This is a genomic window from Pedococcus cremeus, assembly GCF_900111375.1.
Taxonomy (GTDB): Bacteria; Actinomycetota; Actinomycetes; order Actinomycetales; family Dermatophilaceae; genus Pedococcus_A; species Pedococcus_A cremeus.
Genome location: NZ_FOHB01000010.1, coordinates 1 through 111,043, shown reverse-complemented (window position 1 = coordinate 111,043; position 111,043 = coordinate 1). Strand labels below are relative to the sequence as shown.

The 111,043-nt window shown below is 72.5% G+C and carries 114 protein-coding genes, 1 tRNA gene and 2 pseudogenes (1 of these 117 cut by a window edge); 52 read left to right on the top strand and 65 right to left on the bottom strand.

Annotation, left to right across the window (positions count from 1 at the left end; genetic code table 11):
• Together BMW78_RS17885 and BMW78_RS17880 are read right to left on the bottom strand one after the other, a co-directional pair.
• A protein-coding gene (locus BMW78_RS17885; RefSeq protein ID WP_091762506.1) for a DinB family protein crosses the window boundary here: on the bottom strand, positions 1-117 show its start. The gene continues 441 nt to the left of window position 1, outside the view; the window shows 117 of its 558 coding nt (coding positions 1-117); the start codon lies at positions 115-117; the stop codon falls past the left edge of the window.
• Between the two features lie 10 nt (positions 118-127).
• Positions 128-1,438: a cation:proton antiporter domain-containing protein gene (locus tag BMW78_RS17880; protein WP_091762608.1), complete on the bottom strand. Its 1,311-nt coding sequence runs from the start codon at positions 1,436-1,438 to the stop codon at positions 128-130.
• 94 nt (positions 1,439-1,532) lie between these two features.
• On the opposite strand from BMW78_RS17880, the gene BMW78_RS17875 reads away from it, so the two are divergent.
• From BMW78_RS17875 to BMW78_RS17860, 4 genes are read left to right on the top strand one after another with little or no spacing between them, the layout of a single operon-like run.
• Positions 1,533-2,039, top strand: a complete 507-nt coding sequence (locus BMW78_RS17875) for a GNAT family N-acetyltransferase (RefSeq protein WP_245735953.1) — start codon at positions 1,533-1,535, stop codon at positions 2,037-2,039.
• A gap of 50 nt (positions 2,040-2,089) precedes the next feature.
• A complete protein-coding gene (locus tag BMW78_RS17870) occupies positions 2,090-3,205 on the top strand; it encodes a diacylglycerol/lipid kinase family protein (RefSeq protein ID WP_245735952.1) in 1,116 nt (371 codons plus the stop codon).
• Complete coding sequence (locus BMW78_RS17865) at positions 3,205-3,933, top strand: phosphatase PAP2 family protein (protein ID WP_091762503.1); 729 nt, start codon at positions 3,205-3,207, stop codon at positions 3,931-3,933. The genes BMW78_RS17870 and BMW78_RS17865 overlap by 1 nt, the downstream gene beginning before the upstream one ends.
• On the top strand, positions 3,870-4,568 hold the full coding sequence (locus BMW78_RS17860) for a phosphatase PAP2 family protein (RefSeq protein ID WP_091762501.1): 699 nt from the start codon (positions 3,870-3,872) through the stop codon (positions 4,566-4,568). The genes BMW78_RS17865 and BMW78_RS17860 overlap by 64 nt, the downstream gene beginning before the upstream one ends.
• A gap of 42 nt (positions 4,569-4,610) precedes the next feature.
• Here BMW78_RS17860 and BMW78_RS17855 read toward each other — a convergent pair whose 3' ends face one another.
• The 4 genes from BMW78_RS17855 to BMW78_RS17840 form a co-directional block, all read right to left on the bottom strand.
• Positions 4,611-5,012, bottom strand: a complete 402-nt coding sequence (locus tag BMW78_RS17855; RefSeq protein ID WP_091762499.1) for a cupredoxin domain-containing protein — start codon at positions 5,010-5,012, stop codon at positions 4,611-4,613.
• A 62-nt stretch (positions 5,013-5,074) separates the two neighbouring features.
• A complete protein-coding gene (gene efeU, locus BMW78_RS17850) occupies positions 5,075-5,932 on the bottom strand; it encodes an iron uptake transporter permease EfeU (RefSeq protein WP_091762497.1) in 858 nt (285 codons plus the stop codon).
• A gap of 115 nt (positions 5,933-6,047) precedes the next feature.
• On the bottom strand, positions 6,048-7,007 hold the full coding sequence (gene pheA / locus BMW78_RS17845; protein ID WP_281247101.1) for a prephenate dehydratase: 960 nt from the start codon (positions 7,005-7,007) through the stop codon (positions 6,048-6,050).
• Positions 7,008-7,021: 14 nt separating this feature from the next.
• The gene (locus tag BMW78_RS17840; RefSeq protein ID WP_245735950.1) at positions 7,022-7,450 is read right to left on the bottom strand and encodes a DUF4446 family protein; all 429 of its coding nucleotides are present in this window, start codon (positions 7,448-7,450) and stop codon (positions 7,022-7,024) included.
• Positions 7,451-7,493: 43 nt separating this feature from the next.
• Here BMW78_RS17840 and BMW78_RS17835 point away from each other — a divergent pair, with 43 nt between their 5' ends.
• Positions 7,494-8,114 carry a TMEM165/GDT1 family protein gene (locus BMW78_RS17835; RefSeq protein WP_091762495.1) on the top strand — a complete coding sequence of 207 codons (621 nt, stop codon included), beginning with the start codon at positions 7,494-7,496 and terminating at the stop codon, positions 8,112-8,114.
• Here BMW78_RS17835 and BMW78_RS17830 read toward each other — a convergent pair.
• On the bottom strand, positions 8,101-9,435 hold the full coding sequence (locus BMW78_RS17830) for a glycosyltransferase 87 family protein (RefSeq protein ID WP_245735963.1): 1,335 nt from the start codon (positions 9,433-9,435) through the stop codon (positions 8,101-8,103). The genes BMW78_RS17835 and BMW78_RS17830 overlap by 14 nt on opposite strands.
• Before the next feature lie 128 nt (positions 9,436-9,563).
• Between BMW78_RS17830 and BMW78_RS17825 the strand changes: the two genes are divergently transcribed.
• Positions 9,564-11,753 carry a hypothetical protein gene (locus BMW78_RS17825; protein WP_091762493.1) on the top strand — a complete coding sequence of 730 codons (2,190 nt, stop codon included), beginning with the start codon at positions 9,564-9,566 and terminating at the stop codon, positions 11,751-11,753.
• Here the strand turns inward: BMW78_RS17825 and BMW78_RS17820 are convergent.
• The 6 genes from BMW78_RS17820 to BMW78_RS17795 form a co-directional block, all read right to left on the bottom strand.
• Entirely contained in the window at positions 11,680-13,131 is a 1,452-nt protein-coding gene (locus BMW78_RS17820; protein ID WP_091762491.1) for an MptA/MptB family glycosyltransferase, read from the bottom strand. The genes BMW78_RS17825 and BMW78_RS17820 overlap by 74 nt on opposite strands.
• Positions 13,131-13,880, bottom strand: coding sequence for a glycosyltransferase (locus BMW78_RS17815; protein WP_091762489.1), 750 nt, complete (start codon positions 13,878-13,880; stop codon positions 13,131-13,133). Before BMW78_RS17815 ends, BMW78_RS17820 begins: the two co-directional genes overlap by 1 nt.
• Positions 13,881-13,929: 49 nt before the next feature.
• Positions 13,930-14,826, bottom strand: coding sequence for a DUF5926 family protein (locus tag BMW78_RS17810; RefSeq protein WP_091762487.1), 897 nt, complete (start codon positions 14,824-14,826; stop codon positions 13,930-13,932).
• A 36-nt stretch (positions 14,827-14,862) separates the two neighbouring features.
• Positions 14,863-15,285, bottom strand: coding sequence for an ATP-binding protein (locus BMW78_RS17805; RefSeq protein ID WP_245735948.1), 423 nt, complete (start codon positions 15,283-15,285; stop codon positions 14,863-14,865).
• A gap of 93 nt (positions 15,286-15,378) precedes the next feature.
• Positions 15,379-16,194, bottom strand: a complete 816-nt coding sequence (locus tag BMW78_RS17800) for a glycerophosphodiester phosphodiesterase (protein WP_245735946.1) — start codon at positions 16,192-16,194, stop codon at positions 15,379-15,381.
• Between the two features lie 228 nt (positions 16,195-16,422).
• Entirely contained in the window at positions 16,423-17,007 is a 585-nt protein-coding gene (locus BMW78_RS17795) for a hypothetical protein (RefSeq protein WP_091762483.1), read from the bottom strand.
• Between the two features lie 182 nt (positions 17,008-17,189).
• Between BMW78_RS17795 and BMW78_RS17790 the strand changes: the two genes are divergently transcribed.
• A complete protein-coding gene (locus BMW78_RS17790; protein ID WP_091762480.1) occupies positions 17,190-17,729 on the top strand; it encodes an RNA polymerase sigma factor in 540 nt (179 codons plus the stop codon).
• Positions 17,726-18,325: a methylated-DNA--[protein]-cysteine S-methyltransferase gene (locus BMW78_RS17785; RefSeq protein ID WP_245735945.1), complete on the top strand. Its 600-nt coding sequence runs from the start codon at positions 17,726-17,728 to the stop codon at positions 18,323-18,325. Before BMW78_RS17790 ends, BMW78_RS17785 begins: the two co-directional genes overlap by 4 nt.
• Positions 18,326-18,478: 153 nt before the next feature.
• Here the strand turns inward: BMW78_RS17785 and BMW78_RS17780 are convergent, their stop codons facing one another.
• Positions 18,479-19,864 (bottom strand): tryptophanase, encoded by a 1,386-nt coding sequence (locus tag BMW78_RS17780; RefSeq protein WP_091762478.1) that lies wholly within the window; start codon positions 19,862-19,864, stop codon positions 18,479-18,481.
• A 118-nt stretch (positions 19,865-19,982) separates the two neighbouring features.
• Here BMW78_RS17780 and BMW78_RS17775 point away from each other — a divergent pair, with 118 nt between their 5' ends.
• A complete protein-coding gene (locus BMW78_RS17775; RefSeq protein WP_091762477.1) occupies positions 19,983-20,417 on the top strand; it encodes an Lrp/AsnC family transcriptional regulator in 435 nt (144 codons plus the stop codon).
• Position 20,418: 1 nt separating this feature from the next.
• On the opposite strand, the gene BMW78_RS17770 is transcribed toward BMW78_RS17775, so the two are convergent.
• The 3 genes from BMW78_RS17770 to BMW78_RS17760 all read right to left on the bottom strand — a co-directional run bounded on the left by BMW78_RS17770 (position 20,419) and on the right by BMW78_RS17760 (position 23,670).
• Positions 20,419-21,366, bottom strand: a complete 948-nt coding sequence (locus tag BMW78_RS17770; RefSeq protein ID WP_091762475.1) for a DUF808 domain-containing protein — start codon at positions 21,364-21,366, stop codon at positions 20,419-20,421.
• A gap of 138 nt (positions 21,367-21,504) precedes the next feature.
• Complete coding sequence (gene dapA, locus BMW78_RS17765) at positions 21,505-22,443, bottom strand: 4-hydroxy-tetrahydrodipicolinate synthase (RefSeq protein WP_091762474.1); 939 nt, start codon at positions 22,441-22,443, stop codon at positions 21,505-21,507.
• A gap of 12 nt (positions 22,444-22,455) precedes the next feature.
• A complete protein-coding gene (locus tag BMW78_RS17760; protein ID WP_091762472.1) occupies positions 22,456-23,670 on the bottom strand; it encodes an ATP-binding protein in 1,215 nt (404 codons plus the stop codon).
• Positions 23,671-23,906: 236 nt separating this feature from the next.
• On the opposite strand from BMW78_RS17760, the gene BMW78_RS17755 reads away from it, so the two are divergent.
• The gene (locus BMW78_RS17755) at positions 23,907-25,493 is read left to right on the top strand and encodes a M20/M25/M40 family metallo-hydrolase (RefSeq protein WP_091762470.1); all 1,587 of its coding nucleotides are present in this window, start codon (positions 23,907-23,909) and stop codon (positions 25,491-25,493) included.
• Positions 25,494-25,548: 55 nt separating this feature from the next.
• Here BMW78_RS17755 and BMW78_RS17750 read toward each other — a convergent pair whose 3' ends face one another.
• The 7 genes from BMW78_RS17750 to BMW78_RS17720 form a co-directional block, all read right to left on the bottom strand.
• The gene (locus tag BMW78_RS17750) at positions 25,549-26,061 is read right to left on the bottom strand and encodes a hypothetical protein (RefSeq protein WP_091762469.1); all 513 of its coding nucleotides are present in this window, start codon (positions 26,059-26,061) and stop codon (positions 25,549-25,551) included.
• Positions 26,062-26,142: 81 nt separating this feature from the next.
• Positions 26,143-26,472: a rhodanese-like domain-containing protein gene (locus BMW78_RS17745; protein WP_091762467.1), complete on the bottom strand. Its 330-nt coding sequence runs from the start codon at positions 26,470-26,472 to the stop codon at positions 26,143-26,145.
• 43 nt (positions 26,473-26,515) lie between these two features.
• On the bottom strand, positions 26,516-27,085 hold the full coding sequence (locus BMW78_RS17740; RefSeq protein WP_218144411.1) for a DUF2199 domain-containing protein: 570 nt from the start codon (positions 27,083-27,085) through the stop codon (positions 26,516-26,518).
• Positions 27,082-27,942 (bottom strand): DNA-formamidopyrimidine glycosylase family protein, encoded by an 861-nt coding sequence (locus tag BMW78_RS17735; protein ID WP_091762465.1) that lies wholly within the window; start codon positions 27,940-27,942, stop codon positions 27,082-27,084. The genes BMW78_RS17740 and BMW78_RS17735 overlap by 4 nt, the downstream gene beginning before the upstream one ends.
• A gap of 49 nt (positions 27,943-27,991) precedes the next feature.
• Positions 27,992-29,050 carry an App1 family protein phosphatidate phosphatase gene (locus BMW78_RS17730; RefSeq protein WP_091762463.1) on the bottom strand — a complete coding sequence of 353 codons (1,059 nt, stop codon included), beginning with the start codon at positions 29,048-29,050 and terminating at the stop codon, positions 27,992-27,994.
• 42 nt (positions 29,051-29,092) lie between these two features.
• Positions 29,093-29,923: a DsbA family protein gene (locus tag BMW78_RS17725; protein ID WP_177180461.1), complete on the bottom strand. Its 831-nt coding sequence runs from the start codon at positions 29,921-29,923 to the stop codon at positions 29,093-29,095.
• Positions 29,924-30,095: 172 nt separating this feature from the next.
• A complete protein-coding gene (locus BMW78_RS17720; protein WP_091762460.1) occupies positions 30,096-30,857 on the bottom strand; it encodes a GAF and ANTAR domain-containing protein in 762 nt (253 codons plus the stop codon).
• A gap of 307 nt (positions 30,858-31,164) precedes the next feature.
• On the opposite strand from BMW78_RS17720, the gene BMW78_RS17715 reads away from it, so the two are divergent.
• Together BMW78_RS17715 and BMW78_RS17710 are read left to right on the top strand one after the other, a co-directional pair.
• Complete coding sequence (locus tag BMW78_RS17715) at positions 31,165-32,115, top strand: carbohydrate kinase family protein (protein ID WP_091762458.1); 951 nt, start codon at positions 31,165-31,167, stop codon at positions 32,113-32,115.
• Entirely contained in the window at positions 32,105-32,875 is a 771-nt protein-coding gene (locus BMW78_RS17710; RefSeq protein ID WP_091762456.1) for a fructosamine kinase family protein, read from the top strand. Before BMW78_RS17715 ends, BMW78_RS17710 begins: the two co-directional genes overlap by 11 nt.
• Before the next feature lie 8 nt (positions 32,876-32,883).
• Here the strand turns inward: BMW78_RS17710 and BMW78_RS17705 are convergent, their stop codons facing one another.
• Positions 32,884-33,411 (bottom strand): mycothiol transferase, encoded by a 528-nt coding sequence (locus BMW78_RS17705; RefSeq protein WP_091762592.1) that lies wholly within the window; start codon positions 33,409-33,411, stop codon positions 32,884-32,886.
• Positions 33,412-33,513: 102 nt separating this feature from the next.
• Between BMW78_RS17705 and soxR the strand changes: the two genes are divergently transcribed.
• The 4 genes from soxR (at position 33,514) to BMW78_RS17685 (ending at position 38,182) form a co-directional block, all read left to right on the top strand.
• Positions 33,514-33,993: a redox-sensitive transcriptional activator SoxR gene (soxR, locus tag BMW78_RS17700; RefSeq protein WP_091762454.1), complete on the top strand. Its 480-nt coding sequence runs from the start codon at positions 33,514-33,516 to the stop codon at positions 33,991-33,993.
• A 28-nt stretch (positions 33,994-34,021) separates the two neighbouring features.
• The gene (locus tag BMW78_RS17695; RefSeq protein WP_091762452.1) at positions 34,022-35,128 is read left to right on the top strand and encodes a serine hydrolase domain-containing protein; all 1,107 of its coding nucleotides are present in this window, start codon (positions 34,022-34,024) and stop codon (positions 35,126-35,128) included.
• Between the two features lie 94 nt (positions 35,129-35,222).
• The gene (locus BMW78_RS17690; RefSeq protein ID WP_091762450.1) at positions 35,223-37,385 is read left to right on the top strand and encodes an MMPL family transporter; all 2,163 of its coding nucleotides are present in this window, start codon (positions 35,223-35,225) and stop codon (positions 37,383-37,385) included.
• Positions 37,386-37,423: 38 nt separating this feature from the next.
• A complete protein-coding gene (locus tag BMW78_RS17685) occupies positions 37,424-38,182 on the top strand; it encodes a hemerythrin domain-containing protein (RefSeq protein WP_091762448.1) in 759 nt (252 codons plus the stop codon).
• Between the two features lie 41 nt (positions 38,183-38,223).
• On the opposite strand, the gene BMW78_RS17680 is transcribed toward BMW78_RS17685, so the two are convergent.
• The 7 genes from BMW78_RS17680 to BMW78_RS17645 form a co-directional block, all read right to left on the bottom strand.
• Positions 38,224-41,634 carry an ATP-binding protein gene (locus tag BMW78_RS17680; protein WP_177180460.1) on the bottom strand — a complete coding sequence of 1,137 codons (3,411 nt, stop codon included), beginning with the start codon at positions 41,632-41,634 and terminating at the stop codon, positions 38,224-38,226.
• Positions 41,635-41,717: 83 nt separating this feature from the next.
• Positions 41,718-43,190, bottom strand: a complete 1,473-nt coding sequence (locus BMW78_RS17675) for an FAD-binding oxidoreductase (RefSeq protein ID WP_091762441.1) — start codon at positions 43,188-43,190, stop codon at positions 41,718-41,720.
• Between the two features lie 115 nt (positions 43,191-43,305).
• The gene (locus tag BMW78_RS17670) at positions 43,306-44,154 is read right to left on the bottom strand and encodes a hypothetical protein (RefSeq protein ID WP_218144410.1); all 849 of its coding nucleotides are present in this window, start codon (positions 44,152-44,154) and stop codon (positions 43,306-43,308) included.
• A 70-nt stretch (positions 44,155-44,224) separates the two neighbouring features.
• Positions 44,225-44,941 carry a hypothetical protein gene (locus tag BMW78_RS17660; RefSeq protein ID WP_143056323.1) on the bottom strand — a complete coding sequence of 239 codons (717 nt, stop codon included), beginning with the start codon at positions 44,939-44,941 and terminating at the stop codon, positions 44,225-44,227.
• Positions 44,942-45,167: 226 nt separating this feature from the next.
• Entirely contained in the window at positions 45,168-46,295 is a 1,128-nt protein-coding gene (locus BMW78_RS17655) for an NAD(P)H-binding protein (RefSeq protein ID WP_091762435.1), read from the bottom strand.
• Positions 46,296-46,419: 124 nt separating this feature from the next.
• Positions 46,420-47,073 (bottom strand): LON peptidase substrate-binding domain-containing protein, encoded by a 654-nt coding sequence (locus BMW78_RS17650; RefSeq protein WP_091762432.1) that lies wholly within the window; start codon positions 47,071-47,073, stop codon positions 46,420-46,422.
• 23 nt (positions 47,074-47,096) lie between these two features.
• Entirely contained in the window at positions 47,097-47,663 is a 567-nt protein-coding gene (locus BMW78_RS17645; protein ID WP_091762429.1) for an NYN domain-containing protein, read from the bottom strand.
• A 109-nt stretch (positions 47,664-47,772) separates the two neighbouring features.
• Here BMW78_RS17645 and malQ point away from each other — a divergent pair, with 109 nt between their 5' ends.
• The 6 genes from malQ to BMW78_RS17610 all read left to right on the top strand — a co-directional run bounded on the left by malQ (position 47,773) and on the right by BMW78_RS17610 (position 54,746).
• Positions 47,773-49,962: a 4-alpha-glucanotransferase gene (malQ, locus tag BMW78_RS17640; protein WP_091762427.1), complete on the top strand. Its 2,190-nt coding sequence runs from the start codon at positions 47,773-47,775 to the stop codon at positions 49,960-49,962.
• A 134-nt stretch (positions 49,963-50,096) separates the two neighbouring features.
• The gene (locus tag BMW78_RS17635; RefSeq protein WP_091762425.1) at positions 50,097-51,524 is read left to right on the top strand and encodes an ATP-binding protein; all 1,428 of its coding nucleotides are present in this window, start codon (positions 50,097-50,099) and stop codon (positions 51,522-51,524) included.
• Positions 51,525-51,930: 406 nt separating this feature from the next.
• Entirely contained in the window at positions 51,931-52,416 is a 486-nt protein-coding gene (locus BMW78_RS17625; protein ID WP_091762421.1) for a cysteine dioxygenase, read from the top strand.
• Between the two features lie 26 nt (positions 52,417-52,442).
• Positions 52,443-52,952 carry a rhodanese-like domain-containing protein gene (locus BMW78_RS17620; protein WP_245735943.1) on the top strand — a complete coding sequence of 170 codons (510 nt, stop codon included), beginning with the start codon at positions 52,443-52,445 and terminating at the stop codon, positions 52,950-52,952.
• Positions 52,953-53,043: 91 nt separating this feature from the next.
• The gene (locus BMW78_RS17615) at positions 53,044-53,814 is read left to right on the top strand and encodes a hypothetical protein (protein ID WP_091762419.1); all 771 of its coding nucleotides are present in this window, start codon (positions 53,044-53,046) and stop codon (positions 53,812-53,814) included.
• Positions 53,815-54,008: 194 nt separating this feature from the next.
• Entirely contained in the window at positions 54,009-54,746 is a 738-nt protein-coding gene (locus BMW78_RS17610) for a polysaccharide deacetylase family protein (RefSeq protein WP_091762587.1), read from the top strand.
• A gap of 8 nt (positions 54,747-54,754) precedes the next feature.
• Here BMW78_RS17610 and BMW78_RS17605 read toward each other — a convergent pair whose 3' ends face one another.
• On the bottom strand, positions 54,755-55,033 hold the full coding sequence (locus BMW78_RS17605) for a DUF6458 family protein (protein WP_091762417.1): 279 nt from the start codon (positions 55,031-55,033) through the stop codon (positions 54,755-54,757).
• A gap of 125 nt (positions 55,034-55,158) precedes the next feature.
• Between BMW78_RS17605 and BMW78_RS17600 the strand changes: the two genes are divergently transcribed.
• On the top strand, positions 55,159-55,500 hold the full coding sequence (locus BMW78_RS17600; RefSeq protein WP_091762415.1) for a hypothetical protein: 342 nt from the start codon (positions 55,159-55,161) through the stop codon (positions 55,498-55,500).
• 9 nt (positions 55,501-55,509) lie between these two features.
• On the opposite strand, the gene BMW78_RS17595 is transcribed toward BMW78_RS17600, so the two are convergent.
• From BMW78_RS17595 to BMW78_RS17530, 14 genes are all read right to left on the bottom strand, one after another.
• Positions 55,510-55,842, bottom strand: coding sequence for a hypothetical protein (locus tag BMW78_RS17595; protein ID WP_177180459.1), 333 nt, complete (start codon positions 55,840-55,842; stop codon positions 55,510-55,512).
• The gene (locus BMW78_RS17590) at positions 55,794-56,300 is read right to left on the bottom strand and encodes a maleylpyruvate isomerase family mycothiol-dependent enzyme (protein WP_091762411.1); all 507 of its coding nucleotides are present in this window, start codon (positions 56,298-56,300) and stop codon (positions 55,794-55,796) included. Before BMW78_RS17590 ends, BMW78_RS17595 begins: the two co-directional genes overlap by 49 nt.
• Positions 56,301-56,342: 42 nt before the next feature.
• Positions 56,343-57,242 carry a phosphatidylinositol-specific phospholipase C/glycerophosphodiester phosphodiesterase family protein gene (locus tag BMW78_RS17585; protein WP_091762409.1) on the bottom strand — a complete coding sequence of 300 codons (900 nt, stop codon included), beginning with the start codon at positions 57,240-57,242 and terminating at the stop codon, positions 56,343-56,345.
• A 109-nt stretch (positions 57,243-57,351) separates the two neighbouring features.
• A complete protein-coding gene (locus tag BMW78_RS17580; RefSeq protein WP_177180458.1) occupies positions 57,352-57,756 on the bottom strand; it encodes a secondary thiamine-phosphate synthase enzyme YjbQ in 405 nt (134 codons plus the stop codon).
• 5 nt (positions 57,757-57,761) lie between these two features.
• Positions 57,762-58,490: a sulfite exporter TauE/SafE family protein gene (locus BMW78_RS17575; protein WP_091762405.1), complete on the bottom strand. Its 729-nt coding sequence runs from the start codon at positions 58,488-58,490 to the stop codon at positions 57,762-57,764.
• Between the two features lie 51 nt (positions 58,491-58,541).
• Positions 58,542-60,017 (bottom strand): NAD-dependent succinate-semialdehyde dehydrogenase, encoded by a 1,476-nt coding sequence (locus BMW78_RS17570; protein WP_091762404.1) that lies wholly within the window; start codon positions 60,015-60,017, stop codon positions 58,542-58,544.
• A 33-nt stretch (positions 60,018-60,050) separates the two neighbouring features.
• Entirely contained in the window at positions 60,051-61,196 is a 1,146-nt protein-coding gene (locus BMW78_RS17565; RefSeq protein WP_091762402.1) for a M24 family metallopeptidase, read from the bottom strand.
• Positions 61,189-63,498, bottom strand: a complete 2,310-nt coding sequence (locus BMW78_RS17560; RefSeq protein WP_091762400.1) for a glycoside hydrolase family 31 protein — start codon at positions 63,496-63,498, stop codon at positions 61,189-61,191. Before BMW78_RS17560 ends, BMW78_RS17565 begins: the two co-directional genes overlap by 8 nt.
• Before the next feature lie 6 nt (positions 63,499-63,504).
• Positions 63,505-64,320: a carbohydrate ABC transporter permease gene (locus BMW78_RS17555; RefSeq protein ID WP_091762398.1), complete on the bottom strand. Its 816-nt coding sequence runs from the start codon at positions 64,318-64,320 to the stop codon at positions 63,505-63,507.
• Positions 64,321-64,333: 13 nt separating this feature from the next.
• Positions 64,334-65,287: a carbohydrate ABC transporter permease gene (locus BMW78_RS17550; RefSeq protein WP_091762396.1), complete on the bottom strand. Its 954-nt coding sequence runs from the start codon at positions 65,285-65,287 to the stop codon at positions 64,334-64,336.
• Positions 65,288-65,299: 12 nt separating this feature from the next.
• On the bottom strand, positions 65,300-66,607 hold the full coding sequence (locus tag BMW78_RS17545; protein WP_091762394.1) for an ABC transporter substrate-binding protein: 1,308 nt from the start codon (positions 66,605-66,607) through the stop codon (positions 65,300-65,302).
• Between the two features lie 2 nt (positions 66,608-66,609).
• A complete protein-coding gene (locus tag BMW78_RS21335) occupies positions 66,610-68,085 on the bottom strand; it encodes an L-fucose/L-arabinose isomerase family protein (protein WP_091762392.1) in 1,476 nt (491 codons plus the stop codon).
• On the bottom strand, positions 68,082-68,972 hold the full coding sequence (locus BMW78_RS17535) for an aldolase (protein WP_281247100.1): 891 nt from the start codon (positions 68,970-68,972) through the stop codon (positions 68,082-68,084). Before BMW78_RS17535 ends, BMW78_RS21335 begins: the two co-directional genes overlap by 4 nt.
• Positions 68,973-69,028: 56 nt before the next feature.
• On the bottom strand, positions 69,029-69,934 hold the full coding sequence (locus tag BMW78_RS17530) for a carbohydrate kinase family protein (RefSeq protein ID WP_091762390.1): 906 nt from the start codon (positions 69,932-69,934) through the stop codon (positions 69,029-69,031).
• A 162-nt stretch (positions 69,935-70,096) separates the two neighbouring features.
• Between BMW78_RS17530 and BMW78_RS17525 the strand changes: the two genes are divergently transcribed.
• Both BMW78_RS17525 and BMW78_RS17520 read left to right on the top strand, forming a co-directional pair.
• Positions 70,097-70,903 carry a DeoR/GlpR family DNA-binding transcription regulator gene (locus BMW78_RS17525; RefSeq protein WP_143056322.1) on the top strand — a complete coding sequence of 269 codons (807 nt, stop codon included), beginning with the start codon at positions 70,097-70,099 and terminating at the stop codon, positions 70,901-70,903.
• Between the two features lie 102 nt (positions 70,904-71,005).
• On the top strand, positions 71,006-72,925 hold the full coding sequence (locus BMW78_RS17520; protein ID WP_245735942.1) for an adenylyl cyclase: 1,920 nt from the start codon (positions 71,006-71,008) through the stop codon (positions 72,923-72,925).
• A 68-nt stretch (positions 72,926-72,993) separates the two neighbouring features.
• Here BMW78_RS17520 and BMW78_RS17515 read toward each other — a convergent pair whose 3' ends face one another.
• The 7 genes and pseudogenes from BMW78_RS17515 to BMW78_RS17485 form a co-directional block, all read right to left on the bottom strand.
• On the bottom strand, positions 72,994-73,986 hold the full coding sequence (locus BMW78_RS17515; RefSeq protein WP_091762386.1) for a LacI family DNA-binding transcriptional regulator: 993 nt from the start codon (positions 73,984-73,986) through the stop codon (positions 72,994-72,996).
• Positions 73,987-74,076: 90 nt separating this feature from the next.
• Positions 74,077-75,240: an RNA polymerase sigma factor gene (locus tag BMW78_RS17510; RefSeq protein WP_091762384.1), complete on the bottom strand. Its 1,164-nt coding sequence runs from the start codon at positions 75,238-75,240 to the stop codon at positions 74,077-74,079.
• 44 nt (positions 75,241-75,284) lie between these two features.
• Positions 75,285-75,698 carry a YciI family protein gene (locus tag BMW78_RS17505; RefSeq protein WP_091762382.1) on the bottom strand — a complete coding sequence of 138 codons (414 nt, stop codon included), beginning with the start codon at positions 75,696-75,698 and terminating at the stop codon, positions 75,285-75,287.
• Positions 75,699-75,867: 169 nt separating this feature from the next.
• Positions 75,868-76,002 (bottom strand): annotated as a pseudogene (locus BMW78_RS17500) (YegP family protein); the annotation flags it as partial.
• A gap of 121 nt (positions 76,003-76,123) precedes the next feature.
• On the bottom strand, positions 76,124-77,491 hold the full coding sequence (locus tag BMW78_RS17495; RefSeq protein ID WP_091762378.1) for a DUF2254 family protein: 1,368 nt from the start codon (positions 77,489-77,491) through the stop codon (positions 76,124-76,126).
• Positions 77,488-78,576 carry a potassium channel family protein gene (locus tag BMW78_RS17490; RefSeq protein ID WP_091762375.1) on the bottom strand — a complete coding sequence of 363 codons (1,089 nt, stop codon included), beginning with the start codon at positions 78,574-78,576 and terminating at the stop codon, positions 77,488-77,490. The genes BMW78_RS17495 and BMW78_RS17490 overlap by 4 nt, the downstream gene beginning before the upstream one ends.
• A gap of 351 nt (positions 78,577-78,927) precedes the next feature.
• Positions 78,928-79,010, bottom strand: a tRNA-Leu gene (locus tag BMW78_RS17485).
• 209 nt (positions 79,011-79,219) lie between these two features.
• On the opposite strand from BMW78_RS17485, the gene BMW78_RS17480 reads away from it, so the two are divergent.
• From BMW78_RS17480 to pknB, 7 genes are read left to right on the top strand one after another with little or no spacing between them, the layout of a single operon-like run.
• Positions 79,220-80,032 (top strand): FHA domain-containing protein, encoded by an 813-nt coding sequence (locus tag BMW78_RS17480; protein ID WP_091762373.1) that lies wholly within the window; start codon positions 79,220-79,222, stop codon positions 80,030-80,032.
• 9 nt (positions 80,033-80,041) lie between these two features.
• Entirely contained in the window at positions 80,042-80,539 is a 498-nt protein-coding gene (locus tag BMW78_RS17475) for an FHA domain-containing protein FhaB/FipA (protein WP_091762371.1), read from the top strand.
• A 14-nt stretch (positions 80,540-80,553) separates the two neighbouring features.
• On the top strand, positions 80,554-81,924 hold the full coding sequence (locus BMW78_RS17470) for a Stp1/IreP family PP2C-type Ser/Thr phosphatase (RefSeq protein ID WP_091762370.1): 1,371 nt from the start codon (positions 80,554-80,556) through the stop codon (positions 81,922-81,924).
• A complete protein-coding gene (locus BMW78_RS17465) occupies positions 81,921-83,303 on the top strand; it encodes an FtsW/RodA/SpoVE family cell cycle protein (RefSeq protein WP_091762368.1) in 1,383 nt (460 codons plus the stop codon). The genes BMW78_RS17470 and BMW78_RS17465 overlap by 4 nt, the downstream gene beginning before the upstream one ends.
• Positions 83,300-84,760, top strand: a complete 1,461-nt coding sequence (locus BMW78_RS17460; RefSeq protein WP_091762366.1) for a peptidoglycan D,D-transpeptidase FtsI family protein — start codon at positions 83,300-83,302, stop codon at positions 84,758-84,760. The genes BMW78_RS17465 and BMW78_RS17460 overlap by 4 nt, the downstream gene beginning before the upstream one ends.
• A complete protein-coding gene (locus BMW78_RS17455) occupies positions 84,757-85,926 on the top strand; it encodes a serine/threonine-protein kinase (RefSeq protein WP_091762364.1) in 1,170 nt (389 codons plus the stop codon). Before BMW78_RS17460 ends, BMW78_RS17455 begins: the two co-directional genes overlap by 4 nt.
• Positions 85,923-87,875, top strand: coding sequence for a Stk1 family PASTA domain-containing Ser/Thr kinase (gene pknB, locus BMW78_RS17450; protein WP_091762362.1), 1,953 nt, complete (start codon positions 85,923-85,925; stop codon positions 87,873-87,875). Before BMW78_RS17455 ends, pknB begins: the two co-directional genes overlap by 4 nt.
• A gap of 81 nt (positions 87,876-87,956) precedes the next feature.
• Here the strand turns inward: pknB and BMW78_RS17445 are convergent, their stop codons facing one another.
• The 4 genes from BMW78_RS17445 to BMW78_RS17430 are packed head-to-tail and all read right to left on the bottom strand — an operon-like array spanning position 87,957 to position 90,332.
• Positions 87,957-88,613 carry an aminodeoxychorismate/anthranilate synthase component II gene (locus BMW78_RS17445; protein WP_091762360.1) on the bottom strand — a complete coding sequence of 219 codons (657 nt, stop codon included), beginning with the start codon at positions 88,611-88,613 and terminating at the stop codon, positions 87,957-87,959.
• Positions 88,610-88,807, bottom strand: a complete 198-nt coding sequence (locus tag BMW78_RS17440) for a hypothetical protein (protein ID WP_218144409.1) — start codon at positions 88,805-88,807, stop codon at positions 88,610-88,612. The genes BMW78_RS17445 and BMW78_RS17440 overlap by 4 nt, the downstream gene beginning before the upstream one ends.
• 60 nt (positions 88,808-88,867) lie before the next feature.
• Positions 88,868-89,572: a class E sortase gene (locus tag BMW78_RS17435; RefSeq protein WP_245735940.1), complete on the bottom strand. Its 705-nt coding sequence runs from the start codon at positions 89,570-89,572 to the stop codon at positions 88,868-88,870.
• Positions 89,573-89,579: 7 nt separating this feature from the next.
• A complete protein-coding gene (locus BMW78_RS17430; RefSeq protein ID WP_091762358.1) occupies positions 89,580-90,332 on the bottom strand; it encodes a DUF881 domain-containing protein in 753 nt (250 codons plus the stop codon).
• Between the two features lie 11 nt (positions 90,333-90,343).
• Here BMW78_RS17430 and BMW78_RS17425 point away from each other — a divergent pair, with 11 nt between their 5' ends.
• Positions 90,344-90,682, top strand: a complete 339-nt coding sequence (locus BMW78_RS17425; RefSeq protein WP_091762356.1) for a cell division protein CrgA — start codon at positions 90,344-90,346, stop codon at positions 90,680-90,682.
• A 253-nt stretch (positions 90,683-90,935) separates the two neighbouring features.
• Here the strand turns inward: BMW78_RS17425 and BMW78_RS17420 are convergent, their stop codons facing one another.
• Positions 90,936-91,844 (bottom strand): rhomboid family intramembrane serine protease, encoded by a 909-nt coding sequence (locus tag BMW78_RS17420; RefSeq protein WP_091762354.1) that lies wholly within the window; start codon positions 91,842-91,844, stop codon positions 90,936-90,938.
• Positions 91,845-91,893: 49 nt separating this feature from the next.
• Positions 91,894-92,412 carry a peptidylprolyl isomerase gene (locus BMW78_RS17415; RefSeq protein ID WP_091762353.1) on the bottom strand — a complete coding sequence of 173 codons (519 nt, stop codon included), beginning with the start codon at positions 92,410-92,412 and terminating at the stop codon, positions 91,894-91,896.
• Between the two features lie 136 nt (positions 92,413-92,548).
• Between BMW78_RS17415 and BMW78_RS17410 the strand changes: the two genes are divergently transcribed.
• The 12 genes from BMW78_RS17410 to BMW78_RS17355 all read left to right on the top strand — a co-directional run bounded on the left by BMW78_RS17410 (position 92,549) and on the right by BMW78_RS17355 (position 101,440).
• Positions 92,549-93,412: a hypothetical protein gene (locus tag BMW78_RS17410; protein ID WP_091762351.1), complete on the top strand. Its 864-nt coding sequence runs from the start codon at positions 92,549-92,551 to the stop codon at positions 93,410-93,412.
• A gap of 155 nt (positions 93,413-93,567) precedes the next feature.
• Complete coding sequence (locus BMW78_RS17405; protein ID WP_091762349.1) at positions 93,568-94,122, top strand: MauE/DoxX family redox-associated membrane protein; 555 nt, start codon at positions 93,568-93,570, stop codon at positions 94,120-94,122.
• Between the two features lie 13 nt (positions 94,123-94,135).
• Positions 94,136-94,918, top strand: coding sequence for a hypothetical protein (locus BMW78_RS17400; RefSeq protein WP_091762347.1), 783 nt, complete (start codon positions 94,136-94,138; stop codon positions 94,916-94,918).
• 104 nt (positions 94,919-95,022) lie between these two features.
• Positions 95,023-95,622 (top strand): urease accessory protein UreH domain-containing protein, encoded by a 600-nt coding sequence (locus BMW78_RS17395; RefSeq protein WP_091762345.1) that lies wholly within the window; start codon positions 95,023-95,025, stop codon positions 95,620-95,622.
• 74 nt (positions 95,623-95,696) lie between these two features.
• Positions 95,697-96,167 carry a hypothetical protein gene (locus BMW78_RS17390; protein WP_143056321.1) on the top strand — a complete coding sequence of 157 codons (471 nt, stop codon included), beginning with the start codon at positions 95,697-95,699 and terminating at the stop codon, positions 96,165-96,167.
• The gene (locus BMW78_RS17385; RefSeq protein ID WP_091762340.1) at positions 96,164-97,720 is read left to right on the top strand and encodes an LGFP repeat-containing protein; all 1,557 of its coding nucleotides are present in this window, start codon (positions 96,164-96,166) and stop codon (positions 97,718-97,720) included. The genes BMW78_RS17390 and BMW78_RS17385 overlap by 4 nt, the downstream gene beginning before the upstream one ends.
• 75 nt (positions 97,721-97,795) lie before the next feature.
• On the top strand, positions 97,796-98,164 hold the full coding sequence (locus BMW78_RS17380) for a hypothetical protein (RefSeq protein ID WP_091762338.1): 369 nt from the start codon (positions 97,796-97,798) through the stop codon (positions 98,162-98,164).
• Between the two features lie 144 nt (positions 98,165-98,308).
• Positions 98,309-98,728, top strand: coding sequence for a four-helix bundle copper-binding protein (locus BMW78_RS17375; RefSeq protein ID WP_091762336.1), 420 nt, complete (start codon positions 98,309-98,311; stop codon positions 98,726-98,728).
• A 118-nt stretch (positions 98,729-98,846) separates the two neighbouring features.
• Positions 98,847-99,155 carry a hypothetical protein gene (locus BMW78_RS17370; protein ID WP_143056320.1) on the top strand — a complete coding sequence of 103 codons (309 nt, stop codon included), beginning with the start codon at positions 98,847-98,849 and terminating at the stop codon, positions 99,153-99,155.
• Between the two features lie 156 nt (positions 99,156-99,311).
• On the top strand, positions 99,312-99,695 hold the full coding sequence (locus BMW78_RS17365) for a hypothetical protein (protein ID WP_091762332.1): 384 nt from the start codon (positions 99,312-99,314) through the stop codon (positions 99,693-99,695).
• Positions 99,696-99,818: 123 nt separating this feature from the next.
• Positions 99,819-100,328 (top strand): hypothetical protein, encoded by a 510-nt coding sequence (locus BMW78_RS17360; RefSeq protein ID WP_143056319.1) that lies wholly within the window; start codon positions 99,819-99,821, stop codon positions 100,326-100,328.
• 143 nt (positions 100,329-100,471) lie between these two features.
• Positions 100,472-101,440, top strand: coding sequence for an MEDS domain-containing protein (locus BMW78_RS17355; RefSeq protein WP_091762327.1), 969 nt, complete (start codon positions 100,472-100,474; stop codon positions 101,438-101,440).
• Here the strand turns inward: BMW78_RS17355 and BMW78_RS17350 are convergent.
• The gene (locus BMW78_RS17350) at positions 101,430-101,870 is read right to left on the bottom strand and encodes a cupin domain-containing protein (RefSeq protein ID WP_091762325.1); all 441 of its coding nucleotides are present in this window, start codon (positions 101,868-101,870) and stop codon (positions 101,430-101,432) included. The genes BMW78_RS17355 and BMW78_RS17350 overlap by 11 nt on opposite strands.
• A 168-nt stretch (positions 101,871-102,038) precedes the next feature.
• Positions 102,039-102,464, bottom strand: a complete 426-nt coding sequence (locus BMW78_RS17345; RefSeq protein WP_091762324.1) for a cupin domain-containing protein — start codon at positions 102,462-102,464, stop codon at positions 102,039-102,041.
• Here BMW78_RS17345 and BMW78_RS21430 point away from each other — a divergent pair.
• The 5 genes and pseudogenes from BMW78_RS21430 to BMW78_RS17320 form a co-directional block, all read left to right on the top strand.
• Positions 102,421-102,915, top strand: a pseudogene (locus tag BMW78_RS21430) (sigma factor); the annotation flags it as partial. The gene BMW78_RS17345 and the pseudogene BMW78_RS21430 sit on opposite strands and share 44 nt — an antisense overlap.
• Positions 102,916-103,102: 187 nt before the next feature.
• Positions 103,103-104,404 (top strand): diacylglycerol/lipid kinase family protein, encoded by a 1,302-nt coding sequence (locus BMW78_RS17335; protein WP_091762322.1) that lies wholly within the window; start codon positions 103,103-103,105, stop codon positions 104,402-104,404.
• Positions 104,405-104,406: 2 nt separating this feature from the next.
• Positions 104,407-104,625, top strand: coding sequence for an amphi-Trp domain-containing protein (locus BMW78_RS17330; protein ID WP_091762320.1), 219 nt, complete (start codon positions 104,407-104,409; stop codon positions 104,623-104,625).
• A gap of 22 nt (positions 104,626-104,647) precedes the next feature.
• Positions 104,648-105,259 (top strand): phosphatase PAP2 family protein, encoded by a 612-nt coding sequence (locus BMW78_RS17325; protein WP_218144408.1) that lies wholly within the window; start codon positions 104,648-104,650, stop codon positions 105,257-105,259.
• Between the two features lie 316 nt (positions 105,260-105,575).
• Complete coding sequence (locus tag BMW78_RS17320) at positions 105,576-107,195, top strand: alpha/beta hydrolase (RefSeq protein ID WP_245735939.1); 1,620 nt, start codon at positions 105,576-105,578, stop codon at positions 107,193-107,195.
• A 69-nt stretch (positions 107,196-107,264) separates the two neighbouring features.
• Here the strand turns inward: BMW78_RS17320 and BMW78_RS17315 are convergent, their stop codons facing one another.
• Positions 107,265-107,993 (bottom strand): CPBP family intramembrane glutamic endopeptidase, encoded by a 729-nt coding sequence (locus tag BMW78_RS17315; protein WP_091762316.1) that lies wholly within the window; start codon positions 107,991-107,993, stop codon positions 107,265-107,267.
• A 116-nt stretch (positions 107,994-108,109) separates the two neighbouring features.
• Between BMW78_RS17315 and BMW78_RS17310 the strand changes: the two genes are divergently transcribed.
• Both BMW78_RS17310 and BMW78_RS17305 read left to right on the top strand, forming a co-directional pair.
• A complete protein-coding gene (locus tag BMW78_RS17310) occupies positions 108,110-108,586 on the top strand; it encodes a VOC family protein (RefSeq protein ID WP_091762314.1) in 477 nt (158 codons plus the stop codon).
• Positions 108,587-108,739: 153 nt separating this feature from the next.
• Positions 108,740-109,135, top strand: a complete 396-nt coding sequence (locus tag BMW78_RS17305) for a VOC family protein (RefSeq protein WP_091762312.1) — start codon at positions 108,740-108,742, stop codon at positions 109,133-109,135.
• A gap of 96 nt (positions 109,136-109,231) precedes the next feature.
• Here BMW78_RS17305 and BMW78_RS17300 read toward each other — a convergent pair whose 3' ends face one another.
• Positions 109,232-109,753: a GNAT family N-acetyltransferase gene (locus tag BMW78_RS17300; protein WP_091762310.1), complete on the bottom strand. Its 522-nt coding sequence runs from the start codon at positions 109,751-109,753 to the stop codon at positions 109,232-109,234.
• Between the two features lie 175 nt (positions 109,754-109,928).
• Positions 109,929-110,333, bottom strand: coding sequence for an NUDIX domain-containing protein (locus BMW78_RS17295; RefSeq protein WP_091762308.1), 405 nt, complete (start codon positions 110,331-110,333; stop codon positions 109,929-109,931).
• Between the last annotated feature and the right edge of the window lie 710 nt (positions 110,334-111,043).

The window sequence follows — 111,043 nt, the reverse complement described above, 5'->3', positions numbered from 1 at the left end:
ACCGGCGGTGAAGCCGCACTCGGGACAGGTCTCGTGCAGCGTCCAAGTCCAGTCCTTGGTGTCCGGCTCGACAGGGAGCGGCTCGGGCTCGAGGGGTGTGTCGGCGTGCTCCGTCATGGCGGCCACGCTACGCCCGACGCAGCGTCGCCCGGCAGCGTTCGAGGCTGCGCATCACCGGCGTGACGGCGATGCCGTGCACGACGACGCTGAGCACGATCGTGAAGACGGCGGTCGACCAGAGCCAGCGCTGCTCGGGGAAGGTGGCGTGCCCGAAGGCGTAGGCGAGGTAGTAGACCGTGCCCACCCCGCGGACGCCGAAGAAGGCGGTGGCCCAGCGCTCCCGGCGTTCGAGGGCGTGGTACCGCCGGTCCCCGCCGACGCGTCGGCCCACCGAGAGGGCCAGCCACCCGGCGAGCGGCCGGATGACGAACACCAGCGCCACCCCGACGAGTGTGCCGCGCCAGTCGAGGTTGGAGAGCAGCCCGTGGGTGAGCCCGAAGCCGAGGAACAGCAGCACGAGCAGGGTCAGCAGCCGTTCGAGGCGCTCGACGACCTGGTGCATCAGGGCGTGGTACTCGTGGCTGCGCTCGGCCGAGCGGATCGTCATGGCACAGCTGAACACCGCGAGGAACCCGTAGCCGCCCACGACCTCGCTCGCGCCGTAGGCGAGCAGCACGGCCGCGAGCGCCATCAGCGGCTCGCCGGTCTCCGCCACCCGCAGGGAGCGGGCGCGGGAGCGGAAGGCGACGTTGCCCAGGACCCAGCCGATGGCGACGCCCACCAGCACCCCGACGACGACCTTGCCCACCAGCTCCCACGTGAGCCACTCCAGTCCCCACCCGCTCACGGCGCCCTTGGTCGCCAGGAACAGCGCGGCATACACGAAGGGGAAGGCGAGGCCGTCGTTGAGGCCGGCCTCCGAGGTGAGCGCGAAGCGCACCTCGTCCTCCTCGTCGACCTTCTCCGCGGCCTCGTCGACGGTGGGTCCCTCGACCTGGACGTCGGAGGCCAGCACCGGGTCGGTGGGCGCGAGGGCGGCGCCGAGCAGCAGGGCGGCAGCCGGGGCGATGCCGAGGCCCCACCAGCCCAGCAGGGCGACCCCGGCGATGGTCAGCGGCATGGCGATGCCCAGCAGCTTCCACGTCGACGACCACCGTCCCCACGCCGCGCGGTCGCGGAACGACAGCGGCCGGTCGAGGGCCAGGCCCACCCCCATGAGGGCGATGAGCACGGTCACCTCGGTGACGTGCTCGATGAGCCCGAGGTGCTGGGTGGGGTCGAACGGCTCGCTGCCCGAGATGGGCAGCAGACCGATGACGGCGCCCACCCCCACCAGCACGAGCGGCGCAGAGAGCGCGACCTTGCGCAGGGCCGAGGGCAGCACGACGGCGAGCAGGAGGGAGACCCCGCCCACGAGGTAGACGAGGTCCGCCGGCATGTGCCCACTGTCCCACCGCTCCACGGCCGTCGCGCGGCCGCCGGACACGGTCACGAACAGGATGACCAGCGGGATGGCGAGCAGAATGACGGGCATGCCCGACTCCCTCCCCTGGACCGTCCGCCGCGCCACCCCCGACGACTACGCCGCGGTCGGCGAGCTGACCGTGCGCGCCTACGTCGACGACGGTCACCTCCCGGCCGGGATGCCGTATGCCGCGGTGCTGGCCGACGCCGCCTCGCGCGACCGCGAGGGCGAGCTCTGGGTGGCTGTCGAGGAGGAGTCGGGCCGCGTGCTGGGGTCGGTGACGTTCGCCGCCCCGGGCAGCGGCTACGCCGAGCTGGCCGGGCCGCAGGAGGGTGAGTTCCGCATGCTCGCGGTCGCCCACGCGGCGCGCGGCCGGGGGGTGGGCGAGGCCCTGGTTCGCCACTGCATCGAGCGCGCCCGGGAGCTCGGGCTGCACGGGCTGGTGATGTCGACGCAGCCGTCGATGCTGCCGGCCCACCGGGTCTACGAGCGCCTCGGCTTCGTGCGCGACCCCGGGCGCGACTGGGAGCCGGTGCCGGGAGTCGACCTGCTGGCCTACCAGCGCGCCGTCTGACCGGCAGGCGTGGCGGCGCGTGCACCGCTACTGTCGGGTACCGTCGCGCTGTGCTTCAGGAGAACGCTGGGTGGATCGCGATCGGCGCCATCATCGTGGTGCTGGCCCTGGCGTTGCTCGTCGCCTCCGCCTCGTCCCGGAAGGCAGCAGCCTCCGGTGCCCACCGTGGCCGTCGCAGCTGGCGCCGCCGCCCCCACCGCAACGAGTTCCGCCCGGAGGGCCACGTGCAGACTGAGACATCGCGCCGCCAGGCGGCCATCATCGTCAACCCGACCAAGTTCGAGGACCTCCCCGCGGTGCAGCGCCGCATCAGCGGCGTGTGCAGCGAGCTCGGCTGGGAGGAGCCGCTCTTCATCGAGACCACGGCCAAGGACACCGGCACCGGCCAGGCCCACCAGGCGCTCGAGAAGGGCGTCACCGTGGTGTGCGCCCTCGGCGGTGACGGCACGGTGCGCGCGGTGGGCGAGGCCCTCGTCGGCACCGAGACGCCCATGGGCCTGCTGCCCGGCGGCACGGGAAACCTGCTCGCCCGCAACCTCGAGCTGCCCGTGGACTCCCTCGAGGACGCCCTGCGGGTGGCGCTGACCGGCCAGAACAAGCGCGTCGACGTCGGCCGGCTCACGGTCGACGCGTCCGGGGAGCACGAGCGTCCCGAGAAGCACATCTTCCTCGTCATGGCCGGCCTCGGGTTCGACGCGGCGATCATGGCCGGCGCCCCCGAGAAGCTCAAGGCCAAGGTCGGCTGGCCCGCCTATGTCGTGTCCGGCGCGCGCAACCTGCGCGGCCCGCGGTTCAAGGTGCGCGTGAAGACCGCCGAGGGCGACGAGTTCAGCCGGCGCACGCGCACCGTGGTCGTCGGCAACTGCGGCAAGCTCCTCGGCGGGCTCGTGCTCATGCCGGAGGCCGAGGTCGACGACGGCAAGCTCGACGTCGTGGCGCTCTCCCCGCAGGGGATCGCCGGCTGGGCCGCCGTGGCTGCCCGGTTGGCCTCCCGCCGCCGCCGGGGCCACCCCCGCGTCGACCACTACACCACCACCGGTGTGGAGGTCCGGGCAGACCGCCCGCAGGAGGTCCAGCTCGACGGAGACCCCATCGGAGAGGCTCGGGCGATCAGCGCCGAGGTGGTGCCGCTCTCGCTCATCGTGCGTGTCGGGGCGGTGGAGTAGTGAGCGCGCCGCGTTCGGCAGCCGCTGCGACGGCGCCCAGGTCCGACGCCGAGCGGCCCTCGCGCGGGGTGCGCGCCCTGCGGGCGGTCGCGCTGGCGCTGGCAGCGGCTCTTCCGGTCACCCTGCTCGCCCTGCTCATCCGGGAGCAGTTCAACCCGCTCATCAGCTTCGACAACGCGGTCATCCGCCGCGCCACGGACTTCACCCGGTCGCACCACCTGGTGGGCTTCTTCGTCTTCGTGCAGGAGGTGTCGCAGCCCAAGTGGCTGATGGCGCTCGGGACGCTGGTCTGCCTCTGGGCCTGGCTGGCCAAGGACCTCCGCAACCGGGCCCTGTGGGGCTTCGCGACCCTGATGGTGGGGTGGTTCGTCGGCTACGCCAGCAAGCTGCTCGTGCAGCGGGCGCGCCCCGTCGTGGCCGACCCGGTCTCCCACGCGCCGGGCTACTCGTTCCCCTCGGGCCACGCGCTCAACGTCACCGTCTTCGCCACCGTCATGGTGTTCGTGCTCTGGCCGCTGCTGTCCCGGACGGCGCGCAAGGTCGCCGTCGGGGTGGCCACGGCCCTGGTTCTGCTGGTCGGTGCCGACCGGATGTTCCTCGGCGCGCACTTCCCCAGCGACGTTCTGGCAGGCGTTCTGCTCGGAATTGGGATTACCTTCTCCTCATGGATCGGGTTCATAGGGAAGACGGCCGTGACCTCATCACCCGGGCCGTCGGCCCAGGCATAGTCATCTGGGGGCTGATCGTCGGGTTCGGCTACGCCCTCACGGGCCCCCTCATCGGCTTCTCCCGCGAGGAGGAGGTCGTCAACAAGGACCTCGCCGGGCAGCGTTCCTCGACGTGGAACACCATCACGATGGTGTGGTCCCACATGGGCAACACCGAGATCGTCATCGGGGTCTGCGTCCTGGTCACCGCGGTCCTGCTCTGGCGGACGCGCGACTGGCTCTTCTCCCTCGTGCCGCTCATCGCCATCTCCCTGCAGGCGACCATCTTCGTGATCGCCGCCAACGTCGTCGGGCGCCCCCGGCCGAAGGTGTCCCACCTCGACCCCGCGCCGCCGACCTCGAGCTACCCCAGCGGCCACGTCGGGGCCTCGACGGCCCTCTACCTCTCCTTCGTCCTTCTCGCCAGCCGCATCGAGCACGCCTGGCTGCGCTGGAGCGTCACCGTCGTGTGCCTGCTCGTGCCGCTCCTGGTGACCTACGCGCGGCTCTACCGCGGGATGCACCACGTCACCGACGTGGCGGTCGGCATGCTCAACGGCCTGCTGTGCGCCCTGCTCGCCTACGGCTGGTACCGCCACCGCGCCCGCGAGGCCGGGAAGCTGTCGACGCGGGAGAAGGCCCCCGCCCTGACCTGACCGCTGACGTGACCGCCGCCCAGCCGGGGCGCCCTGCCCCGGCTAGCCGGTGACGGTGAAGTCCGCGCGGATGCCGTCGCCCTTCATGCCGGGCTTGCAGGCGGTCTCGTAGGTGCCGGGCTGCGAGAGCTCGACCTTGAGGGTGCGGCTCAGGCCGGGGGTGATGTTCTCGACCTCGCCCAGCACGCGGCCGTCCTTGGCGTAGATGTAGAACTCGTTGACCTGCGTGCCCTTGTTGGACACCTGGAACTCCACCGTCCCGGCGGCCGAGGTGGTGCGCGAGACCCTGCACTCGGTGTCGGTCGCCTCGACCACGACCGCCCCGGACGTGGCCGCCGAGCCGCCCGAGCCCTTCGCGCCCTCACCTGAGTCCGAGCCGCCGCAGGCGGTGAGGCCCAGCAGGAGGGCCGCCCCGACAGCTGCGGGGGCAGGGGTGATGCGCATGAGTGCTCCTTGGGAGGGGGTGCCGCGGCGAGCGCGACCAGGGACGACGAACGGAAGCGAGGTCAGGCGGCCTGCGCGGCGCTGGGCTCGGCTGCGCGCGCCGGCTGCGGGCGCTGTGGACGCTGGGGCCGCAGGAAGAGCGTGAGCACGATGCCCACGTAGGCGACCCAGGCGATCGCCTGCAGCACGGTGGTGGCCGGCGTGAAGTTGAAGATGCCCTTGAGCAGGGTGGCGTACCAGGAGCCGGGGTCGACGGTGCTGCTGACGTCGAAGGCGAGCGCGTGCAGGCCGGGCAGGAGCGCGGCCTCCTGCAGGTCGTGGATGCCGTAGGCGAGGATGCCGCCGGCGACGAAGACGAGCAGCACGCCGGTGTAGCGGAAGAACTTCGCCAGGTTGATGCGCACGGCGCCCTGGTAGATCGCCACGCCGAGCGCGATGGCGGCGCCGAGGCCGACCACCCAGCCGATGAGCGGCTGCACCGTGCCGGTGCCGGCGGCCTGGGCGGTGGCGTAGAAGAAGATGGCCGTCTCGAGGCCCTCGCGGCCGACGCCGAGGAAGCCGACCAGGGCGACCGCCCACGGGCCGACGTCGATGGCCTTGTCGAGCTTGCCCTTCAGCTCACCGGAGATGGTGCGCGAGGCGGAGCGCATCCAGAAGACCATGCCGGTCACGAAGGCCACGGCGATGATGGAGGCGCTCCCGCCGACGAGCTCCTGCGTCTGGAACGACAGCTGGCGGGTGCCGTAGGTCAGCACGGCGCCGAGGCCCACCGACAGGGCGACCGCGACACCCACCCCGGCCCACACCCAGCGCAGCGCCCACCGGCGGTCGGTCTTGACGAGGAACGCCACCAGGATGACGACGACCAGGGCGGCCTCGAGGCCTTCGCGGAGACCGATGAGGGCGTTGCTGACGAGCATGGATGACCTGATTTCGGAAACGGAGGCGTTGCGTAATCAAGATCAAGGTAAGGCTTCCCTAAGGGGTCGCGTCAACTCCGGTCCGGAGTGCGTTCGGTCACCCGCGGCCCGCGGCTCAGCCGGGGAGCCCGCGCAGGCTGTGCAGCCAGGCCCGCGCGTCGGTGAACGACTCGTCAGTGGTGGAGTCCGACACCCGCACCTCGGTGCCGTCGGCCCGTGGGTAGGAGCCGAGGAAGCGCACCTCGGCGCAGACCCGCTTCAGGCCCATCAGCGCCTCGCCCACCCGCTCGTCGAGCACGTGCCCCTCGATGTCGATCGAGAAGCAGTAGCGGCCCATCGACTCCTTCGTCGGCCGCGACTCCAGGCGCGACATGTTGATCCCCCGCACGGCGAACTGCTCGAGCAGCTCGAGCAGGCCGCCCGGGTGGTCGTCGCGCTGGTAGAGCACGAGGGTCGTCTTGTCGGCGCCGGTGCGCTCGGGCAGCGTCCCCGGCTTGGCGACGAGCACGAACCGGGTCACCGCCGAGCTCATGTCGCCGATGTCCTCGGCGAGCACCTCGAGCCCGTGGTTGGCCGCGGCCACGGGGGCGCAGACGGCCGCGTCGTAGGCCGCCGAGCCGTCCTCGCTCAGCCCCGCCGCCGCGGCCGCCGTCGAGAGGGTGGGCACGTATGCCGCGTGCGGCAGGTGGGTGCCCATCCAGCCGCGCACCTGGGCCCAGGCGTGGCTGTGGGTGCCGACCGCGCGGACGTCCGCCAGCGGCATACCGGGCCGTGCGGCGAGCACGAAGGTGATCGGGACGAGCACCTCGCCCACCACCACGAGCGGCTCGCCGCTGGCGAGCGCGTCGAGGGTGGCGCTGACGCCGCCCTCGACGGAGTTCTCGATCGGCACCATGGCCGCGTCGATCTCTCCGGAGCGCAGCGCACCGAGCGCCGCGTCGACCGAGCCGAAGGGGTGGTGCACCGCGTCGCGGGCCGCGCCCCAGGCGTGCAGGGCCATCTGGGTGAAGGTGCCCTCGGGCCCGAGGTAGCCGTAGCGGGTGGTGGCCCCGTCGAGGGACAGGGCAGGAGGCACGGCGGGGGACACGGTCAGGCCTTTCGTGAGCCGGTGCGGGCAGCGGCGAGCGCCTGCTGCTCCTCCGGGGTCAGGGTGGCGTCGCTGGAGCCGCCGACGACGCCCTTGGCGTAGGTGCGCGACTCGCCGCGGGCGTGGATCGTGCTGAAGACGAGCCCGTCGCCGTGGTCGTCGACCACCGCGGCGCTGAAGGAGAGCCGGCCGCCCATGTCGCCGAAGGCGTCGTACCGGACGACGGCCACGTGCCGCAGCGCCTGCTCGAGGTCGGAGCGCAGGGCCGCGAGGTCGCCCGCGCCGACCGGTCGCGACTGGCTCAGCCGGCGCACCTGGTCGGAGAGACGGTTCACGCGCACGAGCAGCACGGCGAGACCGGCGACGAGGAGCACGACGAGGACACCCACGCCGAAACCGAGCAGGGTCGCGGTGGTGTCCGAAAGGTGCACGCGTGAAGCCTATGCAACAGGTGCTGGATAGGGTCGCGCCGACATGGAATTCACCCTCGCAGTGGCAGCGGTCGTCTTCGCGACCATCTTCGTGGTCGAGCTGCCCGACAAGACGTTCATCGCCACGCTCGTGCTCGCCACGCGGTTCCGGCCGCTGCTGGTGTGGGTCGGGGTCACCGCGGCGTTCCTCGTGCAGACCCTCGTGGCGGTGCTCGTCGGCGGCGTGCTCGCGCAGCTGCCCCGCACGCCGGTGCAGGTCGTGGCGGCGCTGATGTTCCTCGTCGGCGGCGTCATCCTCATCAAGGGCGCGGGCAGCGCCGACGAGGAGGAGAAGGAGACCGAGGAGGAGTTCTCGCACAAGGGTGCGGCCACCGCGACCGGGCTGAAGGCGGTCGGCACCAGCTTCCTCGTGCTCTTCCTCGCGGAGTGGGGCGACCTGTCGCAGCTGTTCACCGCGTCGATGGTGCTGCGCTACCAGGAGCCGCTCTCGGTCTTCGTCGGTGCGTTCGCCGCGCTCGCGGCCGTCTCCGCACTCGGTGCCCTGCTCGGGCGTGCGCTGCTGACGCGCATCCACCTGTCGACCATCCGGCGGGTCGGCGGTGGGGTCTGCCTCTTGATCGCCCTGCTCACCGTGCTGGAGATCGCCGGCGTCATCGGCGGCTGACCGCTGCCCTGCCTTCGGGGTGCTCGTGGGGGTGCTCGTGGGGGTGCTCGTGGGGGTGGGCGTGGGGGTGCGGGTGGCCGTGGGCCCGCAGCGGGATGGTGCGGCTCAACGACCACCCGACCAGGGTCAGGGCCAGCAGCGAGCCGAACGTGTCGGCGTTCTGCAGCATCCGGCCGGGGAGCTCTGGCCAGGTCGGCTGGTTGAGCCAGCTGATGCCCCACCACGGCATCCGGCACAGGAACCAGCCGGTCAGCACCGCTGCTGCGAGCAGTCGCTTCCGGTCGCGCAGCGGGTCGGAGCCGAGCACCGCGAAGACGACGACGACCATCCAGTGCAGGTGGTGGATCCACGCGACCGGCGAGAGCAGGCACGCCATCAGCCCGACGACCGCGACCTCGCTGATCGAGTCGCCGGCGAGGTAGGCGCGGCGGGCGAGGTGGAAGCCGATGACCCCGACGACGGCCACGCAGGCCAGCCACAGCACCGTGCCGGCGGTGCCGTCGGGGCCGACCCGCAGGAGGAAACCGCGCAGGCTCTGGTTGGAGGTGCCCATGTTGGGGCCCAGCCGGCTCGGGTCCTGCAGCGCGCCGCCCCAGAACGCGAACGACGCCTCCGGCAGCAGCACCCAGCTGCCCAGCGTGACCGCGACGGCGGTGCCGACGGCGGTCGCGGCCTCCCGCCAGCGCCGGTTGACGAGGTAGTGCACGACGAAGACACCGGGCGTCAGCTTGATCGACATGGCCAGGCCGACGAGGACACCGGGCGGCACGCGGCGCAGCACGCCCGGACGCGGCCGGCGCAGGTCCATCAGGCAGGCGAGCACCATGAAGGCGTTGACCTGCCCGAACCGGATGCCGTCCGACACCGGGTGCAGCCACAGCATGGGGGCCGTGAGCAGCGCGAGGGCGATCGGCAGCCCGGTGCCGGTGCGGTGGATGAGGCGCCACCCGGCATACCAGACGATCGCCGTGGTGGCGGCGACCTGGGCGGCGGTCCACAGCCAGCCGACCACCCCGAACGGCACTAAGGCGAGGGGGATCGCGAGCACGGCGGCGAAGGGCGGGTAGGTGAACGGCAGCAGCTGCGGCGCCTCGGTCATCGCCGAGTAGACCGGACGGCCGGTGAGGATGGAGACCCCGGCCTCGCGGTAGACCTCGACGTCGACCTGCCACTGGTCGATGGGCCAGTAGACGAGGTAGCGCAGCACGACCGGCACGGAGGCGAGCAGCACCAGGGCCACCGCCAGCCCCCACCGTGCGCCGGCGGGCCAGCGGCAGACGGCACGCCAGGCGGCACCGGACAGGCGGAGGGCGGGGGTCACGCGCCCATTGTGGCGTGTGGCCGCCGGTCCGGCTGCGCCGGCGGCACCCCTGCCCGACCCGGCGGCACCCCGTCGCCCGCACCGGTGGCCGGACGGGCCACCCGGCCCCGCCCCGTAGCCTGTACCCCGTGACCCGCCGTGCCCTCCCCCTGCTCGCCGGCCTCCTGACCCTCCTCGGAACCGTGCTCGGCATTGCGGCGGCACCGGCCTCGGCGGCCACCTCGGCGGCCACCTCGGCAGCGGACGACCCGAGCCCGGTGGTGCTCATCGGCACCGGTGGCCTCACCTGGACCGACGTCTCCGCGGAGAAGACCCCGGCCCTGTGGTCCTTCCTGCGCGACGGCTCGAGCGCCGCCCTCTCGGTGCGCTCGGTCAACACCAACACCTGCCCGGTCGACGGCTGGCTCTCGCTCTCCGCGGGCGACCGTGCCGCCGCCCCCGGGCCGCACGGTTCGCCCGACCGCAACACGACCGACCCGTGCCCGGCCATCCCGACCGTCGACAGCGGTGCCGTGCCCGGCTGGAACGCCTACGTCCGGGCCGCCCAGGCGAAGAAGTTCGACGCCACCCCCGGCCTGCTCGGCGAGCACCTCGCCAGCAACGGGGTGTGCGTGCAGGCGATCGGCCCCGGTGCCGGGGTCGGTGCGGCCCTCAAGAGCGGGATGGTGCCCCGGTATGCCGCGTTCGACCCGGACACGCTGACCTCGGCCCTCGCGAGCTGCCCGGTCACCCTCGTCGACGTCGGGTCGGTGCGTGACCCGAAGGAGGTCGCCCAGGACGAGACGGCGCCCACGACGAGCCGGGCCGCGCAGGTGAAGGCGGTCGACAACCGCATCCAGCAGGTGCTCGACGCCGCCCCCGGCGGGGCCGACCTCGTCGTCGCGAGCCTCTCGGACGCCGGCGCGCAGGAGCGGCTGCGGCTCGTGGCCGCCAAGGGCCCCCACTACGGCAGCGGCACGCTGCGTTCGTCGTCCACCCGGCAGACCGGGCTGGTGCAGGCCCCCGACCTGACCGCCACGCTCATCAGCGCCGCCGGCGTGGACGTGCCCCGTGAGCTCGGCGGCAAGCCGCTGCACCGGGTGCCGGCCGACAGCAACGCCGAGTCCGCCGCCCGCGAGCGGCTGCGCGCCCTGGTCGACTACGACCAGGCCTCGCACGAGGTGCACTCGCTCGTGCCGCCGTTCTTCAACGCGGTCGTCTACACCCAGCTGGCGATCTACGCCCTCGTGCTGCTCGTGTGGAAGCGCGACTTCGGCGCCCCGGAGACGCGGGCCCGGCTGCTGCGCATCGTCCGACGGGTGGGCGTCGTGGCGGCGACCATCCCGGCCGCGACGTTCCTCGCCAACCTGCTGCCCTGGTGGCGCTTCCCGCTGCCGATGCTCGCCGTGGTGGCCAGCGTGGCGCTCTTCGTGACGGCCATGTCGACCATCGCCCTGCTCGGGCCGTGGGGACGCTCGCTGCTGGGGCCGATGGCCGCGGTCTCCGTGCTGACCATGCTGGTGCTCGCCCTCGACGTCATGACCGGGGCGCGCCTGCAGCTGTCCTCACTCATGGGCCTGCAGCCGGTGGTCGGCGGCCGCTACTACGGCATGGGCAACACGACCTTCGCCCTCTTCGCGACCGCGACGGTGCTGCTCTGCATCGCCGTCTCCGACCACTTCGTCCGGGCGGGGAAGCAGATGGTGGCCGCGGTCGCCGTGGCGGCCATCGGGCTGGGGGCGACGTTCGTCGACGGCGCGCCGTTCTGGGGCGCCGACGGCGGTGGTCCGCCCGCCCTGCTCCCGGGCCTGGCCTACCTCGTGCTGACCATCCTCGGCATCAAGGTGACGTGGCGGCGCGGCGCCATCATCGCGGGTTTGACGGCCGGCCTCTTCCTGCTGGTCGCGTTCCTCGACAGCCTGAGGGCGCCCGAGAGCCAGTCGCACCTCGGCCGGTTCTTCGACTCGATCCTGAACGGCGGCGCGATGGACATCATCGTCCGCAAGGGGCAGCAGAACCTCGCGATCCTGTTCGGCAACTACCGCCTGGCCCTGCTCGTGCCGGTCGCGCTGGTGTTCGTGATCTACGTCCTCGCGCGACCCACGTCGTGGGGCTCACGCGCCCTGCAGCGCTCGTTCGACAGCGCACCCACGCTGCGACCGGGCCTCATCGCCCTGCTCATCGTGCTGACGATCGGCTTCCTCATCAACGACTCCGGCGTGGCCATCCCCGCGAACGGGGCGCTCATCGCGGTGCCGCTCATCATCACCGTGGCGGTGGAGACCCTGCTGGACGAGGCTCGGCCGACTCTCGAGACCCGCGCCGCCAGGCGACGGTGAGGGCCGCCCAGACCAGCAGCACGGCATACGGCACCACCCGGCGCCGCACCGCCAGCGTCACGTCCTCGACCGTCGGGCTCATCGTCACCACGCGGCCGGGAACGTAGGCCACGGCCATCACGGCCAGGCGGGCCAGCAGCAGGTAGTCGACGACGCCCGCGGCCAGCACCGGCAGCGTCGCCCAGGTGAGCTGGTCGTACCAGGGCAGCGAGTACGGCGCTGAGACCGCGTAGGCGGTCGACAGCACGAACGCCCACCGGACGGCCGCCCCGGTCACGGTCGTCGGCGCGGCACGCTCGGTGAGCCGCCACAGCAGCACGGCGAAGGCGACGAAGAGCACGGCGGCGGCGGCGAAGACCAGGTTGCGCACGGTCGACGACGGCAGCGGGCCGGTCAGCAGGTCGACGACCAGCCGCCACGGGGTGGCCAGCGACACGGAGCGGCGCGCCCGCCCCAGCTGGTCGAACACGTGCGGACCGGCCCACAGGTGGAGGGGCACGACCACGGCAAGGGCCGCCACGGCATACGCCACGACCCGTCGGGCCAGGCCGGTGCGGTCGTGCTGCCACCACGCCAGCAGCACCGCCAGGAGGAGCACCCCGTAGGTGATCTTGGTGCTGACGGCCAGGCCGCTGAGCACGCCGGCCGCCCACGGCGAGCGCGCGGCGGCCACCAGCGCCGCCAGCGCCAGGGCGGCGGCGACGACGTCGAGGTGGGCGCCGAGGACGCCGACTCCGAAGACGAGCGGGTTGGCCGTCCACAGGGTGTCGACCCGCCGCGGGTCGGTCGCGGCCCGCAGCAGCAGCCAGCGCACGGCCAGCCACGCCACCACCGTGATCACCTGCCAGGCCCACACGGTCTGGCGCATGCTGTCGCCGCCGACGAGCGAGCTGACCAGGTGCAGGAGCGTCGCGAACGGCCCGTAGACGCTGACCGTCTCGGTCCACGGCGGCTCCACGGCGCTGGTCACCGGGTCGGCGCCACCGGCCCACGCCGCGGGCGGCACGAGGTAGGGGTCGCCGCCCTGCGCCGCGATGCGCCCGTAGGCCGCGTAGTTGGTGTGGTCGGCCGACCCGAACGGACCGGTCAGCAGCGCGAGCACCGCCAGGGCGAGGGGCCAGCGCCACGAGAGGGCGCGGGCCGGTGGGCGCCACAGCGCGAGGGCGACGCCCGCGGCGCCGAGCAGGTATGCCGCCCACAACAGGGCTGTGACCACCGCGGACGACGGTGCCCAGGGCAGCTCGCCGGGCGCCCAGCCGCGCGGGCCCATGGGTGGCTTCGCTGCGCTCGGGCCGAACAGGCCGACGGCGAGGAGCGCGGCGAAGGAGAAGGCGAGCAGCCCCCGACGGAGGAGTTCGGTGCCCCTGCCCCCGGCCATCAGCGTGCGATGCGGCGGCGCAGCCTCCGCAGCCCCAGGGCGAGCGCCACGTCGCGGTACTGCCGGGCCCGGTGCAGCTGGCCTCGCCAGTCGGAGCCGCTCACGCGGTGGTGCAGCTCGCAGGGCACCTCCACCACCCGCAGCCCGGCCAGCAGCACGTCGACGGTCAGGCCGACCTCGACGCCCCAGCCACGGGCCAGCGGGGTGGCGGCCTCGAACGCCTGCCGCGAGATGCAGCGCATGCCCGAGAGCGGCTGCACGGCCCGGAAACCGGTGAGGTGCTCGATGCCGTCACGGGCCAGCCGCACCACGAAGCCCCGGCCGCCGCCGGCGGTCTTCTGCGGGGGCAGGGTGGCGATGGTCATGTCGGTGTCGCCCTCGACCACCGGGGGCACCAGCACGTCGAGGTTGGCGGCCGACGCCTCGAGGTCGGCGTCGACGAAGAGCAGGGGTCGCGGCCCGACGGGCTGGCCCCCCTGCTCGCCGCGCTCCCGCTGCTGGCGCTGCTCGATGGCAGCCACCTGCGCCGCTCCCGTCGTCATCGCGGCGGCCTTCCCCCGGTTGCGGGCGTGGCGCACGACCTCGGCACCCGCCTCACGGGCGAGAGCGGCCGTGGCGTCGGAGCTGCCGTCGTCGACCACGACCACCAGGTCGACCCCGTCGATGGCCCGGACCGCGCGCACGGTGGCGGCGATCCGGTCAGCCTCGTCCTTGGCGGGGATGACGGCGGCGACGGGCGTGGGGCTCATGGGCGCAAGCCTCTCGGGCACCGGGGTCGGCCAGCGGCGCGACGCGCCGTCAGCGCAGGGTCACCTGCCGGCTGAGCAGCCCCGAACGGGCCCGGCGCTCGTCGGCGGTGAGGGGCTCCTTCGAGCCGACGGCCGCGGCATACCGCTTGGCGAACGCGGCGAGCGCGTCCTCGTAGTCGGCGGCCTCCTTCTCCGGGTCGAGGTCCCAGACCGGCACCAGCAGGCCACAGGCACGGAAGGCGCCTAGGAGGCGGGTGCCCTCACCGAGGCCGCTGTCGCCGGCGGAGTGCAGGCGGGCCAGGGCGTCGGTGGCGACGTCCTCGTCCTCGGGGAGCACGAGCCGGATGTGGCTGCGCTCGCCGATGCGGACCCAGTAGGCCGACGGCACCGACGACATCTTCGTGGTGGGCACGATCGACTCGTTGGCGCGCTCGAGGGAGGCCTTCCCCTCGGCGTCGAGCTCGCTCTCGCCCACCCAGAAGTCGAAGCCCTCGTGCACGGTGACGTCGAAGTCGGCCGTGGTGTCGAGGAGGTCCTGCAGGCGCGGGGTCTCGGCGGTGGCCTGCGGCACCGCGGCGACCGGGGTGCCCTGCTCGGCGGAGGCTGCGGCCAGCAGGGAGACGGCAAGGTCGCGGGAGGCGTCGCCCGAGGCCGAGCCCGACTGCGTGCCGATGAAGACGCTCCCGTCGGCGCGGTGCAGGCCCGGCCAGGCCAGCGGCAGCACGGTCGCGACGGTGACCTCGCCGGCAGCGCCCTCGGGGGCCTTGCCCTCGGCGAACCGGACCGTGGCCGTCGCGGCGGGGAGGATCTCGCGCATGGCGACCCAGTCGGTCTCGTTCGGCAGGCCCTCGAACGGCCGGGCGACGAAGGGGGCCGGCTCGACCCGGGCCTGGCGACTGGACTGGTCTGCGGTGGCGCCGTGCTTCCGGCGGGATGCCTTACCCATGGGGCAAACCCTAGTGGCCGCCCGGGAACCGTCGCGTCAGCGGCTGCGACGGCGGGAGGGTCCGCCCAGGGACGCCCACACGGTGTGGCCGTAACGGTCCTCGGCGACACCCCACTCGTGCGCGAGGCTGCGCACGATGCGCAGCCCCCGGCCCGTCGGCGCCCAGACCGTGCGGGGAGCCGGGCGCGCCACGGTCTCGCCGCCACCGTCGGTCACCTCCACCTCGACCACGCCGGCCTTGACCTTCCAGTGGACCCGCAGGCTGCCGTCGCCGAGGGGCCGCGCGTGCCGGATCGCGTTGGAGACGAGCTCGGAGACGACGATCTCGGACTCGTCGACGGTCATGGCCGGGACGTCGCGACCACGCAGGTCCTCGACGACGCTGCGGCGCACGAGGGAGACGGAGGAGGGGCTCCACGGCACCCGGATCGTGCGGGCCGAGTCGCCGCTGGAGCTCACGGGTTCCGCCTCCAGGGCAGGCGCCACCTGCTCAGCGGCTCTCCCCTGCTTGGCCACGTGCTCGACCCCCACTTCTACCGGATGGAGGAGAGACTACCCAGTCACCTGCAGGGCGTCGATAACCAGATTGGGGCGGTTCGTGATGATTGCGTCGACTCCGAGCTCGATGCACAGCCGCACGTCCTCCGGCTCGTCGACCGTCCAGACGTAGACCTCGTGGCCGCGGGAGTGCTGGCGCTCGACCGTCTGGGGCCAGCGCCGCACGATGTTGACGTCGAGACCGACCGTGTGGATGCCCCGCGGCAGGGAGCCGTCACGGAACCGCAACGGCACGTTCTCGTGCATGAGGAGCACCGCGGGCACGTCGGGGCTCAGCTGCCGCATGCGCTGCACGGCGAGCTGGGAGAACGACATCATCCGCACCCAGTGGTCGCCCGGCTGCCGCGGGGTGTCGAGCCCGAACTCGGCCAGCATGCGCGCCAGCTGCCGCTCGACCAGCCCGGCGTAGCGGGTGGGGTGCTTGGTCTCGATGGTCAGCCCCAGCGGCCGCTCGGACGCCATGACGGCCGAGAGCAGCCGTCGCAGGGTGAGCAGTCGGTTGCGGTCCTGGTCGGGCTGCTCGAAGTCGTCCTGGTGCCGCGCCTTCCACGACCCCCAGTCGAGCCCCTCGAGCTCGGCGAGCTCCAGGGTCGAGACGATGCCGCGGCCGTTGGACGTGCGGTTGACCCGACGGTCGTGCACGCACACCAGGTGGGAGTCGGCGGTGAGCCGGACGTCGCACTCGAGCGCGTCGGCCCCTTCGTCGATGGCCCGCTGGTAGGCCGAGAGGGTGTGCTCGGGTTCGGCGCTGCTCGAACCGCGATGGGCGATGACGAGGGGTGCACGGCGCATGGCTCCGTCAGTGGGCACGGCCGATATCGTGCCACCCCGCTTCGCGGAGCGCCGCTTCTCCCCCGGGACGTTCCCCTGATCTCCCCCGGACGGCTGATGAGGGTTCACCAGATCGTCGCCGCAGCGACCGTCCTCGCGGACGAGGCGGTATGCCGCGGCGTCACCGCCCCCACCCCGATCTCACCGCTTCCTCACCGCTTCCTCACCGCCGCCTCACCGCCGCCTCACCGCCGCCTCACCGCGGCCTCACCGCGCCGCTCCCGACGGCGAGCGGGTGACGCTGTCGTCGGAGGAGCCGGCCGGGTGGCGTGGCTCCACGGCTGCGGCGACCAGGAAGATCCCGGCGAAGAGCAGCAGGGGCAGGACCACGACTCCGGTGGAGCCACCCAGGGCAGCCCCCAGCGGCGGGCCCTCGCGCTCCCCGAGCACCCGCGCCAGGACGGAGACGACCGGTGCCGCCACGATGAGGAGCAGCAGCTCGCCTCCCCGTCGCGCGTTCCGCAGGCCCAGCACCGCGGCCGGCACCGAGAGGACCAGAGTCGCCATCGGCAGCACCGGTGCGTCGACGAGGTCGACGAACAGCTCGAGCACGGCCCAGCCGAGCAGCAGGACGGCGCCCACGAGCACCCACCGCAGCCCGGCCGCAGGGTGCCTGCGTGCGAGCCAGGTGAGCACGGCCAGCGGCACGACCATGCAGGCGAAGAGCGCGAATCCCTTCCAGCCGCCGGGGTCCTCGAACGCGTAGCCCGCGGCGAACAGGATGCCGAACGCCGCGAACAGCGAGGTGAGGACGAGCCCCACGATCCTCAAGACCCGTGCCAGGTTCCTCATGGCAACCACCTCTTTCGGCCCTTCCATGGTGGCTCCTGCCGTGCTGCCGGAGAAGTGCCGAAGGGCCCGCGGCCCGGCCCGTCCGGACGCACAGCGGGGGTGCGGCAGAGTGGGCGCGTGCGGCATACCGCTCTCGGCGTCCTCCACGCCACCCCTCACACGGTGACGGGCCGGTGCGTTCCATGGGCGTGACGCTGCCTGCCTTCCAGACGCTCGTGGACGCCCACTGGCGCGATGTCGCCCGACTCGCGCACGCCCTCGCGGGCCCGGTGGACGGCGACGACGTCGCCCAGCAGGCGTGGACCCAGGCGCTGGCGGCCTACCCGCGGCTGCAATCGAGCCGGAACCTGCGCAGCTGGCTGCTGACGATCACGCACCGCTGCGCCATGGACGGCCACCGGTCGCGGGGGCGCCGGGCCGTGCCGAGCGACACGGTGTCCGAGCTGGCCGAGCAGTCCGCCGCGACCGCGGCGGGACTGGGCTCCGCCGCGGTCGGCGGCGTCGGGGGCGGGGTCGTGGCCGGGCCGGAGGCTGGGCTGCCCGACACCGACCTCTGGCAACGGGTCGCCGACCTGCCCGAGCGGCAGCGCCACGCGGTGGTGCTGAAGTTCGTCGCAGACCTCGACCACGCCGCGATCGCGCAGGCCCTGGAGACGACACCGACGATGAGCCGGCGGCTGGTCAGTGACGGACTGGCCGCCCTGAGGAAGGAGCTGTCGTGAGCGAGCTCGAGAGCCTGCTGGCGGGATACGACCCGGAGGTGCGGCCGCCGGTGCTGCCGGCCAGCGACGTGTCGTACGTCGTCGAGGACACCGCGATCGGCCGGATGCTGCTGGCCGCCGACGCGAGCGGGGCGCTGGTCGCCTCGACGTTCGTGCCCGACGACCCGGCGGAGGCGCACGCGGTCGAGCGGCTGAGCCGCGCCATCTCGCCGAGGGTGCTGCGGCACCCGCGTGAGCTCGACGAGGCGCGACGCGAGCTAGAGGCGTTCCTCAATGGCCGCAGCCACCGCTTCACGCTGCGCACCGACCTGGCGCTGGCGACGCCGTTCCAGCGCGTGGTGCTGCCGCGGCTCGCGGCGACCGTCGGCTACGGCCACCGCGCCACCTACGGCGAGCTCGCCCGCGCGGTCGAGCGGCCGTCGGCCTCCCGCGCGGTCGGTGCCGCGCTCGGCGCCAACCCGCTGTGCGTCGTGCTCCCGTGCCACCGCGTCGTGGCCGCCTCCGGCGCCCTGACCGGGTATGCCGGTGGGCTGGCTGCCAAGGAGTACCTCCTCGACCTCGAGGCGCGGGAGAGCGGCGTCGATGACCCCCGATAGAGGTTTCTAGGGCGTTCGCAATAGTGCTGTATCGAGGACTCGCCAGCTGTCCGGGAAGGGTGGCCGATCCTTTCTCGCGGGGCCGAACCTTCGACCACCAGAAGAAGGTTCGGCCAACCTTTCGGACGACCCGGGCGGCGCGGCTGGTCGGCCTCAGCCGGTGACGGGCTCGAACCTCGCCGTGAAGTGCCGGAGCATCCTCGGCTCCTCGACGATCCGGTAAGCGGGCAGCTCGTGCGCCCGGGCCGCCACCTGCTCGCACACCTCGATCACGTAGTCGACGTGGCTCTGCGTGTAGGTGCGCCGGGGGATCGCCAGCCGCACGAGGTCCATCGCTGCCGGCACCTCCGACCCGTCGGGCTGACGGCCGAACATCACCGTGCCGATCTCGCAGGAGCGGATGCCACCGATCTCGTACAGCGCCACGGCGACGGACTGCCCGGGGTACTCAAGCGGATCGAGGTGGTCCGCGAGGGCCCGGGCGTCGAGGTAGACCGCATGCCCGCCGAACGGGCTGAGCACCGGGATGCCCCGCTTCTGGAGCGCCTCGCCGAGGTAGGCGGTCGACCTGATCCGGTAGCGGAGGTAGTCGTGCTGCACGACCTCCTTCAGGCCCTGGGCGAGGGCCTCGAGGTCACGGCCGGCCAGGCCCCCATAGGTGGGGAAGCCCTCGGTGAGGATGAGCATGTTCCGGCACTCCTCGGCGAGGCGGTCGTCGTTCATGGCCAGCCAGCCGCCGATGTTGCCCATCGGGTCCTTCTTCGCGCTCATGGTCATGCCGTCGGCGAGCGAGGCGACCTCGCGCACGATGTCGGCCACCTCGCGGTCGCCCTGGCCCTCCTCCCGCTCGCGGATGAACCAGGCGTTCTCGGCGAAGCGGCAGGCGTCGAGGAAGAGCAGCTTGCCGAAGCGGTCGCACAGGGCCCTGACGCCGCGCAGGTTCTCGAGCGAGACCGGCTGGCCCCCGCCGCTGTTGTTGGTGATGGTGACGAAGACGCAGGGCACGTCATCGCCCGACGTGGTCAGCAGCTGTTCGAGCGCTGCGAGGTCCATGTTGCCCTTGAAGGGGTGGTCCGAGGCCGGGTCGCGCCCCTCCGCGACCACGAGGTCGACGGCCAGCGCGCCGGTCGCCTCGACGTTGGCGCGCGTCGTGTCGAAGTGGGTGTTGTTCGGCACGACCTTGCCCGGGCCGCCCAGCGCGGTGAAGAGGATCTTCTCGGCGGCGCGTCCCTGGTGCACCGGGATCACGTGGCGGAACGGGAACAGCTCACGCACGGCGTCGGCGAAGAGGTAGAACGACGGCGACCCGGCATACGACTCGTCACCGTGCTGGAGCGCCGCCCACTGGTCGCGGCTCATCGCACCGGTGCCGGAGTCCGTGAGCAGGTCGATGAGCACGTGCTCCGCCCGCAGCTGGAAGAGGTTGAAGGAGGCGGCTCGAAGGTACTCGCGCCGCTCCGCTCGGGTCGTCATCCGCAGCGGCTCGACGGAGTGGATGCGGAAGGGCTCGATGATCGTGCTGAAACGGGGTTCGTCCATGCCTTCAGGATCGCCAGCGCGGCGTCGATGGTGAATGGACGTCGAGTGCCCCACGAGGGCGGCCGGTTTGTGCTCATACTGCGATCAGGCCAAAGGCCTCACGATCGAAAGGCAGCCCATGGACCGGGTCGACTGGCACATCCTCGAGGAGCTGCAGGCCGACGCCCGGCTGTCCTTCAACGAGCTGTCCCGGCGGGTGAGGCTGTCGCCCCCGGCGGTGGCGGAACGGGTGCGCCGACTCCAGGACTCCGGTGTCCTCACCGGCTACCACGCCGCCGTCGACCTCGAGCGGGTCGGCCGTCCGGTGCGGGCGGTCGTCGTCATGGACTGCTACGGCCCCACCTGCCTGCTGCGCGACCCGGACGTCGCGACCTGGCCGGAGGTCCGACAGCTCTACCGCGTCACCGGGCAGGGCTGCTCGGTGCTCATGGTGGCGGTCCCGACCATGCCCGCCTTCGAGGAGCTGATCGACCGCCTGGCCCGCTACGGCCGCCCGAGCAGCAGCATGGTGCTCGCCGACCTGCTGCCCTGGAAGCCGGTCGAACCGGCCTGACTCAGTGAGCCGCCGCGGGCTTCTTCCGGCGAGGGATGACGTGCATGACCGTCACCACGACCGCTCCGACGACCAGCCCGATCAAGGCCGATGCCAGGGTGTTGACCAGCCAGCCGAGCAGGCCGCCGACCCCGGCCACACCGTGTACGGCCTCCTCGAGGTGGTGCACCAAGGAGTAGGGGCCGTGCCAGCCGAGGTCGTCGACCCCGACGAGCAGGATGTGGCCACCGACCCACAGCATGGCGACGATGCCGACGGTCGACAGCAGCGCCAGCAGCTTCGGCATGCCGCGAACGAGGAAGCGGCCGACGGCCTGGGCGGCGCCCGAGTCGCGCTCCGCGAGGTGCAGCCCGATGTCGTCCATCTTCACGATGAGGCCCACGACGCCGTAGACGAGCACCGTGATCAGGACCGCCACGACCGCCAGGATCACGGCCCGCGAGACGAAGGGTTCGTTGGTGACCTCGTTGAGGGCGATCACCATGATCTCGGCGGAGAGGATGAAGTCGGTGCGGATGGCACCCGACACCATCGTCTTCTCCTGCTCCTCACCCTGGGCGCCGGCGGGCTCGTCCTCGTGCGCCTCGTGGTGGCCGCTGACCTTCTCCCAGATCTTCTCGGCACCCTCGTAGCAGAGGTAGGTGCCGCCGACCATGAGCAGCGGTGTCAGCAGCCACGGGAGGAACTGGCTGAGCAGCAGCGCCACCGGCAGGATGATGAGCAGCTTGTTGCGCAGCGACCCGATGGCGATCTTCTTGATGATGGGCAGCTCACGGTCGGGCGTGAAGCCGTGCACGTAGCGCGGGGTGACCGCCGTGTCGTCGACCACCACACCGGCCGCCTTGGCGCTCGCCCGTCCCGCGGCTGCACCGACGTCGTCGACGGAGGCCGCCGCCAGCTTGGCCAGGGCGGCGATGTCGTCGAGGAGGGCGACGAGTCCGCCGGCCATCAGAGCCCGACCCGGGCGGGCGCCGCGGTGGGCACTGCGGTGGGCGCTGAGGTGCGCACCGCGGTGGAGGCAGTGATGGTCACGGGCGAACGGCGCCCGGCAGGCGTCCGGCGGGGGAACGTCGACACACGCGGAAGGCTACCGGCCGGGCCGGCCGAGCCGACTGACGCGGCCGGTCAGCAGTCCGGCGGCGTCGAGCCCGGCACGCAGCTGCGCCACCTCGTCGTCGTCGAGCGGCACGAGCGGCCCGCGCACGCGGCGGTTGTCGAGGACGCCGAGCAGCTCCAGGGCGGCCTTGGCCGTCGCCGCACCATAGTTGGGGACTCCCATGACCGCGTCGAAGGCCGGGAGGAGACCCATGTGCAGGCGCAGGGCCTCGGCGTGGTCGCCGTCGAGGAAGGCGTCGATGAGGGCGCGCAGCTCGCGACCGCCGGCGTGCGCGACGACGCTGACCAGGCCGACGGCGCCGTAGGCGAGGTAGCCCAGCAGCAGCGCCTCGTCGCCGGAGTACACGGCATACCCCAGGTCGGTGAGCCGGGCGGACCCGGCGGGGTCGCCGGTCGCGTCCTTGACCGCCACGACCGTGTCGATCTCGCGGGCGGCGCGGTAGGTCGCGAGCTCGATGCGGGTGCCGGTGCGGCCGGGCACGTCGTAGAGCATGACGGGGATGTCGGTGACGGCGGCCACGGTGCGGAAGTGGTGGAGGACCCCAGCCTGGCTGGGACGGTTGTAGTAGGGCGTCACGAGCAGCAGCCCGTCGACGCCGACCTTTGCGGCCTGCTCCGCGAGCTCGATGGAGTGCGCTGTGCTGTTGGTGCCCACGCCCGCGACCACCGAGGCCCGGTCGCCCACCGCGTCCTTGACCACGGCCAACAGCTCGCCGTTCTCGCCCGGCGTCGTCGTGGGTGACTCGCCCGCGGTGCCGGAGACGACCACGCCGTCGCTGCCGTGGTCGACGAGGTGACGCGCCAGCCGCGCCGCCGCCTCCAGGTCGACGGCACCCTTCGCGTCGAAGGGGGTCACCATGGCGGTCAGCAGGCGACCGAACGGTGCCACCGGTCCCCTGTCCTCAGTCATCGGGGGGCCCGCTCAGGCGTTGGCGCGCAGGTAGCGCCCGAAGTGGGGGACGGTGAACGCGATCCGGCCCCGTTCACCGGAGTAGATGAGCCCCTTCTTGAGCAGGGCGTCCCGAGCCGGCGAGAGCGACTGCGGCTTCCGGTCGAGCACCGAGGCGACCGACGCGGTCGGCACCGACTCGATCTCGTCGAGCGGCTCGTCGCCCGACTCGGCGAGCTGCAGCGCGGCGTCGGCCATCGCCCGCAGGTACTCCCGCTCCGCCGGGGTGGCGCGCTCGTACCGGGAGCCGAAGAACCCCACCGCCAGCTCGGCCTCGGCCTCGGGGGCAGCGACCTTGACGTCGTCGAGGGTGATCGGGGTCTGCGGCGCCACGTCCCAGGCCACCTTGCCGTAGGCCTGGACGAAGAACGGGTAGCCGGCGGTCGCGGCATACAGGGCCTCGAGCGCCTCCGGCGTGAACTCGGCGTCCTCCTCCTTGGCCGGCGCCGACAGGGCACGGTCTGCGGCCTCGCGGTCGAGGCGGTCGATGCGCTGGTACTTGAACAGCCGCTCGCTGTAGGACTTGCTCGCCGAGAGCACGGCCGGCAGGTGCGGCAGGCCCGCCCCGACGACGATGACCGGCAGCCCCGACTGGCTGATCTCGTGGCAGGCGGCGCACACGGCCGAGACGTCCTCGGGGTCCAGGTCCTGCATCTCGTCGATGAAGATCGCGACTCCCTTGCCGACGTCGGCGGCCAGGCCGCCCACGTCGGTGAGCAGCTCGACGAGGTCGATCTCGATGTCGCCGGAGTCGGCCCGGCCGGTCACCGCGGGGGCGTCGATGCCGGGGTTCCACCGCTCGCGCAGCTTGGCGTTCGGCGCCGCGTCGCGCTGGGCGAACGCCTTGATGACGCCGAGCACGTGGTCGACGTCGTCGCCCTGGGGGTGGCCGAGCTCCCGCACCGCCACGTGCAGCGCCGCCGACAGGGGGCGGCGCAGCCGCTGGTCGGGCCTGGCCTCCAGCTTTCCGGTGCCCCAGTGGTAGCGGACCGCCGACGACCGGAGGGCGTTGAGCAGCACGGTCTTGCCCACCCCGCGCAGCCCGGTCAGCACGATCGAGCGCTCGGGGCGCCCGCGCGAGATGCGCTCGAGCACGACGTCGAACGCGCGCAGCTGCTCGTCACGTCCGGCGAGCTCCGGCGGGCGCTGCCCCGCGCCGGGGGCGTACGGGTTACGGATCGGGTCCACGATCGCAGGCTATGGGGCTCTCTAGCGGATCCCTGAGATTTCGCCATACGCCGCCATCGTCGTGTCGCGTGTCCCGGCACAGCCGGTATGCCGAGCGAGCCGCCCGTCCTCCCGGTGCGACCGCTTGCACCCGGATGTGGACCGTTCACCGCATTTGACTCGATCTGGGCAGAAATGCACGCGGCGTCGGAGCAGCGTGCACGAGGTCACCGCAGCAACGACGGAACGGAGCAGGCATGTCACCCCACGAGCAGCACACTGCCGGACACGAGGGAACTGGCGGCGCGTTCGGCACCCTCACGCGGCACCCCCTCAACCGGCGCTCCTTCCTCACAGGTGTCGGCGGCCTCGCAGTGGTGGGCGGCGCCGCGGCCAGCGCGCAGGCCGTGACCCGCCCGGAGGTGGTCGCCGCACCGCTCGGCGGCCGGGCCAGCGCGGCGGCCGCACCCGACCCGCTCGCCCTGCTGAAGAAGATGCTCTCCTTCGACACCCAGAACTTCGGCCAGGGCGGCAAGACCCGCCAGCACGCCGAGTGGCTGAAGTCGGTGTGGGACTCGGCGGGGGTCTCCGCCGAGATCATCCCGACGCCGCAGCCCGACAACGTCCACCTCATCGCCCGCATCGAGGGAACGACGTCGGCCGCACCCCTGCTCCTGCTGGGCCACTCGGACGTCGTGCCGGTGGAGCGAGACAACTGGAGCACCGACCCGTTCGCCGGCACGGTGAAGGACGGCGAGATCTACGGCCGCGGGGCCCTCGACATGAAGGGCGCCAACGCCGCCTCGATCGGCGCCCTGCTCCGCCACCTGTCGGAGGGCGCCCGGTTCGAGCGCGACATCATCGTGCTCACCGACTGCGACGAGGAGGCGGGGAGCTACGGGTCGGGCTGGCTGGCCAAGAACCACTGGGACAAGCTCGACTGCGGCATGGTGCTCACCGAGGGCGGCTGGTTCCTGGCCCAGTCGGACCAGACGACGCCGATGCTCATCACCGTGACCCGGCAGGACAAGGTCTACTTCAACCTCGACCTGTATGCCGCGGGCACCGCCACCCACTCCTCCAAGCCGATGCCCGACTCGGCCATCGTCGCGCTGTCGCGCGCCGTCGCGGACCTCGGCGACGACCTCGCGCCGGTGCACCTCAGCGCCGTCACCCGCGAGTACTTCGAGGCGCTCGCCGACGCCACCGACGACCGCAGGTGGGCCAGGGCCATCCACCTGATGCTCAAGGCACGCAGCCAGCCGGCCCGCGAGCGAGCGGCGGCGCTGGTGGTGAAGGGCTCCGACTACCCCTACCTGCACAGCGCCCTGCTGCGCACCACGATGGCCTTCGTCATCGAGGACGCCGGCTACAAGGAGAACGTCATCCCGTCCGAGGCCCACGTGCGGGTGAACTGCCGCGGCATACCGCGTGGCCAGAAGCCCCGCGACTTCCTGGCCGACGTCCGCAGGAAGATGGCCCGCCGCGACATCGAGGTCAAGCTCGCCGCCCCCGCCGGCGTCTCGGAGGCGGAGTACCTCGACCAGCTCGACCAGCGCTGGGCGGGCGAGCCGGCCGACCTCGACACACCCCTGTACCAGGCGATCTCCCAGGCGGCCGTGCAGACCTACCCGTCCGCGAGGTTCTCACCGGCCCTCTTCGAAGCGGGCACGAGCCTCGGGCCCTGGCGCGAGAAGGGCATCCCCGGGTACGGCGTCTACCCCTACGTCATCAGCAACGAGCAGCTCATCGGCATGCACGGCAACGACGAGCGCATCTACGTCGAGGCCCTCGCCAAGGGCACCGACTTCATGCACCGGGTGTTCGGCCGCTTCCTCGCCTGACGCCCGGATCTGCCTCCGCTGCTCGGGGGCGGTCCCTGCGGCTCCGTGCCCGGCGTCAGCGCCGGGTGCGGAGCCGCACGAGGTGACCGACCACGCCGGGCACCCAGCCCTGCTCCCGACGGAGCCAGCGCACCGCCACCAGGTTCATCGGCACCACGACGAAGCCGCCCTTGAACCCGTCGGCGACCGCGAGGTCGGTGCCGAACGCGTCGGTCACGAGCTGCCAGCGCAGGTCGGTGTGCCGGTGCAGGTGCTCGCCGATGCCCATCGCGAACCGCTCGACCACGACGTCGTGCGGCTCGCGCTGCGCCTCCGGAGCCGCCTCCCACGCGACGAAGGCCGCGTCGAGGCCGGCCCCGAGGGACTCCAGGTCGTCGACGTCGACCCCGGCCGCCTCGAGCTCGCGCAGCGCGTCGGCGATGCGCGCCTGCTGGTCCTCGGGCACGCCCTGGACCACCGGGGTGAGGGGCACCTCGTCGCCGAGGCCGAGGTCGGCACTCGGCGCCGATCCTGCCTCAGGGACTTCCTCGGTCGCCGATGCCCGCTCGCCTCGCTTGAACCACGCCATCACGTCAGCGTAGTGACGGCGGCGCCCATCGGCCCGGGCTCGGGTGGCCCGGCTCCGATCCCGGAGGTGAGAGGCCCGCGCTCAGATGACCTGCGGCTGCCCGGAGGCCGAGACCACCGGCTTGCCGGCCGCGTGCCAGCCCTTCATGCCGCCGTCGAGGTTGGCCACGTCGAACCCCTGCTGGCTCAGCCAGGCGACGGCCCGGGACGACCGGCCGCCACCGCGGCAGGTCACGGCCAGCGTGCCGCTGTCGGTGTCCGGCAGCTCGTGGAGGCGCGTGGGCAGCTCGCCGAGCGGGATGTGCACGGCGCCCGGGGCGTGGCCGGCGTCCCACTCGTCCTGCTCGCGGACGTCGAGGATCACCGCGTGGTCGGGGACGTCGGTGCTGGCGATCTGGGGGATCTCACTCATAACGGTCATCCTGACACGCGGCGTACGGCCGCGCCGGGCCCGGTCAGTGCAGCTCGCCGTAGACGGCCGCGTTCAGCTCGGCCACCCGGTGCCAGGTGATGCCCTCGGCCTGCTCGCGGGCCAGCGGGTGCGGCTCGCCCTCGGTCCGCTCCACCTCGATCCGCGGCACGAGCCCCGGCTCACGGGTGTGCACCACGGCCCGCAGGTCGAGCGTCGACGGCTCGTAGGGGAGCTCGCTGGCCAGCAGCCCGAACACCGGCGGCACCCGGTCGGCCCGGTCGGGGTCGTCCCAGTGCTCGAAGAGGAGCTCGAGGCTCTCCCCGCTGAGCAGCACCCACACCGACCACGAGAACGACGTCACGTCGCCGGCGTCGAGCACCGGCAGGGCCACCTCGCCGCGCAGGAAGTACGACGTGCCGCGGTCGGGGTCGGCGTCCGGCAGGAAGCAGACGTCGTCGGTGAGCTCCCCGGCGTCGCGCTGCGCGGCCGAAGCCAGGTCCCAGGCGTGCGGAGACCCCGAGCCCATGGCGGTCGCCAGGTCGAGGTGCCGCCCGCCGCAGGTCGGGCAGGGCCGGGCGTCAGGAGCGCTGGCGCGAGAGTCGGCTCCCGTCACTTGAGCAGCCTCGACATCCGGCGGTCGGCCAACGGCTTGCCGCCCGTCTGGCAGGTGGCGCAGTACTGCAGCGACGAGTCCGCGAACGACACCTCCCGCACCGTGTCACCGCACTCCGGGCAGGTCTCGCCGGTGCGGCCGTGCACCCGCATGCCCGCCCGCTTGGCGTCCTTGAGCTCCGCCGCCGGCTTCCCCGACGCGGCGACCACGGCCGCCGACAGCGTCTCCCGCAGCGCGGCATACAGCCGGTCCACGGCGGCGTCGTCGAGGGTCGCCGCGAGCGCGAACGGCGACATCTTCGCCACGTGCAGCACCTCGTCGGAGTAGGCGTTGCCGACGCCGGCGATGACCGACTGGTCGCGCAGCACGCCCTTGACCTGCGCGCGCCGGCTGTGGAGCAGCTCCCCGAACACCTCGCGGGTGAACTCGGGGGCCAGCGGGTCGGGGCCGAGCGAGGCGATGCCCGGCACCTGCGCCGGGTCGCTGACGATGTAGGCCGCGAGCCGCTTCTTCGTGCCGGCCTCGGTCAGGTCGAACCCCGATCCGTCGGAGAACCGCACCCTCAGCGCGATCGGCGACTTGCCCGGCCGCAGCCGGGTCGGCGAGATCGCGTCGCTCCAGCGCAGCCAGCCCGCCCGGGCGAGGTGGAAGACCAGGTGGGTGCCGGAGCAGTCGAGGTCGATGAACTTGCCGTGCCGGCTCACCGCGTCGACGGGCAGCCCCACGAGCGCGTCGGGCGGCGGGTTGAACGTCTTGAGCACCGAGATCGAGCCCAGCTCGACCCCGGTGACGGCCAGGCCGTCCGTCCGCGCGGACAGGAAGTCGACCAGCGCCTGCACCTCGGGTAGCTCGGGCATGGGCCCATCATGCCCGGGCCGAGCGCGCGGCGCGGGCCGGTACGCCGGCTCAGCGGCTGAGCGCGACCCGCAGCAGGCGCAGCAGCCCGTACCCGTCCCCGGCGCGGCACACGGGCACGTCGCGGCGCTGCCGGTGGCGCGGCGCCAGCTCCTCGTTCGAGACCGGTATGCCGTGCGAGAGCACCTGCTCGGTCGGCGTCAGCTCGCGGATGGCGATGGCCCGGACCTTGTCGGGCCGCTCCTCGGCGAAGTCACCGTAGATCTTCGGGTCGTGCTGGCCGTCGTCGCCGATGAGCAGCCACTGGATGTGGGGCAGCTCGTTGGCCAGCCGGTGCAGGCAGGAGCGCTTGTGCTCCTGCCCGGAGCGGAACCAGCCGGTGTTGGTCGGGCCCCAGTCGGTGAGCAGCAGCGGGCCCAGCGGGTAGCCGTGCTTCTTGAGGAACCGGTTGAGGTGCGGCGAGGTGTTCCAGGCGCCCGTGGAGACGTAGACGATCGGGGCGTCCGGGTGCTCGGCCAGCAGCTCGCGGTAGAGCGTCGCCATCCCCGGCACGACGTGGCGTGCGTTCCCGGCGCGCACGAACGTGTTCCAGGCGGCGATGAAGGGCCGGGGCAGCGAGGTGCTGATGACCGTGTCGTCGATGTCACTGATGATCCCGAAGGTGGCCTCCGGCGCGACGACGTAGACGACCGCGTCCACCGGCTCGGCGTCCGGCGACTCGACCCGCACCTCGTGCCAGCCCGGATCGAGGCCGTGGTCCCTGACCTGCACGTCGATGTAGCCGCTGCGGTCGGAGCGGGCGTGGACGGTGCGGCCGCCGACGGTGATGGTGACCGGCACGTTCATGGCCGGCGCGGTGATGAAGGCGCGCCAACCGCGCTGCTGCTCCTCGGCGGCCCGCAGCTCCGGCACGGAGGCCTCGGCGTCGGCGCCCGGGTGCTGCTCGGGGCGGCGGGTCAGCAGCACCCGGCCGAGCACGCGGACGAAGCTTTCCGAGCCGTAGCCGGTGTGGCTGACGATCCGGGTCTGCCACCCCCGTGCGCGCAGCACGGCGTTGACCCGGCGGTGCCAGGCGTCCTCGACGATCGCGGCGGCGTGGGGGCGGGCCATGGCCAGAACCCTATGGCCTCCCCACGGCCCGGCGGATCGTTCCTAACGGCTGGCGAGCACGCTCTGGTACTCGTCGAGCAGCTGCTCGCCACTCGTCCCGGGGCCCTCGAGCTCGTCGAGCTGGTGGCCGTGGCTCACCAGCAGCATGGGGCCGCGCCGGGCTCCGAGGTCGTGGGCGAGGCGGATGTCCTCGTCCGCGAGCTCCGCCGCCCGGCTGGACCCGGCGAAGAGCTCGACGGCGGGACCGTCGAGGCCGAGCTCGTCGGCGACGTCGCGCACGGTGGAGGGGTCGGACAGGCTGCGGCCGTCCCAGAAGAAGGCCCGCTGCAGGGCTTCGAGCACCTCCAGCTCACGGCGCGGGGCGGCCGAGGTGAGCCCGATGACCGCAGCGGCGGCCAGGCGCGAGTCCAGGCTGAGGGCGGCGTCGTGCAGGGTCAGCTCGTAGCCGGGGCCGAACTTCGCCCCGGTCGAGCGGCGCACCGCCTCCATCGGGGTGGCGGCAGCGGCGACGGACTCGCCGTGGAAGAGGCCGATGTTCACGACCTCGAGGTCGGCCTCGTGCCCGATGTGGCCCAGCAGCGTGCGCACGGAGGGCAGGTAGCCGTAGGACCAGGGGCAGTAGGGGTCGTGCAGGTAGACCAGCAGGGGCCGCTCGGACTGGTGGGCGACGGCGCCGGTGGCCCGGAAGGCCGAGCCGAGACGGAGCCGCCACGGCTCGGCGGAGCTGGCGCCGCGGTGGAGCGAACGGCTGTCGTGGGCGCACCAGGAGCTCAGGCTGGGGGACTGGCCGCGGTCGCGGTGGCTCGACGGTGCCGTGTAGCCGGACGTGTGGTTGGACGGCTCCGAGTGATGGGACGTCGCGGTGTGGGTCAAAGATCGGTGGGACGGGTGTCGGCAGGATGCGTTCACAACGCACCTCCTCCAGAAAGCAGAAAAAGCAACCGGGCAGCCGTCGTGGCTGCGTCCCGGTTGCTTCAGGCGCTCCGACAGTAACGCACAACCGTCACGGAGCGGGACATGCGTCCCACCCCGTGACGAACGGGCGTCAGGCCGGGAGCTCGCCCTCGCCGAGGCGCTCGACCCCGTGCACCACCTCGTTGACGACCTCGGCCGCCAGGGTGCGGAGCTTGACGTTGCGGTTCTGGGAGTGGCGGCGTAGCACCTCGAACGCCTGGGTCTCGTCGATGGCGTGGCGGCCCATGAGCACCCCCTTGGCCTGCTCGATCACCGCACGGCTGGCCATGGCCTGCTCCATCTGGGCGGCGACCTCACGGGCACCTTCGAGCTCGAGCACCGAGGCGAGGGCGTCGGCGGCCCGGGTGGCCGCGAGCCGCACGAGGGCGAGGTCGCCGTGGTCGAAGGCGTGACGGGTCTTGCCGTAGAGGTTGAGTGCACCGAAGCACCGGCTGCCCGACACCAGCGGGGCGGCCATGAGGGACTTCACCTCGGTGTCGACGGCGGCCGTGAACATCGGCCAGCGCTCCTGCGCCGTCGGCAGGTCGACGAGGTTCTCCCGCCGGTTGCGGTAGGCGTCGAGGCAGGGGCCGTCGTCCACGGCGTACTGGACGGCGTCGATCTCCAGGGTCTGCGCCGTCGTGTACGCCGCCGTGCGGGCCCGGTCCTCGATGACGACGGTCACCCCCACCGCGTCGCAGTGCTCGACGTTGTCGCGCACCGAGAAGACCAGGGCGTCGAGGTAGCCGGACAGGTCCTCCATTGACCCGAGCACGCCGGACAGCGCAGCCATCACGCGCTCGGTGGGCGTCGACGGGGCCTGGGTCATCTGCTCGGTCGGCTGCTCGGTCACAGGTCACTCCTCACGGCGGTCGGGGGTTTCCAAAATAGTCCCCGAACCGCCGGGCTGCGTCCGTCACCAGCGTGCCACCGCCGTGGAGGAGGCGGCGGCGGCACGCTGGGTGGTGCGGCCGCTCAGGTGCCGGCGCCCGGAACCGTGCCGGCCGCCACCAGGAGGACGGCAGCCGGCACGGTCGTCGCGGGGTGCACGCACACCGTCGTTCGCACGCGAAGAACCTGTCAGGCGCACGGCATACAGCGGGGGAAGCAGCGGTCAGGGCTTGGCCAAGATCCGGTATGCCGTGGGGCAGGATGGCCGCATGGGTGCCCCTGCGTCGTCGAACACCAGTGCGTCGTCGAACACCATTGCGTCGTCCAGCCCCACCGCGGCGGTCATCGGTGGGGTCAGCTGGAACCAGGTCGTCGACGTGCCGCGGCTGCCGCAGGGCCGCACCGAGACCCTCTTCGCCACCGGGTCCCGCGAGGGCATCGGCGCCACCGGGTCGGGCAAGGCGCTCAACCTCGCTCGGCTGGGGTTCGCGACCCGGCTGCACGCCCTCGTGGGCGACGACGCCGAGGGTGACCGGGCCGCGGCGGAGCTGGCCGGGGCCGGCGTCGAGCTGTGCCGGGTGCCCGACCCGGCCGGCACCGAACGCCACTTCAACCTCATGGACCCGCAGGGCCGCCGCGCCAGCATCTACCTCAACGGCGGCACCCACGACCCCGACGAGTCGGTGGTGTCGGCCGGCGACCTGGCCGAGTTCGCCGCGGGAGCCGACTACCTGTGGGTCAACCTGGCCAACTACGCGCGGCGGGTGCTGCCCGAGCTGGCCGTACGCGGCATACCCGTCTGGGCCGACGTGCACGACTGGGACGGCGACAACGAGTTCCACCGCGACTTCGTCGACGCTGCGCAGTACCTCTTCCTCTCCGACGAGGCGCTCGACGACGCGGTGGGGTTCGCCACTCACCTGGCCAGGACCCGCGAGCTGGTGGTCGTGACGCACGGCAGCCGCGGGGCGACCGCCCTGCTGCCCGGCCACGACCCGCTCTTCGTGCCGCCGCTGGAGGTGGAGGCGGTCGACCCCAACGGCGCCGGCGACGCGTTCTGCGCCGGGGTCGTCTGGGGGCACAGCCGCGGCTGGGACTGGCCGCAGGCCCTAGAGGCTGGCGCCGCGGTGGCCGCCGGCTGCGTGGCGAGCCCGCAGCTGGCCGACCCGGGCCTCACGCCGGAGTGGCTCGAGCAGCAGGTCTCGGCGCGTGCCGGCTGACGTCTTCCGCAAGGGCAGCGCCTCCGCGCCGGACGGTTACTTCCGCTGGGAGGCGGCCGGCCTGGCGTGGCTGGGCTCGGCGCCGGGCGGGGCGGCCGTCGCCGAGGTGCTCGACGTCGGCGACCGGCACCTCGACCTGCGACGACTGACCTTCGCCAACCCCGACCCGCTGACGGCCGAGGCGTTCGGGGCGGCCCTGGCCCGCACGCACGACGCGGGCGCGCCCGCGTTCGGCGCGCCGCCCGACGGGTGGAGCGGCGACGGGTTCCTCGGCCCGCTCTCCGAACCGCTGCGGCTGGTGCTGCGGGAGAGCCCGACGTGGGGCGCGTTCCACGCCGCCCAGCTCCGCGGCATCCTGGCGCTTGCCGTCGATAGGGGTGTCTACGGCAGATCCGATATCGCCCTAGTCGAGGCGATCGTCGGCCGGGTGGAGGCGGGGGAGTTCGACGACGGCGCGCCACCGGCCCGCATCCACGGCGACCTGTGGTCGGGCAACCTCGTCTGGACCGCCGAGGGCGCCGTGCTCATCGACCCCGCGGCGCACGGCGGGCACCGGGAGACCGACCTGGCGATGCTGGCGCTGTTCGGCTGCCCCCACCTCGAGTTCGTCGTCTCGGGATACCTCGCCGAGCACCGGCTCGACGCCCAGTGGCGCGAGCGGGTCGCCCTGCACCAGCTGCACCCGCTGATGGTGCACGCGGTGCTGTTCGGGGGCGGGTACGTGCAACAGAGCCTCGAGCACGCCCGCCGCTACCGCTGAGGTCGAGCTCAGCCGACGGGCTCCCCGCCGCCGGACTCGATGAGCCCCCGCACGTAGGCCGCCTGGCCCACGTGCTGCTGGTCGTCGTTGATGACGCTCACCAGCCGCACGCCGAGGCTCACCGGCGGGTCCCAGCGCTCGTCGACGATCCGGTCGAGGTCGTCGAGGCCGAGCCCCGAGACGAACGCGACGCTCTGCTCGTGCACCGCGTCGTGGTAGCCGGTGAGCAGCTCTGGCGACTCGACGCGCACGCCGTCGACCTCGGTGGGGGTGTGGCCGTAGCCGGTGTCGGCGTCGTCGAACGGCAGCCCGAACCGCTTTGCCCAGCCCCGCGCGGTCCACACCTGCTCTCGGCCGGTGAGGTCGGCCAGGTGGTCGTCCTGGATGCGCGTCAGGTGCCACACCAGCCAGCCGATGGAGTTGGCCTCCGGCCCGGGGCGCTCGGCGAGCTGCTCGCCGCTGAGTCCCTCGACGGCGCCGTGCACGCCTTCACGAATGCGGTTGAACGAGTCCACCAGCAGCTCACCGAGGTCCATGCTGTCGATGGTGCGCCAGGCGCGCCGCCTCCGCACCCCGGCCGGCGGGCAGAATGCTGCCAGTCCCACAAGACAACGCGACCCGAGAAGCTGGGAGGCCACGTGGACGCTCACGACGTCCTCACCGTCTCCGAGGTGTCCCGGCGCAGCGGTTTCGCCCCGTCAGCGCTGCGCTACTACGAGCGCGAGGGGCTGATCCACGCCGCGCGCACGACCGGCGGACAGCGCCGCTACACCCGCGCGGTGCTGCGCCGGCTCGCCTTCATCCGCGCCGCCAGCAACGTGGGCCTGACCCTGGAGGAGGTGCGCGCCGAGCTCGCCCGCCTGCCGGAGGGCCGCACGCCGACCAAGGCCGACTGGACCCGCATCTCGGCGCACTGGCGCAGCCGCCTCGACGAGCAGGTGGCCGCCCTCGAGGCGCTGCGCGACCGGCTCGACTCGTGCATCGGCTGCGGCTGCCTGAGCCTGAAGCAGTGCGGCATCTCCAACCCGCGCGACGAGGCGGCCGACTCCCCGGAGGCGCCCGGCGCGGCGAAGCTGCCCCCGCTGCTGCGCCGCCCGCGCCCCACCCCGGACAGGTGAGGGCCGTGACCGGACGAGCGAGTCGCCCATGACGACGCCCCTGACGACGCCGCCGTTGGACGGGCACGTCGCACCGGGCTTCGAGGCCGTCCGTGAGGCGTTCGCCGACGTCATGGCGGCCCAACCGGGCACCGGCGCCGCCGTGGCCGCCTGGTCCGACGGGCGCTGGGTCGTCGACCTGTGGGGCGGCTGGGCCGATGCCCGCCGCACCCTCCCCTGGAGCCGTGACACGACCGTCATGCCGTACTCCGTGACCAAGCCGTTCGCCGCCCTGACCGCCCTCGTGCTCGTCGACCGCGGCCTCCTCGACCTCGACGCCCCCGTGCAGCGTCACTGGCCCGAGCTGCGGGCGGCCGCGACCGTGCGACAGCTGCTCTCGCACCAGACGGGTCTCGTCGCCCTGGTCGACCCGGCCCCGGGCGCGATGCTCCACGACTGGGACGGCCTGTGCGCCCGCCTGGCCGTCGAGGAGCCTCGCTGGGAGTCGGGCACCGCCATCGGCGAGAGCGCCCTCTTCTACGGCCACCTCGTCGGCGAGCTGGTGCGCCGGGTCGACGGCCGCACGCCGGGCACCTTCCTGCGCGACGAGGTCTGCGGTCCGCTCGGCCTCGACTTCGCGATCGGCCTGCGCGACGACGAGCTGGTCCGGGTGGCCGACCTCACCGGCCTGGACTCACCGGAGTGGGCGCCCGACGCGCCCCGCTGGACGCCGCTGCTGCGGCAGGCGATGTTCAACCCGCCCGGGGCGCTCGACGCCGGAACCGTCAACAGCGAGCGCTTCCGCCGCGCCGAGGTGCCGGCGATCAACGGCCACGGCACCGCTCGAGCGGTCGCCGGCCTGTATGCCGCGCTGCTGCGAGGAGAGCTCCTCTCGCCGTCGCTGCGCGACGAGGCGGCCCGCCCCCAGGCCTGCGGTGTCGACGCGGTGATGGGCGGGCCGGAACGCTGCTGGGGCCTGGGGTTCGCGGTCGAGGACGACGGCTTCGGCATGGGCGGCACGGGCGGCGGCGTGGGCTGGGCGTGCACCACCGGTGGCTACGCCTACGGGTTCACCACCGGCAGCATGGGCGGCCACGACGGCTCCGACACGGTGGAGAACGCGCTGCGCGAGCTCCTGAGCCTGCCGCCGCTCTGACGCGCCCCAAGTCGGACCCAAGTCGCGCGCAAGCGACCCACCGCACCCTTCAAGGGACAGCACCACCCTGACCCGAAGAAGGACGGCATCCCCGATGTCTCGCTTGCTCTACCGCCTCGGCCACGGTGCCGCGGCCCACCCGTGGCGGACCCTCTCCGCCTGGCTGCTCACCGCAGCCGCGGTCGTCGGCCTCTCCGTGGCCGTCGGCGGCACCCCCCAGGACGACTACAACGTGACCGAGGCCCGCGCCCAGGTCGGCATCGAGATGCTGCGCGACCACCTCATCGGCGCCGGCAACACCTTCGCCCGGGTCGTCGTGCACGACCGCGCGGGCGAGGCGCCCAGCCCGAAGGTGCTCGACGACCTGGCCGGCCGGCTCCGCGCCATGCCGCACGTCGTGCAGGTCTCGCCACCCCAGGTCTCCGGCGACGGCGACACCGCGCTGGTCGGCGTGACCTACGACGTGCCGGTCACCGACCCCGACCTCATGGGCAACCTGACGCCCCTCGAGCGCGCCGTCGCCCCGGTGCGCACGGCCGGTCTGCAGGTCGAGCTCGGCGGCGAGGTGCCCGAGCAGGCCGCCGCGCCCATGCGCGGCCAGGGCGAGGTCATCGGCGTCGTCGCCGCCCTGCTCATCCTCGTGCTCGCCTTCGGCTCCGTCGTCAGCGCCGGCCTGCCCATTGCGGTCGCGCTCGGCGGCCTCGCCGTCGGCAGCGCGGGGGTCACCCTGCTCGCGGCCACCATGGACGTCAGCACCGCCGCCCCGATGGTCGCCACCATGGTCGGCCTCGGTGTCGGCATCGACTACGCGCTGCTGCTGGTGACCCGCCACGTGGAGTACCTCCGTGCCGGTCACTCGGTGCCCGACGCCGCCGGACGCGCCGTCGCCACCGCGGGCCGGTCGGTCGTGTTCGCCTCCAGCACGGTGCTGGTCTCGCTCATGGGGCTGCGCCTGGCCGGCCTGCCGGTCTACAGCTCCTTCGGCTTCGCCACCGCCATCGCCGTGGTGTCGGTGATGGCCGCGGCCCTCACCCTCGTGCCGGCCCTGTGCCGGTTCGCCGGGCTGCGCCTGCTGCCCCGCCGGGTCCGCAAGGCCAGGGCGCAGGGCGGGGTGCCGCTGACCGCCCGCTGGGCTGCCAAGGTCGGACGTCGACCGCTGCCGTGGGCGGTCGCCGCCACCGTGCTCATGCTGGGCCTGGCCGTGCCGGCGCTCGACATGCGCACCTGGCCGCAGGACCCCAGCAGCCAGTCCACCGAGCTCACCACGCGGCGCGCCTACGACCTGGTGGCCGCCGAGTACGGCGCCGGCGCCAACGGCCCGCTCACCGTGGTGGCCGACCGCAGGGACGTCACCGATGCCCGGGTTGAGAGCATCCGCGCCGCGCTCCTCGGCCGCGACGACATCGTCGCGGTGACGCCGACGGTGACCTCACCCGACGGTGCGCTGGCAGTCTTCGACGCCGTCCCGGCATACGGGCCCACCGACGAGCGCACCGGCGGCCTCGTCTCCGACGTCCGCGCGTCGCTGCCCGGCGGGGTGGAGGTGACGGGCACCACCGCCTTCTTCTCCGACATCGCCGACCTGCTGGCCGGCCGGCTGTGGCTCGTCATCGCCTTCGTCGTCGCCCTGTCGGTGGTGCTGCTCGCCATGGTGTTCCGGTCGGTCGTCATCCCGGTGAAGGCCGCGGTGATGAACCTGCTGTCGATCGCGGCCGCCTACGGCGTGATGGTCGTGGTCTTCCAGTGGGGCTGGGGCACCGAACTGCTCGGCCTCGACCACCCGCTGGCGGTCTCGAGCTGGGTGCCGATCCTGATGTTCGCCATCCTGTTCGGCCTCTCGATGGACTACGAGGTGTTCCTGCTCTCGCGGATCCGCGAGGACTGGGAGCGCACCGGCGACGCCCACGGCAGCGTCGTGCGCGGCCTGTCGGCCACCGGCCGGGTGATCTCGAGCGCCGCCGCGATCATGGTCGCCGTCTTCCTCGGCTTCGCCACCGAGGTCGACGTCGTCGTCAAGATGCTCGGCGTCGGCATGGCCGTCGCGATCCTGCTCGACGCCACCGTCGTCCGGATGGTGCTCGTGCCGGCCACCATGTCGCTCCTCGGCCGCTGGAACTGGTGGGTGCCCGCCTGGCTCGACCGGGTGCTGCCGACCGTCCGCGCGGAGGTCACCGACGCCGACCTGCCCGCGACCGCCCGGGCAGCGGACGTCCCCTCCCTCCCCGAGCCCGAGCGCGTGCCCGTCGGCGCCCGCTGAACCCACCTTCGCCACACCAGAGACCGAGAGGAACCACCATGACCGCACACCCGACCACCCCGACGACCAACCCCACCACCACCACCTCGTATGCCGCGTGGCCCACCCAGGTGCGCCTGCCCGGCCAGACCGCGGCCCACGAGGGGCCCGTCGACATGACGATGATGTACGTGATGCACCACGCCTTCCGGCGCGACCTGGCCGCCTTCGCGGCGGCCGCCGCTGCCACGCCGGTGGAGGCCCGCAGCACCTGGCGGGCGCTGGCCGAGCGGTGGGAGACCTTCGCCCACGCCCTGCACCACCACCACACCGGTGAGGACACCGGCCTCTGGCCACTGCTGGAGGAGCGCACCGACGACGCCGGCCGCGAGACACTCGCGGCGATGGAGGTCGAGCACGGCGAGATCGACCCGATCCTCACCGCGTGCGCCGCCGGGTTCGAGCGGCTCGCGTCGCACGCCGACGAGGACGCCCGTGCCGCGCTGGCGGTGCGGCTCGTCGCCGCCCGCGAGAGCCTCGGCCGCCACCTGCGGCACGAGGAGTGCGACGCCATCGCGCTCATCCAGGAGCTCCTGACCAACGAGGAGTGGCACGCCCTCGACGAGGAGCACTTCAAGAAGGGCCTGAGCATCCAGCGGCTGCTCACCCAGGTGCCGTGGGCGCTGCACGAGGTGCCGGCCCCGATCCGGCGCGACCTGTTCGCCCAACCGGGGGGCCGCGCCCACCACGCGATGTGGCTGGCCACCCGTCGGCCCTTCGAGCGTCGCGAGCGCCTGGCCTTCCGCTACGTCGGCTGAGCGCCGGCGGGCGGCACGCCTCGGCGTGGCCCGCTGCCACGCTAGAAGCTGAAGCGCTCCCGCTGGTCGCGCATCCACTGCGCGGCCAGCGGGATCTCCCACGCCTCCATCAGCTCGAGCGCGCGGTCGGCGTGGCGCCCCGCGAGCTCTCGTTCGCCGACGGCGGCGGCTGCCTCCGCGAGGTAGGCGTCGGCCGGGCCCATGGTGCTGCCCGAGCCGGCCGAGCAGGTGAACCCCTCGTAGGGCGCGATCTTCTCGTACGCGGCGGCGGCCAGGTCGCGGTCGCCGAGCCAGAGGGCTGCCTCCGCGGCGCAGCACCAGTTGAGCATCGAGAACCAGTCGTCGTGCTCCAGCTCGACGCGGCGGGTGGTGAGCAGCTCGCGGGCCTCGGCCTCCATGCCGCCGCGCAGCAGGAAGAGCAGCCGGGCACTGGTGGCGGGCAGGGGGCTCTCGTCGAGCATCGCGAGCACGGGGGCGACCTCGGCGCTGCGGCCCTGCCAGAGGCGCAGCGAGATGAGGGCCCCTGCGGTGGCGTCGGCGCTCTGCTGCAGCGACATCTGCTGGTCGAGCCGGACGATCCGCTCCATCCGCTCCTCGCACTCGTCGAACCGCCCGGCCATGGCCAGCCAGGGCAGCTCGAGGCTGTCGAGCACGATCAGGCCGTAGGGCAGGCGCAGGCGCTCGACCTCCCTGCGGGCCACGGCGGCCGAGTGCCACATCTGCTCCACCATCCCGAGCTCGCCCTCGACCACGGCGCGCAGGGTCAGCGAGACGACCAGGGCGCGCTCGTGGTCCAGGCGCCGCGCCAGCTCGATGGCCTCCTGCACCAGGCCGAGGCGCTCGCGCGTCGTGCGCGGGCTCCACAGCGCCGAGAAGGCGATCTGGCAGGCGTCGAGCAGCAGGGCGTCGTCGTCGATGCGCCGGGCCATGGCCAGCGCCTCGTCGACCAGCGCACGGCGCTCCTCGAACGTCGCGCCGTAGTAGAGCTCGTTGGCCAGGCCGAGCATGGTGCGGCAGCGCAGCGCGCTGTCCTCGGCCGGGAGCCGGTCGAGGCAGCGGCGCAGCGCGGCGACCACCTTCTCGTGCACCTCGCCGTGGCCGCCCGACTGCCAGAGGGCGCCGAGGGTCGGAGAGATCGCGGCCCGGCTGACGAGCTCGACGTCGCCGATGCGCTCGGCGACGTCGATGGCCTGCTCCACGGTGCGCACCAGCTCGTTCCACCTCCCCAGCCAGCGCCAGGCGTCGACGAGCTGCAGGAGCACGTCGTAGCGGTCGCGGTCGGTGGCGTCCGGGTCGTCGACCATGACGTCGAGGGCGGCCACGAGCAGCTCGGCGGACTGGTCGTGGGCGTGCAGCCGGCGCGTGACCACCGCCGCCGAGACGGCGGCCAGCCAGGCGCGGGACGCGTGTGCCGGTCCGGCGGCCAGCCAGTGCCGGGCCCGTTCGGTCTCGCGGCCGGGGCTCCGCTGGAGCACCTCGGCGACCCTGGCGTGCAGCCGCGCGCGCCGCGAGGCGGACAGGCCCGAGTAGATGGTGTCGCGCACGAGCGCGTGGGCGAAGACGAACCGGTCGATGCCGTCCTCGCGCACGAGCCCGGCCTGCTCGGCGGGCTCGAGGGCGTCGAGCACGTCGTCCTCGGGCAGCCCGGCGGAGTCGGCCAGCGTGGGCAGGTCGAACTGCCGCCCGACGACCGCGGCCGTGCGCAGCACGCCGACCGACGACTGCGGCAGCCGCTCGAGGCGGCGGACCAGAACGTCGTGCACCGCGGCGGGCGGGTGCTCCTCGGCCAGCAGCTGCCCGAGGTCGCCGCGGTCGGCCGCCAGGCGGGCGAACTCCACGAGGAAGAACGGGTTGCCCTCGGTGCGCTCCCGCAGGGCGCTGGCCTCCTCCGGCGAGGGGCGGGCGTGGGCCACCGTCTCGACGACCTCCGCCGCCTCGGCGGAGGTCAGGCCCTCCAGCTCCAGCCGCAGGGCGTGGCGACGGGCCAGGGTCTCGGCCACCTCGGCGAGGGGGCCGGTCGGCTCGGGGTGGGCCCGCCAGGAGACGAGCACCAGCAGGCGTGCCGCCTCGACGGTCTCCCCGAGCAGGCGCAGCACGCGCAGCGACGAGGCATCGGCCCAGTGCAGGTCGTCCAGGGCCACCACGACCGGGCCTTGCCCGCTGGCCTCCACGACCGCCGCGACGATCGACTCCCAGGTGCGGAACCGGCCGCCCTCGTCGTCGTCGCTGCTGTCGGTCGGCAGGTCACGCCCCAGGTCGCGGAGCACCGAGGCCCACGGCCACAGCGGAGGCGCACCGTCGTCCTGGGAGCACCGCCCGGTGAGCACGGTGGCGCCCCGCTCGCGGGCGAGTCCGAGCAGCTCGCTGGCCAGCCGGGTCTTGCCGATGCCGGGCTCGCCGACCAGGGCGGCGAAGGAGGTGCGGCCCTCCGCCGATGTCTCCAGCAGGTCGGTGAGCGCGGCCAGCTGGGCGTCACGCCCGACCATGGGCCAGGGCGCCGTGGAACGGGCCGCCGGCCCAGCGGGGACGGCGGTCGGCGCAGGCACCGTCTCCACGGTGGCCCTGGCTGCTCCGGCTGCCGCCACACCGGCCGTCGCCTCCGCCGCGGGCCCAGCCGTTGCGGTGGAAGCCACGCCCGTCCTGGGGGCCGTCCACTCCAAGACCGGGTCCTGGCGCAGCACCGCGGCCTGCAGGTCGCGCAGGCCCTGGCCCGGCTCGATGCCGAGCTCCTCGTCGAGCACGGTCCTGACGTCGCGCAGCACCTCGAGCGCCTCGGCCTGCCGGCCGGACCGCACCAGGGCCACCGCACGCAGCGCCCAGAGCCGTTCGCGGAGCGGGTGCAGCCGGGTCAGCGACTCGAGCTCGGGAACCGCGGTCGCGTGCTGGCCCAGCGCCACGGCCGTGATGATGCGGTCCTCGACCGCCACGAGCCGCAGCTCCTCGAGGCGCACCCGCTCGGCCTCCGCGGCCGGTGCGTCATCGAGCTCGGCGAAGGGCTGCCCGCGCCAGAGCGCCAGGGCGCCGTCGAGCCGGCGGGCCAGCGCGGTGAGCTCCTCGCGCGGCATCGGCGCCACGGGGTGGACCTGCGAGATCGGCTCCAGCGCCTGGTGCACCTCGGCCACCACCCGCTCGAACCGCACCACGTCGAAGGCCTCGTCCGGCAGGCGCAGCGCGTAGCCCGGGGGCACGGTGACCAGCACCGAGGCGGGCGCGCGGGCCGCACGGTCGGGCTCGAGGGCCTTGCGCAGGCCGGCGATGTAGGCCTGCAGGGTGCCGCTCACCCCGCGCGGGGGCTCGTCCCCCCAGAGCAGGTCGACGATGGTGTCGACCGACACGGCGCGGCCCCGGCTCAGGGCCAGGGCTGCGACCACGGCACGCTGCTTGCGAGTGCCCAGGTCGACCGGGACCTCACCACGATGCACCTCGGCCGGCCCGAGGATGCCCACCTCCACGAGAGGGAGGATAGGTCTCGGACCGGCCGGGGCAGCGGTGCTTTCGCCAGATCGGGTACGGGGAGCCAGTCGACTGCGCGACGTCAGTCGGTCGGCCGCCCGTCCTCCCACAGGCGTGGGATGCGGTGGTTGGCCACGAACAGCCCGTCAGGGTCGACCGCGGAGCGGATGCCCTTCAGCTGCACCCAGGCCTCCTCGCGGTAGCCGGCGTGTGCGTCGACCGGGTTCTCGGCGAAGTTGAGGTACTGCCGTCCGTTGGCGTGGGCGGACAGGGCACCCACCAGCCGCTGCGCGTCGGCGTGGCCGCGGGCCGCCATCTCCGGGTCGGCTGCGAGCGCACCGCCGAAGAGCACGAACTCGGCGTCCAGCCGGTCGAGCACGCCGCTGCCCGGGTGCGAGCGCCCGAGGGCACCGCCGAGCTGGCGCAGCTCGGCCATGAGCAGCGAGGACTGCGAGCCGGGTCCCACCTCGGTGAGGAAGGCGTCGACCGCCGCCTCGGGCAGGGCGGAAAGCATCGCCGTGTCGGAGACGACCGGTGTCGGCCCCTCGGGGTCCATGTGCAGCCGCGCGAGGCTCGGTGCCGGCACGCGGGCGAAGGTGTCCATCTCCGGGCCGAGGTCACGCAGGGCCCCGAGCACCGAGGCCGACCACTCGTCGCTGCCGAGCACCGCGCCGTCGATGACGACGAGGGCGCGGCCGCGCATCGGCTCCGGCACCTCCGGCAGCGGCGGCACGTGGAGGATGCGGAAGGCGGTGGTCACCTCGTCGGGCGCCTCGGGCGCCCAGGCGGCCCAGCGCCGCAGCACGCGCTCGGCCTCGCTGACGTCCCAGACGAGCATGCCCGCGTATGCCGTGGGGATCGGGTAGAGCCGGAACTCCAGCGCCGTGACGACGCCGAAGTTGCCGCCGCCACCGCGGAGGGCCCAGAAGAGCTCTCGGTTGGTGTGGGCGTCCGCCCGCACGTGCGAGCCGTCGGCGAGGACGAGCTCCACGGCGGTGAGGCTGTTGGTGGCCAGCCCGAGCTTGCGGGCGTACCAGCCGATGCCACCACCCAGGGTGTAGCCGGCGATGCCGACGTCGGGCGATGAGCCGTGCAGGGCGGCGAGGCCATGGGCGCCGGCGGCCTCGACGGCGGGCAGCCACAGCGCTCCGCCCTCGACGCGGGCCACCCGGCGGTGCGGGTCGACGCTGACGGCGTCCATGGCCGAGGTGCGCAGGAGCACGACGTCGTCGAGTCCGCGGGCCGCGAGCGGGGCGGCGTTGTGGCCCGTGCTCTGCGGCGCCACGCGCAGGCCGGCGTCGCGGGCGGCACGCACGACGGCCGCGACCTCGGCGACGGTGCGCGGGTGCGCCACCGCGGCGGGGCGCTGGTCGACGGCGGCGCTCCACGGCATACGGGCGGTGTCGTAGCCGGGGTCACCGGGCAGGTGGACGGAGCCGCCCGCGAGGCCGCGCAGGGACTCGGCGCGCGTGGCGGTGACGGGCCTGTTCTCGACGGCGCTCTCGACGGTGTTGGTGAGGGGGCTCTCGACGTCTGGCGTGAGCTCGATGGTCATGGGTGGTGCTCCTTGTGGGTTCCAGCGGTTGCTGGGCACCACCGTGCGACCACCCGCTTGAGCGGGGCTTGGCGCCGACTTGGGGTCGCCGACCGAGCGGCCCCAAGTGGGCGCCTCAGCCGCGGCGGACCGAGGTCTCGGAGGTCGTGCCGGGCTGGCCGACCGGCACGGAGACGCGGATCTCCTCGCCCAGGCGCCCGCCGCCGAGGAGCCGCAGGCCGTCGCCCGACCAGAACATGCCGGGGTCGTAGTAGTTGGTGGGTCGCTCGCCGTCGAGCAGCCCCATGGCCTGGTAGGTCGCGGCGACGACCTCCGCGCAGTAGGTCGTCTCGACGGGAGCGCGCCGGCGCACACGCCCGCGCAGCCACCGGCCGGCCAGCGCCACGGTGGCCGGGAAGGGCGTGCCGTCGAGCCGGGCGATGGTGCGCAGCACGGCGTCCTCCATCTCGCGGGTGACCGGGGTCTCGAGCTGCCGGAGCCAGGCACGCTGCTCGTAGCGGCCGCACCACTGGACCACCGCCTCCCGCAGGTCGTGCAGCTGCACGCCACGGTGGTGGGTGCCGGTCCACACGTCGAGCAGGCCGTGGCCCAGCTCGGCGTGCCACATCAGCGGCGGCAGGTCGTCGAGCACCACGGCCATGCCCACGTGGTTGACCGGGGCGTTGGTGACCGCACGGATGGCGTGGTCGGCGGCCGAGCGGCCACGGAACAGCCACACGTCACCGGTCCGGGTGAGGTCGACGGCGGCCTCTAGGCTCAGCACTGCGTCGTCCGACGCCGGCTCGTTCAAAGGGGTGCTCCTGCCGTGAAGCTCTGGAAGGTCCTCGGCATCGCCGGTCTCGCCGGTGTCGCCGCCACGGGAGCCATCATGGCCCGTGACCAGCGTCGACGGGCGCAGCTCGCCCCAGAGGAGATCCGCAGCCGCCTGCAGCAGCGCCTCGAACAGGCCGAAGCCGCCCCGCACGCTGATGGTGGGGGCGGCCAGCGGCTGTCCGTCGAACCCCAGGCCTCGGGCCAGGACTCGCTGGGGCGCGTCAGCTGTCTGCGGCGGCTCGCTCCGGCACGTCCGACCCGTCGGGGGCGCCGCCCCACGTGACCGGTGTGCCGGTCGCCGTGCGCGGGCCCACCATCTCGGCGGTCATCGCGATGCAGTCGGCGAGCAGGTCGACGAGCTGGCCGTACGGGTCCTCGACGCAGGCCTCGGACATGCCCTCGACCGCGAGCGCCACCAGGTGGGGCGCGGTCTGACGACGGAAGGCCCGTGCCGTCAACGGCAGGTCGGCGCGGAACTCGCGCGCCCACTGCTCAGCGGCCGGCACCCGGTCGAGCACCTCCCGCGACCGCGGCGTCATGCTGTCGCGCGGCCTGCCGTCGAGCTCGGCGAGCACCCGCTCACACGAGAGGATCCCGAGGGCCAGCACGTTCTGCCGGGTGGCGGACGCGACCGGCAGCGCGGTCGTGGCGCAGTGCAGGGCCAGCCGGGCGTCGACGTGCAGGTCGTCGCTCGTCAGGCCGATCACGGAGGGAATCATCGGCGCGAGCCGGGAGCGCACGGAGTCGGGCACCGTGTCGTTGATCTGGCGGGCCAGTCCGGCCAGCAGCGGATGCGTGCACTTCGGATGGTCGCTCCACCGCTCGCCCGCGAGGAAGGACGCCATCTCCATGAAGCAGGCGCCCTTGCGGGGTGAGCGGTGACGTCCGGTCGAGAGCACAGGGACGATGTCCGGGGAAAGAGCGACGCGTCGCGACATGGTGACTCCCACGGGTCGAGGAAGGCGAGGTGGACCCCGTCCCATACTGCGCCTGTGACTGGCGTCACGCCACCGTTCCGGCACAACGACTTCCGAATCCTGTGAGCCCCCAGCCCGGTTCGCTCCGGCTCGTCCCGACCCGTCCCGATCCGGCGTTCCCGCCGTGGCGCTTGTTCTTGCGCGCTCGTCCGGGGTGCCGGTCAGGGGTGCCGGTCAGGTGTGCCGGTCAGGTGTGCCGGTCGGCGCCCCAGGGCGACCGACCGAAGCGGGGGAGCCCCAGGAGCAGCGACTCCGCGGGGTTGCGCGGCCGCCGCACGGCCCTGCCGCCCTCGACCGAGATGGAGCCCCCGGCCCAGTCCGGGTCGCCGGGCACCGGGCCGAGCAGGTCGACCGGCCGGTCCGCCCCAGCTGAGCCGTTCCCGACCGAACCCTCCCCACCCAAGCCAGGCAGGATCGGCGCGGCCAGGGCCCGCTCGAGCGCCTCGCGCAGCGGGGTCAGCTCCCAGCCCTCCGGCAGCAGGGCGGTGCGGAAGTCGCCCTCCCGGCACACCATGTCGTGGTGCAGGCTGCCGACGAGGGCCTCGACGGTGGAGGAGGGCACGTCGGTCAGTTGCCCGGCCAGCCACCCGACCAGCAGGGTCGGGGCCACGGGCAGCGTCACCTCCGCGCGCACCAGCCCCGCGACCTCGGCGTAGAGGTCGAGCAGGTGGCGGTAGGACAGCCGCTCCTCACCGCCGATGTCGTAGGAGCGCGTGGCGGGTTCGATCTCGAGGCAGCGGGCCAGCACCTCGAGCACGTCGGTGACCGCGACGGGCTGCACGGTCGACCGCATCCAGCCGGGCAGCGCACGCACCGGCAGCCGCTCCGACAGCTGGCGCAGCACCTCGAACGAGGTCGACCCGCTGCCGACGATGATGGCCGCGCGCAGCGTGGTGGTCGGCACGCCGGAGGCGGAGAGGATCTGCTCGACCTCGTGCCGCGAGCGCAGGTGCGCCGACAGGCGTTCGGTGGGCCCGGGCGGCAGCAGCCCGGAGAGGTAGACGATCCGTGCCACGTCGTGCTCGATCGCGGCGTGCGCGAGGTGGTGCGCCGCCTGCCGGTCCTGCGCCACGAAGTCGGGACCGCCCATGCCGTGCACGAGGTAGTAGACCGACTCGGCTCCCTCGAGGGCCGCCACCACCTGCCCGGCGTCACCGACGTCCATGACGGCCACGGTGACGTCGTCGCGCCACGGGAAGCGGTCGGCCGTGCCCGCTCGGGAGAACGTCGCGGTCACCTCGTGGCCTCGCTTGAGCAGCACCGGCACCAGCCGGCGCCCGACGTAGCCGCCCGCCCCGGTCACCACCACTCTCACCGGTCGATGGAAACACCGGCCCACCCCGTCGGCAACGCGGACGCCCACGCGCGGTGCGGTGCGCCGTCGCCGGCGCCCGCGGCATACCGGGCACGCGGCACACCAAGCCGGTATGCCGGCGGGCTCAGTTCAGGTTCACGGGCGGCTCCGGGGGCCTCCCCACGGCGCCGAGCGAGTCGAGCACCGCCCGCTCGCGCCGCACGAGCTGCAGCGCGAGCCGCAGCCTCGCCTCGGTGTCGCTGCTGGCGAGCAGCAGCTGGCGGTCACCGAGGTCGAGCGTCATGGCCTGCGGCGTCCAGTAGGCCAGGGCGGCGGGGTCGTCCGGCGGCTCCAGCGGCTCGGCGCCCACGTCGGCGCGGTAGCGACTCAGCTCGGTGCGCAGCCGGGCGGCGAGGTCGGCGACGGCACCGGGGTCGCCCAGTGGCTCGCCGAGCCAGGTGACGAGGCCGCGCAGGTAGGGCGTGTCGGCGGTCTCGTCGACGGCGTCGAGGTGGAACCGCGAGGTGCCGGTCGAGACGATGAGGAACAGCCCTTCGCCCAGCGCCGCGGCGTGGGTGAGCCGGGCGGCACAGCCGACCGGGTAGAGCGCCCGCACCCCGTCCTCGCCGACCTCGAAGCCCTCGCGGATCGCGACCACGCCGAAGACGGGCGGGCGCTCGTCCTGCTGCTCGACGAGGTCGCTCAGCAGCTGCAGGTAACGGGGCTCGAAGACCTGCAGGGGCAGCTGGGCTCCGGGCACGAGCACGGTGCCGAGGGGGAACAGCGGCAGCACGGCCATCGGAGCCTCCTGGCGCAGGCGGCCTACAGGAAGTCGGCCGGGTCGAACTCGTCGATCGGGATGATCCGCACCCGCGGGAGCGGGGACCGGAACGCGCGCACGTCGTACTCGAGGTCGAAGAACTCGAGCCCGCGCTCCTCGAGCCGCAGGAAGCCGGCGTTGGCGAACTCCTCGAAGGCCACCACGCCCACCTGGCGCTTCCCGTCGACCAGCTGCTCGAGCTGGGGCAGGAAGTCACCGTCGTGGCTGACCAGCATGACGTCGGCCTCGCGCTCCTGGAGCGCGACCATGGTGCGCTGGATCGCGAGGTCGACGACCTTCTCGTGCGGGCCGCCCGAGAGCGGGATCGGCCGGTAGCCCATGGCCAGCAGGGCCTGCACGAACGGCATCGGCAGGTCGCTGTTCGCTGCGAGGAAGAACAGCCCACGGACGGGGTGGCTCCACTCCTCCTCGGCGAACTGCAGCAGCCGGTCCCAGCGGGGCCGCTCCTCGGGTTGCGGGCGCCGCGACAGGATCGACGTGCCGAGCGTGGCGTCGATGTTCTCGCCGTCGACCAGGACGTAGGTGGTGCGCGGGCTGGACTCGGCCATGGCTCGACCTTAGGGCCAGCACGAGGTTGCGGGTGGCCGACTCGACCGTCTGGCAGACTGCGAGCCGCCGGTGGGTGGCCGGCACGACCCTGCCGAAGGAGTGACCGCCATGGACGCAGCCGCTCCCCGGGCGACCCTCGTCAACCTGGCCCACGCCTACGGGGTGGCCACGGAGTACTGGGACTGGCAGGGCGCGCACGTCACCGTCGCGGACGCCACGATCCGCGCCGTGCTCGGTGCGCTCGGTGTCGAGGCCGCCGATGACGAGCAGGTGGCCCGGTCGCTGGACGCTGTCGACGAGCGCCAGTGGCGCCGCGTCCTCCCGCCCACCGTCGTGTGCCGCGAGGGCTGGACGCCGTGGGTGCCCGTCCACGTGCCGCACGGTTCGTCGGTGCGGGTGGAGGTCGAGCTCGAGGACGGCACCACCCGGGTGGTGCCGCAGGTCGACCACTGGGTCGAGCCACGCGAGGTCGACGGCGTGCTGGTCGGCGAGGCGACCTTCGAGCTGCCCGCCGACCTGCCGCTCGGCTGGCACCGGCTCCACGCCCACATCGGAGCAGCGGCGGTCGACCGGTCCGCCGAGGCGGCTGGCACCGGGAGTGCGGCCGGGTCGCCGCACATCGCCACCGCCACCCTCGTCGTCACACCCGCCACCCTCGCCCTGCCAGAGAGCCTGCGCGACGGCCGGGTCTGGGGCCTGATGGAGCAGGTCTACCAGGTGCGCTCGGAGCGCTCCTGGGGCATCGGCGACCTCTCCGACCTCGCGGAGCTGGCGGCCTGGGCCGGGGAGGACCTCGGCGCCGACTTCGTGCTGGTCAACCCGCTCCACGCCGCCGAGCCCGTGCCGCCGATGGAGCCCTCGCCCTACCTGCCGACCACCCGCCGCTTCGTCAACCCCGTCTACCTGCGCGTGGAGGAGATCCCCGAGGCGGCCGGGCTCACCGGGGCCGCCCTGCGCCGGGCGCGCGAGGCGGCCGAGTCCGGGCGGGCCCTGAACACCGACGACACCATCGACCGCGACGCGGTGTGGGCGGCCAAGCGCGCCGCCCTCGAGGAGGTCTACCGGCTCGGGCTCACGGGCCGGCGGGCCCGCGACTTCGCCCGCTACTGCCGCACCGAGGGCGAGGGCCTGCTGACCTTCGCGACCTGGTGCGCGCTGGCCGAGGAGCACGGGCTGCCGTGGACCGCCTGGCCCGCGGGCCTGCAGGACCCGGCGAGCGCGGAGGTGGCCGCGTTCCGCGAGACCCATCGAGACCGGGTCGACTTCCACCGCTGGCTGCAGTGGCTGCTCGACGGCCAGCTCGCCGCCGTGCAGCGCGACGCCAAGGCGGCCGGCATGTCGCTCGGGGTGGTGCACGACCTCGCCGTCGGGGTGAACCCGCACGGCGCCGACGCCTGGGGCCTGGCCGACGCCCTCGCCCGCGGCGTGACCGTCGGTGCGCCGCCCGACCAGTTCAACCAGCTCGGCCAGGACTGGGACCAGCCGCCGTGGCGACCCGACCGGCTCGCCGAGCTGGGCTACGCGCCCTACCGCGACATGCTGCGCACGGTGCTCAAGGACTCCGGCGGCATCCGCGTCGACCACATCATCGGCCTGTTCCGCCTCTGGTGGGTGCCGCAGGGCCACCCGGCCAGCGAGGGCACGTACGTCCGCTACGACCACGAGGCGCTGGTCGGCATCCTCGTGCTCGAGGCACAACGCGCGGGTGCGGTCGTCGTCGGTGAGGACCTCGGTGTCGTCGAGCCCTGGGCCCGCGACTACATGCGCGAGCGCGGTGTGCTCGGCACCTCGATCCTCTGGTTCGAGTGGGACTCCGAGGGCAGGCCGCTGGCGCCCGAGCGCTACCGCGAGCTCTGCCTCTCGACGGTCACCACCCATGACCTGCCGCCGACCGCCGGCTACCTCGGGCTGGAGCACGTGGCCCTGCGCGACCGCCTCGGGCTGCTGACCCGGTCGGTCGAGGAGGAGCGAGCCGTCGAGCTGGAGTCCATCGGCAACGTCAAGGCGCTGCTGCGCGAACGCGGGCTCATCGGCGACGACGCCGGCGTGCCCGAGGTGGTCGAGGGCCTGCACCGCCTGCTGGCGCAGACGCCCTCGCGGATGCTGGGCGTCGCCGTGACCGACCTGGTCGGCGACATCCGCAGCATCAACCAGCCCGGCACCCAGGACGAGTACCCCAACTGGCGACTGCCGCTCGCCGGGCCGGACGGTCGGCCCGTCGGTCTGGAGCAGGTGATGGCCTCGCCGGCCGCGCCGCGGCTCGCCCGGGCAGTCGGCCGGCTCATCCCCGCCGAGTGAGGCGCGAGGCCCACCCGCCTTCCTAGCGTGGTGGGGGCACGGCGGCGGTATGCCGCGTGCTGGCGGTCCGCGGCACTCCGCGAGTGCCCGCTGCGCGGCATACCCGCGGCACCGCTCGTCCTCGGGAGGGCACCATGGCCACCGACCTGTCCGTCACCACCGCACCCGCCGCCTGGTCGTCCGACGGGCGCACCTTCACCTGCACCACCGAGCTGGTCGAAGCGCCGGCGCCCGGTGACGTGGTGGTGCTGGAGCCGTCACCGGGGCAGCAGCTGCTCGCCCAGGTGCGGGCGAGCAGTCCCCTGCCGGGCGGTGAGGGCAGGTTCGGCGGCGGGGGGCAGGCCGTCCAGGCCTCCGGTGTCGTGCTCGGCCCCCTCGACGCCTCCGGCGGCCCGACCAGCGCCCCCGTGCAGCCGTTCGCGTCGGCCGTCCTGCGACCGGCCTCCGCCCCACACCTCGAGGCGCTCCAGCGGGCGCGCGGCGCCGGGCTCGAGGTCGGCAGCTGGCACAGCGGCGACGTCGAGGTGCCCGCGCGCCTGCGGGCCGGCGGGTTCAACCGGCACACCTTCCTGTGCGGCCAGAGCGGCTCCGGCAAGACCTACTCCCTGGGCGTGGTGCTCGAGCAGCTGCTGCTCCACACGGCACTGCGCATGGTGGTGCTCGACCCCAACGGCGACTTCGTCCGGCTGGGGCAGGTGCGGCCCGGCGCGCCCGGCGAGGCATCAGAACGGTTGGCTGCCAACGACATCCGCGTGCTGCGGCCCGAGGCCGGTGGCGGAGACCCGCTGCGGCTGCGGTTCCGCACCATGCCCCGTGCCGCGCAGGCGGCGATCCTGCGGCTCGACCCGATGCACGACCGCGCCGAGTACAACCTCTTCCTGCACCTCGACGAGAGCTACTACGAGAAGGGCCTCGGGCCGATGGTCACCCGGCTGCGCGCCGGAGAGGACGACGAGCGGGCGATGGCCCAGCGCATCGAGAACCTCGGGCTGCTCGACTGGGAGGCGTGGGCCGGCGAGCTCACCTCGGCGGCCGAGGTCGTGGCGGGCGGGGCCCGAGCCACGGTGATGGACCTCGGCGGCTTCCGTGACCCCCTCGAGCCGCAGGCCGTGGCGCTCGACGTGGTGGAGTCCCTGTGGGCGCAGCGAGAGAGCCGGACCCCGACCCTCATCGTGGTCGACGAGGCACACAACCTCTGTGCGGCGCAGCCCCGGGGACCGCTGCAGACGGCGCTGACCGAGCGGCTGGTGCAGATCGCCGCCGAGGGACGCAAGTACGGGTTGTGGCTGCTGCTCTCGACCCAGCGGCCGTCCAAGATCCACCCACAGGTGCTCACCCAGTGCGACAACCTCATGCTGATGCGGATGAACTCGCCGGGCGACCTCGCCGAGCTGGGTGCGGTCTTCGGCTTCGCCCCCGAGCAGATGCTGCGCTCGTCGCCGTTCTTCGCCCAGGGCGAGGCGTTGTTCGCCGGCGGGTTCGTGCCGGCGCCGATGCTGGCCCGCATGGGCGCCCGGATCACCCAGGAGGGCGGCAGCGACGTGGCGGTGCCGCTGCCGTGACCCGCGGCCCCTTCATCGGGCGGACGTGCCGGCGACCGTCCGGAGCGTGAGACCCCCGGGAAGTCGCTGGACCCGCGCGCGGCCGGCGTGCTGGACTGACGGCATGTCTTCGACCACCGCGGCCGTCCGCGTGCACATGGTGTCCATGTGCCGCTGCGCCATGCGGTGTTGCTGCTGCGCCTGACCCGGCCTCACCGGACCGCACCAGCCCGCCCCAAACCTGGGCGCCTCGACGCGAATGTCGGCGCCCCGCAACGGAGAAGACATCCCATGGAAGCCAGCCTCACGGCATACCGCCGGCTCCACATCGACCTGCACCTGACCGACAGCGACCTGTGTCGGCGAATGCGCACCGCGCCTCCGCCCGACCTCTTCCCTGCCGAACTCGCTGACCTCAGGAGCAGACATGTCCGTCATCACCACCGCCGGCACGCCCGGCGTCAACCGCTTCACGCGCAGCCAGCTGCTGCGCACCGCAAGGCTGTTCGCCACTGACCCCGACCTCGCGCACCTCGTCGACCTCGGGGCCCCGGAGCGGCAGTGGCACCGCCTCGACGCCACCGACCACCTCGAGATCTGGCTGCTCGGCTGGCCGGCGCGCACCACCACCGGCTGGCACGACCACGGCGAATCCGAGGGCGCCTTCCTCACCGTGCGCGGAGCGCTCACGGAGACCACGTGGTCGCGCGGCGAGCTCCACGACCGAGAGCTGGGGGCCGGTGAGGGCCGCTCGTTCGGCGCGCGGCACGTGCACGAGGTGTCGAACCTCGGCTCGCTGCCGGCCTTGTCGGTGCACGTCTACTCACCGGCGCTGACGCGCATGACCCGGTATGCCGTGGTCGGCGACCGCCTCGAGGCCACCGGTGTGGAGCGGGCATGGGCGGACTGGTGAGCACCACGACCGCGCCACACGGTTCCGTGACGCATTGGGAGACAAAGCTGTTCAGCAGCGGACCGGCCGCAGGGGCCGCTGCGCGGGACCGTGGGCGGGGCTGGGACGCGCCCGTCTACGACGGCGTCGACGACCAGCTCGCCGACGCCCGCACGCGACTCGACCGGGTGAGCGCCCGAGCCGCCTTCCAGGAGGTGCTGTACGGCCGGGCGGTGCTCGTCGACATCCGGCCGGCCGCGCAGCGCGCAGCCGAGGGCGAGGTCGCCGAGCACCTGCGGCCGCTGGTGGTCGAGCGCAACGTGCTCGAGTGGCGGTTCGACCCTCGCCACGAGGCTCGGCTGCCGCAGGCCGGGTTCGAGGCGAGGGTCATCGTCCTCTGCCAGGAGGGGTACACCTCCTCGCTGGGCGCCGACGCCCTCGTGCGACTGGGCGTGGCCCGGGCCACCGACGTGGTGGGTGGCTTCGCGGCCTGGCAGGCGGCGGGACTGCCGGTCGCCCACCTCACGAGTGACGTCCTTCGTCGGGCCACCCGATGAAGGTGCGCTGACCCCCTGGTGGCACGTCGGGTGAAGCGCACCTTTGTCGGGTGAGGCCCGTCCGGCGGCCCCTCGCACTACCGTGGGCCGCGTGGGGGAGACCGCCCGGGACGAGAGCCGCCAGCTGCTGCACGAGGAGCTGCGCGAGGCACTGCCGCTGCTGGAGCTCGAGGTGCGGTTGTCAGCACCCCTGACCGAGCTGGGCGGGCTCGGCAGCCGGGCCGTCGCGCAGTGGACCGGTGAGGGTGTCCTGCGCGTCTCCGCGCTCGACGTCGAGGGCGTGTGGACACGCGACGACGTGGCGGTCACCCGGCGCGAGCACGACGGCGGGGTCGTCGAGCTCGTCGTCGCGACGTGCACCGGGCTCAGCATCGACCTGGGCCACGCCGCCGAGGCGGTCGAGGTGCTGGACTCGTTCGTCGACTACGCCCACTTCCTGCCGCTGCTGGACCCGCATCGCGCCAGCGGCCTCGCGGAGGACGTCGAGGAGCGCTGCGCCGGCGGTGGCGAACGGCTCGTGCTGCTCGACCGGGTCGAGCTGGCCCCGGCGTGGCGCGGGATGGGCGGGGTGGGCCGACTCGTTGTCGGCCGGCTGCTCGGTTGGCTCGCCACCGACACGCGGCTCGTCGCGCTGCAGCCGTTCCCGACCCAGTTCTCCGGGGCGGGCGAGGTGCCGGGGTTCGCCGAGGCCCGCACCAAGGTGCAGCAGGTCTGGGGGTCGGTCGGGTTCACGCCGTGGCGGCACCACATCTGGTGCATCGACCCCGGCTCACGGCCCCTGGTCGACGCCCTGGCGCAGCTCGAGGAGCGCCTCGGTGTCGCGGAGGACCAGCCGGGGCTCGCGTCGGATTCGGGCGTTTGACGTCCTGACCCGCTGACCGGTGGCAGCATCGGAGACAGCGCGATCGGGGGACGCGCAGCAGGCCCCGTCTCGGCGGCCCGCTGGTCACGACAGGGGGACTGTTGGCGCAGGAGAACGCGGGCGGGCACAGGGCGATTCCTCGACGGGACGTCGTGCTGGGTGCCGCCGCCTGCCTGCTCGGAGGGTGGAGCCTCATGAGCGGTACGGCCTCCGGGTCAGAACGTGCCGACCATGCCGAAGCGCACCCGGCCGGCGCCGGAGCACACACGGACGACATCGCAGCGCGGTTGCGGGTCGACCCCCGAGCGCTCATCGCGGTGGACACAGACCGGCCGGCCCTGGCGCTGACGTTCGACGACGGCCCTGATCCGGCCTACACGCCCACCGTCCTGCGGGCCCTGCGCTCCGCGCGGGTGACGGCGACCTTCTTCCTCATCGGGCGAAACGCCGCCAGGTACCCGGACCTGGTGCAGCAGATGGTCGAGGAAGGTCATGAGGTCGCCAACCACACCTACGACCACCTGTGGCTGGACTCCTGCGACCTCGAGTCCGTCAGGCACCAGATCGTGGCCGGCGAAGCCGCCGTGGCTGCGCACGCGGTCGGTCGATGGTTTCGCCCACCCCGCGGATGGACCAGTGAGGCCGTGGTGGAGGTCTGCCGGGAACGGCGCCTCGACAGCGCCTTCTGGTCCGTGTCGTTCGAGCGGCACCAGTCCAAGGCGGTTGCCGAGGCGGCCGGCATCGTGGTCAGCGAGGCACGGGCGGGGTCCGTCATCCTGTGCCACGACGGCGGGCACCTCGACGGCCCGAACCCTCAGGCTGTCGATCGGTCACGCATGGTGCGGGCACTACCCAGCATCCTCGACGGCGTGCTCGCCAAGGGCCTCGTTCCCGTTCGGCTCACCGACCTCGTCGCCCTGGCCCGCGCCTGACGGCTGCGTCAGTCGCGCTCGGTGTCGCGGACGACCTGCCTCACCGAGTGCTGCGGCGCGGCCGGGTCGGTGGGGGTTTCCACCTGGGTGACGACGTGCTCTCGCTCGACCGTGCGCCGCGCGTAGGCGATCACCGCGCCACCGGCGACCATGAGGATCACCCCGACCACCTGGAGGTCGACGCCCGGTGCGTCGACCCGCACCGCGAAGGTCAGGATGGCGCCGAGCACGGCCATGAGCACTCCGGCTCCCATGACAGCTCCCTCCTCGTCCGACGGCTGGTCCATCCCTTCGAGTCTACGCAAACCACGCGAAAGCGACACGTGACCGCCGGACGGCATGACTCGTCGAACGGTGGGTACGGACACCGGGTCAGCGGTACGCCAGGAAGGCGCAGACCCAAGGAGCTCTCATGGACGCGGAGATCGGCCAGAACAACCCGGAGGCCGCCGGCAGGACCGCCCACCCCGGCCTGGTCATCGGCAAGGGCGTGCACGAGGGGCCCGAGAACATCGCCACGGCGAGCGAGGAGTACCACGTCAAGCCGCTGCACGCGGTGGAGGTCGGAGCCCTGCGAGCGCTCTGCGGCGAGGAGGTCGTGCCGGTCCCTCCCGCCCCCCACACCAGTGCCGCGTGGCCACCAGCGCTGGGGCACGCCTGCGACCGGTGCCTCGCTGCGGTCGCAGCCCGCAGCGGCGGCGACCCGGGCCCGAGCGAGGCGGACGTCGTCAACGGTCGCCGGCCGAACCCGTAGCGAGCGGCGTCAGCTCCAGCTGACCTGCACCGCCTCCCGCCACTGGCGAAGGACCTCCGCGTCGTCGGCGACGAGCTCCTCGCCGCGGTTCCACAGGCCGAGGTAGAGCTGCGCGGACGTCCCCGACAACGTGACGTCGGTGTCCACCGCCGTCGACGAGGTATGCCGCGTGGTCACCGGCGGTTCCTCGCCCACCTCAACGGTCCACATCAGGTCGGCGTCGGCGGAGCGTACGGCAAGGCGCAGCGGCTGCTCCGAGCGCAGCCGAGAGCTGCGACGGGGCAGGAAGCCGGTCAGCAACTCGTCGATGCCGTCGAGGGCGAGTGCCTGCGAGACGCCCACCTGTGCCGCCTGGGCAGCCGACCGAGTGCTGCGGACAGCGTGTCGACCGCGTGCATCGTCGTCTCGTGGGACTGGCGCCTCGCCCAGAAGTCCCGGGGCGACGGTGCGTCCTTGAGGAAGACGAGGGCCTGGAGGTCAGCGGGCGCGTCGTGGAGCGCCGCGACCAGCGCCCTCGCGCCATCGCGCAGCCAACTGACCGGGTCGACGACCGCCCGCCCCTCGGCCTCGGCGGCCAGGACCGTCGCGACCTCCTGGGCGGGCCGGTCACCGGTGACGTGTGCCCTGGCCCACCGGTGCACCATGCCCAGGTGGGCGAGCAGGTCGCGCACGGTCCACTCCGGGCAGGTGGGCACAGCCGCCTCGAGCCCAGCGGACGTGGCGGCTCCACACAACTGCTCCGCGGCATACCCGATGGCGTCGCAGTGCCGGTCGAAGGAGAACGGGACGGAACTGGTCACGGACGAAGCCTGCCACCGGTGCCACGCCCGCCGCGCGAGGCGTCACGCGGCGGGTGCGGCCTCCTGGGGGTCGTGGGCGAGCAGGAACGACTGCAGGCCGGCCAGGTCGTCGGTGTTGAGCGCGTCGACGCCGGCGGCCACGAGCTCGGACCACACGGCGTCCCGTGCCGGACCCGCCACGTCGGGGGTCGCCCAGAAGCGGACCTCGTAGCCGGCGGCGTGGGCACGCTGCACGATCTGGTGCAGCTTGGTCCGCTCCGACTCGGGCATGGGACCCACGCCAAGCCAGGTGAAGTGCTTGGTCCAGTTGTCGCTCACGAGCGGCATCACGGTGGCCGGCAGGCCGGACCCGAGGTCCGAGAGGCGGCCGTCGTAGAAGGACCGCCGCACGGGGGCGGCCTCCATGGCCGCCAGGTCGCGGTTGCCTGAGATCACCGCGGTGACGGCGCGCTCCTGCACCCGACCCCGGCGGGCGGCGGTGAACAGCTCGGGGTAGCGAGCCAGCTCCCGCTCGATGACCGGCCACGCAGCGGTGCCCTCGCTCTTGACATCGACGAGCAGCCGAAGCGAGTCGCGCCAGCCGGGGTAGATCGAGCCGCTGTTCTCGCGGAAGCGCTGCCGCAACGGGTCCAGGTAGGTGCTGGCGAGCGTTCGTGACGGGTCGGGGCCGTCATGGCCGATGTAGAGCTGGCCGTCGACGAGCCAGACATCGGCCTCGACCGAGGTGAAACCGTGGTCGAGCGCGTCGAACAGGGGACGGTCGTGCTCGTAGTCGTTGTGGGCGTGCGCGCGTTCCAGCGGCTGGATCGTCGAGCGAGCCGGGTGGGGTGTCGCCACCACGGTGGCGGCCGGCGCGGCGGCCGGCAGGGCGACTGCGGCGGCAAGGGCCAGGAAGAGCGCGGTGACGACGCCCGGAATGCGGTGGATTGTCGGTGTTCGCATGGTTCACCAGCGTGGACCCGCCGGTGGAACGTCAGTGCCTTCATCGCGTAAGGACTTGGTGGGGCGCAGGTGAGAACTTGGTGAATGGGCCAGCCGCTGGCGCGGCCGCTCAGCCGGGCAGGAAGCTGAGCCGCACCTCGCGCCGGGTGTTGTCGACGTTGAGGTCGACGAGGCAGATGCTCTGCCAGGTGCCGAGCGCGAGCCGGCCGTCGAGCACGGGCACCGTCGCGTAGGGCGGGACCAGGGCCGGCAGCACGTGCGAGCGCCCGTGCCCGGGGCTTCCGTGCTGGTGGCGCCACCGGTCGTCGCCCGGCAGCAGGTCCTCCAGGGCGGCCAGCAGGTCGTCGTCGCTGCCGGCGCCCGTCTCGAGGATCGCCAGGCCCGCGGTGGCATGCGGGACGAACACGTGGAGCAGGCCGTCGCCCCTGCCTGCGACGAAGTCCGCGCAGTCGTGGGTGAGGTCGAGGACGACGTCCTGGTCGCCGGTGCGGTAGCTCTTCGTCTCGGTCAGCATGGAGCTCACCCTGCCAGCGTGACGAGTCCCTTGACGACCGTGGCGGCCGCCCCGCCCATGGCGAGGACCATGACGCCCTGCCTGGCGCGTTCGGCGGAGATCCGGCGGGAGAGCAGCTCGCCGCCGCCGAGGCCGAGCGCCAGGGCCGCCAGCGAGATCGCCAAGGACTGCCCCGGCAGGTGTGGCGCGCCCTTGGACAGGAGCGAGGCCGAGTTCACGATCACCGAGTAGAACTGGAAGGTCGCGACGAACCGCCGGTGCTCCCACGCGGTGCTGATGGCGTAGAGCACGATCGCCGGGCCACCCACGCCCGCCGTGACGTTCATGAACCCACTCGCCCCGCCGGCCGCGACGGCACCCCTTCGCCCCTGCAGCACGCGGGCTCGCGGGCTCAGCTGCACGAGAGCCAGTGCGATGAGCACGAGCGAGCCGACCATCAGGAGCAGCAAGGGGCCAGGCACCGACCGGGCGACGAACGCGCCGAACGGGATGGCGAGAAGCGCGGGAACGGCCAGCATCAGGCCGCGTCGCCACTGCACGTGGCGCCAGGTGGTCGCGAACACCAGGAGGCTGACCACCAGGCTGAGGATGTTGGCCAGGATGATGCCGTCGAAGGGACCGGCGACGAGGACGAGGAGTGGCGCGCTCACGAGAGCGAAGCCGATGCCCGTCACCCGCTGGGTGACGGCTCCCGCGGCGACGCCGAGGGGCAGCAGGAGCAGCTCAGCCGTCACGGCGACCGCCCCCGCGCCCCCACCGGACGGTCAGGGCACGCTCCACCCGCCTCACACCCCGAGAGCCAGGTAGCGCACGTCCTGGAACTCCTCGAGCCCGGCGGCCGCCCCCTCACGACCGAGCCCGGACTGCTTCACGCCGCCCATCGGGGCGAAGGCGACCGACGGCAGCGCGTTGTTCGCGCCGACGATCCCGACCTCGAGCCGCTCGGCGACCCGCCAGAGCCGGCTCGCGTCGCGCGACCAGAAGTAGCCGGCCAGGCCCATCTCGGTGGCGTTGGCCCGGGCGACCGCCTCGTCCTCGGTGCGGAACGAGAACACCGCGGCGGCGGGGCCGAACACCTCCTGGGTCGCGAGCGCGGCGTGGTCGGGCACATCCGAGAGAAGGGTCGGCGCGGCATACGTGCCCGTGGAGGGGAGGTCGAAGGTGCGGGTCAGGCGGGTCGCCCCACCGGCCAGGGCCTCGTCGACCATCGAGGTGACCGCGTCGACCCGCGACCGGTCGATGACCGGGCCGAGGTCGGGGCACGGGTCGGCGAGCCCGTCACCGACCGTCATCGCGTCGACGGCCTTGACCAGGCGCCCGGTGAACTCCTCGAAGACGGACTCGTGCACGACGAACCGGTTGGCGGCGATGCACGACTGCCCGGTGTTGCGGAACTTCGCGACCAGCGCCCCCTCGATGGCGGCGTCGAGGTCGGCGTCCTCGAAGACGATGAACGCGGCGTCGCCGCCGAGCTCGAGCAGGGGGCGGACGACGCGTCGCGACGCCGTCGCCATGATCTCCCGGCCCACCTCGGTCGACCCGGTGAAGCTGACGGCCCGCACCGCCTCGTGGCCGAGCAGGGCCTGGGTCACCGCGCGCGCCGGTCCGTGCACGAGGTTGAGCACCCCGGCGGGGACCCCGGCGTCCACGAGGCAGCGGAGCATCTCCGTGACCGCGAGCGGTGCCTTCTCCGAGACGCGCGCGACGACCGTGCACCCCGCCGCGAGGGCCGGGGCGAGCTTGCGGGCCTGGATCGAGCACGGGAAGTTCCACGGCGTCAGTGAGGCGACCACCCCGACGGGTCGCCGGATCGTCAGGTGGCGCCGGCCGGCGGCCTCGGGCGGGATGACCTCGCCCTCGGGCCGGCGGGCCTGCTCGGCGAACCAGCGGAAGTACTCCCCCGAGAACGCCACCTCGCCCTGGGCCTCGGGCAGCCGCTTGCCCGCCTCGACGGCGAGCAGCCGGGCGATGTCGTCGGCGCGCTCGCTGAGCAGGTCGGCGGCCTCCCGCAGCAGGTCGCCCCGGGTCCGTGCCGGCAGGGCGGCCCAGCCCTCCTGCGCGCGGGCAGCCGCGTCCGCGGCGCGCACGGCGTCCTCGGGCGTGCCCCAGGCGCAGTGGCCGGCGACGGCGCCGTCGGCCGGGTTCACGACCTCGATGGTCTCCTCGGGGGTCTCCCAGCGGCCGTTGACCAGCTGCGTGGCCAGGTGAGGGGCCAGGTGTGGGGCCGAGTGAGGGGCCGGGTGTGGGTCAGGGGCGCTCATCGTCGATCTCCTTCGTGTGCGGATGCGGGAAGGTCAGCGGACGAGGACGTCCGGGCGGCTGCGGCCGCCGACCTGCAGGGACGGCCAGTCGGGGTCGTGGACGAGCGCCTCGGGGCCGTCGGCACCCACCACGGCGGTGTCCTCGACCTTGAGGCCGTCGGCGCTGGGGTTCCAGGCCACGACGGACCCCGTGGTCAGCTGGACGTCCGACTCGGCATGGGCGGGGAACTCGCGCGGCATGAAGCCGGAGAGCCCGCCCTGGTGGTGGCGGTGCCACTCGTCCGCGGCGAAGCCGCGCTCCGCGTAGGCCGCGGTGCCGGCGGAGAACGCGTCGCCGAGCCGGGTGCCGGGTCGGCTGGCGTCGAGGAACGCGCGCTCGACCTCGAGGAGGCGGCGGTAGCTGTCGCGGCGTGCCGGGTCGAGGCGGTCGAATGCGACGACGCGGGTCACGCTGGCGATTAGCCCGTGCCGGCGGGCGCAGCAGACGAGCATCGCGCGCTCTCCGAGTGGGGCGTCGGTCGGGAGCGGGTGGCGGTGCACGCCGGGGCGTTCTCCACCCCCGACCATCAGGACCACGGGGTCGAGCCCTGCGGCGAGCAGCTCGGCCGCGAACGTGCCGGCGGCGGCATACTCGCTCATCCGCGGCGTGAGCTGGTGCGCGGCACGGGTGGCCGCCGCCGCCGCGTCGCGGCTCACCTCGGCGAGCAGGCGCTGCTGGCGGGGGTCGAGCACCCGTCGCAGGGCGACGACGGCACCCGAGACGTCGGCGGTGGCACCGGCCGCGCGGTCGCTGCCCACGCTCGGACCGGACGGCAGCCGCTCGTCGCGGGGCGTCCACCAGGGCACGACGTCCCACTCGACGGGGAGGCCGGCGAGCTCGGTGCCACGCAGCCGGGGAGCCTCGATGGCGTTGCAGACCACGCTCAGCGAGGGGTCGGCCCCACGGGCGTCGACGACGACGTCGAGGCAGGCGCTCTCGAGGGTCTGCGGCACGTGCACCCGGGCCTCGAGCAGCCACGCGAGGGTGGCGGGGTCGCGCAGCACCAGCCGGCCCACGCCGGCCTCGCGCGCCACGGCGGCGAGGGCAGTGAGCCGGCGGGCCAGGGCGCCCTCGCGGCTGTCTTGCACGACCGGGTCCGGGACCGCGGCGGCGGCTCGCGGGGTGGCCTGCTCAGCCATGCCGCACCACGCCGGCCACCGGCTGGGTCCCCTCGCTGGTGACGTCGTCGCCCTGCACACGAACCTCCGTCAGAGAGCCGTCGAAGCCCGTCAGGGACACCGTGATGTCGTCCGGCCCGCCGTAGACGTGGAGCGTCCAGGGCCGTCCGAGCAGGTCGTCGGTGCGGCCGACGGTGTCGTCGACGTCGACGCGGGGGATGACGGCTCCGTCGCGGACGAGCACCGGCATCGTGTCGAGGCCCACGACGGCCTCGCGGTAGCCGGGTCCCTCGTGGATCGTGCTGTCGAGGAGGTCGTGCCAGCGGCCCTCGGGCACGTAGAAGCGACGGCGGACGGGCGCGGTGCCGTCGTCGAAGACCGGCACCACGAGCAGGTCGGAGCCGACGAGGAACGCGTCGTCGACCGACTGCGCCACCCGGTCGTCGGGGAACTCCAGGCCCAGCGGCCGCATGACGGGCCAGCCGGCCGCGGCGGACTCGTGCGCCACCTGCCAGAGGGTCGGCAGCAGCTCGTAACGCAGGCGCACCCAGCGCCGGGCCGCCTCGAGCGCCTCGTCGCCGAAGGCCCACGGCTCACGCGGGCGCAGCCCGTGGGCGCGCATCAGCGGCGAGAGCGCGCCCATCTGCGTCCAGCGGACGTAGAGGCCGGGGGTGAGCTCGGGACCGAAGAACCCGCCGATGTCGTGGCTCCAGAAGCCCGGTGCGCTCACGGCATACGACAGGCCACCGCGGACCGTGGCCTGCATGCCCGCAACGGTCGACTCCGCGTCCCCACCCCACTGGCCGGGGTAGCGCTGGGACCCGGCCCAGCCGCTGCGACCCCACACGAGGGGTGCACGACCGGTGTGGCGGCGGATCGCCTCGCTGACCGCTCCGTTGTAGCGCAGCGGGTAGGTGTTGTGCGCGTGGTTGGCCGGGGTGCCGTCGAAGAGCGCGACGTCGTCGGGCAGCGCCTCGCCGAAGTCGGTCTTGAAGACCGCGACGCCGTCGTCGAGGAAGGCCTGGTGCATTCCCTGCCACCACGCCACCGCGTCGGGGTTGGTGAAGTCGACCAGGGCCCGCATCCGTCCGTCGGGGGTGGGTGTCTTCTGGATGCCGGCGAGGCTGCCGTCGGTGCGGCGCACGAGGAAGCCCTTCTCCTCGGCCTCGGCGAACCGCGGGCTGGCGGGGTCGAGGTAGGGCAGCTCCCACACCGACAGCCGCACGCCCTCGGCGGCGAGTGCCTCGACGAACTCGCGGCGGTCGCCGAAGCGCGCCTCGTTCCAGATGAAGTCACAGTTCAGCCGGTCCACGACGAGCCAGTCGGGGTCGCAGTGCAGCACGTCGATCGGCACGTGGTGCTCGTGCATGGTCCGGGCGACCTCGAGCATCTCCTCTCGGGAGTGGTAGCGGCAGCGCCCCATCCAGTAGCCGAACGCCCACAGCGGCGGCACGTCCGGCCGCCCGGTCAGGGCGGTGTATGCCGTGAGCCGCTCCTTGGGGGCCCCGCCCCCGATGAGGTACAGGTCGACGGCCTCGTCGGCGACGGCCAGGCCGAGCACCGAGGGACGGGTGTGGCCGACGTCGGCCGTGACGACCGCGCCGGTGTTGAGGAACCCGGTGTACCCGGCCGTCGAGTGCCACACGGGGACCGGCTTGTAGGCCATGCCGGTGCCCGTGCCACAGGCGTCCTCGCTGCGGAGGGTGAGGCGCTGCCCGTTCTTGACCAGCCGGGAGAACTGCTCGCCGAACCCGAGGACGTCCTCGTCGGTGCCGAGCTCGAGGTTGAGGGCGAGGCCGTCAGCGTCGGCGAGCGCGGTGGGAGCCATCATCAGGCCGGCCACCTGGCGGAGGCGGTGCGCCGAACGGAGCAGCACCTCACCGGTGGCGGCGTCCTCGAGGGTGAGGGTGAACGGGGCCCGGCCCACGCGCAGCCGCAACGAGCCGGTGGCCACGACGACGACGTCCGCCTCTTCCTCGACCGTGACCGGGGCTGGGGCCGGGGCGGCGTCGGTGACGATGCCGAGCCAGGTTCCGTCGTCGGCGAGCACCCGGTGGCCGGCGGGGGCGAGCGTGAGACGCAGGACGGCGGGCGCCGGCGCGGTGACCCGCAGCTCGTAGGCGGTGACGTCGGTCGGGGGCAGCTCGAGGGTCGGCAGGTTCGGCATGTCGACCTCGACGCCCTGCTCGAGCGGCGGCTCTCCGGTGAGCCAGCCCGGCATGATGCCGAGCTGCACCGCGGGCAGCGCGTCGACCGTGAGGACGGCGGCGTCGGTCTCGCTGCGCACTGCCGAGACGCGGCGCAGCAGGAGGGTGTCGGGCACGGAGGGCTATCCCTTCACGGAGCCGGCTGTCATGCCGGCGACGAAGTAGCGCTGGAGGAACACGTAGGTCACGACGAGGGGCGTCGAGGCGACGATCACGCCGGTGAACAGGAGCGGGTAGTTCGTGAGGAACTCGCCCTGGAAGTTGAGCAGCGCGAGCGGCAACGTCACCTTCGCCGGGTCGTGGATGAACAGCAGCGGGTAGAGCAGGTCGTTCCACTGGATGACGAACAGGAAGATCGCGGTCGCGGCGAGCGAGGGCATCGACACCGGCAGGGCGATCGACCGGTACGTCCGCCACGGGCCGGCACCGTCGATCGAGCCCGCCTCGAACAGCTCCTTGGGCAGGGTGCGCATGAAGCCGGTCATGATGAACACCGCGACGGGCAGCGTCGCGACGATCTCGATGAGCACGAGGCCGATCCGGCTGTCGAGAAGGCCAAGGCTCTGGAACAGGACGTACTGCGGGATCATGTTCGACTGCGCCGGCACCGCCATGCCGAGCACGAGGAAGCCGTAGACGAGCGCTCCCTTCCATCCGGGGATGCGGGCCAGCCCGTAGGCCGCGAGGCTGCCGACCGCGAGGGTGAGCACCACCGCGGTGACGGTGACGACGGCGCTGTTGACGAAGGCCGTCGCCATGCTCGCGTCGGTCAGGACCGCGCTGTAGTTCTTCGGCGATAACGACGACGGCAGCCCCATGGGCGAGTCGAAGAGCTCCTTGCTCGTCTTGAACGAACCGGTGAGGACGACGAGGAGCGGGACGATGATGAGAAGCGCGTAGACGCCGAGGACGACGCGTCGGCTCAGGGAACCGGCCATGGCGGGACTCCTTTCACACGCCGTGCTGGGTGAGGCGGACCGCCCGGCGCTGCAGCCAGCTGACCAGGGCGATGATCACCATGAACACGACCGACTCGGCTGCGGCGTAACCGAACTTGGAGTTGGTGAACGTGGTGTAGATGCGGGTGGACAGGATGTCGAGGGACCCCTTCGGCGGGTTGCCGCCGAGCCCGAGGATGAGGTCGAAAGCCTTGAACGACTGGATCGTCGTGTAGGCGACGACGATGGCGGTCGTCGGGGCGACCATCGGCCACGTGACGTACCGGAACCGCTGCCACTGGCTCGCACCGTCGAGCGACGCCGACTCGTAGAGCTCCTCGGGGATCTGCTGGAGGCCGGCGATGTAGATGACCATGAGCTGGCCGGCGTGCGCCCAGACCTGCGCGATCGCGACCCAGTAGATCGCCTTCGTGTCGTCGCCGAGGAAGCTGCTCTTCAGCCCGTCCAGCCCGACCGCGCCCAGGGCCTGGTTGATCAGGCCGAAGTTGGGGTCGTACATGAACTTCCACACGAACGCGACCGACACCGAGGAGAGGATCGCCGGGAGGAAGAACAGCGCCCGCAACGTCGTCGACGACCTCGAGTTGCGCTGGAGCAGGAGCGCGAGCACCAGTGACAGCAGGGTCTGGGCGATGACGACCACGAGCAGGAACTCGAGGTTGTTCGTCAGGGCCCCACGGAACAGGTCGTCGCTCGTCGCGATGGTCGTGAAGTTCTTCAGGCCGACGTTCTGGTAGGCCGCGCTGAAGCCGTCCCAGTCCGTGACGGAGTACTGGAAGGCCTGGAGCGTCGGGCCGGCGAAGAACACCGCGTAGAGGGCGAGAGCGGGGAGCGGGAAGAGCCACAGGGCCGGGTGGACCCGGGTCGGGGAGCGCCTGCGGCCCCCGGCGCTCGGGCGCGCCGCGGCGCTAGCTCCCACCTGCCCACGCTGGGTCGTCAAGGTCATGGCAGCTGCCTCCTACTGCTTGCGCTGCTGGTCCACCACGCGCTGGGCGTTCGCGGCGGCCGCCTCGGGGGACTTGCCGCCGACGACGGCGACGCAGGCGCCCTCGACGGCGGACCGGATGTCGAGGTTGTTGAACTGGAAGCGCGGCGCGAGCAGGGTCTTCTTCTTCAGCCAGGGCGAGAGCGCCTTGAGGTCGGGGTTGGTGTAGTCGACGTCCTTGACCGTGACGTGCTGGCTCGTTCCGTTCGCGTAGACCCCGGCGTTCTGCGGGTCGGAGAGGAAGTCGAGCCAGGCGACGGCGGCCGCCTGGTGCTTCGACGCGGTGTTGACGCCCAGGATGAACGTCGCGTTGTAGATCCCCTCGTACTTCGCCTTGTCGGCCGAGGTCGTGATCGGGGCGAGGAGGTCCATGGCGAACTTCGCGCCGAGGCCGCGGACGGCGGCGACGTGGTAGCTGCCGGTGGCGAGCATCGCAGCCTTGCCCGAGGCGAAGATCTGCTGGCACGGCTCGACCGCGGTGCCGGTGGCGTTCGGCTGGAAGTACGGCTTGAGCTGCTGGTACTGCTTGAGGGTCGTGAGGAACCAGTCGTCGGTGCACTTGTACTCGCCCGACTCGATCTTGGCGCACATGTCGTCGCTGGGCGCGTTGTTCATGACCATGGCGTTGAACAGCTGGCCGGCGTTGCCGGGGTCACCGCCGGGCCAGGCGATCGGCACGACCCCCTGGGACTTGAGCTTCTCGCACAGGGCGAGGAAGGCGTCCCAGTCGGCCGGGCTCTTGCCGCCGTCCGCCTTCGAGACCAGGTCCTGGTTGGTCACGGGCATGTTGAAGACGACCTGGTAGGGGAAGCCGAGCTGCTTGCCCCCGCTCTGGCCCGCGGCGATGAGCGTGGGGTCGTACTTCGAGGCGAAGGGCTGGTTGGCGAGGTCGGTGTAGACGCCCACCTTGGCCATGTCGACGAACTGCGCACCCCGGAAGGCGGTGAAGACGTCGCCCACCGAGCCGCCGCGGATGCGCTGCAGCGCCGAGGACTGGTAGTCGTTCGACGGCGAGATGTCCTGGCGGACGGTCACGCCGGAGTTCTTCGACTGGAACGTGCTGATCAGCTTGGCGAAGACCTCCTTGTCCTCCGCGCGCCAGTGCGCGAACGAGATCGCGCCACTCGCCTTGCCACCGGCCGGTGCGGCCGTCTTGGCGGCGGCCGCGCCTGTGCTGCCCGGACCGGCGCAGGCGGCGAGCGCCGCGCCGAGGCTTCCCGCGCCGAGCAGCTGGAGGGCGGTGCGGCGGCTGAGGTGCTGGGCCTGAAGTGGGTTGTTCATGGTCACTCCCTGGAGGTGTCGACGACGGTGTCGGTGGTGGAGGCGGAGCGTGCCGGTGCGGCGAACTCGACGACCGGGATGCCGAGCTGGTCGGCGGCGGTGCGGAGGGCGGGGCGGACGTCGGTCCAGGCGAGGACCGTGTGGTGGGGGAAGCCGCCGGTGACCAGGCTCTGCACGAACGCGGTGGCGTCGGTGTCGAGTCGGACGGCGGCGGTGTTGCCCTGGAACCGGTTGGGTTCCGGGACGGACTCGCCCGAGGCGATGAGCAGACGGAGGCCACCCGTGCCGGGGTCCTCCGTGAGCCGGGCCATGACGACCGGCCCCGTCTTGAGCGGGAAGTTGCCTGCGACGCCGATCTTGCGGTTGCAGTGCACGGACTGCGTCGCGTCGCCGGGGTCTGCGGCCAGCGAGGTGGCGGCCGAGCCGCAGTGCCACAGCCGGACCAGGTTGGCCTCGCCGTCGAGGTCGACGGTGTCCACGAGGTAGGTGGTCCCCGAGCCGAGCGCCTCGAGCAGCATCATCGTGACGGCGCCGTAGACGTCACGCTCGCACGCGGTCGGCGTCCCGGCGTCGGCCAGCCTCGAGAGCGACGAGCAGGGACACACGCCGAGGGAGGTCGGGAACTCGGGCCAGCAGCGGATCGCCATGCCGGAGAGGTCGGCGTCGTCGCGCCACGACCGCATTGCCGCGGTGACGCAGGCCGACCGCTGCGCCTGTTCCGGGTCCACGGCGGCGAGGCTCGGCTGTGCGGCGAGTGCCGAGTCGTGCTCCGTGTCCCGCTCGGCCTCGGGAACCGCGGCGACCTTGCCGAACATGTCGTCGACCGAGATCTGCTCGACCTCGATGCCCAGCAGCTTCGAGAGCAGTGCGCCGTCGTAGTGGCTGGGCGTGAAGCCGGGGGGTGCCTCTCCGACCAGGCCGAGGCGGCGGCCCTGCAGCGTCCCCAGGGCTGCCCGCACGGGCTCCGCCTCGGAGCGGTCGCGCTGGTCCGCGGGCAGGACGGGCACGGCGGGGAGGTCGCCCGCCAGAGCCCGCGTCAGGGCGTCGCGCACCGCCGGCTCAGCGGGGTCGCCGTGCACCAGCCGGGGCGTCCTCCCGGCGTGGACCACGAGGGCGTGGCCGAAGAGGTTGGCGCCGCACATGCTGTTGAGCCAGAGCCGGTCACCGACGGGGCCCGGCTCACGGAAGGACCACAGCAGGACGGGCTTGTCGAGGTCGCTGTAGAGGCGCAGCGCCGGGCTGGCGTCGGAGAACGACGCGCACACATTGACGACCAGGTCGGCTTCGGCCAGCGGAAACGCTGCCGCCGCCTCGAGGTCCTCGGGCGTCATGACGAGGTCGTCGGGCCCGGTCACGTCGCCGCCGAGCTCGGTGAGCAGCGCCCGCGCCTCGGTTGCGCGCTCCCGAGCGACGTCCACGGCGAAGGTGGGGCGGGCGGTGGGGACGAGCACCACACGGGGACGGCGGGTGGCGCTCATCGGGCCACCGCCTGGTCGACGACCTCGGCGAGTCGCTGGAGCCGCGGGATGGACACCTCGCGGAGGTCGCGCTCGAGGTCGTCGCTGCCGATGACCGAGGCCCACACCGCGCGGCCGGCGAGGAAGCCGGACGCTCCCTCGGCACAGGCGAGCTCGACGGCCCGGGGGAACAGCTCGGCGGGCACCCCCGAGGAGAGCACGACCCACGGCGAGGACACCGCGTCGGTGATCTCGGCACAGCGGCGGCGGATCTCGGCCTCGTCACCCTGGCCCTTGAGCGGCACCTCGGCCTTGTAGAGGTCGGCGCCGAGGTCACCCAGCTCGTGTGCCGCCTCGATGACGCAGGCGTCCCAGTCCCAGTCGCGGCCGTCGCGCGGCGCCTTGGCGACCGGCTCGATGATGCTCACCAGGCCGGCGTCCCGGCAGCGGTCCACGAAGCGGCGCACCATGTCGACGCGCACCGCCGGGTCGCCGTCGGGGCGGTGGATGACGAGCAGCTTCATCGCCACGGCGCCCTGCTCGCGCACGGCCACGGGGTCGACCGCCTCGTCGATGACGACGTCGGTCACGAACTCGCCGTTGCCCTCGATGAAGTGGTCGGCTGCCGCGATGAGCCCGCAGGACGGGGCGACCGCGCCGGCCTCGACCACGGCGTCGAAGGCGAACTGCTTGTCGACGAGGACCGCGGACGCGTACGGCGTCAGGATGCGGGTGGCGGCGACCTTGAAGGCGCACAGCTGCTCGTCGGTCACCGGCTCCTGCTGGTGTTCGGCGAACATGGCGCGCATGGCCTCGCGCTGGTCGACGGCGAGCATGGCGTACCCGCCGCTCGGCCTGGTCAGGCGCGCCAGTCCGGTCGTGGCGGGCGCGGGGGTGCTGCTGGTCACGGGTGTCTCCTCGGGTGGGGTGCGGCGGCCGGGTGGCGTCGGCTCGGGCTGGGTCGTCAGGACGTGGGCGTCGGTGCGCCCAGGTGGGCCTCGACGTGCTCGTGGTCAGGGATGGCCGACCGGCCGTCGAGCCCCAGGCAGGACAGGGCGGCGGTCGTGTTGGCGTAGCGGAGGGCGGCCTCGAGGCCGTAGCCGCGGACGTGGGCGGCGAGGAGGGCGCCGTGGAACACGTCGCCGGCTCCCAGCGTGCTGACCACCTCGACGGACACCCCCGGGGCCTGAGCCCGTTCGCCGGAGGCGTCGGCACCCCAGGAGCCGCGGCTGCCGTCGGTGGCCACCACGCGACGAGCTCCCTCGTCCAGGGCCGCCGAGAGCAGCGCCTCCGGGTCCAGTGACCCGTGCGCCGCACGCAGCGCCTCGATGGAGGGGGCGAAGAGGTCGACGCCCCTGGGGGTGAAGCCCTCGACCTGGTAGCCCAGGTCCACCGAGAGGCGGGGGCCCGAGCCGGTGGCGGGCACCGCGGCCCGGACCGCCTCCCACCCGACGTGGTCGGTGTGGACCCACTCGGCCCCCCGGACGGCGGTTGCGACAGAGGACGGGTCCAGCGCCGGCCCGGGACGGGCACAGATGGCCCGGGTGCCGCGACCGTGGTCGACCACGATGACGCTGGCTCCAGAGCGGACGCCGCGGGCGATGGTCACCAGCGAGACGTCCACGCCCTCGTCCTCGAGGCCCTCCAGGATCCGCCGCCCGTCGCTGTCATCACCGACGGTGCCGACGAACGAGGCGGGGACGCCGAGCCTGGAGGCGGCGACCGCCGCAGTCGCCGCCGGGCCACCACCGGCGAACACCAGCTCGTCGGCCACGACCCGCTGGTCCGGGTGGGGAAAGGCTGGGACGAGGGCGATGGAGTCGACGGTCGCTGCTCCGACGAAGAGCACCTTCGGCTGGCCGTGGCCCATGACATCTCCTTCGACGTCTGCTGCGGGGTTGTGACCAGATTAACGACGGATGTTGGAAAGTCAACACTTGATGTGAACTATCCTTCGAGAAGGCAGGATGGATTCACCGCGCGAGGGAAGCGACGGACGCCACCCGACGGGACACGGGGTAGAGGAGCAGGTGTGGGACAGGAAGCGATGCGCTACGACAGCGCGCCGGCACGCCGCCGCATGATCATGGAGGCGGTGCGCGAGGCCGGGTTCATCTCCGTGACCGACCTGACCCACCGCCTCGGCGTCTCGGACATGACGGTGCGCCGCGACCTGCGCAAGCTCGAGCAGCGTGGGGAGGTCCGCGTCGTGCACGGCGGGGTCAGCGCCCTGCACGGCCCCCTGCACAACCCCGCCTTCGTCAGCCGCGCCAACATCGACGCCGACGCCAAGAAGGCGATCGCCGACACCGCCAAGGTCCTCATCGGCCCCACCGACACCATCGCGGTCGACGCCGGCACCACGGCATACGCACTCGCCCAAGCGCTCCCGGACGACTTCCGCGGCACGGTGGTGACGCACTCCGTCCCCGTCATCCAGCTTATGCTCAACCGCGGGCTCGGCCGCGTCGTCGGCCTGGGCGGCGAGCTGTTGGTGGAGAGCCAGGCGTTCGCCGGGCAGATGACCGTCGAGGCCGCCTCGGGGCTGCGCGTCCGCACCTTCTTCCTCGGGGCCGCCGCGGTCGACAAGCGGGGGGTCTACGTGGCGACGGACACCGAGCGCCCGACCAAGCTGGCACTGATGGACATCGCCGACCAGGTGGTGCTCCTGGCAGACCACGGGAAGTTCGCCAGCTCGGCCCCCGTGCTCCTGTGCTCGCACGATCGGGTGGACACGCTCGTCACCGACATCGCCACACCGAAGGCGATCAGCCGGCACCTCGAGCAGACGGGCACGGCCGTCGTGGTGGCCGAGGAGCAGCAGCGCCGGAAGGCCTGAGGTCCGTCGACGGGCGGACCCTCCCTTGACAGGCGTCTCCCGGACCCCAACCATGGCGCGAGGTGACACGTGTCACCGGTCACCTCAACGGGGAGGGCCCTCATGCCACAACACGTCCATCGACTCCTGCGCGGCGTGGTCCCACGTCGCCTGTCCAACCGCTGGGCGGTGCGAGGGCCTGTCCTCGTCGCGCTCCTGGCCACCGCCACCGCGACGTCCGGTGCCGCGACCGCAGCACCCCCGTCCGCGGCCGGCCCCGGCGACCAGGCCCTGGGCACGTCGGTGACCGTCTTCGACCCGAGCATGCCCGTGGCGCAGATCCAGGCGGCCCTCGACCAGACCTACGCCCAGCAGGTCGACAACGAGATGGGCAGCACCCGGCACGCGTTCCTCTTCAAGCCCGGCACCTACGGCACCGAGGCGCACCCGTTGCAGGTCAAGGTCGGCTACTACACCGAGGTCGCCGGCCTGGGGGCGTCGCCGACCGACGTCACGATCAACGGCAAGGTCGAGGTCTACAACCGCTGCCTCGCCGACGGCGGCACGAGCAACTGCATCGCGCTCAACAACTTCTGGCGCACCCTGTCGAACCTGTCGCTGCGCATCAACGGGGCCGGACAGGACGGGTGCCGGGCCTCTGCCGACTTCTGGGCCGTCTCCCAGGCGGTCTCCATGCGCCGGCTCGACGTCAGCGGGGCCAACCTCTCGCTGATGGACTACTGCACGGCCGGCCCGCAGTACGCCAGCGGAGGCTTCATCGCCGACTCGCGGCTGCCGTTCGTCATCAACGGCTCGCAGCAGCAGTGGCTGACCCGCAACAGCGAGGTCGCCGGGTGGAGCAACGCGGTGTGGAACGCCGCCTTCTCCGGCGTCGTCGGCGCACCGTCCGAGGCGGACTTCCCCAACCCGGCCTACACCACGCTCGACCGCACGCCGGTGAGCCGCGAGAAGCCCTTCCTCTTCGTGGACGGCCAGGGCCGGTATGCCGTGCGGGTGCCCTCCGCGCAGCGCGACAGCCGGGGCATCACCTGGGGCGACGGCCTGACGGCCGGGCGCACGATCCCCCTCGACGACTTCTTCGTCGCCCGCCCGGGCACCTCGGTCCGGGAGATCAACACCCACCTCGCCCGCGGTGAGAACCTGCTGCTCACCCCCGGCGTCTACGACGTCGACCGCTCCATCGACGTGAAGCGCGCCGACACCGTGGTGCTCGGCCTCGGCCACGCGACCCTCACCTCGGTCGGTGGCGCGGTGCCCCTCGAGGTCGGGGACGTGCCGGGTGTGGTCGTCGCCGGTGTCACGGTCGACGCCGGCACGGTGGAGTCACCGGCCCTCCTGCGGGTCGGCTCGAAGAACGGCAACAACGGCGCCTCCAAGGACGCGGCGACCAACCCGACGACCCTGTCCGACGTGTACTTCCGCGTCGGCGGACCCCATGTCGGGAAGACCGACGTGGCGCTGGAGGTCAACAGCGACCACGTCCTGGTCGACCACACCTGGGTCTGGCGGGCTGACCACGGCGTGGAGGGCTTCACCCAGGGAGTCAACGGTGACACCGACCGCTGGCGCACCAACACCGGACGCACCGGAGTGGTCGTCAACGGTGACGACGTCACGGCGACCGGCCTGTTCGTCGAGCACTTCCAGCGGCACAACGTCGTCTGGAACGGCGAGCGGGGCACCACCGTCTTCTTCCAGAACGAGCTGCCGTACGACCCGCCGACCCAGGCGGACTGGATGGACGGCGACAAGCTCGGCTGGGCGGCCTACAAGGTGGGTGACCATGTGAAGAACCACCGCCTGTATGCCGGTGGGGCCTACGTCTTCAACCAGAACAACCCGTCGATCCACACCGAGAACGGGTTCGAGGTCCCGCTGACCCCCGGCGTCAGGCTGCACCACATCCTCACGGTGAACCTCAGCGCCGGCACCATCGACCACGTCGTCAACGGCGTCGGTGGCCCGGCCAACACCACGCGGGTCGGACAGCCGGTCTACGTGACCGACTACCCCACGCCGTAGCCGGGCGACGAGTGGGCCGGCGCGACAGGCGCCGGCCCACTCGCGTGTCGGAACGAGGTCAGGCCGGCTCAGGCCGACTCACGCACGACCAGCTCCAAGGTCTCGCCGAGGGCAGGCGACGGCGTGGCGGTCTCCCCCTCCAGCCCCGCGACCACCGTGGCTGCCAGTCGGCGCGCCTGCTCGTCCAGCGACTGCGAGACGGTGGTGAGCGGCGGCACGGTGAACTGGGCGGCCGGGACGTCGTCGACGCCGACCACGGCCACGTCGCCCGGTGCCGTCAGGCCCTCGGCCCGCAGGCCCGCGAGCAGGGCGATGGCCACCTCGTCGTTGTATGCCGCGACCGCGGTGACGGGCGGCGCGTGCTCCCGCCAGGCGCGGACGGCACTGACGGCGGAGTCCAGGGTCAGGTCGACCGGCTGCACCACGGGGGCCGGGTGCCCGGCCTCCGCGCACTCCGCCCGCACGCCGTCCAGGCGGAGCTCGACGAACTGACGGACCCGGGAATCGGTCGCGGCGGCATACCCGATGACGTCGTGCCCCGTGCGGTGGAGGTGTCGGGCCTGCAGCCGTCCGATGCTGCGCTGGGACGTTGAGAAGGTCCCTTCCACGCCGGGGTCGGCGTCGTCCAGGTTGCCGAGCACCTGGATGCCGGCGCGGCGCATCGCCTCGCGGTCCTCCGGAGAGAACGCGGTGAAGCCGACCACGGCACGGGGGATCACGGTGCGCCACAGGTCGCTCAGCGGGCGGCCGGCCCGGAGGTGGTGCACCAGCAGCGAGAGGCCGCGCTCGGCCAGTTCGCCGGCAAGGTGGTCGAGCAAGGTGTCGACCGCCGGCCCCAAGGGCCAGTCGGGCAGCACGTAGAGCACCAGGTCGCTGCGTCCGCGACGCAGGGTGCGGGCCGCCGCCGACGGCGTGTAGCCCAGCCGCTCGGCCGAGGCGCGTACGCGCGCCCTGGTCTCCTCGGAGATCACCGCCCCGGGCGTGTCGTTGAGGACATAGCTGACCGTCGTGCGCGAGACCCCGCTGTCGCGCGCGACGTCGGCGCTGGTGACGTTGCGCAACAGATCTCCTCGAGACACGGGCAGTGCTTCTCGAGGCAGCGTACTGAAGAGACGTGGTGCTGAGGGCCGGTCACGTGGCGCTGGGGCGGCTCACGTGGCGCTGGGGCGGCTGGCGCGGGCGTGCAGTCGCGCGGCCTGCCGGGTGAGGTGGTCGCGCTCGGCGGCGTTGCGCGCCGCCCGGGCCGCCACGGCATACAGCCTCTGCGCCTCGGCGAGGTTGCCGGCGCGCTCGTGGAGGTGGGCCAGCACGGCGTCGCGGCGCGGCAGGTCGTCGGGCAGGCGCTCGACGACGCGCAGGCCGGCGAGTGGTCCGTCGACCTCACCGAGGGCCACCGCCCGGTTGAGGGCGACGACCGGGCTGTCGGTGATGCGCAGGAGCTCGTCGTACCACTCGAGGACCTGCGGCCAGTCCGTCTCCTCGGCGGTCCGGGCGTCGGCGTGCAGGGCGGCGATGGCGGCCTGGGCCTGGTACTCGCCGAGCCGGTCACGGCCCAGCGCGTGCTGGAGGATGGTGACGCCCTCGGCGATCGCCACGGTGTCCCAGCAGGTGCGGTCCTGCTCCGCCAGCGGCACGAGCGAGCCGTCGGGAGCGAAGCGCGAGCCGCGCCGCGCGTGGTGGATGAGCATGAGCGCGAGCAACCCGGCCACCTCGGGCTCGTCGGTGCCCGCGGCCAGCTGCCCGGTGAGCCGGATCGCCTCGACCGCGAGGTCGACGTCGCCGGAGTAGCCCTCGTTGAAGATGAGGTAGAGCACCTTGAGCACCGCGCCGAGGTCACCGGGCTGGTCGAGCCGCTGCCCGCTGACGGTGCGCTTGGCCCGGCTGATCCGCTGTGCCATGGTCGCCTCGGGCACGAGGTAGGCGTCGGCGATCTGCCGCGTCGTCAGGCCACCGACCGCGCGCAGGGTCAGCGCGACCGCCGACGCGGGGCTCAGCGAGGGGTGGCAGCACAGGAACAGGAGCAGGAGGGTGTCGTCGGCCTGCTCCGTCGGCCCCGGGAAGGGCTGTTCGAGCTCGCGCAGCTCCCGCCGGCGGCGAGCCGACTCGGAGCGGTGCGCGTCGAGCAGCTTGCGCCAGGCCACGGTGACCAGCCACGCCCTGGGGTCGTCGGGCTGGCCGGCCGGGAGCTTCGGCCAGCGCCCCAGCGCCTCGATGAGCGCATCCTGCACGGCGTCCTCGGCCGCCGCGAAGTCGGCTCCGCGGCGGACGAGGACACCGAGCACCTGGGGGACGAGCTGCCGGAGCAGGTCGTCCATGGTGGACGTCACCGTTCCTCTGACTCGGTCGGTGGGTCGGTCGCTCAGTCGGTGACGGCGGGCGCGTGCTCGAGGAACGGCCGCACCTCGATCCACTCCTGGAGCGGCTTCCCGCCGGGGCCGGGCGCCGACGACAGGAACGCCGCCGCCTCGTGGGCGCGCTCGACGGAGTCGACGTCGATGAGCATCCAGCCCGCGATGAGGTCCTTGGTCTCCGCGAACGGGCCGTCGGTCACCGGCGGCTTGCCCTCGGCGTCGAACCGCACGAACGTGCCCTCCGGCGAGAGCGCCTGCGCGTCGACGAACTCGCCCCGCTCGCGCAGCACGTCGGCCACGTGGTTCATGAAGCCGATGTGCGCCGAGATCTCCTCCGGCGTCCACTCCTCCATGGGGGCGGTGCAGTTCGGCATCCGCTCGGGGCCGCCGCGGTAGTGCTTCAGCAACAGGTACTTGGCCATGGTGTTCTCCTGTAGGTCCGTGGCTGCCATTCTGGCCGCCATCACCCCAGGGACGGAGCCGTCGCGCCGTTATCGACATCAGCGTCGACCTTTCCTTCCACGACTCTCCCCGGTGTGCCGCGGGCCCAGGTGCGGGTGCACCCGGGCCCGTTGCGAGTCGTGGACGCCGTCAGCTGCTGGAGTCCTCCAGCTCGGCGCCCGGCGCGTTCTTCCGCACGCTCTCGATGCCGGCCAGACAGGTCCGGTGCGACTCGCAGTGCTCGCTCGACGCGATCACCTGACCGTTCGTCGCGACCAGGGTGAAGTGGTAGCTCTTGCCGGCTGGTGGGTGACGCGGAACTTCGCAGCCATGGTGCCTCCCGTGTTCGGTGCGGTGGGCCGATGCCCCTCGGCCGTCACGCTAGCGGCGGGGGGAGAACCGCTGGTCAGAGAGGGGTCCCAGCGACTTCTCGGGTCCCCTCCTCGCCCACGGACGTCCTGCGGTGCAGGTCGGCGACGGTGCGCTCCAGCGCCGCTCGCGCGTCGTCCAGCATGGCCGACGTCGGTAGCTGGTCGAGCAGGACCCGACCCCGCGCGAGATCGGCGAGCACCCGGTGACGCACGTCAGGCGGAGCCTGCGGCAGAAGGGCGCGGTAGGCGTCCAGCACGTGCGCTGCGGTGAGGTGCTGGTGCGACTCGTGGGCGACCACCAGCAAGCCGTAGATCGAGTCCAGCAGCTGGTCGAGGTAGGTGTCTGGGTAGACCACGCTGAGCGGCGGATCGGCGTCGTGGCCGTCGGCGTCGTCCTCGTCGAGGCGCCGGGCCGTGAGGTCCTTGAGGATGTCCAGGCCCTGACGGGCCACCTGGGGGCTGTGCTTCGACGTCGACCCGCTGGTCCAGGCGATGTTGGTGATTTCTGCGACGCCGGTGGTGGCGTCGCGGGAGATGTCGCGCCACTGGTCGAGCAGGATGCCGGCACGGATGTCGTGGGCGAGCGAACGGGCGACACCCTCGTCATCGTCGTACACCGTGGCGATGACGTCGCCGTACGTCACGGCCTGGCCGAGCGTCACCCCGAGACGGATCTCCGCCCGGGGGGCGCGCTCGAGGGCCCGGGCCAGGCTCTGGATGTCGATGCCGGTGACGAACCCGGTCTGGTCCGAGCGGTACCTCGCCGTCACGCCAGTCGTGCGGCGGGGCGTGCGCAGGGTGCAGCAGCGCAGGGGTGCCTGCAGGCGCCGAGCCTTGAGGGTCTGGCGGTGGATCTGGCGCAGGACGTTCGCCGGCCGCATCTGGTCGACGGTCACGTAGATGAGCACCAGCAGCAGCACCATCGCCACCACGGTGAGCAGGGTGGCGATGGCCGCACCCACCACCGGTGGCGTGCTCGTCTGCGCCGCCATGACCAGGTAGGCAAAGACGCACAGGCCCACGAAGAAGCCCAGCAGCACCTGGTTGATCCGACGGCGGACGAACTGGTCGAAGACGACAGGGGAGAGGTTCGACGCGGTCTGCTGGGCGGCGAGCAGCAGCACCGAGAAGGTGATGGACGTGACAGTGAGCAGCCCAGTGGCAATTGCCTGGAGCGCCGTGGACGCCGACTTGTTGCCGATGACGTGGCCTGTCGCCTGCCGCACTCCGTGCAGGGCCGGCACGTGTCCCTCGTCGGCGATGATCGAGACCACAGCCAACGCCACGAACGCCAGCACCACCAAGGTCGGCACGAGCGCGAACTCGCGGAACGCTCGGCGTATAAGGACCACGTTGTGCCATCCCCGAGAGGCCAGGGGGCGTCCCGTCTCACGCTTGCTCATGGCTGCATCACGTCGATCTCCTCCCAGTCGTAGAGCATCTCGTCGCTCAGGGCTCGCAGGGGTGCGTCCCAGCGCTCGCGCAGGGCGACGTACTCCGCGGCCCCGCGGTCGACGTCCTGGACGACGGTGACGCCGGCCGTGCGCAGCACGTCGACGCAGTGTCGGAACCGCCCACACCACTGGTCCGCAGCCGCCGCATCAGCCGGCTCCGGGTGAGCGCGGGGCACAAGCTCCTCCAAGGTCTCAAGCCCTGCGGCGGCCAGCTGGTAGGTGCCCGAGGATCGGATGAGACCGCGGTAGCGGTCGGCGTCGAGACAGCACCGCACCAGGGCGGCACCATCGAGCGCAATGAGCAGCAGCCGGGGCAACGCGTAGCGGTGGTGCCGGAAGTGGAAGTACCGCAGCACGGGGTACGACCGGTGCGTCTCCGAGGTGTGCGTCAGGAACTCCGCGAACTTCGACAGCTCGTGCCTCGCGCCCGACAGCTCGCCGTCGTCCGCCAGCCCCACGAGCAGCTGCACCGGAAGGCCCGAGCCGAACGTCCGGTGGTGCAGGGACGCCGCGAAGCTCTTGCGCGACACCAGCGCGCTGTAGATCGACAGGAAGTACGTCAGCACCATCGTGAAGACGCTGAACCCCAGACCGGCCTCCAGGACGGTGAGCAACCGGTAGGCGCCCGTAGTCGGGACGACGTCGCCGGTGCCGAGGGTCGTGATGCTGAAGCCGCTGTAGTACAACGCCGTCGCGAAGCTCTTGCTCGTGGGCCCCTGCGCAGCGTCGATACCGGCACCCAGAGCCGGCTGGAACACCAGCGCCCACCCGAAGACGAGCAGGCTGACCCACACCACGATCGTCACGGCGATCTGCACCGGACCGCTGTAGGCCAGGAACTGGCGGCGACGCGGCGACGCCATCCGGCGTCCCAGCACGGCGAAGCAGCGCCACGTCCACCGCGACAACGGTCGCCGGACCGGCCCACGGCCGCTGGCGGGGAAGAGCACCGTGAGGAACACGTCGGCGATCACCAGCAGCACAAGAGCCGTGCCCGCCGAGTACGCGACCAGAGCCGCCCCGCTGACTGCCATGCCTCCTCCCTTCCCCGAAACCACGCCCGGTATGCCCCGTGTGCCCGGTGTCACGGCAACGGAGACCGTCCAGGGGAGGGCTCGGGGCGTGGCGGATCACGGACGTCCTGGGGTCGGCGATCCACCACAGAGCCGGTATGCCGCGGGCAGGGTCACGGCGGGAGCCGCCGGTGCCGGGCCGGTGCCGTCGTTGCGGCTCGTTCCTCGCGTGCGCAAGGGGGAGCCGACGCTCGGTCGCTCACACCGAGCGACGGTTCCCACGTTCCGTTGTAGACGCGAAATCGGTGGGCCCCGCTCACCAAACGCACGATGGGCCCCGAACCGTGAGGTTCGGGGCCCATCGATTTCGCGTGCGCAAGGGGGGATTTGAACCCCCACGCCCTTTCGGACACTGCGACCTGAACGCAGCGCGTCTGCCGTTCCGCCACTTGCGCGTGGACGCCCCATTGTGGGGCACAGCCGTCCAGATCACCAAACTGGCCCCACGCGCACCCGCCACGCACGAGAGCGGCCCACCCGCCACACCGGTCGCCGCCCATGACCGGCTGCGGCGCGCCTCACCTCCGGGGCGCCTCGCCGATAGCACCATCATCAGTTTCGGCCGTTACCATCGGGTCGTCCGTCAGCGAAGGGAGGCCGAGCAGTGGGACTGTTCGACCGGGTTGAGCAACGCCTCGAGCGTGCCGTCAACGGTGCCTTCGCGCGTGCCTTCAAGTCGGAGGTGCAGCCGGTGGAGATCGCCAGCGCGATCCGCCGGGCCATGGACGACCGTGCCGCCGTGGTGGGCCACGGCCGCACCTTCGTGCCGAACCTCTACACCGTCGAGCTCAGCGAGACCGACTACGAGCGGCTCTCCGCCTACGACGCGGAGCTCGAGAAGGAGCTCATCGCCGCGGCCCAGGAGCACGCCGAGTCCCAGCGCTACCAGCCCGGCGGCCCGCTGCAGGTCCTGTTCTCCCCGTCCGACGAGCTCGAGACCGGCGTCTTCCGCCTGCGCACCTCGACCGCCCGGCACACCGGCAACACCGGCCTCAGCCGCCCCGTGGACCGGCCGGCGCCCCCGCAGCCGGCCCCGCGGCATACCCCTGCCGACGACGCGGTCGAGGCGACCCAGCTGCAGGCGCCCGCGACGCCGCCGCCCGCGCGCCGGGTCAACCCGGCCGACCGGCCGTGGCTCGACGTCGACGGCGAGCGCTACCCGCTGATGGGCGCCATGACCGTGCTCGGCCGCGACAACAGCGCCGACATCGTGCTCGACGACCCGGGCATCTCGCGCCGCCACAGCGAGATCCGGGTCACCACCGACGGCCCGCACCTGGTCGCGAGCATCCGCGACCTGAACTCGACGAACGGCACGTTCGTCAACAGCGAGCGCGTCAGCAGCCACCGCCTGGCGGACGGGGACCGGATCACCGTCGGGCGTACCACTGTCACCTACCGCGCCGGTCGGCGGTGATCGCCCGGCATGAGTGAACTCACCCTCACGATCATCCGCCTGGGTCTCCTCGTCCTCCTGTGGGTCTTCGTCTTCAGCGTCGTCGGCGTGCTCCGAGGCGACCTCTACGGCACCCGCGTCGTCAGCCGCCTGCCCGGCCGCCGCTCCGGTGACCGTGCGGCTCGCGCCAAGAAGCCCAAGCCGGCTCCGGCGAAGAAGCCGAGCCGCGGCCGCCGGGTGCCCCAGTCCCTCACCGTCACCGAGGGCCCGCTCGCGGGCACCAGCCTGCGGCTGCGCGAGTCCGGCACCCTGATCGGCCGCAACCCCGAGTGCGCCCTCGTGCTCGACGACGACTTCGCCTCCGGCCGGCACGCCCGGATCTACGAGCGCGAGGGCCAGTGGTTCGTCGAGGACCTCGGGTCCACCAACGGCACGTTCCTGGGCTCCCAGCGCCTCACCGCGCCGGTCCCGGTCGAGGTCGGCACCGTGCTGCGCGTGGGCAAGACCGTGGTCGAGCTGCGGAACTGACGAGGCCGACTCCCGTGAAGATCGCGCTCGACTACGCTGCCCGCTCCGACGTGGGGCTGGTCCGTTCGGAGAACCAGGACTCCGGGTATGCCGGCCCGCACCTCCTCGTCGTCGCCGACGGCATGGGGGGCCACGCCGGCGGTGACATCGCCAGCTCCATCGCCATCGGCCGGATGGTCTCGCTCGACGGCGAGAGCCACGGCGGCGACGACGTCACCGACCACCTCGTGCGCACGCTCGCCGCGGCGAACGCCGAGATCCAGTCGCAGGTCGAGCACACCCCCGAACTGCAGGGGATGGGCACGACCGTCACGGCCCTGCTGCGCGCCGGCAACAAGGTGGCCCTCGCCCACATCGGCGACTCCCGCGCCTACCTGCTGCGCGGCGGCACGTTCTCGCAGATCACCCACGACCACTCCTTCGTGCAGTCGCTCGTCGACGACGGCCGCATCACCGAGGAGGAGGCCGACAGCCACCCCCAGCGCTCCCTCGTCACCCGGGTGCTGACCGGCGCCCATGACGACGAGCCCGACCTCATGGTCCGCGAGGTGCGCCCCGGCGACCGGTTCCTGCTGTGCTCCGACGGCCTCTCCGGCTTCGTCGCCCGCGACACCATCGAGGAGGTGCTCGCGGCCGGCAACAAGGTCGGCCCCACGGCCGACCGCCTCGTCGAGCTGGCCCTGCGCGCCGGCGCCCCCGACAACGTCACCGTGGTGGTGGCCGACGTCGTCGACCTCGACAGCGGGCCGGCACCCTCCACCGTCCCCCAGGTGGTCGGCGCCGCGGCCCAGCGCACCAGCAAGAAGGGCACCCGCCCGGTGCCCGTCACTCCTGCGGCCAAGGCCGCCGCACTCTCCCGCGAGGCGACCGGCGCCACCGACGACGATGACGAGGTCACCCTCGCCGAGGAGGGGCCGCGCTCCGGCCCGACGAAGTGGCTGCGTCGTGGCCTGGCCCTGCTGCTCGTGCTCGTCGTGCTCGGCGGTGGCGCGTATGCCGGGTGGTACTGGGTGCAGCGCCAGTTCTACGTCGGCGTCGAGGACGGCCAGGTGGCCATCTTCCGGGGCGTCTCCCAGGACCTCGGCCCGATCCGGCTCAGCACGGTCGAGCGGACGTCGGCGATCTCCACCGAGGACCTGCCCGACTTCTACCGCACCCAGGTGCAGAACACGATCACCACCAGCTCCCTCGCGGACGCCGAGCAGCGGGTCGACCGCCTGCGTGAGGAGGCCGTCCGCTGCGTCTCCCGCAAGGCGGCGGGCGGGACCTGCGGGGTCGACGACACCGCGGCGTCGACCCCGACCACCAGCCCCACCACGGCTCCCACAACAGCCCCCACGACAGCTCCGACCACCAGTCCGACCAGCGCGACACCCAAACCATGACGACGGTCTCCTCGCTCCCGCCGCGCAAGGGCCGCAACGTCGAGCTGGTCCTGCTGCTGCTGGCCGTCGGCATCGTCGTGCTGGCGTACCTCAACGTCGGCCTCGCCACCCAGGGCACCTTCCCGCCAGGGCTGCTCGCCCACGGCACCGGCCTGCTCGTCATCTCCCTGGCGTTCCACCTGCTGCTGCGCTGGCGGGCGTCGTACGCCGACCCGCTGCTGCTGCCGATCGTGACGCTGCTCAACGGGCTGGGGCTGGTGATGATCCACCGCCTCGACATCGCCGCAGGCAGGGACGTCGCCGACGGCCTGGCCATGAAGCAGCTCACCTGGAGCGCGCTGGCCGTGGCCATCGCGGCTGCCGTGCTGTTCTTCCTCAAGGACCACCGCACCCTGCGCCGCTACACCTTCACCGCTGCCGCAGTGGGCTTCGGGCTGCTCCTGCTGCCGCTCGTGCCCGGCCTCGGCCGTCAGGTCTACGGCTCGCGCATCTGGATCGGGCTGGGCCCGTTCTCCTTCCAGCCCGGTGAGATCGCCAAGATCGTGCTGGCCATCTTCTTCGCCGGCTACCTCGTGCAGACCCGCGACGTGCTCTCGCTGGCGGGCCGCAAGGTGCTCGGCTTCACGATGCCCCGGGCCCGCGACCTCGGCCCCATCCTGGTCGCCTGGGTGGCCAGCCTCGGGGTGCTCGTCTTCGAGAAGGACCTCGGTTCCTCGCTGCTGTTCTTCGGCCTCTTCGTGGCGATGCTCTACGTCGCGACCGAGCGCACCTCGTGGATCGCGATCGGCATGGTGCTGTTCAGCGGCGGCGCCTACGTCGCCTACCTGCTCTTCGGCCACGTGCAGCAGCGCGTGCTGCTGTGGCTGCACACCTTCTCGCCCGAGGCCCTGGCCGTCTCCGACCAGCTGGCCCGCGGCCTCATGGGCATGGCCAACGGCGGCCTCCTGGGCACCGGGCTCGGGCGGGGTCGCCCCGACCTGACCTACTTCGCCGAGTCCGACTTCATCGTCCCCAGCTTCGGCGAGGAGATCGGGCTGTTCGGCGTCTTCGCGCTGTTCATGCTCTACCTGTTGCTCATCGAGCGGGGCATGCGCACCGCCCTCGGCGTGCGGGACGGCTTCGGCAAGCTGCTCGCCGCCGGCCTGTCCTTCTCGGTCGCCCTGCAGTGCTTCGTCGTCGTCGGCGGTGTCACCCGGGTCATCCCGCTGACAGGCCTGACCATGCCGTTCCTCTCCTACGGAGGCTCCTCCCTGCTCGCCAACTGGTCCCTCGTCGCGCTGCTGCTGCGCATCAGCGACCACGCCCGGCGCCCGCTGCCGGAGGTGGAGCAGGCCGCTGCCGCGCAGGCCGAGGCCACCGAGGTGGTGAAGATCCGGTGAACGCGCCCATCCGCCGCCTCTCCGGGGTCGTCGCCCTGCTCTTCGCGATCCTGCTCGTCTCCTCCACGTGGATCCAGTACGTCCAGGCCAAGGAGCTCCAGGGGCGCCCCGACAACCGGCGCACCCTGCTGGCGACCTACGCCCGCGAGCGCGGCCAGATCCTCGTCGACGGCACCCCCGTGGCCCTGTCGAAGCCCAGCAACGACGAGCTGAAGTGGCTGCGCACCTACCCGCAGGGCCCCCGCTACGCCCACGTCACCGGCTACTACTCCTTCACGTACGGCCCCGGCGGCGGGCTCGAGAGCGCCGAGAACTCGCTGCTGTCCGGGCAGTCGGACAAGCTGTTCTACCGCCGGGTCTCCGACATGCTGACCGGGCGCAAGGCCGCCGGTGCCAGCCTGGAGCTCACGATCAACCCCAAGGCGCAGGCCGCGGCCGAGAAGGCGCTCGGCAACCAGCGCGGCGCCGTGGTCGCCATCGACCCCAAGACCGGCGCGATCCTGGCGATGGTCAGCCACCCCGACTACGACCCGGCCGACCTGACCAGCCACGACAGCAAGAAGGTCGCGGCCGCCTGGAAGAAGCTCAACGCCGACCCGACCCGCCCGATGGTGAACCGGGCCATCGGGGGCAACCTCTACCCGCCGGGCTCGACGTTCAAGATCGTCACGGCCGCCGCCGCCCTGGCCTCCGGCAAGTACACCGAGGAGAGCCAGATCCCCGGTCCGGCCGTGCTCGACCTGCCCCAGACCAGCGCCGACCTGCCCAACTCCGCGGGCGAGGGGGCCTGCGGACCGAACAACAAGACCACGCTGAAGCACGCCCTCGAGATCTCCTGCAACACCGCCTTCGGGTGGCTCGGCATGCAGCTCGGCGGCGACGCCCTGCGCTCCCAGGCCGCGAAGTTCGGCGTGGGCGACACCCTGTCGATCCCGATGCGGGTGACCCCGAGCAGCGTGCCGGCCCAGCTCGACAAGCCGCAGCTGGCCCAGTCGGCGATCGGGCAGTACGACGTACGCGTGACGCCGCTGCAGGTCGCGATGATCTCGTCGGCCGTGGCGAACCGCGGCATCGTCATGAAGCCCTACCTGGTCAAGAGCGTCCTCAGCTCGGACCTCGACACGATCGAAGAGGCGACGCCCTCGCAGCTGTCCCAGGCCGTCTCGGCCGACGACGCCAGTGCGCTCACCCGGATGATGGAGGCAGTTGTGCAGAGCGGTACGGGCCAGGCGGCCCAGATCGCCGGGGTGAGCGTCGCGGGCAAGACCGGTACGGCGCAGCACGGGAAGGGCCAGGCGCCGCACGCGTGGTTCACCGGCTTCGCGCCCGCCGACGACCCCCAGGTCGCGGTGGCCGTGGTGGTCGAGGACGGAGGCAGCGTCGGCAACGAGGCCTACGGTGGCCGGGTGGCCGCTCCCATCGCCAAGGCCGTGATGGAGGCGGTGGTCCAGAAGTGAACTACGAACCGGGCCTGCTGGTGGCGGGCCGCTACCGGCTCGAGGAGGTCATCGCCACCGGCGGCATGGGCCAGGTCTGGCGGGCGACCGACGAGACCCTCGAGCGCCACGTCGCCGTCAAGGTGCTGCGTCCCGACACGGCCAGCGAGGAGGGCTTTCTCGAGCGGTTCCGCGCCGAGGCCAAGCACAGCGCGGCCCTCCAGCACCCCAACATCGCCACGGTGCACGACTTCGGCGAAGGCGCCCACTCGGCATACCTCGTCATGGAGCTGATCGAGGGCCGGCCGCTCTCCGAGGTCATCAAGGAGCGCGCCCCGCTGCCGGCCGAGGAGGTCACCGAGATCCTCTACCAGGCGGCCATCGCCCTGAACGCCGCGCACGAGGCCGGCGTGGTGCACCGCGACGTCAAGCCGGCGAACATCGTCGTCGACGACCACGGCTACGCCCGGCTGACCGACTTCGGCATCTCCCGCGCCATCGCGGGCGCCCAGCTGACCCAGACCGGTGAGGTGCTCGGCACCCCGCACTACCTCGCACCCGAGCAGGCGCAGGGGCAGCCGGCCGGCCCGGCCAGCGACCTCTACGCCCTCGCCGTCGTCGGCTACGAGCTCATCACGGGCAACCGGCCGTTCGCCGGCGACTCGATGATCACCACCGCGCTGGCCCACGTCAGCCAGCCGGCCCCGCAGCTGCCGGAAGACGTGCCGGAGCCGCTGCGCACGGTCGTCATGGCCGGGCTGGCCAAGGACCCGGCGCGGCGCCCCGCGAACGGCGAGGCGATGGCGGAGGCGCTGCACCTGCCCGTGGGCACGGTGCCCGAGGAGCTCGTGGCGGGCGCGCAGTCGGCCGTCGCGCCGGTCGTCGGCGGCGCCGGCCTGCTCACCCCCGACCCCTCTGTGCCCACGGGTGCCATGACGATGCCGCCGCACACTCCGCCGGCACCGGCCAGCGTGACGAGCCCCCCTCAGCCGAGCGCCGTCCGACGCTGGCTCCTCCCCGGGGCGGCGCTGGTGGCCGCCGTGGTGGTGATCGTCGTGGTGGCGGTGACCTCGCACGGCAACGACGGGGCCCTGCTGCCACTGCGACACCTTTCGGGCACGACCCAGAACACGACCCAGCACGCGACTCAGGACACGACCCTGCACGACGGAGGCAACACACGGTGACCGCGCCCCCGCAGATCCTCGGCGGCCGTTACGAGGTGGGTGAGCTGCTCGGACGTGGCGGCATGGCCGAGGTGCACCTCGGCCACGACACGCGACTCTCCCGCCCGGTCGCCATCAAGATGCTGCGGTCCGACCTCGCGCGCGACCCCTCCTTCCTGGTCCGCTTCCGCCGCGAGGCGCAGTCCGCCGCCGGGCTGAACCACGCCTCGATCGTCGCCGTCTACGACTCGGGCGAGGACCACGTCGTCGAGTCCGGCGGCTCACGGCTGTCGATCCCCTACATCGTGATGGAGTACGTCGAGGGCCAGACCCTGCGCGAGCTCCTGAACGACCGGTCGCCGCTCGAGCCGGCCGAGGCAGCGCGGATCACCGAGGGCATCCTCGACGCGCTGTCCTACAGCCATCGCATGGGCATCGTGCACCGCGACATCAAGCCGGCCAACGTCATGATCGGCAAGCACGGCGAGATCAAGGTGATGGACTTCGGCATCGCCCGGGCCGTCGCCGACACCAGCGCCACGATGACCCAGACCCAGGCGGTCATCGGCACCGCGCAGTACCTCTCGCCCGAGCAGGCACAGGGCCACACGGTGGACGCGCGCTCCGACCTGTACTCCACCGGCTGCCTCCTGTTCGAGCTGCTGACCGGGCGCCCGCCGTTCAAGGGTGACTCGCCCGTCGCGATCGCCTACCAGCACGTGGGCGAGGCACCACCGCGGCCGTCGACGTTCAACGCCGACGTCGACGCCTCCCTCGACGCCGTCGTGCTGCACGCGCTGGTCAAGGACCGCGAGGCCCGCTACCAGGACGCCGCCTCCTTCCGGGCCGACCTGCAGGCCGCCCGCCTCGGTCGCCCGATCAGCGCCGCCGCCCGCGGGACGGCCGCCGGGGCCGCGGGTGCCGGCGGACTGGCCGTCGCCGACCAGACCGTGGCCCTCGACACCCTCTCCGGTGAGCGCACCACGGTGCTCGGCGCTGGAGCAGCGGCCGCTGCTGCCGGTGCGGGCCTGGCCGCCGCCGGCCGGGCCGGTGGGCCGGGCGACGAGGTGGGGGCACACGGCAACACCGCGACCCTGCCGGCGATCGGGCACGACCCCGACGACGAGGAACCCCGCAAGCGCCGCGGCCTCGGCTACGTGCTGCTCGTACTCGCCGTGCTCGGTGCCATCGCCCTCCTCGCCGTCGCCGGCCGCTCGTTCTTCGGCAACACGCCCAGCGGGGCCGCGACCGTGGCCGTGCCCGGCGTGATCGACATGCCGGTGGCCTCGGCCGAGGCGAAGATCCGCGCCGCGGAGCTGGTGCCCCAGGTGCAGCAGGTGCCGTCCACCAAGGACGAGGGCACGGTGGTCGACCAGAACCCGCAGGAGGGCGAGAAGGTCCAGCGCGGCTCCAAGGTCACGCTGAGCGTCTCCGGCGGCCCGAGCACCACCGAGGTGCCCAACCTCGCCGGCTTCACCGTCGACGAGGCGAAACAGGCCCTCAGCAACGTCGGCCTGACCTTCGGCGGCACCCAGCAGGTCAACAACACCCGGGTGGACAAGGGCAACGTCATCGAGTCCTCGCCCGCCGCCGGCACCAGCGTCGACGTGGGCTCGGCCGTCACCCTCAAGGTCTCGAGCGGCAAGGTCGAGGTGCCCGACGTGACGGGCATGACCCGCGACGAGGCCGCGAGCGCCCTCAGCGACCTCGGCTTCAGGAACAAGACGACCTACGTCGAGAGCACCGAGCCCGAGGACACCGTGCTCAAGCAGAGCATCGCCAAGGGCGAGCTGGCCGACTACGGCACGCAGATCACGCTGACCGTCGCTCGCCCGGCTCCGCCGACACCGACCCAGACCACGCCGACCCAGACGCCGACCACCAGCGACACGACGAGCCCGACGGACACGCCGTCGCTGCCGCTGCCGACCTCAGCGACCGCACCGACGACGACCGCGCAGACCCCCTGACGGTATGCCGCCGGCGGCCTTCTGGGGTCAGCCGGCGGCACGGTGGGGGGTCGCGGCACAGGCGCCCGCGGCCCTCGGCTGTCAGCCGGCGGCGACCATCCGGGCGACGCCCTCGGCGTCGCGGACCAGGGGGCTGAGGCCGTCGGCGCGCTCGAGCGCGTCGGTCATGCCGCACAGGCGGAGCCAGTTGGCCAGCATGCGGTGGCCGCCCTCGGTGAGCACGCTCTCGGGGTGGAACTGCACGCCGTGCAGCGGCAGGCTCGCGTGCCGCACCGCCATGATGACGCCCGACTCGGTGTGGCCGGTGGCGACCAGCTCGGCGGGCAGCGTGGGCGGGTCGATCGTCAGCGAGTGGTAGCGCGTCGCGGTGAACGGTGAGGGCAGCCCCGCCAGGACGCCCGTGCCGTCGTGGAAGACCTGCGAGGTCTTGCCGTGGAGCAGCTCCGGCGCCCGCACCACGTCGGCACCGAAGACGGCGCCGAGGGCCTGGTGGCCGAGGCAGACGCCGAGCATCGGCTGCGAGCGCTCGGCGCAGGCCTCGATCACGGCCATGGAGACGCCGGCCTCCTCGGGCGTGCCGGGGCCGGGCGAGACGAGCACCCCGTCGTAGCCCGCGGCCTCCTCGACCGAGACGGCGTCGTTGCGCACCACGGTGCAGTCGGCCCCCATCTGCTGGAGGTAGCCGACGATGGTGAAGACGAAGCTGTCGTAGTTGTCGACGACGAGGACCCTGGTCATGCGGCCTCCCGGACCAGCGTGGGGACGGTCGAGGCCGCGTTGACGGTGTTGTCGTTGAACGGCATGTACGGCGCGACGTGGGGGAAGACCCACAGGAAGAGCACGGCCACCACGAGGGCCACCAGCAGCACGGCCTGCAGCACCTTGAGCGCGGTCGGCCCCGGCAGGGCCCGCCAGATGGCGCCGTAGATCATCAGGTCAGTCCTTGTCGTCAGGGGTGCTTGTCTTCAGGGGTGCTTGTCGTCAGCGCGGGGTCAGGACGTCTTCGCGGGCGCGGTCAGGGTGCCGGCCGGCAGGCCCTCGGCGCGGGGGTAGGTGCGCACCAGTTTGGCAAACACCACGTAGCGCTGTGCGGCGCTGTACTTCGGGTGGCACGCGGTGAGGGTGAGCCACGCGGCATTCGGCTTGGCGCCCGGCTTGTCGGGCACCGGGGCGATGACCGAGACCTGGGTGGGCAGCACGATCTCGTGGCGCTGCACGGCATACACGCTGTAACCGGTCCTGGTCTCGACGACGACCTTGTCGCCCTTGCGGAGCGTGTCGATGTCGTGCAGCGGACGCCCGTAGGTGGTGCGGTGGCCGGCGATCGCGAGGTTGCCCATGGCGCCGGGGGCGGCGGTGCCCTGGTAGTGGCCGAGGCCCTTCTTGAGCACGTCGTAGTCGGTGCCCTCGAGCAGGGGCCGGGCGTAGTCGGCGCCGAGGCGCGGGATGCGCACGATGGCGAAGGCCTCGCCGAACTTCACCGGCTTGGGCTTCTCGTTGGGCGCGGAGGCCGGGGTGGTGGTGCCGGAGCGCCCGAAGTCGCGCGTCAGGGCCTGCACGGTGCCGCCCTGCTCGCGGTTGGCCTCCACGTCGGTCCACCACAGCTGCCAGGCGACGAAGAGGAGGTGCACCAGCCCGGCGGTCACCAGGATGTCGCCGAGGCCCCCGACGCCCCAGCGCAGCGCGCGGTGCCTCACCGGGTCGTCACTTGGGCACCGAGGCGTACTGGAGGTTCACGGAGCCAGCGTAGGCGGGGAAGGTCCGCTCTGGGCTGGTTCTCACCTCATAGCCCAGGCCGATGGCGTCGACGTACTGCTTGTAGATCTTCACCTGGGGGCTGTCGTCGAGGGCCTTGCGCAGCGCCGTGGGGTCGCCCATGGCGGTGATGACGAACGGTGGGGAGTAGACGCGGCCCTGCAGGATGAGGGTGTTGCCGACGCAGCGGACGGCGCTGGTGGAGATGACCCGCTGGTCCATGATCATCATGGCCTCGGCGCCGCCCGACCACAGGGCGTTGACCACCCCCTGCACGTCCTGCTGGTGCACCACGATGTCGTCGACGGTCATGCCGGGAGGCAGCTGGTCCGACGGGATCTGGGCGTCGCGCAGCTCGACCGACACCGTCGGTCCGCGCACCTCGCGGGTGCCGGCCTGGGCCGAGAGGTTCAGGGCCTGCTGGGTCAGCTGCTCGACCCTCACGTCGCCCGGGGCCTGCGAGGCCGACAGGCGGTCGACGTCGGACTGGAGGTTGCGCACCTGCACGGCCGCCTCGGCGTTGCGGTGGGTCTGCTCGCGGATGACGTCGGGCAGCTGCTGGGCGCTGGAGCGCAGGTCGGTGCCCGCGGCCGTGGAGGCGCTGGTGGCGAAGAGAACACCCGCACACAGCGCGACGAGCGGCACCGCGGCGGACCAGAAGGTCGGGCGCCGCGTCAACCACGTCCAGCGCTGGTGGGCCATGGCACTACGCTATGCCACAGCACCGCCGCGCCCTCACGCGTGGCCGCCGCTGGCGACTGACGCCTACCGACGACAAGACAGACGACAACGAGGAGTTCCCGGTGCCGGAGTCCAAGGGCCGCGAGAAGCGCGCCTACACCCCGCCCGCCAAGCCGAAGAAGGCCAAGGTCGGCAACCCGCCGTGGTTCGTGCCGGTGATGCTCGGCCTGATGATCCTCGGCCTGATCTGGGTCGTGACCTTCTACATCAGCGGCCAGCAGTACCCCGTCCAGGCGTGGGGCCGCTGGAACCTCGGCGTCGGCTTCGGCCTCATGATGGCCGGCTTCGCGATGACGACCCGCTGGCGCTGACCCCCGCCTCTTCCACCCACCTCATACGCAGGCCCCGTGCGCTGCCGCCCTCGTGCGGCACCGCGCGGGGCCTGTGTGCTTCCGCGTGCTCCTCGGCCTCGCGGCGGGCGGTTTCCCCCAGGTTTTCCACAACTGGGTATGCCGTGTGCACAGATCTGGGGGTTGTCCACAGGGTTGTCCCCAGCTGGGGACAAATGACAGGCGTGTAATACGGCATAGGGGTGAGACCGCCTCCGCCGTCTGACGTAGTTCGTCAGCCACCCACGGCGAAGGTGACGCCGAGGTCCGGCGCCACGGCGTACTTGGCGAACGCCGCCGCCACCAGCAGGACCGCCACGGCCGCCAACCCGGGCCACTGCCAGCGGCGCCGGCTGCGCTCCTGTGTGGAGGCCAGCACGAAGGCGACGGCGACTCCCGTGACGAAGCCGCCGAGGTGGGCCTGCCAGGCGACGTTGGGCACGACGAAGCCGAGCACCCCGTTGATGACGATGGTCGCCCACATCCAGGCCGATGACCGGCCGAGCTTGCGGTTGAGCACGATGAGCGCACCGAAGAGCCCGAAGACCGCTCCGGAGGCCCCGACCGCGGGGGTGCCCCACGAGCCGAGGTCCTGCCAGGTGAGCACCGGCCCCGACGGGGGCTGGGCGAGCAGCAGCAGCATCACCGAGCCGCCGACCGCGCACAGCAGGTAGAGCACGGCGTAGCGCACGTGGCCGAGCAGCGGCTCGAGGTACTGCCCGCCCACCAGCCAGAGGGCGAACATGTTGAACAGGATGTGCATGACCTGGCCGGGCGAGTGGGCGAAGGCCGAGGTGATGAACCGCCACGGCTCGTCCTGCCCGAGCGCCGGGATGAACCAGATGTCGGACGTGAGCCGGCTGTCGGCCTGCTGCCCGATCCACACGGCCACGCAGAGGGCGATGATGCCGATGGTGACCACCGGCCGCCCGCTGACCCGGCCACCGAAGACGGTGGTGGCGGACGGCGTCGAGGCGGCCTGGGCCTTGACGCAGTCCACGCACTGGACACCCACTGCGGCCGACCGCTGGCACTCGGGACAGGTCGGCCGGCCGCAGCGCTGGCAGCGCACGTAGGAGACACGGTCTGGGTGGCGCGGGCAGACGGGCGGGGCCTGTTGGTGGTATGCCGTGGGCTCACTCATCGATCGCTCTCGCCTTCCGGTGCTCGTCCGCTGCGGGGGTGGGCAACCGTCAGCGGTTGACGGTCACCTTGTCGATGACAACGTCCTGCACCGGCTTGTCGTTCGCACCGGTCGGGACGGCGGCGATCTTGTCGACGACCTCACGGCTGGGGCCGTCGGCGACCTCGCCGAAGATGGTGTGCTTGCCCTGCAGCCAGGTGGTGGGGCCGACGGTGATGAAGAACTGGGAACCGTTGGTGCCCTTGCCCATCCGCTTGCCGGCGTTCGCCATGGCCAGCATGTAGGGCTTGGTGAAGTCCTTGTCGGGGCTGATCTCGTCGTCGAAGGTGTAGCCGGGGCCGCCCATGCCGCGGCCGAGCGGGCAGCCGCCCTGGATCATGAAGCCCGGGATGATGCGGTGGAAGACCAGGCCGTCGTAGAACGGCGTGGGGCTGGTGCGCCCGGCGTCGTCGTTGTAGTCCTTCTCGCCGGTGGCCAGGCCGACGAAGTTCTCGACGGTCTTGGGCGCGTGGTCCGGGAAGAGCGTGACGTTGATGTCGCCGTGGTTGGTGTGCAGGGTGACGTTCATAGGCGGCATCCTCGCACGACGGGACCGTCGTGGCGCCGGTCACCCCGGGCCCTCGAAAGGCCTTTTCGGGGTTGCCCAGCGGGTGAAACACGGCAGGATGGGCGTCAGACGCAACGAGCTCTCACCCCAAGGAGGCATGGTGTTCGGCACCAAGAGCAGGTCCGAGAAGGTTCAGGAGCAGGCGCAGGCACAGGCCAAGCAGGCCGCGGCCCAGGCGGCTGCCCTCAAGGAGCGCGTTGTCCCGGCAGCGGAGGCCGCCGCAGAGGCTGCCCGCGATCGCGCCGCCCAGGCGAAGGACTGGGCGATGCCGCGCGTCGAGCACGGCATCGAGCTGGCCGCACCCAGGCTGGAGAAGGCCGTCGAGGGCCTGGGCCCCAGGGTCGACACGGCCCGCGACAAGATCGTCGACGACCTGCTGCCCAAGGTCGCCGAGGCCATCACCGCGGTCGCCGCGGCGTCGGCTGCCGCCCGGGCCAACGCCACCGACCTGACCGACCGCGGCGGCGACGCCCTGTCGGTGCTCAAGGGCGAGTCGGTCGCCAAGCCGAAGCACCGCGGGGGCAAGGTCCTCATCACGCTGGGCATCCTCGCCGCCCTCGCGGCAGCCGCAGCGGCCTTCTTCAAGAGGTCCGCGCCGCGGGAGGACCCGTGGGCGACGCCGCTGGGCGACACCTACACCGCCCCCGGCACCACGGGCCCCGCCTCGGCCGCCTCGACCGCCAAGGACAAGGTGACCTCGCTGGCCGGCACGGCCAAGGACAAGGCCGCTGCCGCAGCGGAGACGGCCAAGGAGAAGGCGTCCGAGGTCGCCGACGCGGCGAAGCAGAAGGCCGGCGGCAAGAATGACGAGGACACCACCTCGATCACCGCGGTCGACGACGTGACCGGCGAGCCCGCCGGCCCGACCGACACGCCGTTCGAGTCGACCCCCGAGGGCACCACCGGCACCAGCCCCGGCGGCACCACCTCCGCCAACGGCGACAAGGGCAAGACCAGCTGAACCGCAGCCTGACTGCACCGCACTGACCGGCACGGGGCCGGGCGCCACCACGGCGCCCGGCCCCGTCGCTTGTCCCGTCGCATCTCCTCGCACCTCCTGTTGCATCTCCTCTTGCATCTCCTGGACCGTCGATGGTCGGGGTAGGGTCTTGGCCCATGTCGGGTGAGCTCGCCGCGCCGTTCCTGGCGGCCTCCGCGCTCCTCGTGGGGGCCGGGGTGCCGAAGCTGGGCGACCCGATGCCGCTCGTGAGGGCGCTGCGTTCCACCGGCCTCCCCGCCGGACGCGGGCTGGTGCGGGTGGTCGCCGCCGTCGAGGTGGCCCTGGGCCTGTGGGCGGTCGCCCGCCCGGGCACCGTGAACGCGGCACTGGTGTGCGCGGCATACCTCGTCTTCACCGGGTTCGTCGCCCTCGCGCTGAAGCGCGGGGGCGTCCTGGGTTCGTGCGGGTGCTTCGGCAAGGCCGACACACCGCCCACCCGCAGCCACCTCGCGGTGACCGGTGCCCTGGCCGTGCTGGCCGGCGTCGTCGCGGCGACGCCCGAGCGCGGGGCCTGGACCTCGGGCGGCGCAGCTGCCGTGGTCGGCACCATCGCCCTGGCCGCGCTGATCACGTTCCTGGCCTGGCAGGCGCTGGCCGTGCTGCCGACGGTCACGCCGGCCGCGGTCCGCAGCACCGGCCCGGCCACCACCACCGCGACCACCAACAGATGAGGGGGATGAGCCCATGACCGCCGTCGTGATCGCCGAGGGGGTGGCGATCGCCCTGCTCGCGGTGCTCGTCCTGGGCCTGCTCCGCAGCCACGCCTTGATCCTGAAGGCCCTGCACGAGCTCGGTGCCGGCCTCGAGCTCGAGAAGGAGGCGGGCACCGGCGCGACCCGGTCGACCGGCTCGCCCGGACCGGTGCAGGTCGAGATCGAGAGCGGCGTGGTGGCCAACGCCCGTCCCGAGACCAGCCGCGCCGCCGACGTCATCGGCACCACCCTCGACGGGAAGGACCGCACCGTCGACGTCACCGGTCGCGGGCAGCGCACCCTGCTGGCCTACCTCTCCAGCGGCTGCACCGTGTGCCAGACGTTCTGGGACGAGTTCCGCCAGGGTGATGTCGACGTGCCGGGCGACGCCCGCCTCGTCGTGGTGGCCAAGGGCCCCGAGGAGGAGAGCATCTCCACGCTGCGCCGGCTCGCCGGCGACCGGCTCGAGGTGGTGCAGTCCTCCGGCGGCTGGACCGACTACGGCATCCCGGGCTCGCCCTACTTCGTCTTCGTCGAGGAGGGCGTCATCACCGGCGAGGGCTCCTCGACCACCTGGCCCCAGGTGCGCGACCTCATGAGCCAGGCCGTGGCCGACGACCTCTCGGAGCGGGGCGCCCACGACAACCTGCCGCGGATGGACCGCGAGCTGCTCGACTCGGGCATCCACCCGGGCCACCCCAGCCTGTACGAGTCGCCGGACCCCGACGACGCCGCGGCGGACGAGCACCAGCACGTCCACCAGCACGGGCACTGACCGACGCCGCTGCCATGGACGCCACCCGCCTCGCCCTCGTCATCGGACTCCCGATGGCGGTGGTGGCGGCGGTGCGGGCGACCTGGTCGCCTTGAGGTGAGTCGATGCTCTCGAGCATCAGCCCGCTCGGTGAGCGGGCCCGCGCCTCCCGCTGGTGGGTGACCACCACGGCATACGTCCTCGGCTCCCTCGTCGGTGGCCTCGCGCTCGGCGGCCTGTTCGGGCTGCTCGGCTCCGCCGTCCCCGACCCGGTGCGGTCGTCCCCCTGGGCGCTCGGCCTCGCGGCCGCGCTGCTGCTGCTCGGTCTCGCACTCGACCTGCGGTTGGGCGGCCTGTCGCTGCCGTCGTGGCAGCGGCAGGTCGACGAGCAGTGGCTCACCCGCTACCGCGGCTGGGTCTACGGCGTGGGTTTCGGGGCGCAGCTCGGGTTCGGCCTGGTCACCATCATCACCAGCTCCACGACATATGCCGTGGCGCTTCTGGCGCTGCTCTCCGGCTCGCCCGGCGCGGGCCTGCTGCTCGGAGGCGTCTTCGGGCTGGTCCGCGCGCTGCCCTCGGTACTGATGGCCGGGGTGCGGGACCGGGCCGGGCTGCACAGAATCTTCAGCACGGTCGAAAAGTGGGCAAATCCGGCGGACGTCATCGCTAGGGTGGCCCTGGCTGCAGGAGCGGTGGCGCTGGGCGTCGCCGCAGTGGGGAGTTGATGGCAGTGGAGAAATACGGCCTCAGGTGCCAGCCGCCGCGGGGGTGGCGACTGGCGATCGAGCGGAAGGCGAGCGTGGCTGCCGGTGTGCCGCACGGGCTGTCGCCCGCCATGCGGGGACAGGCCCTCGAGCGCGTCGAGCCCAACGGTGAGGTGATGCGGCCGATCCTCCACGCCTGCACCATCGACCTGCCGAGCGACCGGGGCGACTTCGGCAGCGGGGTGGTCGACCTGCTCGGCTCCGAGGACGTCTTCATCTCGCTCGTCGAGTACGGCTCGGAGGTCGCCGACCAGGGCCTCTTCGCCGAGCAGGGGATGCCCCGGCTCGCGCCGTCGCAGTTCGGGCCGAACCGGCTCCAGCGGCCGTTGCCCGGGCGCAGCGCCTCGCAGCACTTCTTCAGCGTCGGGGGACGGGCCTTCTGCCTGTTCACCGTCATCGGCAGCCACTCCCGCCGGATGGCCACCGTTCCACGTGCCGCCGAGGTCGTGCGCGGCCTGCACGTCACTGACCGGCGCACCCTGGTCAGGCAAGGGGAGATGACATGAGCGGCACGCTGGAGCAGATCACCACCGGGGAGCGACGCGGACTGGTCGGGCTGGTCAGCCGGATCTCCGAGCGGTTCGGCCCGGTTGGGCGGCGTGGGTTCTTCGTCGGCGCGGCGGTGGCCGGGTCGGCGCTGGTCACCGACCCCAAGGCCTACGCGCTGAGGCCGCAGACGGCATACAGCACCATCTGCGGGCCGGGGAACACCGCCTCGAGCGGGTGGACCGTCTTCTGCAGCACCATCAACAAGGGCGTGAACTCGTGCCCGCCCGGCAGCTTCGCGGCCGGCTGGTGGAAGGCGGCAGGCTCCTCGTGGTGCGGCGGGGGCTACCGCTACATCGTCGACTGCAACGCCTCGTGCTCGAAGTGCAGCTCGGGCTGCAGCGGCGACCACATCTGCGACAAGGGCTGCTGGAGCTGCAGCTGTGGCACCGGGTCGACGGCCACCTGCGACCAGCGGCGCATCTGCTGCAACGCCTTCCGCTACGGCCAGTGCAACACCCAGGTGAAGTGCAGCGGCGGCGTGCACTGCCGCGTGGTCAGCTGCGTGCCGCCGTACAAGTGGGCGAACTGCACGACCACCTCGCTGCGCGACGACCGCACCGCCGAGCACAGCTCGCCGAGCCTGCCCAAGTGGGGACCGATCTCCGCGCGGTACAAGGCGATGGGCGAGCAGGGCTCCTTCCTCAAGGCGTCCACCGGGCCGGTGCGCTCGGTCGGTGACGGCAAGGGCACCTACGTGCGCTACCAGGGCGGCGCGATCTACTCGACCAGCACCAACGGCAGCCGCGCGATGAACAACTGGGTGCTGAGCAAGTGGAACGAGGAGGGCGGCCCGCGCGGGCACCTCGGTTACCCGACCTCCGAGAAGATCAGCACCCGCGACAGCGGCTGGATCCACCTGTTCCAGAAGGGTGCCATCACCGACAGCGCGTCGACCTCGACCCAGACGGTGTGGGGCGTCCGCTACGACGTGTGGAAGCGGGAAGGCCGGGAGGGCGGCAAGCTCGGCTACCCCGTCGGCCCCAAGACCGACGTCACGAACGGCTGGATCCAGCTCTTCCAGAAGGGCGCCATCACCGACAGCACCGCGACGAGCACACAGTCGGTGTGGGGCGTCCGCTGGGACGTGTGGAAGCGGGAGGGCCGCGAGAAGGGCACCCTCGGGTTCCCCACGGGTCCGCTCACCAGCACCACCAACGGGTGGATCCAGCTCTTCCAGAAGGGCGCCATCACCGACAGCACCGCGACCACGACGCAGGCGGTGCACGGCGCGATGTGGACCGGGTGGGTCGCCGCCGGACGGGAGAACGGCGTGCTCGGGTACCCGACCGCGGCCGTGAGCTCGGCGAGCCGCGGCAGCTACCAGGCGTTCAGGAGCGGTGAGCTGTGGCGGCTTGGCTCGGGTTCGGCGCGGCGCCTCTACGGCGAGGTGTTGTCGCAGTGGAAGGCCGCGGGCGGCGCCACCGGGAAGTACGGCTACCCGGTCACTGACACGGTCTCGTCCAACGGCCGCCTGACCTGCACGTTCGAGGGCGGCACCATCACGGCCTGATTGACGGTGCGCCGAGGTGGGTACTCCCGATCCGGGCACACCAGGCTTTGACCGACTCTCGAGGAGGAAGCAGCGATGACCGTCACGAAGTTCCAGGACCTGCCCCTCGCCGACCGCGACCGCGAGTGGGACGGCGACGCCGCCGAGCGCCGTGTCCGCGAGTGGGCGGGCGCCGAGGACGGGCCGAACGCCAAGTACCGCGACGCCCACGTCTGGTACGACGGCGACAAGGCCGACAACTTCACGGCCTACAAGCTGCTCATCGCCGACGTCGTCGACGGCAGGATCAGGGCCGTGCCGCGCGGGGTGATGGCGGCCGGCAACGTCATGCAGGGCTCCCGTGGCGGCGCCGACCTGCCGAAGGACGACATCGACCGCGTGAAGAACCACCTGGCGAAGTACTACGAGAAGATGGGCGAGACGGCCCCGTGGGAGCGCGACTGACCCTGCCGCGAGCCGGCTCTCCGTGGCTCGGACGCTGAGCCGGCGCGACGCCCCGAAGCCACGCCCGCGGTACGCGGATCTGCGGTGGCGTGGGACCCGTTTCTGTGCCGGAATGGAAGCCATCCCGATCCGGACGGAGGAACCATGACCGTTGTGAGCGAGATGCTCCGGACGCACCCCAAGGGCGTCGGCGACCTGGACGAGTCGGTGCTGAAGAACTGCATCCTCGCCTGTCTCGAGTGCGTGTACTCCTGCACCGCCTGCGCCGACGCCTGCCTCTCCGAGGACATGGTCGCCGAGCTCCGTGACTGCATCCAGCAGAACCTCGACTGCGCCGACGTGTGCGACGCGACGGCCAGGGTGCTCTCACGGCACCCGGGCGCGGCGTCGAACGAGCTGCTGATCACGTTGCTCCAGGCCTGTCGTGCCATGTGCCACGCGTGCGCGGTCGAGTGCGAGCAGCACGCCGAGATGCACCTGCACTGCGAGGTGTGCGCGAAGACCTGCCGCCGCTGCGTCGAGGCCTGCGACCAGCTGCTCGCCGCCCTCGAGCCGGTCGAGTAGCCGGGCGCACGCACCAGCCGACCGCACCAGCCGACCACACCCAGTCGGCCGAGGCGATCCGCGCCGTTCGTCGCAAAGGTCTGTCCCCCTGCGCCCCGGCAGGAGCATGCTGGGAGGCATGGCGATCTACGACGTGGTGCAGCACGGCCAGTGGCCGGGCCCGCGCGGGCGGGCCCTCGAGATCAGTGCCGCGAGCCCGGGGGAGGCGGTCATGCGGGCTCGCCGCGCGTTCGACCTCACCCGCCTGCCCGACCGCGAGACCTCGGACCAGCTGTATGCCGTGTACCGCCACCGGCGCGTCCGCGGGCGACGGCTGGTGGGCGTCTTCGGCGACGCCGGACCGGGAGGGCCCGCCGGGGTCCGCGAGCCCCGCCGTCCGCTGCCCGGCCCACCCTCCCTGCGCACCCGGCGCGACCTCCCCAGCTGAGGCGAGCCTGCGGCATACCCATCGGGTGGTTGGTCTCCTGTCCCGCGCCCGGTCGAGGTGACGCCTGACGTCCGTGAGGTGACCCTGGGACCTTCTCCTCTTCCGTCCGCCGCACCGCCGGGTGGACGCTCGCCGTGTCCGGAGGAGGCGAGCGTCATGACGGTGGGGTCGACAGGTCAGCGCCACGACCAGCGCAGGGGCAGCCCCAGGACCCACGGCGAGCGGCTGGCGCGCTGGTCGCTCGGCATGCTGGTCGCCTTCGCGCTGTGGACCGCGGCCTTCGTCGGGTTGTCCGGCGTGGTGGCCGGCTGGTTGGGCGCGGACATGACCGGTGGGGACGTCGCCTACATCAGGGAGTGGCTGCCGTGGTCGGCCGTCACCCTGCTGTGGGTGCTGCCGCTGGTGGTGGGCGTTGTGCTGGGCGGCCGGGCGGTGCGGGCCGGCGCGGGGCGCGAGGGCACGGCGGCCCTCGTGCTCAACAGCCTGATCCTCACACTGGTCGTGGCCCCCTCCCTGGTGGACCGGCTGCTCCACCTCTGACCGCCCCGCGGACCTCGGACGAGCGGCGGAAGCGAAAGCGACGCAGCCGTCACCCCCATGACGTAGGCGGGGGTCCGGCAGGCGCCGATGGGCGATGTCGGCATCGTCGGCGCACCATGGAACATGGCCCGCGGAAGGTGGCAGCACTGGGTCGCCGCGACGTCGGTGGTCGCGGCCCTCGCCCTGGTGGCCGTGACGCTGCTCGGCCTGTGGCGGTGGGCCAACCACGACCGCGCCGAGGTCGTCGACCAGCCGGTCGTCGTCTACACGAGCAACGCCGCGTGCACGATGATGCGGCAGACGGTGCACCGGCTCATGCCGCCGTCGGACGCCACGGTGCAGCAGCGGGTGAAGGCGATCCGAGCGCAGAACGACGCGGTCGAGCTGATGCTGCAGCAGATCCGCCGCGTGGGCCTGGAGCGGGTCAACAACGACCTGCCGATGCCGGCGTGGCTGGGCGACTGGGAGTCGCTGGTGAACGCCAGGGAGGCGTATGCCGCTGCGCTGGCGAAGCGGGCGTCCCGGCCCCTGTCGCTGAAGGTCCCCCTCGACGAGGAGGGGCAGAGCATCGTGAGCCGGATGAACGACGTCGGCCTCGACTGCTCGGTGCCCGCTGAGCTGCTCAGCAACTGAGCAGGGCGTGCGGCGCCTGAGCGTGCCACCATGGGTCGGGGGACGCGTCCACGGGGTGCGAGCAGGTCACCGACCTCGGTGGCAGGACGCGGCATCCGGGCAAGCCCTCCGGCAGGCCGGCCTGCTGGGGATGGGAGGGCTTTATGGGAGTGTCTGCGGGGGGAGGCGGTTGGAGCCCGTCACCCGGGGCTGACGGGTACGTCCACGATGCCCTCTTCTTCGCGACGTCCGCGGAGCTCGTGTCGGTGACCGGTCCCTGGCTGCGCGACGGAGTCGAGGCAGGTGACGACCTCGTGCTGCTGTGCCGGGACGACCTCGCCAGCCCTCTGACGGCGGCGGCTGGCCGGGGTGCCCGGCTGACGGTGGTGCCCCCTGCGGAGGTGTGGCGCAAGGCGCTCGATGCCGTGGGTTTCCTGCGCGACCTGGTCGAGTCGCGCAGCAGGGACGGGGTGCGGGTGCGGCTCCTCGCGGAGGTGGCCTGTGACGAGAGCCCCCGCGCGCTGCAGGAGTGGCGCAGGTTCGAGGCGCTGCACACCCATTCGGTGGGCGACCTGTCGTTGTGGGCCGTCTGTGGCTACGACACCGAGCGGCTGCCGGCAGTGTGCCTGGAGACGGGGCGGCAGACCCACCGCCACCTGCTCGACACGGCAGGGGGCCGGGCCGCCAACCCCGAGGCGCTCGACCCCGTGGTCGTGCTGGAGTCGGTGTCCTCCGCGGTCAGCGTGCCGGCCGGGCCACCGCTGACGACGGTGTCGGGACTTCGCGACCTCCGCCACCTTCGCAACGTCCTCCGGCACGAGCTGGGCGGTGCCATGCCCGCCACCGTGGTCGACGACCTGCTCGTCGTCGCCAACGAGCTGGCCCGCAACGGCATCGAGCACGGGGCCCCGCCGGTCGACGTGCGGGTGGCCGTCACCGACGGCGAGGTCAGCTGTGCGGTCACCGACCGCGGCCAGGGCATCCGCGACCCGTTCGCGGGGTACCTGCCGCCACGGCACATCCGCGGCGACCGGCGCCACTCGGGCCTGTGGGTCGCGCGCTACCTCAGCGACGACCTGCACCACGGCTTCACGCCGGAGGGGTTCACCGTCGCCTTCACGCTCAAGGCGTAGCGCTCGGGCCCATCTGCGCCATCACCTCGGCCGGGAGCTCGATGCCCTGCTCCTTGGCGTACGTGAGGATGTTGGGCATGACCACCGCCGTCTGCTCCCTCGCCTCCGCGAGCGGGGTGAAGGCGATGAACTCGCCCCCTTCGAACATGAACGGTGTGTGCCCCGGTTCGATGACGAAGGCGTCACCGGCCTCGAAGATCTCCTCCAAGCCATCGGCCTTGCGGATGCCGAACTTGCCTTTGAGCACGTAGCCCACGTGGCTCGCCTGACACCGGTCATCCTTGCCGCCCTTGTAGAAGGGCGCCTGGTCCATGTCGACGAGCGAGCTCTGGATGCTGACGTCCCAGTCACCGAGCTCGTTCCCGTACATGTCCGCGAAGCCCGGGAAGGTCAGGTGTGAGGCGGCGTTCGACTTGTTCAGCTTGGGCATGGTGATCTCCGTTCCGTGAGGCTCATGGGTGAGCGGGACTTCGCTGCTCACCGCCCACGCTCGGTCGGGTGCAAAACCCTCCACAGAGCCCAAGGGCCTGTTACCTGCGCGAGTCCGCGTGCTCGGGACGCCACACGACGGTGAAGCGCTCGAGGACGACGTAATGGGTCACCGGAACTGCGCGACCAGATCAGCCGGCAGCTCGATATCGTGCTCCCGCGCGTACTTCACCAGGTTCGGCATGAGCACGGCTGTCTGCTCTCGGGCGTCTGCTGCAGGCGTGAAGGCGACGTACTCACCGCCCTCGAACTGCAGCGGTACGTGGCCGGGTTCGATGACGAAGGCGTCGCCGGGTTCATAGATCTCCTCGCTGCCATCGGCCTTCCGGATCCCGAACTTGCCCTTGAGCACGTAGCCCAGATGGTGTGCCTGGCAGAGGTCGTCCGGTGCGCCTTTGTAGAAAGGTGTGAAATCCAGGTCCGCGAGGGTGTTCTCCAGGGTGACGTACCAGTCACCCACCTCCTGCCCGTGCGAGTCCAGGTAGCCGGGGATGCCCATGTGCAGGGCGGCGGTGGATTTGGACAGCTTCGGCATGGTGATCTCCCTTCCGTGCGGCTCATGTGAACCCAGCCCCTACGCTCTGACGGGCCGTAAGCGCTCCACAGAGCCCAAGGACCCACGTCCCGCTTCAGTCGGCCTGCTCGGGGGGCCAGACCACGCTGAAGCGCTCGAGCACGATCGGCTCCCACTCCGACCGGGTCGCTGCGCGTACCGAGCAGGCCCCGTGCCGAGAGCCCCATCAGCCGTAGGCCGGCACACCGTACGGGTCGCCTACGAGATGCTCGGCTCCGCCGCCGACGCCGAGGACGTCATGCAGGAGACCTGCCTGCGGTGGGCAGACCTGTGCGAGGACGGGCAGTCCGAGGTCCAGAACCCGCGGGCCTACCTCGTGCGGATCGTCACCCGCCAGGCACCCAACCGGCTCCGCACGCTGGCCCGGCGGCGTGAGGACTACGTCGGGGAGTGGCTGCCGGAGCCTCGGCTGCTCCACGGCATACACGGGTATGCCGCGATGACGCGACCGATGCCCGCTGGGCACGCCGTCCAGGCTGGAATCACCCGTGCTGCGTGATGCCGGTCTGTGTGCCGGCGGCCTACGGTCCGAGGGTGCCGCCACCCCGAAGTCCTGACCGACGTCCCACGAGGGGCGCCGTGGACGCGGACGTGGTCCCGTGACGCGGCGATGGCTGGCAGGCCTCGCGCTGGTGCTGGGCGCGGCCACGAGCGTGTTGGCCGTCGTCGTCGCCGTGAGGGAGTTCCCCCGAGGACTCTTCCTGCTGGGCCTCGTGCTCGTGGCCGGGGTCTCCGCCTGGTATGCCGTGGTCCGGCGGGGCGTCGCCCGGGTGGCCGGCCTGGCGGTCGCTGCGGCGGCGCTCGGTGGAGCCCTGGTCCTGGTCGTGACCCGAGGGACGCCGTTGGCCGACGCGCTCGTCGTGGCCGGGGTGGTGGCGACGGTCGGTGCAGCCAGGGCCGCCATCCACGTCCATGTCGACCTGCCGAGGGCGCCGGCTCCGCGTCACCCCGTGCTCTTCTTCAACCCCCGGTCCGGTGGCGGCAAGGCCGAGCGGTTCAGGCTCGCCGACGAGGCGGCCCACCGAGGGATCGAGCCCATCGAGCTGCGTCCCGGTGACGACCTCGAGACCCTGGTCCGGGGTGCGGTCGAGCGCGGTGCGGACGGACTCGCGATGGCCGGTGGCGACGGCTCGCAGGCGATCGTGGCGGCCGTCGCGGCTGCCTGCGGGTTGCCGTACGCGTGTGTGCCGGCCGGTACGCGCAACCACTTCGCGCTGGACCTGGGAGTCGACCGCGACGACGTCGTCGGCGCCCTCGACGCCTTCGTGGACGGGGGTGAACGCCGGGTCGACCTGGCCGAGGTCAACGGCCGCGTGTTCGTCAACAACGTCTCGCTCGGGCTCTACGCGCAAGCGGTCCAGCGGGCCGGTTACCGCGACGCGAAGCTCCGCACGCTCCTCGACACGGTGCCCGACGTCCTCGGCCCCGACGTCACCGAACCGGACATGCGGTGGCGCGGCCCTGGCGGACACGAGCACCGTGGGGGAGCGGCGGTGCTGGTCTCCAACAACCGGTACCGGCTCGGTCGGGCCGTGGGGTCGGGGACCCGGCCCCGGATCGACGACGGACTCCTCGGCATCACGGTGGTCGGCAGGCCCACGGGTGCCGGCGCCGATGGCAGTTCCTCGCAGCGCCCCTGGCGCGAGTGGTCAGCGCCCACCTTCGACGTCGAGGCGGACCATCCTCTGCCCGCCGGCATCGACGGCGAGAAGGTGGTGCTCGAACCGCCGCTGCACTTCCACATCAGGCCGGGGGTCCTGCAGGTTCGCGTGGCCCGACGGCACCCCGGCGCGTCACCGTCGGCGATGGTCCCCGAGGGGATGTTCGCCGGGCTGGCCGAGCTGGCCCGCATCGCCCTGGGTCGCGACCAGACACCCGCAGGGTCCACACCAAGGAGGTAGACATGGACCTGATCGAGATTGCCGACAAGGAACGGCTGAGCCGCGAGGACGCCGCGGCCCGGCTGAGGGACCTCGCGGACGCACTCGCGCGCAACAACGAGGTCGTCTTCGAACGCGGCGGCATGCGCATCACCGTGCACGTCCCGGACGAGGTCGACCTCAAGCTGGAGGTCGAGGTCGGCGACGAGGAGAGCGAGCTCGAGATCGAGCTGACCTGGTGACGCGTTGGAGCCCCGGGAGCCGGTGGAGGAAGGGCTGGCACGGCGGCTCGGCAGTCGTGGTGCCGCGCACGGGGCAGCGCTCCGCGACCAGTCGGCGCGGCTCCTGAACCACCTCGGTCACTACGACCGCGCCGTCTACCGGTCCGTGGCGCAGCTGGAGACGCCGCTGCTGGACGAGCCGCTGCGGCGGCTCTCCCGCTACGCCAACCACTCGAAGCCGTGGTTCGTCGTCGCCGGCGTCCTCGCGCTGGCCGGCGGACCTCGCGGTCGTCGTGCCGCCGTGACCGGCCTGGTGGCCGTGGGAACGGCCTCCTTGGTGGTCAACCAGCCCCTGAAGCTGGCCGGGCGGCGCCGGCCCGACCGTCAGGATCTCGGTGTCCCGCCGGACCGATGGGTGCGTATGCCGTCATCGACGTCGTTCCCCTCAGGTCACTCCGCCTCGGCCGCGGCCTTCGCCATCGCGGTCGGCGACGTCTGGCCGGCCCTCCGGCTGCCGCTCCGAGTGGCCGCCTCGGCCGTTGCCTTCTCCCGCGTCTACACCGGGGTGCACTACCCCAGCGACGTCGTCGCGGGGGCGACCGCGGGGGCCCTCCTGGGGCGGTTGGTGTCACGAGCGGCGCGCCACCTCCGGTGATCGGGGGCCACTGGCCCGTCGGCGACCCGGGGGCCGCTGGCCCGTTGACGACGCGGGGGCCGCTGGCCGTGCCCTCTCATTCGCGCCGGACGATGCCGGTCCTGTGCGCTGCGGCTCTCATGGAGTGGGACGGGTGCAGGGTCGCCCGCGGAGGAAAGGCACGTCGGTGGCTGATTCGACATCGGACATCATCGGGACGGCGACGGAGTCGGGCTCTGAGGACACCATCGACGAACGTGGGGGTGGGCCCGGCGCGTCTGCTCCGCATGGCACGGAGAGCCCAGGCGCCCACCACGGGGGTGGGAGGTCCCGACGGGTGCTCCACTTCACGCTCCCGGGGGCGTGGGGAGCGGTGGTCTTCGCAGCCCTGTCGTTCACCCCCTCCCTGCTTCCGCGGGGTGGGATCATCCAGGGCATCATCTGCGGGATCGACGCGGCGATCGGCTACGGGCTGGGAGTCCTCGTCGCCTGGATCTGGCGCGCCTACGCCGACCGGGACGCCCGGCCACCCAGACCGTGGGCCTGGCGGACGTTCTTCATCGGCGCCGCCGTCCTTTTGCTGGTGTTCTTCGGTCTCGGGCAGTACTGGCAGCACGAGATCCGCGGCCTCATGGGCGTCACGGACTACAACGTCGCGCTCGTCGTCCTCTCGCCGCTCGTCGCCGCGCTCTTCTTCCTCCTGTTCCTGCAGATCGGTCGGGGGATTCGGCGTCTGTACCGCTGGCTGGCCTCGTTGCTCAGTCGCTGGTTCGGGCGGCGGGCGGCCGCTGCGACCGGTTGGGTCCTGGCGTTCGCCACCGTCTGGCTGCTCGTCACCGGTGTCCTGCTCGACGGTTTCGTGGGCGCGATGGACCAGGCCTTCTCCGTGCGGGACACCACCACCAAGGAGAGCACGACCCGGCCCACGACGGATCTCCGCTCGGGCGGACCGGGCTCGCTGGTGGCCTGGGACTCCCTCGGCCGGCAGGGGCGCGCCTTCACGGGAGAGGGTCCGACCGCCAGCGACATCGAGGCCGTCGTGCACCGTCCGGCGCAGGAGCCGGTCCGTGCGTATGCCGGCCTCACGTCAGCTGACGATGCGGAGTCCCGGGCCGCCCTCGCAGTCAAGGACCTCGAGCGCGCCGGAGGCTTCCAGAGGGCCAACCTGGTGGTCATCACGACGACGGGCAGCGGGTGGGTCGACCCCGCCCTCGTTGACAGCATCGAGTACCTCAGCAGTGGTGACACGGCCTCTGTGGCCATGCAGTACTCCTACCTGCCCTCGTGGCTCTCGTACCTGGTCGACCAGAAGAAGGCCCGCGAGGCCGGACGGGCACTGTTCGACGCGGTCTACGAGCGCTGGTCCCAGCTGCCCCAGGCACGGCGACCGCGGCTCTTCGTCGCGGGGGAGAGCCTGGGGTCCTTCGGCGGGGAGACGGCCTTCAGTGGCGAGTACGACCTGCGCAACCGCACCGCCGGAACGGTCTTCGCCGGGCCACCGAACTTCAACACCCTGTTCGGGGAGTTCCGAGACAACCGCGACCCCGGCAGCCGCGAGGTCCAGCCGGTCTACAAGGGCGGCCGGACCGTGCGGTTCACCTCCGACGCCAGCACCGCCATCCCTCCGGAGAACCAGCCGTGGGACGGCACCAGGGTCCTGTACCTGATGCACGCCTCCGACCCGATCGTCTGGTGGAGCCCGCGGCTGATCCTCAAGCAGCCGGACTGGATCGGCGAGGCACCCGGGAAGGACGTGCTGCAGAGGATGGTGTGGATGCCCTTCGTGACGTTCTGGCAGGTGACTGCCGACCTGCCGTTCGCGACCGAGGTTCCGGGCGGCCACGGTCACAAGTACACGACGGAGTACGTCGACGGTTGGTATGCCGTGATGCGCCCCACCGGGATCACCACCGGGGAGCTGAACGACCTCAAGCAGATCATCGCGAAGGTGGAGTGAGCGGCCAGCCGGTCCTCCTTTCCCCAGAAGCGGCCCAGGGTCGCTCAAGTCCGGGGCCGTTACGTCTGATCAGCGTCGGTGGAGCATGACCCAGGCCACGACCAGGGCCAGGCCATTGGTGGCCACATGGGCGATGAAGGGGGCCACCAGGCTGCGCGACCGCAGCCTCAGCCAGCAGAACACCAGACCGGCGACGAAGGTCACGGCGATGGCACCGAGCACCAGCAGGACCTGACCACCGGTGCTGCTGGAGGCGCTTCCCACCGCACTGTTGCCCGACATCGTCTTCACCGTCGGCTCGATGTGCCACAGGCCGAAGAGGCCGGAACTGAGCAGCACGGCATACCTCGAACCCCACAGGCTGCGCGCCGACCCCAGGACAACGCCTCGAAAGGCGAGCTCCTCCGGCACCGCCGTCAGCAGCACGATCGTCACACCGACCTCGTAGGCGAGCTGCCCACCGTCGATCTCCGCCCGGGTGTCGTGGAGGAAGCCGCGCGTCGCAGGGATCGCGGCCGCGAGGACCAACACGAGCAGGACGAGGGCGAAGGCGGCGAAGCCGTAGAGCAGCCCGCTCCGCAGGCGGTCGCGGCGCAGGCCGAGGTCGTCAACGGTGGCGCCGGAACGCCATGCGATCAGGACCATCCCCAGGGTGAGGATGCTCGCGGACACCACCGGTGGACCGAGCAGGCCAAAAGCCCGGGCCAGGGCGAACAGCACGAGGAAGCCGACCGCCTGGGCCAGGCAGCGGCCAGGATCCAGGCTCGCCCGTCGTGACCCAGCCGCGGTGCCGGCCATGCTGCGAAACCTACCCGCAGCGGAGGACGCCCTCAGGGGGTTGGCGATCTTCGCTGCGCTCGTGAAGCGACTCGGGTCCAGGCGGGGGCGTCACTCTTGGCCAGGGAAGTCCGCTCATGCCGATCAGCGACCCGCGTGCCGGCCGCTACGGTGAGGGACCTCACCAGTCAGGAGGCGTCACAGTGTCCAACTATCCGGTCCTTCTGCACACCGCCATCGACGCGCGCGACTGCCGCGGTTTGGCCGAGTTCTATCGCGAGCTCCTCGGGCTGCACTACCGGGATCGCGACAAGCCGCCCAGTGATGGCAGCCCTGACGAAGTTGACTGGATCGTCCTGCTCGACGACAACGGCAGCCGAGTGGTCACGATCCAGAAGAAGGAGGACACCACGCCTCCCACGTGGCCGTCCGAGGTGGTTCCGATGCAGATGCACATGGACTTCGAGGTCCGGTCGCTCGAGGAGCTGGAACGGCACCGTGAGCGTGCCGAGAAGCTGGGAGCCCGGCTCTTGCATGACCGCACTCATGTGGAGGACGCACCCCTCTACGTGCTCGCGGACCCGGCGGGTCACCCCTTCTGTCTGGTGCTTTGACACGTTCCGGCTGCCTCGGGGCTCAAGCGGTCCATTCTCCCGTGGATCACAACCTCGGGATGAACCGATGAGAATCCCGGGCTCCGGCCGTCCACCCTCGAGGAAGCACGAGAATCGGCTGTCCACGCCACCACCAACAGAAGGATGCCCTGCATGACCAGACTGACGCCCTACCTCTCGTTCCCGGGTACGGCACGAGAGGCGCTCACCTTCTACCAGGAGGTGTTCGGCGGCGAGTTGGTGCTGAACACCTTCGGGGAGTTCGGACGTGACGACGGACCTGCCGAGGCCATCGCGCACGGAATGCTGCGCGGGCCGGTGGACCTGTTCGCCTCCGACGCGGCCTCAGGTGAGCCCGGAGTGCGGCTCGAAGGAGTGCTGTTTGCCCTGTTGGGCACTGCGGAGCCGGCCACGCTCGAGGAATGGTTCGCTGCGCTGAGCGACGGTGGCATCGACCTCGATCCCCTGCAGGCGAGACCGTGGGGGGACCACGACGGACAGGTCACAGATCGATTCGGTGTGCGTTGGCTTGTCGGGTACCAGGGTTGACCCCTCGGCGCCCCCTTGTCCTCGTCGCTGACGGCCCGGACGAGAGCCGCGCCCCACGGAGGTGCAGTGCGGCCAGCGCATCGGTGACCGGAGCGGTCAGCTGGGGTCTGGGCTGACTCGTTGCTCAGAGTTGTCGAGGAGCGCTTCATAGAGGTACCGGTGGTCGTCGGCGCCCGACTGCCGGAAACCCGCACGCTCCAGCGTGCGTTGCGAGGCGAGGTTGTCTTTGTCGGTCTCGGCGACAACCCGGAACAAGCCGTGATCGGCCGCGACGGTCAGGAGAGCGGTCAGTGCCTCCGCGGCATAGCCGTGGCCACGAGCCGACGGGGCAAGGCCGTAGCCGATCTCAACGCATCCGTTGCGGGGTTGGCCTTTGAAGCCGATGCCCCCGATGGCCTGCCCGTCGGCATTGCGGGTGATCCGGTAGTGACCGAAGGGCTGCGGGTTGCCATGAGCTGAGGCAGCCCGGAGGAACGCCGTGACGCCGAGGACGTCACCCTCGAAAGGGAAGTCGTCTGCCCAGACGTCCCCCGCTGCGGCGCGACGCGCGACGATGCGTTCAGCCTCTGCCGTGTCGACCGCATGCAAAGTGAGGCGCGGTGTGTGAAGTTCGGTCACGGCCCGCAGCCAAGCAGGCTGTCACGCGCTGCGACAAGGCGTTTTCCGCCTCAACGCCGCAACCGATGACCTTGTCTAAGCGTGGGCGTCAGTCCTGGACGGCTTTCCGCCCGAGCTTCGAGTTGGACTCACGGGTGTGAGCGCAGGGACATGCCGAGTACAGCGCGGTCGTAGTTCAGGCGCGGTGGCTCCGCATCGCCTCCACCAGAGCCGTGCGCACGACTGCGTGGGCCGGAGGAGGCAGCTCCTGAAGGCCGAACCATCCGATGTCGTCGTGTTCCTCGGGTGCGACGTTCGCCGGCGTTCCCTGCCAGTCACGCACAAGCCAAGCGCTCAGGAGTGCCGGCTCTTCCGCAGGTCCCGCGGCCACCCGACAGAGATGGGACGCCGAGCCCGTCGCTATGTGCACGCCGAGCTCTTCGTGCAGTTCTCGCGTGAGCGCGCCAAGTTCCGACTCGCCGGCCTCGATGAGCCCACCGGGCAGATCCCACACGTCCGGGTACGCACGTTTGTTGGGGCTCCGATGCACGAGTAGGACTCGGCCTTCACGAACCAGCGCGCCAACAACGACCTTGTGCATTCGCGGATCAAAGCATGGCCGTCCGACAGGCGAAGGTCCCCTCATGCGGCAGTCCGAGCGCGCATGTCCACTTGGGAAGTCGGCTTGCGGCCGAGAACTGCGCATCGCGTCTGTCGCCTGGGCGCGGGGCCCGGCTGTGGCGTCGCGGAGGCCCGAGGGTGGGCTCGCCTGGGCCGGAGCGCCAGCGCCGCCCGCAGGCCGTGCGCCGGCGGAGCCGGCGCCTTGATCCCTTAGAGCCCAGTTCAGCATCCGATGGCCAGCAGTCTCTGCTCCATCGGTTGGCGCAACGGACATCCGCCACCTGATCTGCGACAGTCGAGCGCGCGGTCAGCGGCAGATGTGCGCGCTACTCGAACGGTTCCCATCGCGGGTAGACCTACTCGTGGCCCGCCGTCAGTTCGCGCTCGGAGAAGCGTTCAACGGCAAACAAGTCCGTTTCGATCGCCTGGCTGAAGTCCGCCGCGGACGACCTCGTCCGGCCGCTGCAGGACCGGCCGGACGATGAGTTCCACGAAGCGCGTGAGTCAATCCAAGAACAAGCTCCGACGAAAGGCTCGCTGTGTCGAAGATCGTCTTGTACACCCTCATCTCGCTCGACGGAGCAACACAGGACCCTCACAGGTACTTTCCGGAGACCAGCGAGGGGCCCGGGCCCCCCGTGTTCGATGAGGAGCTGGTGCGCCTCGAGACGGACATGATCAGCCGTCAGG

Excerpts from the sequence above, each read along its gene's own strand:
- BMW78_RS17880 (WP_091762608.1), bottom strand. The coding sequence starts at position 1,438 with ATGCCGGCGGACCTCGTCTACCTCGTGGGCGGGGTCTCCCTCCTGCTC.
- BMW78_RS17875 (WP_245735953.1), top strand. The coding sequence starts at position 1,533 with ATGCCCGACTCCCTCCCCTGGACCGTCCGCCGCGCCACCCCCGACGAC.
- BMW78_RS17860 (WP_091762501.1), top strand. The coding sequence starts at position 3,870 with ATGGATCGGGTTCATAGGGAAGACGGCCGTGACCTCATCACCCGGGCC.
- BMW78_RS17855 (WP_091762499.1), bottom strand. The coding sequence starts at position 5,012 with ATGCGCATCACCCCTGCCCCCGCAGCTGTCGGGGCGGCCCTCCTGCTG.
- efeU (WP_091762497.1), bottom strand. The coding sequence starts at position 5,932 with ATGCTCGTCAGCAACGCCCTCATCGGTCTCCGCGAAGGCCTCGAGGCC.
- BMW78_RS17835 (WP_091762495.1), top strand. The coding sequence starts at position 7,494 with ATGGAATTCACCCTCGCAGTGGCAGCGGTCGTCTTCGCGACCATCTTC.
- BMW78_RS17820 (WP_091762491.1), bottom strand. The coding sequence starts at position 13,131 with ATGGCCGGGGGCAGGGGCACCGAACTCCTCCGTCGGGGGCTGCTCGCC.
- BMW78_RS17815 (WP_091762489.1), bottom strand. The coding sequence starts at position 13,880 with ATGAGCCCCACGCCCGTCGCCGCCGTCATCCCCGCCAAGGACGAGGCT.
- BMW78_RS17810 (WP_091762487.1), bottom strand. The coding sequence starts at position 14,826 with ATGGGTAAGGCATCCCGCCGGAAGCACGGCGCCACCGCAGACCAGTCC.
- BMW78_RS17795 (WP_091762483.1), bottom strand. The coding sequence starts at position 17,007 with ATGAGGAACCTGGCACGGGTCTTGAGGATCGTGGGGCTCGTCCTCACC.
- BMW78_RS17790 (WP_091762480.1), top strand. The coding sequence starts at position 17,190 with ATGGGCGTGACGCTGCCTGCCTTCCAGACGCTCGTGGACGCCCACTGG.
- BMW78_RS17780 (WP_091762478.1), bottom strand. The coding sequence starts at position 19,864 with ATGGACGAACCCCGTTTCAGCACGATCATCGAGCCCTTCCGCATCCAC.
- BMW78_RS17775 (WP_091762477.1), top strand. The coding sequence starts at position 19,983 with ATGGACCGGGTCGACTGGCACATCCTCGAGGAGCTGCAGGCCGACGCC.
- BMW78_RS17770 (WP_091762475.1), bottom strand. The coding sequence starts at position 21,366 with ATGGCCGGCGGACTCGTCGCCCTCCTCGACGACATCGCCGCCCTGGCC.
- dapA (WP_091762474.1), bottom strand. The coding sequence starts at position 22,443 with ATGACTGAGGACAGGGGACCGGTGGCACCGTTCGGTCGCCTGCTGACC.
- BMW78_RS17755 (WP_091762470.1), top strand. The coding sequence starts at position 23,907 with ATGTCACCCCACGAGCAGCACACTGCCGGACACGAGGGAACTGGCGGC.
- BMW78_RS17750 (WP_091762469.1), bottom strand. The coding sequence starts at position 26,061 with ATGGCGTGGTTCAAGCGAGGCGAGCGGGCATCGGCGACCGAGGAAGTC.
- BMW78_RS17745 (WP_091762467.1), bottom strand. The coding sequence starts at position 26,472 with ATGAGTGAGATCCCCCAGATCGCCAGCACCGACGTCCCCGACCACGCG.
- BMW78_RS17735 (WP_091762465.1), bottom strand. The coding sequence starts at position 27,942 with ATGCCCGAGCTACCCGAGGTGCAGGCGCTGGTCGACTTCCTGTCCGCG.
- BMW78_RS17730 (WP_091762463.1), bottom strand. The coding sequence starts at position 29,050 with ATGGCCCGCCCCCACGCCGCCGCGATCGTCGAGGACGCCTGGCACCGC.
- BMW78_RS17715 (WP_091762458.1), top strand. The coding sequence starts at position 31,165 with ATGGGTGCCCCTGCGTCGTCGAACACCAGTGCGTCGTCGAACACCATT.
- BMW78_RS17705 (WP_091762592.1), bottom strand. The coding sequence starts at position 33,411 with ATGGACCTCGGTGAGCTGCTGGTGGACTCGTTCAACCGCATTCGTGAA.
- BMW78_RS17695 (WP_091762452.1), top strand. The coding sequence starts at position 34,022 with ATGACGACGCCCCTGACGACGCCGCCGTTGGACGGGCACGTCGCACCG.
- BMW78_RS17690 (WP_091762450.1), top strand. The coding sequence starts at position 35,223 with ATGTCTCGCTTGCTCTACCGCCTCGGCCACGGTGCCGCGGCCCACCCG.
- BMW78_RS17685 (WP_091762448.1), top strand. The coding sequence starts at position 37,424 with ATGACCGCACACCCGACCACCCCGACGACCAACCCCACCACCACCACC.
- BMW78_RS17675 (WP_091762441.1), bottom strand. The coding sequence starts at position 43,190 with ATGACCATCGAGCTCACGCCAGACGTCGAGAGCCCCCTCACCAACACC.
- BMW78_RS17660 (WP_143056323.1), bottom strand. The coding sequence starts at position 44,941 with ATGTCGCGACGCGTCGCTCTTTCCCCGGACATCGTCCCTGTGCTCTCG.
- BMW78_RS17650 (WP_091762432.1), bottom strand. The coding sequence starts at position 47,073 with ATGGCCGTGCTGCCGCTGTTCCCCCTCGGCACCGTGCTCGTGCCCGGA.
- BMW78_RS17645 (WP_091762429.1), bottom strand. The coding sequence starts at position 47,663 with ATGGCCGAGTCCAGCCCGCGCACCACCTACGTCCTGGTCGACGGCGAG.
- malQ (WP_091762427.1), top strand. The coding sequence starts at position 47,773 with ATGGACGCAGCCGCTCCCCGGGCGACCCTCGTCAACCTGGCCCACGCC.
- BMW78_RS17635 (WP_091762425.1), top strand. The coding sequence starts at position 50,097 with ATGGCCACCGACCTGTCCGTCACCACCGCACCCGCCGCCTGGTCGTCC.
- BMW78_RS17625 (WP_091762421.1), top strand. The coding sequence starts at position 51,931 with ATGTCCGTCATCACCACCGCCGGCACGCCCGGCGTCAACCGCTTCACG.
- BMW78_RS17610 (WP_091762587.1), top strand. The coding sequence starts at position 54,009 with ATGAGCGGTACGGCCTCCGGGTCAGAACGTGCCGACCATGCCGAAGCG.
- BMW78_RS17605 (WP_091762417.1), bottom strand. The coding sequence starts at position 55,033 with ATGGACCAGCCGTCGGACGAGGAGGGAGCTGTCATGGGAGCCGGAGTG.
- BMW78_RS17600 (WP_091762415.1), top strand. The coding sequence starts at position 55,159 with ATGGACGCGGAGATCGGCCAGAACAACCCGGAGGCCGCCGGCAGGACC.
- BMW78_RS17585 (WP_091762409.1), bottom strand. The coding sequence starts at position 57,242 with ATGCGAACACCGACAATCCACCGCATTCCGGGCGTCGTCACCGCGCTC.
- BMW78_RS17580 (WP_177180458.1), bottom strand. The coding sequence starts at position 57,756 with ATGCTGACCGAGACGAAGAGCTACCGCACCGGCGACCAGGACGTCGTC.
- BMW78_RS17570 (WP_091762404.1), bottom strand. The coding sequence starts at position 60,017 with ATGAGCGCCCCTGACCCACACCCGGCCCCTCACTCGGCCCCACACCTG.
- BMW78_RS17565 (WP_091762402.1), bottom strand. The coding sequence starts at position 61,196 with ATGGCTGAGCAGGCCACCCCGCGAGCCGCCGCCGCGGTCCCGGACCCG.
- BMW78_RS17555 (WP_091762398.1), bottom strand. The coding sequence starts at position 64,320 with ATGGCCGGTTCCCTGAGCCGACGCGTCGTCCTCGGCGTCTACGCGCTT.
- BMW78_RS17550 (WP_091762396.1), bottom strand. The coding sequence starts at position 65,287 with ATGACCTTGACGACCCAGCGTGGGCAGGTGGGAGCTAGCGCCGCGGCG.
- BMW78_RS17545 (WP_091762394.1), bottom strand. The coding sequence starts at position 66,607 with ATGAACAACCCACTTCAGGCCCAGCACCTCAGCCGCCGCACCGCCCTC.
- BMW78_RS21335 (WP_091762392.1), bottom strand. The coding sequence starts at position 68,085 with ATGAGCGCCACCCGCCGTCCCCGTGTGGTGCTCGTCCCCACCGCCCGC.
- BMW78_RS17530 (WP_091762390.1), bottom strand. The coding sequence starts at position 69,934 with ATGGGCCACGGCCAGCCGAAGGTGCTCTTCGTCGGAGCAGCGACCGTC.
- BMW78_RS17520 (WP_245735942.1), top strand. The coding sequence starts at position 71,006 with ATGCCACAACACGTCCATCGACTCCTGCGCGGCGTGGTCCCACGTCGC.
- BMW78_RS17510 (WP_091762384.1), bottom strand. The coding sequence starts at position 75,240 with ATGGACGACCTGCTCCGGCAGCTCGTCCCCCAGGTGCTCGGTGTCCTC.
- BMW78_RS17505 (WP_091762382.1), bottom strand. The coding sequence starts at position 75,698 with ATGGCCAAGTACCTGTTGCTGAAGCACTACCGCGGCGGCCCCGAGCGG.
- BMW78_RS17495 (WP_091762378.1), bottom strand. The coding sequence starts at position 77,491 with ATGAGCAAGCGTGAGACGGGACGCCCCCTGGCCTCTCGGGGATGGCAC.
- BMW78_RS17490 (WP_091762375.1), bottom strand. The coding sequence starts at position 78,576 with ATGGCAGTCAGCGGGGCGGCTCTGGTCGCGTACTCGGCGGGCACGGCT.
- BMW78_RS17475 (WP_091762371.1), top strand. The coding sequence starts at position 80,042 with ATGAGTGAACTCACCCTCACGATCATCCGCCTGGGTCTCCTCGTCCTC.
- BMW78_RS17465 (WP_091762368.1), top strand. The coding sequence starts at position 81,921 with ATGACGACGGTCTCCTCGCTCCCGCCGCGCAAGGGCCGCAACGTCGAG.
- BMW78_RS17445 (WP_091762360.1), bottom strand. The coding sequence starts at position 88,613 with ATGACCAGGGTCCTCGTCGTCGACAACTACGACAGCTTCGTCTTCACC.
- BMW78_RS17440 (WP_218144409.1), bottom strand. The coding sequence starts at position 88,807 with ATGATCTACGGCGCCATCTGGCGGGCCCTGCCGGGGCCGACCGCGCTC.
- BMW78_RS17430 (WP_091762358.1), bottom strand. The coding sequence starts at position 90,332 with ATGGCCCACCAGCGCTGGACGTGGTTGACGCGGCGCCCGACCTTCTGG.
- BMW78_RS17425 (WP_091762356.1), top strand. The coding sequence starts at position 90,344 with ATGCCACAGCACCGCCGCGCCCTCACGCGTGGCCGCCGCTGGCGACTG.
- BMW78_RS17420 (WP_091762354.1), bottom strand. The coding sequence starts at position 91,844 with ATGAGTGAGCCCACGGCATACCACCAACAGGCCCCGCCCGTCTGCCCG.
- BMW78_RS17415 (WP_091762353.1), bottom strand. The coding sequence starts at position 92,412 with ATGAACGTCACCCTGCACACCAACCACGGCGACATCAACGTCACGCTC.
- BMW78_RS17410 (WP_091762351.1), top strand. The coding sequence starts at position 92,549 with ATGGTGTTCGGCACCAAGAGCAGGTCCGAGAAGGTTCAGGAGCAGGCG.
- BMW78_RS17405 (WP_091762349.1), top strand. The coding sequence starts at position 93,568 with ATGTCGGGTGAGCTCGCCGCGCCGTTCCTGGCGGCCTCCGCGCTCCTC.
- BMW78_RS17400 (WP_091762347.1), top strand. The coding sequence starts at position 94,136 with ATGACCGCCGTCGTGATCGCCGAGGGGGTGGCGATCGCCCTGCTCGCG.
- BMW78_RS17395 (WP_091762345.1), top strand. The coding sequence starts at position 95,023 with ATGCTCTCGAGCATCAGCCCGCTCGGTGAGCGGGCCCGCGCCTCCCGC.
- BMW78_RS17385 (WP_091762340.1), top strand. The coding sequence starts at position 96,164 with ATGAGCGGCACGCTGGAGCAGATCACCACCGGGGAGCGACGCGGACTG.
- BMW78_RS17380 (WP_091762338.1), top strand. The coding sequence starts at position 97,796 with ATGACCGTCACGAAGTTCCAGGACCTGCCCCTCGCCGACCGCGACCGC.
- BMW78_RS17375 (WP_091762336.1), top strand. The coding sequence starts at position 98,309 with ATGACCGTTGTGAGCGAGATGCTCCGGACGCACCCCAAGGGCGTCGGC.
- BMW78_RS17370 (WP_143056320.1), top strand. The coding sequence starts at position 98,847 with ATGGCGATCTACGACGTGGTGCAGCACGGCCAGTGGCCGGGCCCGCGC.
- BMW78_RS17365 (WP_091762332.1), top strand. The coding sequence starts at position 99,312 with ATGACGGTGGGGTCGACAGGTCAGCGCCACGACCAGCGCAGGGGCAGC.
- BMW78_RS17360 (WP_143056319.1), top strand. The coding sequence starts at position 99,819 with ATGGCCCGCGGAAGGTGGCAGCACTGGGTCGCCGCGACGTCGGTGGTC.
- BMW78_RS17355 (WP_091762327.1), top strand. The coding sequence starts at position 100,472 with ATGGGAGTGTCTGCGGGGGGAGGCGGTTGGAGCCCGTCACCCGGGGCT.
- BMW78_RS17350 (WP_091762325.1), bottom strand. The coding sequence starts at position 101,870 with ATGCCCAAGCTGAACAAGTCGAACGCCGCCTCACACCTGACCTTCCCG.
- BMW78_RS17345 (WP_091762324.1), bottom strand. The coding sequence starts at position 102,464 with ATGCCGAAGCTGTCCAAATCCACCGCCGCCCTGCACATGGGCATCCCC.
- BMW78_RS17330 (WP_091762320.1), top strand. The coding sequence starts at position 104,407 with ATGGACCTGATCGAGATTGCCGACAAGGAACGGCTGAGCCGCGAGGAC.
- BMW78_RS17315 (WP_091762316.1), bottom strand. The coding sequence starts at position 107,993 with ATGGCCGGCACCGCGGCTGGGTCACGACGGGCGAGCCTGGATCCTGGC.
- BMW78_RS17310 (WP_091762314.1), top strand. The coding sequence starts at position 108,110 with ATGCCGATCAGCGACCCGCGTGCCGGCCGCTACGGTGAGGGACCTCAC.
- BMW78_RS17305 (WP_091762312.1), top strand. The coding sequence starts at position 108,740 with ATGACCAGACTGACGCCCTACCTCTCGTTCCCGGGTACGGCACGAGAG.
- BMW78_RS17295 (WP_091762308.1), bottom strand. The coding sequence starts at position 110,333 with ATGCACAAGGTCGTTGTTGGCGCGCTGGTTCGTGAAGGCCGAGTCCTA.